The 108,488-nt window shown below is 62.4% G+C and carries 116 protein-coding genes, 3 tRNA genes and 1 pseudogene (2 of these 120 running past the window's edge); 62 read left to right on the top strand and 58 right to left on the bottom strand.

Annotated elements, in window-relative coordinates; all coding sequences use genetic code 11:
* Both waaF and rfaD read right to left on the bottom strand, forming a co-directional pair.
* Positions 1 to 291 carry the beginning of a lipopolysaccharide heptosyltransferase II gene (gene waaF / locus AC0L2P_RS00855; RefSeq protein ID WP_473499273.1) on the bottom strand. The gene continues 717 nt to the left of window position 1, outside the view, so only the first 291 of its 1,008 coding nucleotides appear in the window; it begins with the start codon at positions 289 to 291; the stop codon falls past the left edge of the window.
* Positions 264 to 1,214, bottom strand: a complete 951-nt coding sequence (gene rfaD, locus AC0L2P_RS00850; protein ID WP_473499271.1) for an ADP-glyceromanno-heptose 6-epimerase — start codon at positions 1,212 to 1,214, stop codon at positions 264 to 266. Before rfaD ends, waaF begins: the two co-directional genes overlap by 28 nt.
* 175 nt (positions 1,215 to 1,389) lie before the next feature.
* Here rfaD and AC0L2P_RS00845 point away from each other — a divergent pair, with 175 nt between their 5' ends.
* From AC0L2P_RS00845 to AC0L2P_RS00835, 3 genes are all read left to right on the top strand, one after another.
* Positions 1,390 to 2,022 (top strand): LysE family translocator, encoded by a 633-nt coding sequence (locus AC0L2P_RS00845; RefSeq protein WP_473499269.1) that lies wholly within the window; start codon positions 1,390 to 1,392, stop codon positions 2,020 to 2,022.
* 139 nt (positions 2,023 to 2,161) lie between these two features.
* Positions 2,162 to 3,640 carry a D-glycero-beta-D-manno-heptose-7-phosphate kinase gene (rfaE1, locus tag AC0L2P_RS00840; RefSeq protein WP_473499267.1) on the top strand — a complete coding sequence of 493 codons (1,479 nt, stop codon included), beginning with the start codon at positions 2,162 to 2,164 and terminating at the stop codon, positions 3,638 to 3,640.
* Positions 3,641 to 3,647: 7 nt separating this feature from the next.
* Positions 3,648 to 4,223 carry a D-sedoheptulose-7-phosphate isomerase gene (locus AC0L2P_RS00835; protein ID WP_473499265.1) on the top strand — a complete coding sequence of 192 codons (576 nt, stop codon included), beginning with the start codon at positions 3,648 to 3,650 and terminating at the stop codon, positions 4,221 to 4,223.
* 383 nt (positions 4,224 to 4,606) lie between these two features.
* Here the strand turns inward: AC0L2P_RS00835 and AC0L2P_RS00830 are convergent, their stop codons facing one another.
* Positions 4,607 to 5,083, bottom strand: a complete 477-nt coding sequence (locus AC0L2P_RS00830; protein ID WP_023678347.1) for an Lrp/AsnC family transcriptional regulator — start codon at positions 5,081 to 5,083, stop codon at positions 4,607 to 4,609.
* Positions 5,084 to 5,339: 256 nt separating this feature from the next.
* On the opposite strand from AC0L2P_RS00830, the gene trxB reads away from it, so the two are divergent.
* Together trxB and AC0L2P_RS00820 are read left to right on the top strand one after the other, a co-directional pair.
* A complete protein-coding gene (trxB, locus tag AC0L2P_RS00825; protein ID WP_473499263.1) occupies positions 5,340 to 6,314 on the top strand; it encodes a thioredoxin-disulfide reductase in 975 nt (324 codons plus the stop codon).
* A 97-nt stretch (positions 6,315 to 6,411) separates the two neighbouring features.
* Positions 6,412 to 7,308: a LysR family transcriptional regulator gene (locus tag AC0L2P_RS00820; RefSeq protein ID WP_473499261.1), complete on the top strand. Its 897-nt coding sequence runs from the start codon at positions 6,412 to 6,414 to the stop codon at positions 7,306 to 7,308.
* Position 7,309: 1 nt separating this feature from the next.
* Here AC0L2P_RS00820 and AC0L2P_RS00815 read toward each other — a convergent pair whose 3' ends face one another.
* The gene (locus AC0L2P_RS00815) at positions 7,310 to 7,954 is read right to left on the bottom strand and encodes a TetR/AcrR family transcriptional regulator (protein WP_473499259.1); all 645 of its coding nucleotides are present in this window, start codon (positions 7,952 to 7,954) and stop codon (positions 7,310 to 7,312) included.
* A gap of 47 nt (positions 7,955 to 8,001) precedes the next feature.
* Between AC0L2P_RS00815 and AC0L2P_RS00810 the strand changes: the two genes are divergently transcribed.
* Positions 8,002 to 8,760: an SDR family oxidoreductase gene (locus AC0L2P_RS00810; protein ID WP_473499257.1), complete on the top strand. Its 759-nt coding sequence runs from the start codon at positions 8,002 to 8,004 to the stop codon at positions 8,758 to 8,760.
* A gap of 19 nt (positions 8,761 to 8,779) precedes the next feature.
* Here the strand turns inward: AC0L2P_RS00810 and AC0L2P_RS00805 are convergent, their stop codons facing one another.
* The 3 genes from AC0L2P_RS00805 to AC0L2P_RS00795 form a co-directional block, all read right to left on the bottom strand.
* Positions 8,780 to 9,277 carry a methyltransferase family protein gene (locus tag AC0L2P_RS00805; RefSeq protein ID WP_473499255.1) on the bottom strand — a complete coding sequence of 166 codons (498 nt, stop codon included), beginning with the start codon at positions 9,275 to 9,277 and terminating at the stop codon, positions 8,780 to 8,782.
* 794 nt (positions 9,278 to 10,071) lie between these two features.
* Complete coding sequence (locus tag AC0L2P_RS00800) at positions 10,072 to 12,123, bottom strand: elongation factor G (protein ID WP_473499253.1); 2,052 nt, start codon at positions 12,121 to 12,123, stop codon at positions 10,072 to 10,074.
* Positions 12,124 to 12,271: 148 nt separating this feature from the next.
* Entirely contained in the window at positions 12,272 to 13,138 is an 867-nt protein-coding gene (locus tag AC0L2P_RS00795; RefSeq protein WP_473499251.1) for an alpha/beta fold hydrolase, read from the bottom strand.
* A 146-nt stretch (positions 13,139 to 13,284) separates the two neighbouring features.
* On the opposite strand from AC0L2P_RS00795, the gene AC0L2P_RS00790 reads away from it, so the two are divergent.
* The gene (locus tag AC0L2P_RS00790; protein ID WP_473499249.1) at positions 13,285 to 13,881 is read left to right on the top strand and encodes a methyltransferase family protein; all 597 of its coding nucleotides are present in this window, start codon (positions 13,285 to 13,287) and stop codon (positions 13,879 to 13,881) included.
* Positions 13,882 to 13,921: 40 nt separating this feature from the next.
* A complete protein-coding gene (locus AC0L2P_RS00785; RefSeq protein WP_473499247.1) occupies positions 13,922 to 14,317 on the top strand; it encodes a (R)-mandelonitrile lyase in 396 nt (131 codons plus the stop codon).
* Positions 14,318 to 14,323: 6 nt separating this feature from the next.
* On the opposite strand, the gene AC0L2P_RS00780 is transcribed toward AC0L2P_RS00785, so the two are convergent.
* Positions 14,324 to 15,526 (bottom strand): pyridoxal phosphate-dependent aminotransferase, encoded by a 1,203-nt coding sequence (locus tag AC0L2P_RS00780; RefSeq protein WP_473499638.1) that lies wholly within the window; start codon positions 15,524 to 15,526, stop codon positions 14,324 to 14,326.
* 232 nt (positions 15,527 to 15,758) lie between these two features.
* Here AC0L2P_RS00780 and AC0L2P_RS00775 point away from each other — a divergent pair, with 232 nt between their 5' ends.
* The 4 genes from AC0L2P_RS00775 (at position 15,759) to AC0L2P_RS00760 (ending at position 18,573) form a co-directional block, all read left to right on the top strand.
* Positions 15,759 to 16,652: an EAL domain-containing protein gene (locus AC0L2P_RS00775; RefSeq protein WP_473499245.1), complete on the top strand. Its 894-nt coding sequence runs from the start codon at positions 15,759 to 15,761 to the stop codon at positions 16,650 to 16,652.
* The gene (locus AC0L2P_RS00770; protein ID WP_473499243.1) at positions 16,649 to 17,503 is read left to right on the top strand and encodes an EAL domain-containing protein; all 855 of its coding nucleotides are present in this window, start codon (positions 16,649 to 16,651) and stop codon (positions 17,501 to 17,503) included. The genes AC0L2P_RS00775 and AC0L2P_RS00770 overlap by 4 nt, the downstream gene beginning before the upstream one ends.
* A 261-nt stretch (positions 17,504 to 17,764) precedes the next feature.
* Positions 17,765 to 18,373 carry a glutathione S-transferase family protein gene (locus tag AC0L2P_RS00765; RefSeq protein ID WP_473499241.1) on the top strand — a complete coding sequence of 203 codons (609 nt, stop codon included), beginning with the start codon at positions 17,765 to 17,767 and terminating at the stop codon, positions 18,371 to 18,373.
* A complete protein-coding gene (locus AC0L2P_RS00760; protein WP_473499652.1) occupies positions 18,361 to 18,573 on the top strand; it encodes a hypothetical protein in 213 nt (70 codons plus the stop codon). The genes AC0L2P_RS00765 and AC0L2P_RS00760 overlap by 13 nt, the downstream gene beginning before the upstream one ends.
* A gap of 73 nt (positions 18,574 to 18,646) precedes the next feature.
* On the opposite strand, the gene AC0L2P_RS00755 is transcribed toward AC0L2P_RS00760, so the two are convergent.
* Positions 18,647 to 18,805, bottom strand: coding sequence for a hypothetical protein (locus tag AC0L2P_RS00755; protein WP_473499239.1), 159 nt, complete (start codon positions 18,803 to 18,805; stop codon positions 18,647 to 18,649).
* A gap of 272 nt (positions 18,806 to 19,077) precedes the next feature.
* Entirely contained in the window at positions 19,078 to 19,290 is a 213-nt protein-coding gene (locus AC0L2P_RS00750) for a cold-shock protein (RefSeq protein ID WP_023678332.1), read from the bottom strand.
* 299 nt (positions 19,291 to 19,589) lie between these two features.
* Between AC0L2P_RS00750 and AC0L2P_RS00745 the strand changes: the two genes are divergently transcribed.
* Positions 19,590 to 19,916: a hypothetical protein gene (locus AC0L2P_RS00745; RefSeq protein WP_473499237.1), complete on the top strand. Its 327-nt coding sequence runs from the start codon at positions 19,590 to 19,592 to the stop codon at positions 19,914 to 19,916.
* Between the two features lie 50 nt (positions 19,917 to 19,966).
* Here AC0L2P_RS00745 and AC0L2P_RS00740 read toward each other — a convergent pair whose 3' ends face one another.
* The gene (locus AC0L2P_RS00740; protein WP_473499235.1) at positions 19,967 to 20,536 is read right to left on the bottom strand and encodes a methylated-DNA--[protein]-cysteine S-methyltransferase; all 570 of its coding nucleotides are present in this window, start codon (positions 20,534 to 20,536) and stop codon (positions 19,967 to 19,969) included.
* Between the two features lie 207 nt (positions 20,537 to 20,743).
* Between AC0L2P_RS00740 and AC0L2P_RS00735 the strand changes: the two genes are divergently transcribed.
* From AC0L2P_RS00735 to AC0L2P_RS00725, 3 genes are all read left to right on the top strand, one after another.
* Positions 20,744 to 21,520, top strand: a complete 777-nt coding sequence (locus tag AC0L2P_RS00735; protein WP_473499233.1) for a transglycosylase SLT domain-containing protein — start codon at positions 20,744 to 20,746, stop codon at positions 21,518 to 21,520.
* A complete protein-coding gene (locus AC0L2P_RS00730) occupies positions 21,513 to 22,001 on the top strand; it encodes a GNAT family N-acetyltransferase (RefSeq protein ID WP_473499231.1) in 489 nt (162 codons plus the stop codon). The genes AC0L2P_RS00735 and AC0L2P_RS00730 overlap by 8 nt, the downstream gene beginning before the upstream one ends.
* 410 nt (positions 22,002 to 22,411) lie before the next feature.
* Positions 22,412 to 22,876: a DUF6644 family protein gene (locus AC0L2P_RS00725; RefSeq protein ID WP_473499229.1), complete on the top strand. Its 465-nt coding sequence runs from the start codon at positions 22,412 to 22,414 to the stop codon at positions 22,874 to 22,876.
* Positions 22,877 to 23,052: 176 nt separating this feature from the next.
* Here the strand turns inward: AC0L2P_RS00725 and carB are convergent, their stop codons facing one another.
* Entirely contained in the window at positions 23,053 to 26,556 is a 3,504-nt protein-coding gene (carB, locus tag AC0L2P_RS00720; RefSeq protein WP_473499227.1) for a carbamoyl-phosphate synthase large subunit, read from the bottom strand.
* A gap of 200 nt (positions 26,557 to 26,756) precedes the next feature.
* The gene (locus AC0L2P_RS00715) at positions 26,757 to 27,596 is read right to left on the bottom strand and encodes an SH3 domain-containing protein (protein WP_473499225.1); all 840 of its coding nucleotides are present in this window, start codon (positions 27,594 to 27,596) and stop codon (positions 26,757 to 26,759) included.
* A 280-nt stretch (positions 27,597 to 27,876) separates the two neighbouring features.
* On the opposite strand from AC0L2P_RS00715, the gene AC0L2P_RS00710 reads away from it, so the two are divergent.
* Complete coding sequence (locus tag AC0L2P_RS00710) at positions 27,877 to 30,297, top strand: DNA/RNA non-specific endonuclease (RefSeq protein WP_473499223.1); 2,421 nt, start codon at positions 27,877 to 27,879, stop codon at positions 30,295 to 30,297.
* A gap of 62 nt (positions 30,298 to 30,359) precedes the next feature.
* Here the strand turns inward: AC0L2P_RS00710 and AC0L2P_RS00705 are convergent, their stop codons facing one another.
* Positions 30,360 to 31,106 (bottom strand): metallophosphoesterase family protein, encoded by a 747-nt coding sequence (locus AC0L2P_RS00705; protein WP_473499222.1) that lies wholly within the window; start codon positions 31,104 to 31,106, stop codon positions 30,360 to 30,362.
* Between the two features lie 95 nt (positions 31,107 to 31,201).
* Positions 31,202 to 31,558, bottom strand: coding sequence for an ArsR/SmtB family transcription factor (locus AC0L2P_RS00700; protein ID WP_473499220.1), 357 nt, complete (start codon positions 31,556 to 31,558; stop codon positions 31,202 to 31,204).
* A 193-nt stretch (positions 31,559 to 31,751) separates the two neighbouring features.
* On the opposite strand from AC0L2P_RS00700, the gene AC0L2P_RS00695 reads away from it, so the two are divergent.
* Positions 31,752 to 32,930 (top strand): MFS transporter, encoded by a 1,179-nt coding sequence (locus AC0L2P_RS00695; protein WP_473499218.1) that lies wholly within the window; start codon positions 31,752 to 31,754, stop codon positions 32,928 to 32,930.
* Positions 32,931 to 33,096: 166 nt separating this feature from the next.
* Here the strand turns inward: AC0L2P_RS00695 and AC0L2P_RS00690 are convergent, their stop codons facing one another.
* Positions 33,097 to 33,696 carry a LysE family translocator gene (locus tag AC0L2P_RS00690; RefSeq protein WP_473499637.1) on the bottom strand — a complete coding sequence of 200 codons (600 nt, stop codon included), beginning with the start codon at positions 33,694 to 33,696 and terminating at the stop codon, positions 33,097 to 33,099.
* A 92-nt stretch (positions 33,697 to 33,788) separates the two neighbouring features.
* Here AC0L2P_RS00690 and AC0L2P_RS00685 point away from each other — a divergent pair, with 92 nt between their 5' ends.
* A complete protein-coding gene (locus tag AC0L2P_RS00685; protein WP_473499216.1) occupies positions 33,789 to 34,658 on the top strand; it encodes a LysR family transcriptional regulator in 870 nt (289 codons plus the stop codon).
* A gap of 54 nt (positions 34,659 to 34,712) precedes the next feature.
* On the opposite strand, the gene AC0L2P_RS00680 is transcribed toward AC0L2P_RS00685, so the two are convergent.
* The gene (locus tag AC0L2P_RS00680) at positions 34,713 to 35,366 is read right to left on the bottom strand and encodes a dihydrofolate reductase family protein (protein WP_473499214.1); all 654 of its coding nucleotides are present in this window, start codon (positions 35,364 to 35,366) and stop codon (positions 34,713 to 34,715) included.
* A gap of 153 nt (positions 35,367 to 35,519) precedes the next feature.
* Positions 35,520 to 36,887, bottom strand: coding sequence for an Nramp family divalent metal transporter (locus AC0L2P_RS00675; protein WP_473499212.1), 1,368 nt, complete (start codon positions 36,885 to 36,887; stop codon positions 35,520 to 35,522).
* A 237-nt stretch (positions 36,888 to 37,124) separates the two neighbouring features.
* Here AC0L2P_RS00675 and mntR point away from each other — a divergent pair, with 237 nt between their 5' ends.
* The 3 genes from mntR (at position 37,125) to AC0L2P_RS00660 (ending at position 40,139) form a co-directional block, all read left to right on the top strand.
* Entirely contained in the window at positions 37,125 to 37,580 is a 456-nt protein-coding gene (gene mntR, locus AC0L2P_RS00670; protein ID WP_023678308.1) for a manganese-binding transcriptional regulator MntR, read from the top strand.
* Between the two features lie 222 nt (positions 37,581 to 37,802).
* On the top strand, positions 37,803 to 38,720 hold the full coding sequence (ypfJ, locus tag AC0L2P_RS00665; RefSeq protein WP_473499210.1) for a KPN_02809 family neutral zinc metallopeptidase: 918 nt from the start codon (positions 37,803 to 37,805) through the stop codon (positions 38,718 to 38,720).
* Positions 38,721 to 38,870: 150 nt separating this feature from the next.
* Positions 38,871 to 40,139: a TCR/Tet family MFS transporter gene (locus AC0L2P_RS00660; protein ID WP_473499208.1), complete on the top strand. Its 1,269-nt coding sequence runs from the start codon at positions 38,871 to 38,873 to the stop codon at positions 40,137 to 40,139.
* Positions 40,140 to 40,192: 53 nt separating this feature from the next.
* Here AC0L2P_RS00660 and carA read toward each other — a convergent pair whose 3' ends face one another.
* Positions 40,193 to 41,410, bottom strand: coding sequence for a glutamine-hydrolyzing carbamoyl-phosphate synthase small subunit (gene carA / locus AC0L2P_RS00655; protein ID WP_473499207.1), 1,218 nt, complete (start codon positions 41,408 to 41,410; stop codon positions 40,193 to 40,195).
* A gap of 319 nt (positions 41,411 to 41,729) precedes the next feature.
* Here carA and AC0L2P_RS00650 point away from each other — a divergent pair, with 319 nt between their 5' ends.
* A complete protein-coding gene (locus AC0L2P_RS00650) occupies positions 41,730 to 42,179 on the top strand; it encodes a GatB/YqeY domain-containing protein (RefSeq protein WP_473499205.1) in 450 nt (149 codons plus the stop codon).
* A 50-nt stretch (positions 42,180 to 42,229) separates the two neighbouring features.
* Positions 42,230 to 42,787: a GNAT family N-acetyltransferase gene (locus tag AC0L2P_RS00645; protein ID WP_473499203.1), complete on the top strand. Its 558-nt coding sequence runs from the start codon at positions 42,230 to 42,232 to the stop codon at positions 42,785 to 42,787.
* A 1-nt stretch (position 42,788) separates the two neighbouring features.
* Here the strand turns inward: AC0L2P_RS00645 and AC0L2P_RS00640 are convergent, their stop codons facing one another.
* The 3 genes from AC0L2P_RS00640 to AC0L2P_RS00630 all read right to left on the bottom strand — a co-directional run bounded on the left by AC0L2P_RS00640 (position 42,789) and on the right by AC0L2P_RS00630 (position 46,021).
* Positions 42,789 to 43,970, bottom strand: a complete 1,182-nt coding sequence (locus tag AC0L2P_RS00640; RefSeq protein WP_473499201.1) for an MFS transporter — start codon at positions 43,968 to 43,970, stop codon at positions 42,789 to 42,791.
* A 128-nt stretch (positions 43,971 to 44,098) separates the two neighbouring features.
* The gene (locus AC0L2P_RS00635) at positions 44,099 to 44,224 is read right to left on the bottom strand and encodes a DUF2061 domain-containing protein (protein WP_473499199.1); all 126 of its coding nucleotides are present in this window, start codon (positions 44,222 to 44,224) and stop codon (positions 44,099 to 44,101) included.
* Between the two features lie 132 nt (positions 44,225 to 44,356).
* Entirely contained in the window at positions 44,357 to 46,021 is a 1,665-nt protein-coding gene (locus AC0L2P_RS00630; RefSeq protein WP_473499197.1) for a Na/Pi cotransporter family protein, read from the bottom strand.
* Positions 46,022 to 46,399: 378 nt separating this feature from the next.
* Between AC0L2P_RS00630 and AC0L2P_RS00625 the strand changes: the two genes are divergently transcribed.
* The 6 genes from AC0L2P_RS00625 (at position 46,400) to AC0L2P_RS00600 (ending at position 52,586) form a co-directional block, all read left to right on the top strand.
* Positions 46,400 to 46,789: an RcnB family protein gene (locus tag AC0L2P_RS00625; protein ID WP_473499195.1), complete on the top strand. Its 390-nt coding sequence runs from the start codon at positions 46,400 to 46,402 to the stop codon at positions 46,787 to 46,789.
* A 158-nt stretch (positions 46,790 to 46,947) separates the two neighbouring features.
* Positions 46,948 to 48,924 carry a DNA primase gene (dnaG, locus tag AC0L2P_RS00620; RefSeq protein WP_473499193.1) on the top strand — a complete coding sequence of 659 codons (1,977 nt, stop codon included), beginning with the start codon at positions 46,948 to 46,950 and terminating at the stop codon, positions 48,922 to 48,924.
* A 374-nt stretch (positions 48,925 to 49,298) separates the two neighbouring features.
* Positions 49,299 to 51,320 (top strand): RNA polymerase sigma factor RpoD, encoded by a 2,022-nt coding sequence (gene rpoD, locus AC0L2P_RS00615; protein ID WP_473499191.1) that lies wholly within the window; start codon positions 49,299 to 49,301, stop codon positions 51,318 to 51,320.
* A 17-nt stretch (positions 51,321 to 51,337) separates the two neighbouring features.
* On the top strand, positions 51,338 to 51,607 hold the full coding sequence (locus AC0L2P_RS00610) for a hypothetical protein (protein ID WP_473499189.1): 270 nt from the start codon (positions 51,338 to 51,340) through the stop codon (positions 51,605 to 51,607).
* Positions 51,608 to 51,804: 197 nt separating this feature from the next.
* Positions 51,805 to 52,098 carry a GYD domain-containing protein gene (locus tag AC0L2P_RS00605; protein ID WP_292658752.1) on the top strand — a complete coding sequence of 98 codons (294 nt, stop codon included), beginning with the start codon at positions 51,805 to 51,807 and terminating at the stop codon, positions 52,096 to 52,098.
* 107 nt (positions 52,099 to 52,205) lie between these two features.
* A complete protein-coding gene (locus tag AC0L2P_RS00600; protein WP_376703571.1) occupies positions 52,206 to 52,586 on the top strand; it encodes a thiol-disulfide oxidoreductase DCC family protein in 381 nt (126 codons plus the stop codon).
* A 61-nt stretch (positions 52,587 to 52,647) separates the two neighbouring features.
* Here AC0L2P_RS00600 and AC0L2P_RS00595 read toward each other — a convergent pair whose 3' ends face one another.
* Complete coding sequence (locus tag AC0L2P_RS00595) at positions 52,648 to 52,905, bottom strand: DUF2798 domain-containing protein (RefSeq protein WP_473499187.1); 258 nt, start codon at positions 52,903 to 52,905, stop codon at positions 52,648 to 52,650.
* 271 nt (positions 52,906 to 53,176) lie between these two features.
* Here AC0L2P_RS00595 and AC0L2P_RS00590 point away from each other — a divergent pair, with 271 nt between their 5' ends.
* A complete protein-coding gene (locus tag AC0L2P_RS00590) occupies positions 53,177 to 53,857 on the top strand; it encodes a PadR family transcriptional regulator (RefSeq protein ID WP_473499186.1) in 681 nt (226 codons plus the stop codon).
* Positions 53,858 to 53,967: 110 nt separating this feature from the next.
* A complete protein-coding gene (locus AC0L2P_RS00585; RefSeq protein ID WP_023678291.1) occupies positions 53,968 to 54,258 on the top strand; it encodes an HlyU family transcriptional regulator in 291 nt (96 codons plus the stop codon).
* Between the two features lie 61 nt (positions 54,259 to 54,319).
* Here the strand turns inward: AC0L2P_RS00585 and AC0L2P_RS00580 are convergent, their stop codons facing one another.
* Complete coding sequence (locus AC0L2P_RS00580; RefSeq protein WP_473499184.1) at positions 54,320 to 54,964, bottom strand: FMN-dependent NADH-azoreductase; 645 nt, start codon at positions 54,962 to 54,964, stop codon at positions 54,320 to 54,322.
* Positions 54,965 to 55,073: 109 nt separating this feature from the next.
* On the opposite strand from AC0L2P_RS00580, the gene AC0L2P_RS00575 reads away from it, so the two are divergent.
* On the top strand, positions 55,074 to 56,030 hold the full coding sequence (locus AC0L2P_RS00575; RefSeq protein WP_352720857.1) for a LysR family transcriptional regulator: 957 nt from the start codon (positions 55,074 to 55,076) through the stop codon (positions 56,028 to 56,030).
* Here the strand turns inward: AC0L2P_RS00575 and AC0L2P_RS00570 are convergent.
* Positions 55,963 to 56,589, bottom strand: coding sequence for a TetR/AcrR family transcriptional regulator (locus AC0L2P_RS00570; protein WP_376703575.1), 627 nt, complete (start codon positions 56,587 to 56,589; stop codon positions 55,963 to 55,965). The genes AC0L2P_RS00575 and AC0L2P_RS00570 overlap by 68 nt on opposite strands.
* 66 nt (positions 56,590 to 56,655) lie before the next feature.
* Here AC0L2P_RS00570 and AC0L2P_RS00565 point away from each other — a divergent pair, with 66 nt between their 5' ends.
* Positions 56,656 to 57,081 carry a VOC family protein gene (locus AC0L2P_RS00565; protein ID WP_473499182.1) on the top strand — a complete coding sequence of 142 codons (426 nt, stop codon included), beginning with the start codon at positions 56,656 to 56,658 and terminating at the stop codon, positions 57,079 to 57,081.
* On the opposite strand, the gene AC0L2P_RS00560 is transcribed toward AC0L2P_RS00565, so the two are convergent.
* Entirely contained in the window at positions 57,078 to 58,028 is a 951-nt protein-coding gene (locus tag AC0L2P_RS00560; protein WP_473499180.1) for a S1C family serine protease, read from the bottom strand. The genes AC0L2P_RS00565 and AC0L2P_RS00560 overlap by 4 nt on opposite strands.
* A gap of 176 nt (positions 58,029 to 58,204) precedes the next feature.
* Here AC0L2P_RS00560 and AC0L2P_RS00555 point away from each other — a divergent pair, with 176 nt between their 5' ends.
* The 3 genes from AC0L2P_RS00555 (at position 58,205) to AC0L2P_RS00545 (ending at position 60,694) form a co-directional block, all read left to right on the top strand.
* Positions 58,205 to 59,074 (top strand): S1C family serine protease, encoded by an 870-nt coding sequence (locus AC0L2P_RS00555; RefSeq protein ID WP_473499178.1) that lies wholly within the window; start codon positions 58,205 to 58,207, stop codon positions 59,072 to 59,074.
* 7 nt (positions 59,075 to 59,081) lie between these two features.
* Positions 59,082 to 59,717 (top strand): helix-turn-helix transcriptional regulator, encoded by a 636-nt coding sequence (locus AC0L2P_RS00550; RefSeq protein WP_473499176.1) that lies wholly within the window; start codon positions 59,082 to 59,084, stop codon positions 59,715 to 59,717.
* Between the two features lie 110 nt (positions 59,718 to 59,827).
* Positions 59,828 to 60,694 (top strand): SDR family oxidoreductase, encoded by an 867-nt coding sequence (locus tag AC0L2P_RS00545; RefSeq protein ID WP_473499175.1) that lies wholly within the window; start codon positions 59,828 to 59,830, stop codon positions 60,692 to 60,694.
* Positions 60,695 to 61,124: 430 nt separating this feature from the next.
* Here AC0L2P_RS00545 and AC0L2P_RS00540 read toward each other — a convergent pair whose 3' ends face one another.
* Positions 61,125 to 62,387, bottom strand: coding sequence for an OmpA family protein (locus AC0L2P_RS00540; RefSeq protein ID WP_473499173.1), 1,263 nt, complete (start codon positions 62,385 to 62,387; stop codon positions 61,125 to 61,127).
* Positions 62,388 to 62,663: 276 nt separating this feature from the next.
* On the opposite strand from AC0L2P_RS00540, the gene AC0L2P_RS00535 reads away from it, so the two are divergent.
* The 3 genes from AC0L2P_RS00535 to AC0L2P_RS00525 all read left to right on the top strand — a co-directional run bounded on the left by AC0L2P_RS00535 (position 62,664) and on the right by AC0L2P_RS00525 (position 64,584).
* On the top strand, positions 62,664 to 63,290 hold the full coding sequence (locus AC0L2P_RS00535; RefSeq protein WP_473499171.1) for a hypothetical protein: 627 nt from the start codon (positions 62,664 to 62,666) through the stop codon (positions 63,288 to 63,290).
* Positions 63,291 to 63,564: 274 nt separating this feature from the next.
* Positions 63,565 to 64,011 carry a YcgN family cysteine cluster protein gene (locus tag AC0L2P_RS00530; protein ID WP_023678278.1) on the top strand — a complete coding sequence of 149 codons (447 nt, stop codon included), beginning with the start codon at positions 63,565 to 63,567 and terminating at the stop codon, positions 64,009 to 64,011.
* A 216-nt stretch (positions 64,012 to 64,227) separates the two neighbouring features.
* On the top strand, positions 64,228 to 64,584 hold the full coding sequence (locus AC0L2P_RS00525; protein ID WP_473499169.1) for a hypothetical protein: 357 nt from the start codon (positions 64,228 to 64,230) through the stop codon (positions 64,582 to 64,584).
* 130 nt (positions 64,585 to 64,714) lie between these two features.
* Here AC0L2P_RS00525 and AC0L2P_RS00520 read toward each other — a convergent pair whose 3' ends face one another.
* Positions 64,715 to 65,425: an SIMPL domain-containing protein gene (locus AC0L2P_RS00520; protein ID WP_473499167.1), complete on the bottom strand. Its 711-nt coding sequence runs from the start codon at positions 65,423 to 65,425 to the stop codon at positions 64,715 to 64,717.
* A 183-nt stretch (positions 65,426 to 65,608) separates the two neighbouring features.
* Here AC0L2P_RS00520 and AC0L2P_RS00515 point away from each other — a divergent pair.
* Positions 65,609 to 65,684: transfer RNA gene (locus AC0L2P_RS00515), tRNA-Ile, on the top strand.
* 118 nt (positions 65,685 to 65,802) lie between these two features.
* On the opposite strand, the gene AC0L2P_RS00510 is transcribed toward AC0L2P_RS00515, so the two are convergent.
* The 3 genes from AC0L2P_RS00510 to AC0L2P_RS00500 form a co-directional block, all read right to left on the bottom strand.
* Positions 65,803 to 66,993, bottom strand: coding sequence for a site-specific integrase (locus tag AC0L2P_RS00510; RefSeq protein ID WP_473499165.1), 1,191 nt, complete (start codon positions 66,991 to 66,993; stop codon positions 65,803 to 65,805).
* A gap of 4 nt (positions 66,994 to 66,997) precedes the next feature.
* Entirely contained in the window at positions 66,998 to 67,219 is a 222-nt protein-coding gene (locus AC0L2P_RS00505) for a helix-turn-helix domain-containing protein (protein ID WP_473499163.1), read from the bottom strand.
* 71 nt (positions 67,220 to 67,290) lie between these two features.
* Entirely contained in the window at positions 67,291 to 67,536 is a 246-nt protein-coding gene (locus tag AC0L2P_RS00500; RefSeq protein ID WP_077383584.1) for a helix-turn-helix transcriptional regulator, read from the bottom strand.
* A 651-nt stretch (positions 67,537 to 68,187) separates the two neighbouring features.
* Here AC0L2P_RS00500 and AC0L2P_RS00495 point away from each other — a divergent pair.
* From AC0L2P_RS00495 to AC0L2P_RS00455, 9 genes and pseudogenes are all read left to right on the top strand, one after another.
* Positions 68,188 to 68,775, top strand: a complete 588-nt coding sequence (locus tag AC0L2P_RS00495) for a hypothetical protein (protein ID WP_473499161.1) — start codon at positions 68,188 to 68,190, stop codon at positions 68,773 to 68,775.
* 91 nt (positions 68,776 to 68,866) lie between these two features.
* A complete protein-coding gene (locus AC0L2P_RS00490) occupies positions 68,867 to 69,196 on the top strand; it encodes a helix-turn-helix domain-containing protein (RefSeq protein WP_473499159.1) in 330 nt (109 codons plus the stop codon).
* Positions 69,196 to 69,933 (top strand): ImmA/IrrE family metallo-endopeptidase, encoded by a 738-nt coding sequence (locus AC0L2P_RS00485; RefSeq protein ID WP_473499157.1) that lies wholly within the window; start codon positions 69,196 to 69,198, stop codon positions 69,931 to 69,933. The genes AC0L2P_RS00490 and AC0L2P_RS00485 overlap by 1 nt, the downstream gene beginning before the upstream one ends.
* 101 nt (positions 69,934 to 70,034) lie before the next feature.
* The gene (locus tag AC0L2P_RS00480) at positions 70,035 to 70,259 is read left to right on the top strand and encodes a DUF2188 domain-containing protein (protein ID WP_473499155.1); all 225 of its coding nucleotides are present in this window, start codon (positions 70,035 to 70,037) and stop codon (positions 70,257 to 70,259) included.
* 32 nt (positions 70,260 to 70,291) lie between these two features.
* On the top strand, positions 70,292 to 70,567 hold the full coding sequence (locus AC0L2P_RS00475; protein ID WP_473499153.1) for a multiubiquitin domain-containing protein: 276 nt from the start codon (positions 70,292 to 70,294) through the stop codon (positions 70,565 to 70,567).
* Between the two features lie 4 nt (positions 70,568 to 70,571).
* Positions 70,572 to 70,952 carry an E2/UBC family protein gene (locus tag AC0L2P_RS00470; RefSeq protein ID WP_473499151.1) on the top strand — a complete coding sequence of 127 codons (381 nt, stop codon included), beginning with the start codon at positions 70,572 to 70,574 and terminating at the stop codon, positions 70,950 to 70,952.
* Positions 70,949 to 72,370 carry a ThiF family adenylyltransferase gene (locus AC0L2P_RS00465; RefSeq protein WP_473499149.1) on the top strand — a complete coding sequence of 474 codons (1,422 nt, stop codon included), beginning with the start codon at positions 70,949 to 70,951 and terminating at the stop codon, positions 72,368 to 72,370. The genes AC0L2P_RS00470 and AC0L2P_RS00465 overlap by 4 nt, the downstream gene beginning before the upstream one ends.
* Complete coding sequence (locus AC0L2P_RS00460; protein ID WP_473499147.1) at positions 72,370 to 72,756, top strand: ubiquitination-like system serine protease family protein; 387 nt, start codon at positions 72,370 to 72,372, stop codon at positions 72,754 to 72,756. The genes AC0L2P_RS00465 and AC0L2P_RS00460 overlap by 1 nt, the downstream gene beginning before the upstream one ends.
* Positions 72,757 to 73,042: 286 nt before the next feature.
* A pseudogene (locus tag AC0L2P_RS00455) lies at positions 73,043 to 74,198 on the top strand (IS3 family transposase).
* A 309-nt stretch (positions 74,199 to 74,507) separates the two neighbouring features.
* Here the strand turns inward: AC0L2P_RS00455 and AC0L2P_RS00450 are convergent.
* From AC0L2P_RS00450 to AC0L2P_RS00400, 11 genes are all read right to left on the bottom strand, one after another.
* Positions 74,508 to 75,710 carry a tyrosine-type recombinase/integrase gene (locus AC0L2P_RS00450; RefSeq protein WP_473499145.1) on the bottom strand — a complete coding sequence of 401 codons (1,203 nt, stop codon included), beginning with the start codon at positions 75,708 to 75,710 and terminating at the stop codon, positions 74,508 to 74,510.
* A 202-nt stretch (positions 75,711 to 75,912) separates the two neighbouring features.
* Positions 75,913 to 75,988, bottom strand: a tRNA-Phe gene (locus AC0L2P_RS00445).
* 381 nt (positions 75,989 to 76,369) lie between these two features.
* Positions 76,370 to 76,555: a DNA gyrase inhibitor YacG gene (yacG, locus tag AC0L2P_RS00440; protein WP_473499143.1), complete on the bottom strand. Its 186-nt coding sequence runs from the start codon at positions 76,553 to 76,555 to the stop codon at positions 76,370 to 76,372.
* Positions 76,552 to 77,181, bottom strand: a complete 630-nt coding sequence (locus AC0L2P_RS00435; protein ID WP_473499141.1) for a Maf-like protein — start codon at positions 77,179 to 77,181, stop codon at positions 76,552 to 76,554. Before AC0L2P_RS00435 ends, yacG begins: the two co-directional genes overlap by 4 nt.
* A 25-nt stretch (positions 77,182 to 77,206) precedes the next feature.
* Entirely contained in the window at positions 77,207 to 77,425 is a 219-nt protein-coding gene (gene infA, locus AC0L2P_RS00430) for a translation initiation factor IF-1 (RefSeq protein WP_006200926.1), read from the bottom strand.
* Between the two features lie 89 nt (positions 77,426 to 77,514).
* Complete coding sequence (locus AC0L2P_RS00425; protein WP_473499636.1) at positions 77,515 to 77,970, bottom strand: arsenate-mycothiol transferase ArsC; 456 nt, start codon at positions 77,968 to 77,970, stop codon at positions 77,515 to 77,517.
* Between the two features lie 30 nt (positions 77,971 to 78,000).
* Positions 78,001 to 78,486 (bottom strand): UPF0262 family protein, encoded by a 486-nt coding sequence (locus AC0L2P_RS00420; RefSeq protein ID WP_473499139.1) that lies wholly within the window; start codon positions 78,484 to 78,486, stop codon positions 78,001 to 78,003.
* A 2-nt stretch (positions 78,487 to 78,488) separates the two neighbouring features.
* Positions 78,489 to 79,781 (bottom strand): histidinol dehydrogenase, encoded by a 1,293-nt coding sequence (gene hisD, locus AC0L2P_RS00415; protein ID WP_473499137.1) that lies wholly within the window; start codon positions 79,779 to 79,781, stop codon positions 78,489 to 78,491.
* Between the two features lie 4 nt (positions 79,782 to 79,785).
* On the bottom strand, positions 79,786 to 80,220 hold the full coding sequence (locus AC0L2P_RS00410) for a DUF2948 family protein (RefSeq protein WP_473499135.1): 435 nt from the start codon (positions 80,218 to 80,220) through the stop codon (positions 79,786 to 79,788).
* A 93-nt stretch (positions 80,221 to 80,313) separates the two neighbouring features.
* Positions 80,314 to 81,606 carry a UDP-N-acetylglucosamine 1-carboxyvinyltransferase gene (murA, locus tag AC0L2P_RS00405; protein ID WP_473499133.1) on the bottom strand — a complete coding sequence of 431 codons (1,293 nt, stop codon included), beginning with the start codon at positions 81,604 to 81,606 and terminating at the stop codon, positions 80,314 to 80,316.
* A 157-nt stretch (positions 81,607 to 81,763) separates the two neighbouring features.
* Entirely contained in the window at positions 81,764 to 81,982 is a 219-nt protein-coding gene (locus AC0L2P_RS00400; protein ID WP_473499131.1) for a hypothetical protein, read from the bottom strand.
* Positions 81,983 to 82,154: 172 nt separating this feature from the next.
* Between AC0L2P_RS00400 and AC0L2P_RS00395 the strand changes: the two genes are divergently transcribed.
* The 3 genes from AC0L2P_RS00395 to AC0L2P_RS00385 all read left to right on the top strand — a co-directional run bounded on the left by AC0L2P_RS00395 (position 82,155) and on the right by AC0L2P_RS00385 (position 84,225).
* Positions 82,155 to 82,229: transfer RNA gene (locus AC0L2P_RS00395), tRNA-Thr, on the top strand.
* Positions 82,230 to 82,549: 320 nt separating this feature from the next.
* A complete protein-coding gene (locus AC0L2P_RS00390; protein ID WP_473499129.1) occupies positions 82,550 to 83,497 on the top strand; it encodes a ketopantoate reductase family protein in 948 nt (315 codons plus the stop codon).
* The gene (locus tag AC0L2P_RS00385; RefSeq protein WP_473499127.1) at positions 83,494 to 84,225 is read left to right on the top strand and encodes a class I SAM-dependent methyltransferase; all 732 of its coding nucleotides are present in this window, start codon (positions 83,494 to 83,496) and stop codon (positions 84,223 to 84,225) included. Before AC0L2P_RS00390 ends, AC0L2P_RS00385 begins: the two co-directional genes overlap by 4 nt.
* On the opposite strand, the gene AC0L2P_RS00380 is transcribed toward AC0L2P_RS00385, so the two are convergent.
* A complete protein-coding gene (locus AC0L2P_RS00380) occupies positions 84,222 to 84,449 on the bottom strand; it encodes a hypothetical protein (RefSeq protein ID WP_473499125.1) in 228 nt (75 codons plus the stop codon). The genes AC0L2P_RS00385 and AC0L2P_RS00380 overlap by 4 nt on opposite strands.
* Before the next feature lie 68 nt (positions 84,450 to 84,517).
* Positions 84,518 to 85,135 carry a cupin domain-containing protein gene (locus AC0L2P_RS00375; RefSeq protein ID WP_473499123.1) on the bottom strand — a complete coding sequence of 206 codons (618 nt, stop codon included), beginning with the start codon at positions 85,133 to 85,135 and terminating at the stop codon, positions 84,518 to 84,520.
* An 829-nt stretch (positions 85,136 to 85,964) separates the two neighbouring features.
* Between AC0L2P_RS00375 and AC0L2P_RS00370 the strand changes: the two genes are divergently transcribed.
* From AC0L2P_RS00370 to AC0L2P_RS00360, 3 genes are all read left to right on the top strand, one after another.
* Positions 85,965 to 86,789: a DUF1194 domain-containing protein gene (locus AC0L2P_RS00370; protein WP_473499121.1), complete on the top strand. Its 825-nt coding sequence runs from the start codon at positions 85,965 to 85,967 to the stop codon at positions 86,787 to 86,789.
* Positions 86,790 to 87,507: 718 nt separating this feature from the next.
* On the top strand, positions 87,508 to 87,885 hold the full coding sequence (locus tag AC0L2P_RS00365; protein WP_473499119.1) for a hypothetical protein: 378 nt from the start codon (positions 87,508 to 87,510) through the stop codon (positions 87,883 to 87,885).
* Between the two features lie 272 nt (positions 87,886 to 88,157).
* A complete protein-coding gene (locus tag AC0L2P_RS00360; RefSeq protein WP_473499117.1) occupies positions 88,158 to 88,628 on the top strand; it encodes a group I truncated hemoglobin in 471 nt (156 codons plus the stop codon).
* A gap of 85 nt (positions 88,629 to 88,713) precedes the next feature.
* Here the strand turns inward: AC0L2P_RS00360 and AC0L2P_RS00355 are convergent, their stop codons facing one another.
* The 8 genes from AC0L2P_RS00355 to AC0L2P_RS00320 all read right to left on the bottom strand — a co-directional run bounded on the left by AC0L2P_RS00355 (position 88,714) and on the right by AC0L2P_RS00320 (position 94,536).
* Positions 88,714 to 89,307, bottom strand: coding sequence for an SOS response-associated peptidase (locus AC0L2P_RS00355; protein ID WP_473499116.1), 594 nt, complete (start codon positions 89,305 to 89,307; stop codon positions 88,714 to 88,716).
* A 76-nt stretch (positions 89,308 to 89,383) separates the two neighbouring features.
* Positions 89,384 to 89,641, bottom strand: coding sequence for a hypothetical protein (locus AC0L2P_RS00350; protein WP_473499114.1), 258 nt, complete (start codon positions 89,639 to 89,641; stop codon positions 89,384 to 89,386).
* Between the two features lie 279 nt (positions 89,642 to 89,920).
* Positions 89,921 to 90,514: a hypothetical protein gene (locus AC0L2P_RS00345; RefSeq protein ID WP_473499112.1), complete on the bottom strand. Its 594-nt coding sequence runs from the start codon at positions 90,512 to 90,514 to the stop codon at positions 89,921 to 89,923.
* A gap of 449 nt (positions 90,515 to 90,963) precedes the next feature.
* A complete protein-coding gene (locus AC0L2P_RS00340; protein WP_473499110.1) occupies positions 90,964 to 91,164 on the bottom strand; it encodes a CsbD family protein in 201 nt (66 codons plus the stop codon).
* 239 nt (positions 91,165 to 91,403) lie between these two features.
* On the bottom strand, positions 91,404 to 92,285 hold the full coding sequence (locus tag AC0L2P_RS00335; RefSeq protein ID WP_473499109.1) for a YihY/virulence factor BrkB family protein: 882 nt from the start codon (positions 92,283 to 92,285) through the stop codon (positions 91,404 to 91,406).
* 175 nt (positions 92,286 to 92,460) lie between these two features.
* Positions 92,461 to 92,865: a TadE/TadG family type IV pilus assembly protein gene (locus AC0L2P_RS00330; protein WP_473499107.1), complete on the bottom strand. Its 405-nt coding sequence runs from the start codon at positions 92,863 to 92,865 to the stop codon at positions 92,461 to 92,463.
* Entirely contained in the window at positions 92,855 to 93,274 is a 420-nt protein-coding gene (locus tag AC0L2P_RS00325; protein WP_473499105.1) for a TadE/TadG family type IV pilus assembly protein, read from the bottom strand. Before AC0L2P_RS00325 ends, AC0L2P_RS00330 begins: the two co-directional genes overlap by 11 nt.
* Before the next feature lie 26 nt (positions 93,275 to 93,300).
* Complete coding sequence (locus AC0L2P_RS00320; protein WP_473499103.1) at positions 93,301 to 94,536, bottom strand: pilus assembly protein TadG-related protein; 1,236 nt, start codon at positions 94,534 to 94,536, stop codon at positions 93,301 to 93,303.
* A gap of 262 nt (positions 94,537 to 94,798) precedes the next feature.
* Here AC0L2P_RS00320 and AC0L2P_RS00315 point away from each other — a divergent pair, with 262 nt between their 5' ends.
* Positions 94,799 to 96,124, top strand: coding sequence for an NAD(P)H-dependent oxidoreductase (locus tag AC0L2P_RS00315; protein ID WP_473499101.1), 1,326 nt, complete (start codon positions 94,799 to 94,801; stop codon positions 96,122 to 96,124).
* Positions 96,125 to 96,425: 301 nt separating this feature from the next.
* Here the strand turns inward: AC0L2P_RS00315 and proC are convergent, their stop codons facing one another.
* A complete protein-coding gene (proC, locus tag AC0L2P_RS00310; protein WP_473499099.1) occupies positions 96,426 to 97,241 on the bottom strand; it encodes a pyrroline-5-carboxylate reductase in 816 nt (271 codons plus the stop codon).
* A gap of 224 nt (positions 97,242 to 97,465) precedes the next feature.
* On the opposite strand from proC, the gene AC0L2P_RS00305 reads away from it, so the two are divergent.
* The 4 genes from AC0L2P_RS00305 (at position 97,466) to AC0L2P_RS00290 (ending at position 102,014) form a co-directional block, all read left to right on the top strand.
* On the top strand, positions 97,466 to 98,140 hold the full coding sequence (locus AC0L2P_RS00305; protein ID WP_473499097.1) for a hypothetical protein: 675 nt from the start codon (positions 97,466 to 97,468) through the stop codon (positions 98,138 to 98,140).
* Positions 98,141 to 98,349: 209 nt separating this feature from the next.
* On the top strand, positions 98,350 to 99,249 hold the full coding sequence (gene folD, locus AC0L2P_RS00300) for a bifunctional methylenetetrahydrofolate dehydrogenase/methenyltetrahydrofolate cyclohydrolase FolD (protein ID WP_473499095.1): 900 nt from the start codon (positions 98,350 to 98,352) through the stop codon (positions 99,247 to 99,249).
* 16 nt (positions 99,250 to 99,265) lie between these two features.
* On the top strand, positions 99,266 to 100,264 hold the full coding sequence (locus AC0L2P_RS00295) for a GlxA family transcriptional regulator (RefSeq protein WP_473499093.1): 999 nt from the start codon (positions 99,266 to 99,268) through the stop codon (positions 100,262 to 100,264).
* A 112-nt stretch (positions 100,265 to 100,376) separates the two neighbouring features.
* Entirely contained in the window at positions 100,377 to 102,014 is a 1,638-nt protein-coding gene (locus AC0L2P_RS00290; RefSeq protein WP_473499091.1) for a vWA domain-containing protein, read from the top strand.
* A 91-nt stretch (positions 102,015 to 102,105) separates the two neighbouring features.
* Here the strand turns inward: AC0L2P_RS00290 and edd are convergent, their stop codons facing one another.
* The 3 genes from edd to zwf form a co-directional block, all read right to left on the bottom strand.
* Positions 102,106 to 103,929, bottom strand: coding sequence for a phosphogluconate dehydratase (gene edd / locus AC0L2P_RS00285; RefSeq protein ID WP_473499089.1), 1,824 nt, complete (start codon positions 103,927 to 103,929; stop codon positions 102,106 to 102,108).
* Positions 103,930 to 104,002: 73 nt separating this feature from the next.
* Positions 104,003 to 104,716: a 6-phosphogluconolactonase gene (gene pgl, locus AC0L2P_RS00280; RefSeq protein WP_473499087.1), complete on the bottom strand. Its 714-nt coding sequence runs from the start codon at positions 104,714 to 104,716 to the stop codon at positions 104,003 to 104,005.
* A complete protein-coding gene (zwf, locus tag AC0L2P_RS00275; RefSeq protein ID WP_473499085.1) occupies positions 104,698 to 106,167 on the bottom strand; it encodes a glucose-6-phosphate dehydrogenase in 1,470 nt (489 codons plus the stop codon). Before zwf ends, pgl begins: the two co-directional genes overlap by 19 nt.
* A gap of 274 nt (positions 106,168 to 106,441) precedes the next feature.
* Between zwf and AC0L2P_RS00270 the strand changes: the two genes are divergently transcribed.
* On the top strand, positions 106,442 to 107,188 hold the full coding sequence (locus AC0L2P_RS00270) for an SDR family oxidoreductase (RefSeq protein WP_473499083.1): 747 nt from the start codon (positions 106,442 to 106,444) through the stop codon (positions 107,186 to 107,188).
* A gap of 63 nt (positions 107,189 to 107,251) precedes the next feature.
* Here the strand turns inward: AC0L2P_RS00270 and AC0L2P_RS00265 are convergent, their stop codons facing one another.
* Both AC0L2P_RS00265 and AC0L2P_RS00260 read right to left on the bottom strand, forming a co-directional pair.
* The gene (locus AC0L2P_RS00265; RefSeq protein ID WP_473499081.1) at positions 107,252 to 108,100 is read right to left on the bottom strand and encodes an SH3 domain-containing protein; all 849 of its coding nucleotides are present in this window, start codon (positions 108,098 to 108,100) and stop codon (positions 107,252 to 107,254) included.
* 211 nt (positions 108,101 to 108,311) lie between these two features.
* A protein-coding gene (locus tag AC0L2P_RS00260; protein WP_473499079.1) for an NAD(P)/FAD-dependent oxidoreductase crosses the window boundary here: on the bottom strand, positions 108,312 to 108,488 show its end. 1,110 nt of this gene lie beyond the right edge of the window; only the last 177 of its 1,287 coding nucleotides appear in the window; its start codon lies beyond the right edge, outside the window; it ends in the stop codon at positions 108,312 to 108,314.

Here is a 108,488-nt window from a genome sequence, read left to right as displayed (position 1 = left end):
CGCAGATTTCCAGCTGCCCGGCAGGACAAAGGCCATTTCGTAGCGGCCGCGCAGCAGGCGGCCGAAGCGCCTTCGAATGCGGAATTCGAACGCGCCGGATTGCAGCGGCAGGTCGATCTGCTGGCGGATTTCAGGCATGCGCTTGACCAGGGGTGCTGCCCAGGCCGGCGCCAGCACGTCGATCGCGGCGTTCGGATGAAGCTCCCTCAGCGCCTGGAACAGGCACTGCGCCATCACCATGTCGCCCACCCAGCGTGGGCCGATCACGAGGATCGTTGGGCTTTCAGCCATTCGACATAGTCTCTGACGCCGGTTTCCACTGTGCGGAACTGGCCATTGTAACCGGCTGCGCGCAAGCGGGACATATCAGCTTGCGTAAAGCTCTGGTAGCTGCCCTTGAGGTGGTCGGGAAAGTCGATGAACTCGATCTGGCCTTGGCCGAGCGTATCGATCACCGTTTCGGCAATGGCGCGGAAGGGCTGGGCTTTGCCTGTGCCGCAGTTGAAGATGCCGCTCGAGCCGCGTTTCCACAGCCACAGATTGAGGTCGGCGACATCGCCGACATGGATGAAATCGCGGCTCTGTTCGCCGGGCCCGAAACCGTCATAGGCGCCGAACAGCTTGGGGTTTTCGCCGCGTTCGACCTGGTTGAACAAATGGAAGGCAACCGAAGCCATGGCGCCCTTATGCGCCTCGCGCGGTCCGTAGACGTTGAAATAACGCAGGCCCGCCACCGGCGAGTGGTCGGTATCGAAGACGGTGCCGCGGACATAGTCGTCGAACAGCTTTTTCGAATAGGCATAGACGTTGAGCGGGCGTTCGTATTGCGGCTCCTCGCGGAACTCGGCGCCGCCGCCATAGACCGAAGCGGACGAGGCATAGAGGAAGGGCACGCGCAGGGCCAGGCAGGCGTGCAGCAGGCGCTTCGAATAGGTGTAGTTGACCTCCATCATGAACTTGCCGTTCCATTCGGTGGTGGTCGAGCAGGCACCCTGGTGAAAGACCGCCTCGATGCGGCCGAGGTCGCCGGCCTCGATCCGCGCCAGAAAATCGTCCTTGTCGAGATAATCGGCGATCTCGAGATCGGCGAGGTTGGCGATCTTGTGGCCGTCGGTGAGGTCGTCGACGACCAGGATGTCGCTGAAACCGTCGGCGTTGAGCGCGGCGACTATGTTGGAACCGATCATGCCGGCGCCGCCCGTGACGATGATCATGAAAGCCTCTGGTACCTTGTGCCGGTTGTAGCCCTTGTGGGATTCTGGCCTTATAGGGGAGGCGGGCCGGGCTGTCGACAAAGCAGGTGGCGGGCGGCCGGGCGAGCGCCACAGTGGCGCTGCAAAGGTCACGTTTTAGCCGGCGTGCTGGCCGACCGGCGACAGGAGCAAGGTAATGCCGTCAACGGAACTGCTTGTCGCCTTTTTCGCCACTACGGCGATCTTTGCCTATATCCCCGGCCCCGCCATGCTCTATGCCGCGGCGCAAACCATGGCGCGCGGCCGCTGGTCCGGCCTGATGGCGGCGCTCGGCATCCATCTTGGCGGCTACGTTCATGTCTTCGCCGCCGCTGTTGGCCTGTCGGTGCTTTTCCATGCCGTGCCGGTGCTTTACATAGCGGTCAAGCTGGTCGGTGCGCTGTATCTGATCTGGCTCGGTGTTTCGCTGTTTCGCGCCAAGGCGCAAGGCGACGTTGTCTTGCCGGGAATTCAGCCGAAATCCGCCAATCGCGCCTTTTCCGAGAGCGTTGCCGTCGAGGTGCTCAACCCGAAAACGGCGATTTTCTTCATGGCGTTCCTGCCGCAATTCATCGATGCCTCGGCAGCGTTTCCGGTCTGGCTGCAGTTCGTCGTGCTTGGAACGATCGTCAATTTGATGTTCTCGTCGGCCGACATTGTTTGCGTGGTGCTGGCCGGCGTGGTGATCGCCAGGCTGCGGCAATCGAGCCGTGCGCAGCGCCTGATGCAGCGCGCCGGCGGTGCGGTGCTTGTCGGACTGGGCGTGCATGTCGCGCTGCAGAAAAGCTGACGCACCGTCTCGCCGCCGCGATCGGTCGAAGGCCCGGCGTTGCGTCGGCTGAAATTGCGGTATATCGGCATCGCCATGAATGGCCGGCCCTGCCAATCGAATTTCCCGTCACCGAAAATCGGCCCTCCCGCGCGTTGACATGATCAAGCTGCCTTCTCCCGAACCTCTTCACCGCGCCATCTCGCGCTTCGGCAGCGCCACCGTGCTGGTGGTCGGCGATTTCATCCTCGACCGTTTCGTCAATGGCGTGATCGAGCGCATTTCGCCGGAAGCGCCGATCCCCGTGCTGCACGGGCGCGGCGAAACGCTGGCGCTGGGCGGCACCGGCAATGTCGTCGCCAATATCGTTTCGCTCGGCGCTGCCGCGATACCGGTCTCGGTGATTGGCGCTGACGAGGCCGGCAAGAACCTCATGCGCATGCTCGGCGAATTTGACGTCGACACCGGCGGGCTGGCGCAGGATGCCGATCGCATGACGTCGTCCAAAAGCCGCTTCAGCGCGCTCAACCAGCAGGTGCTGCGTTTCGACGAAGAGGAAATCAAGCCGCTGGGCGATGCCGAGCGCGCGACATTGGTCGGGCATTTTCGCGAAGCGCTGGCACGCGCCGACATCGTCATCCTGTCCGACTATGGCAAGGGCGTGCTGCTCGACGGTGTCGCCGGCGAGCTGATCTCGATCTGCCGGCAAACGGGCAAGCCGGTGCTGGTCGACCCGAAGGGCCGCGACTATGCGCGCTATGCCGGCGCGACGGCAATCACGCCCAACCGCAAGGAACTTGGCGAGGCGGTCGGCCGCGCGGTGTTTGCCAACGACGAGATCGAGGCGGCGGCACGCCAGCTAATTTCGGCGCACGGTTTCGATTTCGTCGTCGCGACGCGCAGCGAAAAGGGGATGAGCGTCGTCGGTGCGGACGACGCCCGCCATATCGCCACGCAGGCGCGCGAAGTGTTCGACGTTTCGGGCGCCGGCGACACCGTGATCGCGACCTTTGCGCTGGCCCTTGCGGCAGGGGCCGACCGCGTCATGGCCGGATCGATCGCCAACGCCGCCGGCGGCGTTGTCGTCGGCAAGCGCGGCACGGCGCGGCTGACGATCGAGGAACTCACCGGCGCGCTGTTTAGCTCGCATGGCCCGGTCACCCATAAGGATGCCATCCTCGATGCCGCCGCCGCGGCGCGGCTGGTGGCGGCCTGGAAGGACGAGGGCTTGAGTGTCGGCTTCACCAATGGCTGTTTCGATATTCTGCATGCCGGCCATGTCAGCCTGTTACACGCGGCGCGCAGCCAGTGCGACCGGCTGGTGCTCGGCCTGAACAGCGATGCCTCGGTGCGCCGGCTGAAAGGGCCGGGACGCCCGGTCAACGACCAGCATGACCGGGCCTGCGTGCTGGCAGCACTTGCCTCGGTCGACGCCGTCGTCATCTTCGAGGAGGATACGCCGCTTTCGCTGATCGAGGCGTTGAGCCCCGACATACTGGTCAAGGGCGCCGACTATACGGTCGATCAGGTGGTTGGCGCCGATGTCGTGCAGAAGGCCGGCGGCCGCGTCGTGTTGGTCGACCTCGTCGCCGGCAAGAGCACCACCGGCACCATCGGCAAACTACGCGCCGGGAACTGAGGGTTTCATGTCCGAACTGAACGATTACCTGGTCCGCTCGGCGGCGGCGATTTCGGCGATGGTCGAGCGCGACCTGACCAGCGAGATGAAGCGATCCGTCAGCGCCGTCGTCGCCGCGCTTTCGCAGGGCAAGGCGCTGCTGATAGCCGGCAATGGCGGTTCCGCCAGCGACGCCATCCACATCGCCGGCGAGTTGGTCGGCCGCTTCCTCAGGGAGCGCAAGGCCTACAACGTCATCGCGCTGCCGGCCAACGCGGCGGTGCTGACCGCCTGGGGCAATGATTACGGCTTCGACACGGTGTTTGCACGCCAGGTCGAGGCGCACGGCTCGGCGGGGGCCGTGCTGCTCGCCATCTCGACCAGCGGCAATTCGCCAAGCATCCTCGCCGCCGCCCAACAGGCGCGCATGATGGGCATGACGGTGATCAGCCTGACCGGCGACACCGGCGGCAAGCTGAAGCCGCTCTCCGACATCCTGCTCAACGTACCCTCGACCTCGACGCCGATCATCCAGCAGGGGCATTTGTGCCTCTACCACCATCTCTGCGAAATGGTCGAAGAGCGCCTCTGCGACGCGGGGTGATCGGGCATTCGATTAGGCGCCAGCGCTGAAGCTGCGAATCTCCCCCCTCGTGGGAGAGATGCCCGGCAGGGCAGAGGGGGGCGCTGTCCCGCCGCCCTGTCGATGGATTTTCAATCATACCCTCAGACATGTTCTCGGCTGGTCGCAGGTGGTTGGCGTGCCTTCACGCCTCCCTCTGTCCTGCCGGACATCTCCCCCATGGGTGGGGAGATTGGATTTCGCCTCGGTTTTCGCCAATCTTCAACGCTGAAGGCAATTTTGTTCTTGCTTTGTGCCGGCAGCTATGCTACTAATTTGGGTATGGTGGTCATTCCCACCGACGACCCGCCCGCCGAGGCGGGTTTTTGTTTCCGGTTTTTTTCTCAGGCGCTTTGCCTGGTCTCTCAAGCTGAAAACGCCACCAGCCCTTCATCCTTGACCCGGCGGATGGTCAGCGCGGTTCGCACCGTGTCGACATTGGGGGCCGAGGCCAGTTCCTCGATGACGAAGGTCTGGAAGGTGCCGAGATCGCTCGCCACGCAATGCAGCAGGAAATCGGACTCGCCCGACACCATCCAGGCATCGCGCACGATCGGCCAGCCGCGGGTGCGCTCGGCGAAGGTCTTGAGCTCGGCGTCAGCCTGGTGATGCAGGCCGATCAGGCAGAAGGCGACGACGTCGAGGCCGAGCGCCGGAGCGTTGAGCAGGGCGCGGTAGCCGCGGATGATGCCGGCCTCTTCCAGCCGCCGGACGCGGCGCAGGCACGGCGGCGCCGAAATTCCGACGCGGCTCGACAGTTCGACATTGGTCATGCGCCCGTCCTGCTGAAGCTCGCGCAGGATCTTCCAGTCGATGGCATCGAGATCGGCCTTGATCGGCATGGTGGCTTCCGTGGGTACGCGAAAGAATCTTTCGCGACTTTGTAGTTAAACGACTTTGCTGTCTATTCCATCCGCTGGATCGAGGATTTTCGCATCATCTTGCTGCCGGTTGCTTGTCGCCGTCGCCGGCGCCGAAGCTTTCCGGGGACGAACGGCAACTTGCCTTGCTGGCGTCGCAGGCAACACTTACATTACGCGCAACAATCGACGAGAGTTCATGCCACAATCCATGGCTGCTCCCCGCAGAGGCTTTTTCATGATCACCAAGCACGCGCCTGTTCTCATCATCGGCTCCGGCCCCGCCGGCTATACGGCGGCGATCTATGCCGCCCGCGCCATGCTCAAACCGATGCTGGTCGCCGGCCTGCAGCAGGGCGGGCAACTGATGATCACCACCGACGTCGAAAACTATCCGGGCTTCGCCGAACCGATCCAGGGTCCATGGCTGATGAGCGAAATGCTCAGGCAGGCCGAGCATGTCGGCACCGACATCGTCAACGACATCATCACCGAGGTCGACCTCAACGTGCGGCCGTTCCGCGCCAAGGGCGATTCCGGCACGATCTATACCGCCGACGCGCTGATTATCGCTACCGGTGCGCAGGCGAAGTGGCTGGGCATCCCGAGCGAACAGACCTTCATGGGGTTTGGCGTTTCGGCGTGCGCCACCTGCGACGGCTTCTTCTACCGCGGCAAGGATGTCGCGGTGATTGGCGGCGGCAATTCGGCGGTTGAGGAAGCGCTCTATCTCTCCAACCTGGCCAAGAGCGTCACCGTCATCCACAGGCGCAGCGATTTCCGCGCCGAGCGCATCCTGCGCGAGCGGCTGCTGCAGAAGGACAATGTTCGCGTCATCTGGGACACCGTGGTCGACGAGATCACCGGCCGGCCCGGCAAGACGCCGCTGCCGCCTTCGGTCGAAGGGCTGAAGCTGCGCAACGTGGTGACCGGGCAGGAGATGCATCTGGTGGTCGACGGCGTGTTCGTGGCGATCGGCCACGCGCCGGCGGTCGAGCTGTTTGCCGGCAAGCTGAAGCAGAAGCCGAACGGCTATCTGTGGACGGCGCCGGATTCGACCCGCACCGACATGCCGGGCGTGTTCGCCGCCGGCGACGTGACCGACGACATCTACCGCCAGGCGGTGACGGCGGCCGGGCTCGGCTGCATGGCCGCGCTCGAGGCGGAAAAATATCTGGCGGGGATCGAGGTCCACCGCGAAGCGGCGGAGTGATTGTTCGACAAGCGGCTGAGAAGAGCCGCGCAAAAGCCTGATTTTTCATTCAGACGCCACAACAGGCGGACGCCAGAAAACAGGACGAGGGGAAATCATGGCGTTGGATTGGGACAAGCTACGCGTGTTTCACGCCGCAGCGGAAGCGGGGTCGTTCACCCATGCCGCGGAAACACTGCATTTGTCGCAATCGGCGATCTCGCGGCAGGTCAGCGCGCTCGAGCATGATGTCGGCGTCCCGCTGTTCAACCGCCACGCTCGCGGCCTGGTGCTGACCGAGCAGGGCGAGATGCTTTTCCGCACGGCGCACGACGTGCTGATGAAGCTCGAAACCATCAAGTCGCGACTGACCGAAACCAAGGACCGGCCCTCCGGCGTGCTCAGGGTGACGACCACGGTCGGCCTCGGCGCCGGCTGGCTGACCGAGCGCGTGCAGGAGTTCATCGAGCTCTATCCCGATGTCAGCCTGCAGCTCATCCTGGCCAATGAGGAACTCGACCTCACTATGCGCCAGGCCGATTGCGCCATCCGGCTGCGTCAGCCGCAGCAGCCCGACCTCATCCAGCGCCGCCTGTTCACCGTGCACTTCCATCTCTACGCGGCGCCCTCCTATGTGAACAAATACGGTAAGCCGAATTCGATCGCCGAGCTGAAGACCCATCGCATCGTCACCTTCGGCGTGCCGGTGCCGGCGCATCTGTCGGAACTGAACTGGCTGGAGACGGTCGGCGATTTCGAAGGCGGGCAAAGGGTGCCGACGCTGCAGATCAACGACATCCTGTCGATCAAGCGGGCGGTGCAGGGCGGCGCCGGCATCGCCATGCTGCCCGATTACGTGGTCAGCAAGGATTCCGGGCTGGTGCAATTGCTGCCCGAAACCGAGGTGCCGTCCTTCGACACCTATTTCGCCTATCCCGACGCGATGAAGAACCAGGCGAAGCTGCATGTCTTCCGCGATTTCATCATCGCCAAGGCGCGCAGCTGGTCGTTCTGATTTAGGAACGCGTATCCGCCGGAGAGCTGGCGCCGTAGCGCAAACCGTCGACGAGCAGAGCAACCATGCGCCGCGCCTGGGCAGGGCCGCCGCCATGTGCCGGCATGGCAAGGCTGGCGGCCGCCCCCAGCAGGTCGCCCGGCTCGATATCGGCGCGTACCTCGCCGGCCGCGGCCGCCGCTTCAAGCAATGTTTGAAGCGCGGGCCGGAGCCGTTGGTTGAAATAAGCAGGCAAAGTATCGAAGGCCGGATTGCCTGAGTACAAGGCTGCCGCGAGGCCGCGTTTTGCCGTGATGAAATCCACGTAGCGCTGCATCCACAGGGCCAGCGCTTCACCGGGCTCGTGCTTTCCGGCCAGGATCGGCGCGGCATCCGCACAGGCGTCAACCTCGTTGCGGAAGACGGCCACGATCAGGTCCGAGCGCTGTGGAAAATGGCGGTAGACAGTGCCGACGCCGACGCCGGCCTTTTCCGCGATCTCTCGCACCGGAGCCTCCACGCCGGAGGTCGCGAACACCGCCATGGCTGCCCGGAGCAACGCGTCGATGTTGCGCCGCGCGTCGGCGCGCACGTGGCGATCCGCGCGGTCGCGGGGTTCCAGACCGTCGCCTTGATCCGTTTTGCCGTTCGGCGTTTTTTCGCCCATCAAATTACCTCTTGCAAACGGAACCTTGTTCCGGATATATATGGAACGTGGTTCCGTTTGACTTGTATCTAGCCCTGGTCACCGGGGCCAACAAGGGCATCGGCCTTCAGATCGCCAAGGATCTCGCGGCGAACGGCCTCACCGTGCTCGTAGGATCGCGCAGGCTCGAGCATGCGGAGGCAGCCGCAGAGAGCATCGGAGGGGATGCCCACGCCCTGCAGCTCGACGTCACCGACCAGGCGTCGATCGCCGCCGCGGCAGAGCGCATCCGTATCGAACTCGGCCGCCTCGACGTGCTGGTGAACAATGCGGGCATCTCCCATGCGGGAAAGCCGGGCAGGCCGCTCGAGGAGATCATCAACTCGGGCCGCCCGAGTGTTGCCTCTCTCGACGACGTACGCGCGGTGTTCGAGACGAACGTGTTCGGCGTCGTCGCCGTCACGCAAGCGATGCTGCGGCTCCTTCGTGAGGCGCCGGCGGCACGTATCGTCAACGTATCGAGCGGCGCCGGCTCGCTGACATTGAACGCTGATCCGGCCTTTCCGTACCGCACTTCTTTTGGCGCCGTTTACAACCCGTCGAAAACGGCGGTCAACGCGATGACGCTCGCCTTCGCCATCGAGCTCGGGGAGACCGGCATCAAGGTCAACGCTGCGTGCCCGGGTTATACCGCGACGGAGCTGAACAACTTCGAAGGTCCGCGCACCGTCGAACAGGCCGCGCGGGAGCCCGTGCGCCTCGCACTTCTCGACGCGAACGGTCCGACGGGCACGTTCTCGAACGAGGACGGCCCGCTGCCGTGGTGACGTAGCCTTGGAGCCTGCTTTAGCCGCGCCAAGGTGTCAGGCGGGGCAGCCAGCCTGGTACGGCACGGCGGTAGGCTTCGTATTCGGCGCCGTAGCGGCGGGCAAGCGTCGGTTCCTCATATAGTTTGACGAAGGAGATCATGGCGGCCGCGGCGATGGCTAGATAGGCGGCGACCGTCCAGCTCGAAAACAGCAGTGCCTGGCCGAGGATGATCGACAGCACGGCGACGTACATCGGGTTGCGGACATGGCGGTAGATGCCGCCGACGACCAGCCTCTCGGTCGGCGCGACCGGGGCTGGCGTACCCAGGCCCTCCAGGGCAAAACGGGCAAAGGCGTGCAGCAGCACGGCTGTGCCGGAGACAACCAGCAGCCAGCCGACAGGAACGAAACCGGGCTGGCTCGACCAGGGCAGGCGATAGCGGTCGGTCAACAGCCAAGGCAGCAGTCCGGCGACCACGCCGGGCGCTGCAGCAAGGAAGATGATGCTGCCGGCGATCGCCGAAGCGGCCCGCATAGAGGTCTCCTTACCCCCTGGTCTTGTTGTTCATGTAACCCAAACCGCTGCACCCTCGGGTCAAGCTCAAGGGCCGGCTTTTGGGCGGCATGCACCAGCAAGGTCTGGCTGCCGAAAAAACAAACGCGTGCTGCACGATTCCACGTCATCCTGCGTTTTTCGGCTTTCCGAGCAGGAATCGCTGCTGATTCGCGGCTGCGGATCGATTTTTGCCTTGCCGCACGTCGTATTTCAGCGATTCAACTGGTCCTATTGCGCTCCGGGACGGATTAGACCACAGCCGGCGCCTTTTTGCATGTGAGTGTTGCAAAATAGATGCTTGTTTCTTGGGCATGAAGAGCACATATATAGATCATCTCTTGAGCGCGTTCTCCTCCCATTAGCGCTCTCGAGTGTTCCCCTCTGGAGGTTAGCCTTAACAGGCACTTCCAATCAAACTCAGCCGGGTCTTCATTGATCCGGCTTTTTTGTTGCCTGAAACCAACACATCGCCAGAAAATCGGCCGGAACTGGCGCGTAACAGTGACATGTAACCTCCGGTAACATGCGTGGGGACGCCAAATCGAGTAAGCAGAGCATAGGACGCGGTGTGGCTCGTCCGGGGGATGGGGGCATCACTCGGACGACCCGGGCTCAGGCAGCTACCGCGTCCGAACCTTCCTCCGCCGCCAGGCATCGGGCGGCAAGTATGCGGCGGACCTGCCGTTTCGCCTCCCACGAAGACGGTCCGCAACGAAACGGCGCCCGGATGATCCGGGCGCCGTTTCCTTGTGTTCTGGTTGCAAGCTGCCGCTTCAGGCAGCCTTGCCGTTGGCGTTCAGCGCCTCGTCGGCCAACCGGCCGGTGAGTTCGGCCATGTGGTCGAAGACGGCCCGGTAGCTGGCGACACCCGCCGTGGCCGAGCGCAGCTCGATGATGAGGTCGCCGATCTCGGCCTGCGGCATGGTCGCCTCGACCACGTCCCATCCCGGCCAATCGGGCCGCGCGTCATAGCCGAGGATCTGGCCGCGCCGCTGCGGGATCAGCGCGATGATCTTCGACGTCGCATCCGACGGCGTGACGATCTCGACTTTCATCACCGGCTCGAGCAGCACCGGCGAGCACGCGGCCATGCCTTCCTTCATCGCCAGCTTCGCCGCCATCTGGAAGGCCATGTCGGAGGAATCCACCGCATGGTAGGAGCCATCAGAGAGGTTGACGGCAACATCGACGACCGGGAAGCCGAGCGGGCCAGATTTCAGGTAATCGCGCACGCCGGTCTCGACCGACTGGATGTAGGTCTTCGGCACGACGCCGCCGGTGATCGTATCGGTGAACTGGAAGCCTGACCCGCGCGGCAGCGGTTTGATCTCGAGCACCACGTCGCCGAACTGGCCGTGGCCGCCCGACTGTTTCTTGTGGCGGCCGCGCTGCTGCGTCGCTTTTCGGATCGTCTCGCGGTAGGGCACGGCCGGCACATGGCCTTCGACCGGGATCTGGTTCTTGCCCTCCAGCCGCTCGCGCACGACGCGCAGATGCATCTCGCCATGGCCGGACAGCACGGTTTCGGCCGAATCCTGGTTGTGATGCAGGCTGAGCGAGGGATCTTCCTCGGCCAGGCGCTGGATGGCCGCCGACATCTTGACCTCGTCCTTGCGCTCCTTCGGCCGCAGCGCGAAGGCGAAGACCGGTTGCGGCGGCGCCAGCGTCACCAGCGGCTTGATGCCGCCCTTGGTCGAGCTCAGCGTCTGGCCGGTCCTGACGGCGTCCAGCTTGCCGAGCGCCACCGTGTCGCCGGCCTTGGCCGAAGTCAGCTTGACCTGGTCCTTGCCAAGCATCTTGTAGATGCCGGAGACCTTTGCCGTCTCGCCGGTGGGAAGGAACAGCTCGGCGGCGTCGGCGACCTGACCGGACAGGATGCGTGACACCGACAGCTTGCCGCCATGCGCGGTGTGGATGGTCTTCATCACCTGGACCACGGTGGCATTGCCGTCGGGCGCGCCGAGACGCTGGCGCGTCGCCTCGATGTCGGGTGCGTCGTGACGGATCGCCTTCAACAGGCGCAGCACGCCATTGCCCTTCTCGGCGGTGCCGATCAGCACCGGCGTCACCGTGCCGTCGCGCAGATCTGCGGCGAGGTCGTCGAAGATCGCGTCCTTCGGCGGTTCGATCTCGTCCAGCAATTGCTCCATCAGGCGGTCGTCATGGTCGGCGAGCGTCTCCAGCATGGAAAAGCGCGCCTCGAGCTCGCGCGCCTTGTCGTCGCTCGGGATATGGGCGACTTCGCTCTCGGCATATTCGCGATAGACGTAGGCACGCTCCAGAGCGAGGTCGATCGAGCCGATGACGACGCCGTCCTTGCGCAGCGGGATCTGGCGCAGCAGCAATGGCACCGAGCTTGCCGGCTGCAGCATCTTCAGCGTATCGCGCACGCCTGATATCGCCTTGTCGACCTTGTTGAGGAACAGCATGCGCGGCACGCCGAGATCGTCGAGCTTGCGCATGATCAGCTGCAGGGCAGGGATCTTCTTCTCGTCAGCCTCGGCGACGACCACGGCGACGTCGCAGGCGGCCAGCACCGGCTCGGCTTCGAAGGAGAATTCGATGGAGCCGGGACAATCGACGAAGGTGAACGGCTCGCCCATGAATTCGGTGGTGGCGAAGGTTGCCTCGACGCTCATGCCGTGAGCGCGCGCCTCGGGCGAATGATCGGAAACGGTATTTCCCGACGAAACGGGATTCTGGCGGGGGATGGCGCCTGTACGGGCGAGTATGGCTTCGAGAAGTGTCGTCTTACCGCTTGCGAAGGGACCGACTATGGCAATGCATTTCGGTCCCGTGCGTCGTCCTCCGGCGCGAGTACCCATGGCTGACCTCCACTCAGGCGCTTCCCTGTGAGCGGCGGCCGGCCTGTCGGCCGTCGCGGGCGAGGCTTTTTTCAATTTGCCACCTACCCAAAGGGCATCGTCCCACGGGCAGGCCGGGAGGGCAAGGGATTTGAAGTTGAAGTTCGGGTCAGACGGTGCCGGTTCGGCGTGACGTCAGCGGCGATGCGTTCACGCGCTGCACTGCCGCCGTCTCGGCAAAGCGCGCGAGCAATGGATTGAACAGGTCCGCACGTTCCCAGAAAGGCGCATGCCCGGCGCCGGGGATGATGTGGCAATGCTCCCACAGCGAGCCGTAGGCGAGCGTTTCAAAATAGCCGAGCCGGACGAAAGGATCGTTCTCGCCATTGACGATGGCCACCGGAAACGCGGCCTGCTCGACCACTTGTCTCTGGTCGGCGCCCTTGCCGGTGAGCATGCCGCGCGTCACCGCGGCGCGCAGCCGGCCGTCGGTGCGCAGGATGGTTTTGCGGAAGGATGGGTCGGCGGTGTCGCCGAAACACAGCGTCTCGAAGCGCTCGGCGTCGCGTTCGGAATACGTCTTTTTGGACGCCAGCAGCATGTCCCAATGCGCGTGGAAGCCGCGCAGCATGCCGAAAGGACCCTTCGATACCGGCGGCGCGCCGGTCAGCATCAGCCCGCCGACGGCGCGGTGAAAACTCGCGAGTTCGATTGCCACGTGCCCGCCAAGCGACCAGCCGAAGACGACGGCGCGGCCGATGCCCAACGCGTCGAGGAGCTGAGCCGCCGATTGGGCAAGGCCGGCGATGGTGTAGTCCGTCGCCGGATCGCGGGCGTCCGAGGATTCGCCGTGGCCGGGCAGGTCGAAAGCAATCAACCGATGAGCAGCGGCCAACGGGCTGTCGAACTGGCGGGCGAATACGGCGCGCGAACTGCCCGAGCCGTGGATCAGGACAAGCGGGATGCCGGGTCCCGACGACTGGCTGAGTCGCAAATCCGCTTGCGGCGTGCGGATCGTGCGGTGGGAAACAGCCATATCTGGTTGGACCTTGGGATTGTCTCCAGGTCAACATCGCATGCCGAGGTCACCATGTTGTTTAGAACGGTGGTTAAGAAATGATTTCTCGGTTTCCGCCGGGTATGATGAACGAATCCACCACAGCTAACCCCGGGACCCTGATGATGGAATCCACGCTCGACCTTCTCCTCTCGATCAGCAGCATCGCGACGCTCGGCCAATATGCCTGGTCGATGCGCGGGCATTTCCAGTCACCGAGCATGTCTCAAGGCGCCGTGATCATTTCGGCCGTCGTCGTCGGCACGGCGCTGTTCTTTCTGGCGCTGCTGTGGATCGAGCGGCAACCGGTTGCAGCGAAGATCATCGGGCTTGCCGTCGAACTGGCAAGCTCGGCGCTGTTCTGGTGGGCGATCTCGGTCTCGCGCAAGGCGCGGCTGCGTTTCGCGTTCGATCCGGACAATCCCGACAGCCTGGTGACCGAAGGCCCTTATCTCCATGTCCGTCATCCGTTCTACACGTCCTACATCATCTTCTGGATCGGGTGGGGCATCGCGACCTGGTCGGTGTGGGCGGTGGTGCCGGTCGCAGGTATCGTTACGATCTATGTGATCGCAGCCTTGGACGAAGAGCGAAAATTTTCGCGGACAAGGTTGGCCGGTGCCTATCAGGCCTATCGCGGACGTACCGGCCTGTTCTGGCCCCGCCTTGCCCGCAGCCGGCAGGACATGCAGCCGGCATCGGACGAAAATGGTAGGCTCTAGATGACAGGGCGGCCTGAACCAGACATAAGGATTTGCGACGATGAAGATCATTACCTGCGGCAGCGTGCCGACGATCCTTGCGCCGGAGACATATTTTACCGGCCGGGTTTTGCAGACACCGATCGTCGAGAAAGAGGCTCCGGCGCGGCTACGCGCCACGCTGGTCAGTTTCGAGCCCGGCGCCCGTACCTACTGGCACACGCATCCGCTCGGCCAGACGCTCTATGTCACGTCCGGTGCTGGTCTCGCGCAAAGCTGGGGCGGGCCAATACAGGAGATCAGGGCCGGCGACGTCATCTCCTTTGCGGCGGGCGAAAAGCACTGGCACGGCGCCGCGCCCAGATCGGCGATGACCCACATCGCCATGCAGGAGGCACTCGAGGGTGTGCCTGTCGATTGGCTGGAGAAGGTCAGCGACGAACAGTATGGCGGCTGAAACGCCTCAGACCAGCGCGGCGGTAAAGCGCTGGATGCGCGTGCAGGCCTCTTCGAGCAGAGCCTCGGACGTGGCGTAGGAGATTCGGAAGTTCGGGCCGAGGCCAAAGGCCGAGCCGAAAACAACCGCCACGCCCTCGGCCTCGAGCAGTTCCGAGCAGAAGGTTTCGTCGCTGTCGATCACGTTGCCGCTCTTGGTCTTCCTGCCGATCAGATCGGCACAGGAGGGATAGACGTAGAATGCACCTTCCGGCGACGGGCAGGTGATGCCGCGTGCCTGGTTGAGCATCGAGACGACGAGATCGCGCCGGCCCTGGAAGATCGCCTTGTTCTTCGGGATGAAATCCTGCGGGCCGTTCAGCGCTTCGACCGCCGCCCATTGGGCGATAGTGCAGGCGCCGGAGGTCTGCTGGCCCTGGATCATGTCCATCGCCTTGATCAGCGGTACCGGGCCGGCTGCATAGCCGATCCGCCAGCCGGTCATGGCATAGGCCTTCGAGACGCCGTTCATCGTCAGCGTGCGCTCATAGAGCTTGGGCTCGACCTCGGCGATGGTCTTGAAGACGAAATCGCCATAGGTCAGGTGCTCGTACATGTCGTCGGTCAGCACCCAGACATGAGGATGCTTCAACAGTACGTCGGCCAGGCTCTTGAGCTCCGCCTCGGTATAGGCGGCGCCCGAGGGGTTCGACGGCGAGTTCATCAACAGCCATTTGGTGCGCGGCGTGATCGCCTTTTCCAGAACGGCTGACGTAAGCTTGAAGCCGTTGTCGATGGACGTCTCGGCAAAGGCCGAGGTGCCGCCGCAGATCGCCACCATTTCGGGATAGCTCACCCAGTAGGGCCGCGGGATGATCACCTCGTCGCCGGGGTTCAGTGTTGCCATGAAGGCGTTGAACAGGATCTGCTTGCCACCGGTGCCCACGATGGTCTGCTCCGGCCGGTAGTCGAGATTGTTCTCGCGCTTAAACTTTTTCGCGATCGCCTCGCGCAGCGGCACGATGCCGGAGACCGGCGGATATTTCGTCTCGCCGCGGCGGATGGCCTCGATCGCGGCGTTCTTGATGTTGTCGGGGGTGTCGAAATCCGGCTCGCCCGCGCCCAGCCCGATCACGTCGCGGCCAGCGTTTTTCAGCTCGCGCGCCTTCTGCGTCACCGCGATGGTCGCGGAAGGCTTTACGCGGGAAAGGACGTCGGCAAGAAAGGCCATGAGAAATATCTCCAGAAAGGACCGGCGCGGCGAAGGCGCCGGCGCGGCGAAGGCGCCGCCGCGCCTCTCATGTCGCATCGTCTGGTCAAGCGCAAGCCCTGGCGCAAGCCTAGCGCAGGCATTGTCGAAGGAGCCAGCGCGCAATGCCGGCAACGATAAATTCATCAACCATCGGTAAAAGCTTGAACGGCAGGACCATAGCCGGTCCGCCAGTCTCGCATAGCGAGGAACCGTGACGCGCAGCATCGGGCTTGCCCATATCGTCCGCCATGATGACGGCACCGCCAGCGGTGTCTGGGGGGTCTATACGCTGCAAAGCGCGTTCCAGCCGATCTTCGCCTTCAACAAGGGCAAGCTTTCCGTCGTCGCCTTCGAGGGGCTGATCCGGCCGTTCCGCGAAGGCGAGCCGCAGCCGCCAATGACTTTCTTCAACAGCTGTCCGGCGGTCGACCGCCTGCATATCGAGGCGCTGACGCGGACGCTGCACCTTCTGAACGCCGGCGCCTGTCTGCCGCGAGACGCCTCCATCTTCATCAATTTCGATCCGTCGGTGTTCACCGACCGCAGCATCGCCGACAAGGCGCTGCACGACATGCGGCTGGTGCTGCACGAGGCCGACATCGATCCGCGCCGCGTCGTCTGCGAGGTGACCGAGCAGAAATCGGCGTCGCAGGAAACGCTCTACAATTTCGTCGAGGCGCTCAGGGGCAATGGTTTGCGCATTGCCGTCGACGACTACGGCGCCGACGAGTCCGACATCAATCGCATCAAGGAACTCAGGCCCGACATCGTCAAGTTCGATGCCGACTGGATCATGACGCTAATGGAATCCGGTGCCGGCTTTGCCTTGCTGACCGCCATGGTGACAAGCTTCGAAGAGCAAGGCATTCGTACGGTGTTCGAGGGCATCGAGACGGGCTGGCAGCTCGAGCTCGCCGAAAAGTCGGGCGCCTCGATGGTGCAGGGCTATGTGCTGGCGCGCCCCGAGCTTGCGCCGACCAGCTTTCACGTCTTCGACAAGAGCGGTCAGGCGGCCGTGGTATCGGCCGATACGGAGAAGGTGGCCACCGCCGTTTCGCCATCGAAGCGGCCGATGCGGGCCTTTGGCCGCAGGGTGATATCGTGACCGGACAAGCCGACATGCGGCGCAAGGTCGGTGAGGCGATCTTTGCCGACGAGGTCGGCATCGAATATGGCGTCTACGGCACATTCCGGCTGAGGAGCGCCTACCAGCCGGTCTTCGCGCCGCGCGGTAGGTTTCTCGCCGCCGTCGCGGTCGAGGGATTGATCGAGCCGCATCGTGCAGGCAGGCCGGTGGCGCCGCAAATCTTCTTCGAAAGCGTGCCGGCAGCGGATCGGCTGTTTGTCGAAACCATGTGCCGGGTGCTGCATTTGCGCAACTTCCGCAACATCGGCGTCGACGGGCTCGACCTGTTCTTCAACTACAATCCGCTGATCAACGATGACCCTACACGGGCGCTGGCCGAAATCAGGCTAATGACCAGGCATCTGGCGGATTTCGGCTTGCATCCCGGCATGCTGGTCTGCGAGATCACCGAGCAGGCGGCCGGCGACAAGGTGCTTGTCAGCCTGGCGCGCGAGATGCGGCGCGACGGCATCCGTATCGCCATCGACGATTTCGGTACCGGGCATTCTACCGAAGAAAGGGTCGCGCTCGTGCAGCCCGACATCGTCAAGATCGACGGCACCTGGTTCGCCGAATTCTGCCGCCATGCCGCCGCCGAGCGGTTTTTCCGGCCGCTGGTTTCGACGCTGCACGACCGTGGCGCCAAGGTGCTGGTCGAAGGCGTCGAGAACGCCACGCATCTGCGCGTCGCGCTGGATGGCGGCGTCGACCTGCTGCAGGGCTTTTACCTCGCCCGGCCGGCGCTGGCCGGCACGCTCTTCGACGAGGAGCCGCTGTCGATCGACAGGCTGCTTGGCAGGGATAGCAACGTCATCCCGTTGTTCGGCTAGGATATGTCGAGATACAAGTGATGCCGGCCTGCAAACGGCGGTTTCCTGCGCTTCCGGTGCTCACGTACCCAAAGTACGCTCCGCTCCGGTTCTCGGAACCCACCCTTCTCGGCTCGGCCTGACTTGAATCTCGACATATCCTGAAATGCATCAGCGGCGCTGATGGTTACGCCAAAACAAATCACTGGATGAAGTCGCCGCTGCCGCGATAGAGGCTGGATCAAGCCCTGAGACGGGTGGTTGCGAGCGAGGGGAGCGTCAATGAAACTCTATGGAATGATCGACAGCGGCAATTGCTACAAGCCGCGCCTGTTGATGGCCAAGCTCGGCATCGCTTTCACCAATGTCGAGGTCAGCTCGCACACCGGCGACACGCGCAAGCCCGACTATGTCGCCAAAAACCCGAACGCCATGGTGCCGCTGCTCGAACTCGACGACGGCCGCCGGCTGGCCGAATCCAATGCCATCCTGCTTTACCTCGCCGAAGGCACACGGTTCCTGCCGACCGACAGGTATGAACGCGCGCTGGCCTATCAGTGGCTGTTCTTCGAGCAATACAGCCATGAGCCTTACATCGCCGTGCGCAAGGCGCTGTTGACGTTCCCTGAAAGAGCCAGGGATGCGACGCCCGAGCGGCTGGCGCTGACGCTGGAGCGCGGCAACAAGGCGCTCGGCGTCATGGACAAGCACCTGGCCGGGAGCAGCTTCTTCGCCGGCAATGCGCTCAGCGTCGCCGACATCGCGCTCTATGCCTATACGCATACGGCCGAGATGGGCGGCTTTCAGCTCGACGCCTATCCGGCGGTCGCGGCCTGGCTGCAACGGGTCGAGGCCGACCCGGGGCATGTGCCGCTGGAGTGGCTGCCTTAGTCACGCTGGTCGCCGCTTCGCGGCTCGCTCCGGAGGTCGGGCTTGCGGCCTTCGGCTGGTGGCGTGAGTGGTCGTGCGGCTATTTCAGCAGGCGATCATATTCGGAATGGGTGCCTATCCAGAACCAGACCGGCTCGGAATTCAGTTTGGCGAAACGTCTGTTCGCCTTTGCTCTGATTAACGAGGGCAGTTTTGCGTAGGCCTCCCAAAACGAGGGAGTGGCAAAATGATTCACAGAGGCCGGGTCCGGCCGGCGCGATGATCAGCCAAGGCCTACTCGGCAAGCTTGTCCAGCCTGTCGGCCTTGACGTCGGCTTCGAACTGACGGTCCCACATGTTGGCCTGCAGCGCCTCGAACCATGCGGCAAACGCCCTCAGCTCTTCGGGGCTTAGTTCGGCAACGGATTTCTCAATCTGTTCAAGCTTGCTCATGAATTAATAGTACCACATTGGGCCAAAAACACCAAAGTGGGAGCATAGGCCCAAGGCGGCGGTTCACTGGAATCCAGACAGCAAAAAGGCGGGACAAAATCCCGCCTTCCCATGCTTGGTAGCCTGATCGGGAGCGTTTTGGCCGGGCCGGCAGCAATCTGCTGCTTCGGCTTGTCGGGGTCTGTCGCTCCGGCGCGCTTCTCGCGCGACTGTCAGTACATCCGTGACTTGCCGCGCGCCCCGGGCTATCGCCCGGCGCGCGCCGGGCAAAATCAGGCTGCCTTGCTCAGAGATCCAGCGGACGACTTGCCAGTGCGGCGGTCCTGCTCGATCTCGAAGTTGATCTTCTGGCCTTCGACCAGGGTCGACAGTCCAGCACGCTCGACTGCGGAGATGTGGACGAAAACGTCCGCGCCGCCGCTGTCAGGCTGAATGAAGCCGAAACCCTTGGTGGAATTAAACCACTTGACCGTACCTGTTGCCATTTCGATAGTCCTTTACGTTTGCTTTAGTTTGACTGGACCGAAACCCAGCCGGTTTGTATCGAGATTTTGGAGATAGAACGTCAGCAAACGCGAATATCGCGAGGCCCGGATCGATCGGCCGAAATATCAATGGACCGCATATAATATGCTTTCGTGCGAAAAACAAGACGGGGCGGAAAATGGCGCCGCGGTAACGCTGCCCAACCGCCGCCCAATCGCGTGAGAGCGTCGTCGTTGCGCGCCTGACGTGGGAGGATCGCGCCGGCTTGGGGCGCGATCGGGTTTTGGGGAGAGGGGCCATGAAAATCGTTCTGCTTGCCGCTTGCCTGACGCTGGTGGCCGCCGAGGCGCAGGCGGTCTCGCGTTACGATCCGACCCGCATGAGCTGCGGCAAGGTGCAGGCGACGATCGCGCGCGAGGGTGCGGTCATCCTGCGCTACCGATCGGCGCGCGTGCCGGGCCTGGGGCTCTACGACCGCTACGTGCAGAGCCAGCAATTCTGCGACATCGGCGAGGTCAGGGCGCGGGCCTCAGTGCCGAGCGCCGATACGAATTCCTGCACCGTCTACAAATGCAAGCGGGTGGAGATCGACCGCCGCTTCCGCCGGCGCCTGCTTCCGGATTAGGGGTTGAGACGACGTGCCGGGATGTCGGCCTCACCTCAACATCGATAACCCTAGAACCCGAATGACACCTGCGCGGGCGGCGGCGGGCCGACGCGCACGCCTTCCATGGCCAGCATCTTTTCCTTGGTGGCCGAGCCGCCGGGTGCGGAAAAGCCGCCGATCTTGCCGCCGGCGGCAAGGATGCGATGGCAAGGGATGACCAGCGGCACCGGGTTGGCGCCGAGTGCGGCGCCCGTCTCACGCGCCAGCCCGGCATGGCCGGCGCGTTTGGCCAGTTCGCCATAGGTGGTGGTTTCGCCGAAGGCGAGTTTTCGCGCCGCGTCATAGATCGCCAGGCGGAACTCGTCGACGCCGCTGAGATCGACCGGCACGGTGGAGAAATCGACGTCCTCGCCGGCGGCATAGGCCTTGATCGAGGCGATCAGCTCGGCAACCCATTGCGGCTCGGGCTTCGCTGCCTGGTCGGCGGCGGCATGGCGCAGCAGCCGGCGCTCCACCGCTTCGCGATTGCGCTGCGGCAGGCAGAGCCGGGTCAGCCCGGCATCACTCCAGGCGATGCCCATGAAGCCGAGCACGGTTTCGAAGACCGCGTGGCCGGCGGTGGCAAGAGAGGCGTCCATGGCGTGCTCCTTTCCGGAATCCTTCGAAGTACAAATCCAGAACAATATCGCATTTCCCGGCCCGGCTCGCCACCCGAAAACCACCGTCTACCGCGGATTGCAGGGGGAAAGATGCTGGTGTAAGGACTTCTTAACACCCGACGAACCGGACCCGAGCGCCGCTTGCCAGCAAAATTCCTCTTTCCCGTCCTAGCGGCGGTGTTGGCCGTGGCCGCTCTCAGCGGTTGCACCTCGACTTCGCCGGCGACCCCGGCGCCGGCCTTCACTGAAAATGCGGCCAATACCGATGCCGGCTTCACGCTGGCGCTGCCCGACACGGTTTCGGTGCTGCCGGAACCGTCCGGCCTCGCCCAGACGGCGACGCTGCCGGTCGAGCCGGCCGCCGCCTTTGCCGGGCCGACGCCGCTTGCGGCAACTACCCCCGCCGTCATGACCGCCAATGCCCAGCCAGCCATCGCAACGGCCGCTGTCGCCATGCCGGTCACCGAACAGACCGCAGCCATGCCCGGCGTCCAGCCGGTCGCTTACACGGTGCCGCAGAACCCGGCCGCTCTGGCCGCGACCGAACCCACCGAGGGCCAGTCGAATGCCGGCGGCCGCAGCGAGATCGAGCGGCTGATCGAGAAATATTCCGCGCTTTACCAGGTGCCGGTCGATCTGGTGCGCAGCGTCGTCAACCGCGAGAGCACCTTCAACCCGAAGGCCTATAATCGCGGCCATTGGGGGCTGATGCAGATCAAGCACGCGACGGCACGCGGCATGGGCTATGACGGGCCGGCAAGCGGCCTGTTCGACGCCGAGACCAATCTGAAATATGCGGTAAAATATCTGCGCGGCGCCTGGCTGGTCTCGGGCGGCAACCCCAAGCGCGCCGACCGGCTCTACCAGAGCGGCTATTATTACGACGCCAAACGCAGGGGGATGCTGGGCGAAACCGGCCTCGGCAGCGACAGCCTGCGCCGCCGCATGCAGCCCGATGCCTGAGCCGCGTCCGCCGGCGCCAAACGACATCCGCCTGCGCAAGATCCTCGACGACACGCTTCTCGCTGCGCGCTGGCCAGAAGGGTTTTTCATGCGCGGCTTCGAAGCCGCCGATGCGCTCGCTTTGCATGCGCTGTTAACCGCCGTGTTCGATGACGGCGCCGATGGGCCGTTCGACGAATGGTGGCCGCGCATTTCGGGCGACGCGGAATTCGACCCAGCTTTGTGTTTCCTGGTCATCGACGGCAAGGGCCGGTTGGCGGGTGCGGCGCTCTGCTGGACGCGGGCTTTCGTCAAGGATCTTGCCGTCCATCCCGAGGCGCGCGGCAAGGGCATAGCCGAAGCGCTGATGCGGCATGCGTTTGCGGTGTTTCATGCGAGGGGTGCTGCGCATGTCGATCTCAAGACCAATACGGTCGAGAATGCTGCTGCGGTGCGGCTTTATCAGCGGCTGGGGATGGTTGAGGTGGACTGGGCGGGGTGAGGGGTCGGGCAGGCGCCTCGGTAAGTGCGGCGATGTTCAGCAGAGGCTGCGACGCGCGAACGTAACGGCATGGATCCTAGGTCTCCGCGACGTCGCTTCGCTCCTGCTCCGCCCTAGGATGACGAAGGTACAGTGGCATAAGGCCAATCGCGGACGTTGGAGATTGGCTGGAAACCTCCCCTCGCTTCGTCATCCTAGGGCGGAGCGAACGCGAAGCGGAGCGCAGACCCTAGGATCCATGCCGTTACCATGGCTGTGGAGCGCAGCGACCCAAAACGCCCTCATGTGATTTGACGCTGCCGCGCCGTGGCCTACCTTCGCTCGCGCGATGAGAGCGAAAAGCGCATGAAAGCAGTCCGCATCATCGTCGGCGGCAAGACGTCTATCCCGACCGCGTGCCGCCGGCCTGAATGGACGGGTTCTTCGCCGGCATCGAGCAACTCGCTTTGGTGCGGGGACTGAAGGCGTCCTTCGTCGCCTACCCCATCCTCAATGCGCTGCACATCGTGTCGATCGGCGCGTTGCTGACCAGCGTCTGGCTGATGGACCTCAGGATCCTGGGCGCCTTCCGCTCGCTGCCGCAGGCGGCGTTCGTCGCGCTGCTGCGCCGCACCGCATTGAGCGCGTTTGGCGGAGCACTTGTCACGGGCTCGCTGCTCTTTTCAGTCAGGGCGAGCGAGTATGCGGCCATGCCGATCTTTCTCGCCAAGATGACGCTGATCCTCCTCGCCGGCGCCAACTTCCTCGTCTTCATGCGCCGCGCAAAAGGCGATGACGAACCGGCCGGCGGAACCGTTGCTATCCTGGCTGTGCTTTCGCTGGTGCTGTGGACATCCGTGCTTTTCGCCGGACGGTTTATTGGGTTTCTCAACTGAGGCGAGCGGCGGCAATGTTAGCCGTTTTGGGACAGATCTCGGGCAGGTAGGGAGCGCCCTCAGGCGGATGAGCGCGAAAGAACCAGTGCTGTAGGAATCGAAGCGCTGGCGGGACAGCGCCCCCCCTCTGGCCTGCCGGCCATCTCCCCCACAAGGAGGGAGATTGGCTAATTGCCTTACGCAAAATACTCCTGCAGCGGCCTGACCTCGAGGCTCCCCGCCTTCAGCGCCGCAATAGCCTCCGCCACTGCAGCCGCGCCCGAGAGCGTCGTGTAATACGGCACCTTCTGCATCAGCGTCGCCCGGCGCAGCGACTTGGAGTCGGACACCGCTTTCTGGCCGTCCGTAGTGTTGAAGACGATCTGTACCTGGCGGTTGCGGATGGCGTCTTCGATGTGCGGGCGGCCTTCCAGCACCTTGTTTATTTTCTCCGCGGCGACGCCGTTTTCGGCGAGGAAGCGCGCGGTGCCAGACGTGGCGAGCACCTTGAAACCCTGGCCGGCGAGGCGCTTGACCGCCGGCAATATGCCTTTCTTGTCCTCGTCGCGGACCGAGACGAACAGAGTGCCGGCGCGGGGGAGATCAACACCCGCCCCGAGCTGGCTCTTGGCGAAGGCCAGCGCGAAGTCGCGGTCGAGGCCCATGACCTCGCCGGTCGAGCGCATTTCCGGGCCGAGCAAGATGTCCACACCGGGGAAGCGGGCGAAGGGGAAGACGGCTTCCTTGACGGCGATGTGGCCGGGATTGCGCGGGTCGGGCATGGCCCCGTAATGGGCGAAGGCGTGTTCCAGACTCTCGCCGGCCATGATGCGGGCGGCGATTTTCGCGATCGGCCGGCCGATGGTCTTGGCGACGAAGGGCACGGTGCGCGACGCGCGCGGGTTGACCTCCAGCACATAGACGGTGCCATCCTTGATCGCATATTGCACGTTCATCAGGCCGCCGACATTGAGCGCGCGGGCAAGGGCCGCCGTCTGGCGCTCGAGCTCGTCGACGAGCTCCGAGGGCAGCGAGTGCACCGGCAGCGAGCAGGCACTATCGCCGGAATGGATGCCGGCCTCCTCGATGTGTTCCAATATGCCGGAGACGTAGGTCGACCTGCCGTCGCAGAGACAGTCGACATCGACCTCGATGGCGCCTGAGAGATAGGTGTCGAACAGCAGCGGGTTCTTGCCGAGCAGCGTGTTGATCTGGCCGGTCTTGTCGTTGGGGTATTTCTGCTTGATGTCCTCCGGCACCAGGCCGGGCACGGTGTCGAGCAAATAGGATTGCAGCATGCTCTCGTCGTGGATGATCTGCATGGCGCGGCCGCCGAGCACATAGGACGGGCGCACGACCAGCGGGAAGCCAAGCTCGCCGGCGACGAGGCGGGCCTGCTCGACCGAATAGGCGATGCCATTCTTCGGCTGGCTGAGGCCGAGCTTGTGCAAGAGCTTCTGGAAGCGGTCGCGGTCCTCGGCCAGATCGATCATATCGGGCGAAGTGCCGAGGATCGGGATGCCGGCCTTCTCCAGTGCATCGGCGAGCTTCAGCGGCGTCTGGCCGCCGAACTGGACGATGACGCCGACCAGCTCGCCCGAGGCCTGCTCGGCGCGCAGGATTTCCAGCACGTCCTCCGGCGTCAGCGGCTCGAAATAGAGCCGGTCGGAAGTGTCGTAGTCGGTCGAGACGGTTTCGGGGTTGCAGTTGACCATGATCGCCTCGAAGCCGGCGTCGCGCAGCGCAAAGGCGGCGTGGCAGCAGCAATAGTCGAACTCGATGCCCTGGCCGATGCGGTTGGGGCCGCCGCCGAGGATGACGACTTTTTTGCGCGAAGACACCTGCGCCTCGTTGGCCAGCGCGCCGGCAAAGGGCACCTCATAGGTCGAATACATGTAGGCAGTGGGCGAGGCGAATTCGGCGGCACAAGTGTCGATGCGCTTGTAAACCGGATGAACGTCGAGCTTGTCGCGAATCTTCTGGATCTCTTCCACGTCCTTCTTGACTAGGGACGCGAGGCGGGCGTCGGAAAAACCCATCGCCTTCAGCATGCGTAGATTGGCGGCGTCCTGCGGGATGCCGTGCTCGCGGATGCGATCCTCCATGGCGAGAATGCCGGCGATCTGTTCGAGGAACCATGGGTCGATCTTGCACATTGCGTGCACGTCTTCCAGCGAGGTGCCCATGCGGATCGCCTGCGCCACCATGCGCAGCCGGTCCGGCGTCGGTGTGCCGAGCGCGGCGCGGATAGCGTTGCGGTCATCGACATGGCTGGCCGGCGCGTTCCCGTGGCCGATGCCGGGGATCTCGATCTCGTCCAAACCGGTCAGCCCGGTTTCCAGCCCGCGCAGTGCCTTCTGCAGCGATTCCTGGAAAGTGCGGCCGATGGCCATGACCTCGCCGACCGATTTCATCGAGGTGGTCAGCACCGGCTCGGCGCCGGGGAATTTCTCGAAGGCAAAGCGCGGAATCTTGGTCACGACATAGTCGATGCTCGGCTCGAACGAGGCCGGCGTCGCGCCGCCGGTGATGTCGTTCTCCAACTCGTCCAGCGTGTAGCCGACGGCGAGCTTGGCGGCGATCTTGGCTATGGGAAAACCGGTCGCCTTGGAGGCAAGCGCCGACGAGCGCGAGACGCGCGGGTTCATCTCGATGACCACCAGGCGGCCGTCCGCCGGGTTGACGGCGAACTGCACGTTGGAGCCGCCGGTCTCGACGCCGATCTCGCGCAGCACCGCGATCGAGGCGTTGCGCATCATCTGGTACTCTTTGTCGGTCAGCGTCAGGGCAGGGGCGACGGTAATGCTATCGCCGGTGTGCACGCCCATCGGGTCGATGTTCTCGATCGAGCAGACGATGATGCAGTTGTCGGCCTTGTCGCGGACAACCTCCATCTCATACTCCTTCCAGCCGAGCACGCTCTCCTCGATCAGCACTTCGGTGGTCGGCGAGGCGTCGAGGCCGGACTGGACGATCTCGAAGAATTCGGCGCGGTTATAGGCGATGCCGCCGCCGGTGCCGCCCATGGTGAAGGAGGGGCGGATGATGGCGGGTAGGCCGACATGGTCGAGCGCTTGTGCTGCGATCGCCATGGCATGGCTGATGTAGCGCTGCTTGCGGTCGCCTTCACCGAGGTTCCAGCTGGTCTCCAGCGCATCGAGCGCGGCATCGAGATTTTCGGGCTTTTCGGCCTTCAGCGCGGCGCGCTCGGCCTCGTGTGTCTTGCGGTCGGCATTCTTGACGTCGGTGGCGTTGGCCAACATTGACTTCGGCGTTTCCAGGCCGATCTTGTTCATCGCCTCGCGAAACAGCGCGCGGTCCTCGGCCTTGTCGATGGCGTGCGCGTCGGCGCCGATCATCTCGACCTGATAGCGGTCGAGCACGCCCATGCGGCGCAGCGACAAAGCGGTGTTGAGCGCAGTCTGGCCGCCCATGGTCGGCAGCAGCGCATCGGGCCGCTCCTTGGCGATGATCTTGGCGACAACTTCCGGCGTGATCGGCTCGATATAGGTGGCGTCGGCCAGTTCCGGGTCGGTCATAATGGTGGCCGGGTTGGAATTGACCAGGATGACGCGAAAACCTTCCTCTTTGAGCGCCTTGCAGGCCTGGGTGCCGGAATAGTCGAACTCGCAGGCCTGACCGATGACGATGGGGCCGGCCCCGATGATCAGGATCGACTTGATGTCGGTGCGTCTTGGCATGTCGAGGGTCCGTTCGGCGGGCGGCTTGCACAAAAAGCCGGACGGGATGACCCGGCCGGTTGTGCTCGCGATTCTGGTATCAGGCTAGGAGGGCCTTATAGGGAAGAGTTTTGCCGGATGTAACCCCGAAAATGAGGCAGTAGGGCAGTAGGCAGTAGGGCAGAGGTTCGAGCGCCCTTTAAACATATTGCCCTACTGCCTTATTCCCCTAACCCAGCCAACTGATCCGTGATCTCGAAGCGTTCGGACACGCCGACGCGGATGATGTTGAGGCTGCCCTCACGGGTGAAGCGGAATTCGCCGGGTGCGTCCGCACCGGCCGGCTTGCCGGCCTTGAAGCTGATGATGCGCGTGCCGCCGTCGGGCCAGGTCACGGTCACGTCGATCTTGTCGCCGGAGCGCACGACGCCTGCCTTGCAGCTGGTCATCGGCTGGCCGAGATAGCGCGCGCAGGGAATGACGTTGCCGGCACCGGGGACCGGTGTCCCCGGCGGCTGCAGCCGCGCAACGGTCTGTGCGTCGGGCGGAGGCGCCGCGCTGGCCGCGCCGAAATTCCGGATGGAGTCCGCAGCCGCAGGCGCCGATCCATCGACCTGTCCAGTCGAGGGACCGGTCAGCGCCAGGCGGTAAGCATCCTCGATCGCCGCCCTGCCGATCGCATCAGCGGAGTTCAGCGTCTTTTCGGGACCCGTTGCGCCCAGGCGGGTTGTCAGATCGGGCAGCGGTTGAGGCGCAGGGCTCTCCGTATTGGCCGCTGCCGGCGGTGTCACTTGCCGGGGATTGATGGGGTCGAGATAGCGCGCCGGAGCCCATCCACTCAGCTTCGGGTCGTCAATGTCTTGGACATTGCACCACTTGTAGCCGTTGACGTCGCCGCAGCCGAGATTCTTCACGCTCGAACCACTCGGCAGCCGTGCCGCGATCTTGCCCATGGCCGATGCCGTGGCGCGCACATTCAGGAGGTCATCCGGAGCGAGACCCGTCACAATCGAGATGATGGGCTCCGGCTCCTGGCCGTTGGCCGACAGCTGCGCCAGCATCAGCGGAGCGGCAATCACCGCAAGCAGCGTCGTCGGGAGTGTTACTGTGCGCCTAGTCATCTGCCATGGGCGGTAGGTTCGATTGCCGAAGGCGCGGCCAGGCACGAAAGCGCCATCGCCCGCCAGCCGGTTTTTATAGGCGACGAGACACCGCTGTGTAAGCCCGAAAAGGCGCCGCCTGTTGAATCGCGACCAGGCCACTTCCGTAAACTACAGCCGGCAAAATATTGCGCATTTCATGTAGATATGTACTCTCCTAAGTAAGGTTGAGGAGGGCAAGATGGTCGACCTTGAAATATTTGCGCAAGTGGAAAACATAGTTCGCCAGCGTATCAAGAAAACGCGCGCCGAAATTGAGGCTTCACTTGGTCACATCGCCAACGGCAATCCGCTGGCCGCCGAACAGACCCTCTCCAGGCGGCTCGACAGGTTGCAGGTAAAGGCGTCGCTCAGCCGCACCGAAGCGGAGATGATATCGGCAGCAATCGACATGAGGTCTGCCGGGGAAAGAAAGGCCGCCGCTAAACAGCCAGGACCGGAGGCAATTCTCGGCCCAACGCTCGATTTCATCGGGGTCGCATTTCTGGAGCGTGGGCGCCGTGCGGCCGATGCGGTTGGCCGCGTTGCCTTTCTCAACGGCAATCCACAAGGATCGGGTTTTCTGGTCGGGCCAAGGCTGTTCCTCACAAACAACCATGTGATTTCGTCGTCGGCGGATTCCCGGCGCTTCCAGGTCCAGTTCGACTATGAGCAGGACGGTGCGAATGCCGTGCGTACGCCGACGACGTTCCTGTTCGATCCTGAATCCTGTTTCGTGACCGATAGCATAGAAGGTCTGGACTATACGCTGATCGGGGTCGGCGAGCGGAGCTCCGGTCCAAAGGAACTGGGGGAGTTCGGTTTTATCTCGCTGTCGGACGCGCGCGACAAGCATATGCTTGGCGAAATCGCCAACATCGTTCAGCACCCCGATGGCCGCTTCAAGGAACTGGTGCTGCGTGAAAACCGGCTGGTGGCCCGCGACGAAACGGTTCAAGTGCTGCACTATGTCGCCGACACCGAACAGGGTTCGTCCGGTTCACCGGTCTTCAACAACGAATGGGAGCCTATTGCCCTGCATCATTGGGCCGGGCCGTTCCACGAGGTGACGGGCATAGGTGGCTATGCGCTTACGCGCGAGATCAACGAAGGCATACGGATCAGCGCCATCGTTGACGATCTCGGCGCTAGAAAGTCCAGGCTGCCGGGCTCCTCGGCGTCGGCGGTTTCGCAAGCTCTGGCGATTTGGGCCGGCACGCCGCGCATGATGGACGAGACAGTTCGGCTGAACGCCGACATTCGCGAAGATGTGCCGGACAGGCCGGTGCAGCGGCCGGAACCGGATCGCAGTCCGCCGGCGACGAGACACAACGCCGATGGCTCGGTCACCTGGACTTTTCCCGTCGAGATAAATGTCCGGGCGCCGTTGATTGACCGCGACGGAGGCGATGCGAGACGAAACGACGGCAAAGGTCCAGCAAGCGAACCCGCGAAGGTGGCCATCGCCGAGGCCGCAGGTTGGAAAACAGAGGATTTCGACGATCGTGGAGGGTATGAGCCCGGCTTCATACCGGGCTTTGTCCTGCCGATGCCGACGGTTGCCGATTCACCCTACCGGTTGGCCAAAAACCTTCTTGCCAAACCGGGCGAGGACCCACACGAATTGCGCTACCATCATTTTTCGATCTTGATGAACGCCGATCGCCGGCTTGCCTTCGTCACTGCCTGCAATATCGATGGATCCCGCACCAAGGCGGTCAATCGTGAGGACAAGACGGTCATCGACATCCCGTCGCTTGTCGAATTGGGGGTGGAGTCGATTTCCGGTTCGGAAGCCAGCGATGCTTTCCGGCCCGATCGCCGCATCGACCTTGGCGAGCAGATGACCCAGGAATTCTATTCGAGCCAGAATGTGCCTGGATTTCCCGTCGCAAAATCCAAGGAACGAATAGCTCGAATGTTCCAGAAGGGCCATATTACACTTCGCGGCGACCCTGCATGGGGGGTGGATCAGGAGGCGGTCGCGGCAGAACGCGACACGTTCTTTTATACCAATGCTGCGCCGCAAGTAGGCTTCTTCAATCAGGGAAGCTCGCTCGACCATCCCGGCTCCAAGGGGAAACTGAGATGGCGCGCGGTGGAAACCTATGTGCTGCGCAACGCCTATACGACGCGAGGCCGTGTCACGGTGTTTGCCGGGCCAGTGTTCCGCGAGGACGATCCTCCCTACCGCTTCGACAGCCACGTTCCGCTGAAGTTCTGGAAGATCGCGCTGTGGTCCGATCAAGCTGGCCTGCACGCCATCGCGCTGCTGGCGGACCAGAAGCCGGTCTTGGAAGTGATGCCCGAAGCGTTCGGCGCCGAGGTATTCGACGACCCGCTTGAAATTGCCAGGGTATCGGAGTTCCTTTCGACGGTGGGCGAGATTGAAGAGCTGACCGGCCTGAACTTTGGCCAGCAGGTGCGCGACGCCGACATTCGGGCCGGTTCCGAATCAGTTCCGGCACAGACCTTTAACCCAACGCAACTGGCGCCAAAGCCGTCACGGCCAAAGGCTTCATCGCCCAAGAGTTCGATGCCCAAGACTTCGACGCCCAAGACTTCGGCGGCCAGCACCCGACGTCCTGCCAAGCGATCGAAGCGATCGGCGTCTGACAACTGAAGATTGGACCAGTCGCGGCCGCTTGCAGCGCGGTCATCCGTTCGGCCGGATGTAACCGCGATTCACCCTGGCATGAAGCCGGTGCGCAGCGCGTGAGCCCATTCGGGCCGTCCCGCCTGTTCGGCCTGATGCGCCGCCGCCTCATGGTCATAGTCTACGGCGATTGCTTCGAAACGATCGGGATGCAAGTCGATGATGCCGTAGCGGGCGTGCGGCGAACCCTGTTCGGAGACATGCGCCGGTGTCGTATCGTCGTGATAGGCCGGGCAGCCGATGCTGCCCGGGTTGAAGATGACCGGACCGCCGGGAATGCGGATCAGCTCGCTGCGGTGGCTGTGGCCGCAAAGCATGATGCGGCAGGCGGGATCGACCGCGCCGAGACGCCGCTCGATGGCGGCCAGCGGCGCGCGGACCAGCCGGCCGTCGACTATCGCGTCGGTCAGGTATTTTTCGTCGTGGTCGGGCCGGGCGTGGAAGGCGAGTATGCCGTTCGCCACCTCCAGCGTGACGGGCAGCGCAAACAGCGCCTCGCGCTGGCCTGCCGTCAGCCGTTCGTGCGCGTAGCGGTCGGACGGCCACATGGTCTCGTCGCCGGCGTCGCGGGCAACGCGACGGTCGTGGTTGCCGCGCACCGTCGGCAGGTCGAGCGCTTCGAGCCGCTCCATAGTCTCGCGCGGCCAGAGCGGGCCGGAAACGCAATCGCCGAGATTGACGATGAGGTCGGCCCCGCCACGCTGGCGCAGATCATCGAGCACGGCGTCGAGCGCCAGGACATTGCCGTGGATGTCGGCGAGGACAGCAATGCGCATGGGAGGCTCCGTTAATTGGAATGGTCGGGAGGGCGGGTGAAGCTACTTTGCTCGACTCGCGAAGCGAGCGAGAGCGGAACCCAGCTTCGGGTCGTTCAGGCGCGGACTTCGATCTCGTGGCCGCCGATTGCCGGCAACGATGGATCGTCGCCGGCCGCGGCAATGACGCTGTCGAGCAGGCCCGGGAAGCGGCGGTCGAGATCGTCACGGCGCAGCGTGATCAGCCGGCTGGTGCCAACCGCCTCGGTCCGGGTGACGCCGGCCTCACGCAGCTTGGCCAAATGGTAGCTCAGATTGGTCTTCGAGGCGAAGTCGAGGAACCGGCTGCAATTCAGCGGCACGCCCTCCTTGCTCGCGAGATAGCGCACGATGGCCAGCCGCGTCGGATCGCCGAGCACGGCAAGCACGTTCGGCAGGCTGATCTGGTCGGCGGTGGGATGGGGCAAGGTCATGCCCAGGAATTAAGCGCATTCGGAGCCGATTTCAACGCATCTCCTCTCGTGGCCGATGGACACATAGTTTCGTCCCGTCGCCCAGTCCTGACACCGGGCTGTCAGTATGGTTCGGCTATTTTGCGGCGGCTTTATTGACATCATGCCCTATTATGTCCAATTGTTCAATAACCTTTGAACTAAGGAAATTGCCATGGATAAGCGCCTCATCTGGCTTGCGCTCGGATCGTTCACGATTTCGACCGAAGGTTTCGTCATCTCCAGCCTTTTGCCCGATATTGCAAAGGATGCCGCCATCTCCGTTCCGCTCGCCGGCACGCTGATCACCGCGTTTGCGCTCGCCTACGCCATCGGCACGCCGATCCTGGCAACGCTAACCGGCGAATGGGACCGTCGCCGCGTCATCCTATGGACGCTGGTGTTCTTCGTGTTGGGCAACGTCGCCGCGGCGCTGAGCTCCTCCTTCGAATTGCTGTTGATCGCGCGCATCGTCATGGCGCTGTCGTCAGGCCTGTTTGCGGCGACCGCACAGGGAACGGCCGTTGCGCTTGTCGACGACCATCATCGCGCCCGCGCCATTGCCGTGGTGGTCGGCGGCACCACCGTGGCGGTCGCGGTCGGCGCGCCGCTTGGCGCGCTTGTCGCGACTGTCGCCGGCTGGCGCGGCACCTTCTTTGCCATTGCCGGCCTTGGCGCGCTCGCCGGGGCGATCCTGTGGTACCGGCTGCCGCGCGGCATCGTCGGCACCAGGCTTCCGCTCCGGATGCGGCTGGCAGCGGCACTTCGCCCCGGCGTCATGCCTATCCTGGTGACGACCATCCTGGCCCTGATCGGCGCCTTCACCGTCTTTGCCTTTGTCGCACCGCTCGCCATAGAAGGCGGCGGCCTAAGCCCGATCGCGCTTCCCGGAATGCTGCTCGCCTTCGGCGTTGGCGCGGTCATCGGTAATATCGGCGGCGGGCAGGCCGCCGATCGTTTCGGCGCGACGCGCACCGTCTGCTGGTCGCTGGCGCTGAGTGCCGCCATGCTGGTCACGTTTTCGCTGATTCCGATGTTCCTGCCGCGCGAGATCGCCGGGCCGTCGCTGATGGCGATGATGGTGCCGTGGGGCATCGTCGGCTGGGCATTCCCACCGGCGCAGGCCAGCCGCATCATCAAGCTGGCGCCCGATGCCGCGCCGATAGTGCTGTCGCTGAACGCTTCGGCACTCTATCTCGGCGTCGCACTGGGTGCCGGGGTCGGCGCCGCGGTGCTGCGCTATGGCGCACCGGCCGACCTCGGCGTGGTCGCGGCGGCATTCCCGATCATTGGTCTGGGCGTGGTGCTGGCGGGCCACCTGGCAGTGCGTCCGGTGGCGATGCCTGCCGAATAAGGCTGTTACCAAAGCTTGGCTGCCGGCCGCCGATAGTTCAAGTCGCGGCCGGCGGTGCGTCAAAATCCAGCGCGGCGATTTCGTCCAGCGCCACTCGCAGGCTTGCCGCCCGCTCTTTTCCAAACATCTCCTCGAAGCGCTGCTGGGCTACGCGCCACAGTTGGTCTTACGCTGTCCGCCACATCGGAATGATGGAGGCGGCGAGCAGCAGGCCAAGTACGGCGTTGAGCATGCGCCACTGCCGCTCGGTTCGCAGCAACCGGGCGAGCAGCGTGCCCGCCACGCACCACGCCGCCAGCGATAGGGTCGCTGCAAGACCGAAGACTGTGCCGAGCAGCAAGGCGAGCTGCAGCGGCCCGTTGGCGAGCGCGGCAAAAGATGCCGCCGCTCCCAGCCCCATGGCCCAGCCCTTTGGGTTCATCCATTGCAGGCCGGCGCCGTCGAAAAAGCTGTTCGGCTTTGCCATGGCCACGTCCAGATCGGGCGGACCGCTGCGGCCGATCTTGAGGGCAAGCCACAACAGATAGAGGGTACCGGCCATTTTCATTGCCACCTGCAAAGAAGGGACGGCGGCCAGCAGACCAGCGAGACCGGCAGCCCCTGCCGCAGCCACCGTGGCCAGCCCGGCCGCACTCCCGGCCATCAGCGGGATAGAGCGGCGAAAACCGAACTGCGCGCCGGACGCCGTCGACAAGGTCGTGGCCATGCCAGGCGTTGAGGTTGAGACCAGCGCGAATACGACGAGGGGAAGGACGGTTTCAAACATGCTGCTTCCTTTGAAGCCTACACGGTAGGCTGTTTGGCTCATCAGTAAATGCAATGTTTGCTATGACGTGCATTAGCAAATATAATGGCCAAATGCTCCGCAACCTCGATACTGCCCTGGTTCGAACCTTCGTCACCGTTGCCGACAAGGCCAGCATGACGGCGGCGGCCAACGCGCTGCATTTGACGCAGGGTGCCGTCAGCCAGCAGATCAAGCGTTTGGAAGAGGTTCTCGGCTGCAGCCTGTTCGACCGCGATCGGCGCGGATTGCGATTGACCCGCTCCGGCGAGCGATTGTTCGGCAAGGGCAAGCGCCTGCTTTCCCTCAATGACGAGATCCTGGCGGAGATGGCGGGCGATGCGGTTGCCGGTCAGGTGCGACTCGGCGTGCCGTACGACCTTGTCGGCACCTTGCTTGCGCCGGTGCTGAAGGCCTATGCCGAGGCCTATCCGCAGGTCGAGATCTCGCTTGTCTGTGCTTCGTCGCCGGAGTTGGCTGCGGCCTTGACGACCGGCACGATAGAGCTGGCGGTGATCGAGGAGCCGATCGGTCGGTCGGCCGGCGAATGCCTTGTAGTCGATCGGCTGGTCTGGGTCGGCGCCAAAGGCGGCGCAGCCCGCCGCAAGCGCCCCTTGCCGGTTTCGATGGTCGCCGAGACCTGCGCGTTCCGCCCGGTGGTGCTGGAGGCGCTTAACGAGCGTGGGCTGGAATGGCGCACCGTCTTCGAAAACGGCAGCATCGATGCGACGACAGCGACGGTGCGTTCGGACTTGGCGGTCACCACCTGGTTGGCGTCGACCGTGCCTGCCGACCTCGACATTTTGGCCAACGATCCGGAGCTGCCGTCATTGCCGAATTTTTCGATCAATCTGCATTTGCCGAAGCACGGCGTCGCGCCGGCTGCACTGGCATTCGCGGGCAACCTCCGCGACGGGTTGGCACGGTGGCGAGAGGCGGCTTAAAAAATAGCAAAAAGGACGGCCAGTGTTCAGCCGTCCTTGATCGCCACGCAGCATCTACTTCCAGTTCTTGCGCCGCTCGATCTCGGCTTCGGACGGCTGCTCGGTGGCAAAGGACCCGCTCTTGATCTCGCCGGAGCGTTCATAGCTCGCCATCAGGACGCCGGTGGTCGATGCCTGCGAACGGGTCAGCTTGAACGCGGCGGGGATGGTGCCGCTGCCGAACAGTTTTTTGCCCTTGCCCAGCACCAGCGGGAAAATCAGCAGGCTGATCTCGTCGATCAGGTCATTGGCGAGCAAGGTCTGGATCAGCTCGCTCGATCCCTGGATGAGCAGGTCCGGGCCGTCCTCCTGCTTCATCCGGCGCAACGTCGCCACGACATCGCCGCCGAGCGGCTGGCTGTTTTGCCAAGACAGCGTATCCGGCCTGTGCGTCGCCACATATTTCGTAACGGCGTTGAAGCTGTCGGCGATTGGACCGCTCTTCTGGTACGGCCAATGGGCGGCGAAGATGTCGTAAGTCTTGCGGCCGAGAAGCAGCGCGAACGGTTTTGAAAACGTCTCGCCCATGGCGGCGCCCATCACGTCGTCCCAGTAGTGAAACGTCCAGCCTCCGAAGTTGAAGCCGCCGACAGGGTCCTCTTGCGGCCCGCCGGGCGCCTGCATGACGCCATCGAGGCCGACGAATGTTGCGGCGATGATCTTCCTCATCGGAGCTCCCTTTCCCTGATCCGTGCCGTCATGGCCGGACTTCGAGCCAAGGACGGGCGAACGGACATTTGTCCGACAGCGGTCGGCAAATTTCCAGGGCTGGAAGGGAGATGACTGCCGACCTTGTTGCGTCGGTTTGGAGAAGAGAAACGCTCAGCCCAGACCGACGACCGTATCGTAGAGCAGCTTGAAGTTGAGCACCAGGATGATCCCGGCGACCACCCAGGCCAGCACGGCGACGGCGCGCGAAATGGCGAAATTACCCATCTTGCGCTTGTCCGAGACGAACTGCACCAGCGGCACGACAGCGAAGGGAAGCTGCATCGACAGGATCACCTGGCTGAAGACCAGCAACTGGCCGGTGCCCTTCTCGCCATAGAGCGCGGTGACCACCACCACCGGGATGATGGCGATGCCGCGCGTCAGCAGGCGGCGCGCCCATTGCGGGATGCGCAGCCGCAAGAAGCCTTCCATCACGATCTGCCCGGCGAGCGTCGCCGTGACCGTCGAATTCATGCCAGAAGCAAGCAGCGCCACCGCAAACAGGATGGAAGCGATGCCGAGGCCGAGCAGCGGCGACAGAAGCTCGAAGGCCTGGCCGATCTCGGCGACGTCATGATGACCGGTGCCGTGGAACGCCACCGCCGACACGATCAGGATGGAGGCATTGACGAACAGCGCCAGTATCAGTGCGATAGTCGAGTCGGTCGTCGCCCATTTGATGGCGTCGCGCTTGCCGCGATCGGTGCGCTCATAGGCGCGGGTCTGCACGATCGAGGAGTGCAGGTAGAGATTGTGCGGCATCACCGTGGCGCCGATGATGCCGATGGCGATGTAGAGCATGGCCGGATTGGTGACGATCTCGGACGACGGCACGAACATGGCGTGCAGGATAGAGCCGACCGGGGGCGCGGCGGCAAAGATCTGAATGGCGAAGCAGCCGAAGATGATAATCAAAAGCGCTATGATGAAGGCCTCGAGGAAGCGGAAGCCCTTGTTCATCAGCAATAGCAGCAGGAAGGCATCGAGCGCGGTGATGATGGCGCCGCCGATCAGCGGAATCCCGAACAGCAGTTGCAAGGCGATCGCCGTGCCAATGACCTCGGCCAGGTCGCAGGCGATGATGGCTAGTTCGCAAGCGACCCAAAGCATGAAATTGACCGGCCGCGGGTAATAGGCGCGGCACGCCTGCGCAAGGTCGCGGCCGGTGGCGATGCCGAGCCGGGCGGCGAGCGCCTGCAGCAGGATCGCCATCAGGTTCGACAACATGATGATGAACAGCAGCGTGTAACCGAACTGGGCGCCGCCGGCGAGGTCGGTCGCCCAATTGCCCGGATCCATGTAGCCGACCGAAACCATGTAGCCCGGCCCCATAAAGGCGAACAGCCGGCGAAACCAGATCCCCGAATGCGGCACCGCGATCGTGGCGTTGACTTCGCGAAGGCTGGGCTGTTCGTCGTCCTCCGGGCGGGCAAATCGCCACATGGACCGGGGGGCTGAGGTGGCTTCGGCTTCCGACATGAAATGGCTTTCCACTGGAGCGATCGACGTTGTTCCGTTATCTATGCCACGGCTGAACATTATGCAATATGCTATATTTCATTGTTCGTGCTTTTTCGTTGTTGCCGCTTGACGGTGCGGCCGGAACGGCGGTGAACGCCGGTTGCGCCGGCCACCGAATGGAAATAAACGGCCAGAACCAATACGGTTCCGTGTTATGACTGCAATGTCGATTCAAACTGCCGGGAGGAGCGCGTATTGGCGCTGAAGAAAAGACCGGTTCCTCGCGAAAAGCCTCTGCCTGATGCAGAAATCCACTCGGAAGGTTTCCGGCAGACGCGCGAAGCGCGCCGCAGCGCGCTGGTCGAGGATTATGTCGAGCTCATCGCCGACCTGATCGAGGACGGTAACGAGGCGCGCCAGGTCGACATCGCGGCACGGCTCGGCGTCGCTCAGCCGACGGTGGCGAAAATGCTGACGCGGCTGTGCGCCGACGGGCTGGTCTCCCGAAAGCCCTATCGCGGCGTGTTCCTGACCGATGCCGGCCGCAAGGTTGCGGAAGAGAGTCGCATTCGCCACCAGACCGTAGAGGCCTTCCTGCGCTCGCTCGGCGTCAGCGCCGAGACGGCGCGCATCGACGCCGAAGGCATCGAGCACCACGTCAGCGCCGAGACGCTCGAAGCTTTTCGCAAAGCAATAATCGCCGCCCGCTGAAAGGCACGGGCCAGCGCATTTCGTCGCGCCCATCGCCCCTACAAGCGGCTTGGATGCTAGACCTTGCGACCTCCAAGTCACAGCAGACAAGCGCCAGCAAGTGTTGCCTGTTGGCACGAAAAACACTGTGACTTGGCGTAACCGTTGGGATAATTGTTTGCTGGTGGGAACCGGCCAGGACATCGGCGGGTTGACTGGAAACGTGCATCGTGGGGAGTTGTCATGCTCTGGAGAGGCCGCCGTCAAAGTGACAATGTCGAGGACGAGCGCGGCCAGAGCGGCGGGCTTGGCGGCGGGCCGGGGCAGTTTCGCATTCCGATCGGCGGTCGCGCCGGCGGCGGCATGTCGGGCATCATCATCGTAGGGTTGATTATCCTGGCGGGTTGGTATTTCGGCTTCGACCCGAGTCAGATCCTCGATGACAGCGGCTTGCAGCCCGGTGGCGGCGGCCAGATCACCGACAATAGCGGCGGGCAGGGCGGCGGCACCGGTGCGCCGGCGTCCGACGAGATGAAGCAGTTCGTGTCGACGGTGCTGGCCGAAACCGAGGACACCTGGACCGGTATTTTTCAGTCCGAGGGCCTGACCTATCAGGATCCAAAACTGGTCCTGTTCAGCGGCGAGATCCGCTCCGCCTGCGGTTCTGCCTCGTCGGCGGCCGGACCGTTCTACTGTCCCAACGATCGCAAGGTCTATCTCGACACCACCTTCTTCCAGCAACTCGACCAGCAGTTCGGCGCCTCGGGCGATTTCGCACAGGCCTATGTTATCGCGCATGAGGTCGGCCATCACGTGCAGAACCTGACCGGCATCCTGCCCAAATTCAACCAGATGCGGCAGAATATGAGCGAGGCCGAAGCCAACCAGATGTCGGTGCAGGTCGAGTTGCAGGCCGACTGCTTTGCCGGCATCTGGGCACATTTCACCGGTCAGAAGGGCATTTTGGAACAGGGCGACATGGCGGAGGCACTGAACGCCGCCAAGCAGATCGGCGATGACACGCTGCAGAAGAAGATGCAGGGCTACGTCGTGCCGGAAAGCTTCAATCACGGCACCTCGCAGCAGCGGCAGACCTGGCTGGCGCGAGGTTTCCAGAACGGCAAGCTTTCGGACTGCGACACGTTCAACAACCCGATCTGAGCCGATGGTTTTCTCGTAATCCGAGAGACTGGATCGCAGTCAGGGGATGTCAGGACAAAAACACTCTGGCCGTTCCCTCATTGTTCCCGGCGATGTGCTCGCCTATAAGGTGTGTTCCCGTTCGCTCGGGCGGCCCGAGGAGATACCGTCGTGATAGACCCCAAAACCGCCAGGCGGGGCCTTGCGCTTGTCTTTACCACCCTGCTGCTCGACATCATCGGCTTCGGAATTATTATGCCGGTGCTGCCGGCCTATCTCAGGGAATTGACCGGCGTCGGCATCAGCGAAGCGGCTATTGAGGGCGGCTGGCTGTTCTTCGTTTATGCGGCGATGCAGTTCGTTTTCGCACCAGTGATGGGCGGGTTGAGCGACCGGTTCGGACGGCGGCCGATCTTGCTTGCCTCGGTGCTGACGTTCGCTATCGACAACCTGATCTGCGCTATCGCCTGGTCCTATTCGATGCTGTTCATCGGCCGCGTGCTGGCCGGCGTTTCCGGCGCCAGCTATTCCACGACATCGGCATTCATTGCCGATATCTCGACCGACGAAAATCGTGCGAAGAATTTCGGGCTGCTCGGCATTGCTTTCGGTGTCGGCTTCGTCATCGGGCCGGTTCTGGGCGGGTTGCTCGGCACGTTCGGGCCGCGTGTGCCGTTCTATTTCGCGGCCGGGCTTGCTTTCGCAAACTTTCTGATCGCGCTGTTTCTGTTGCCTGAAACGCTTGATAACAAGCACCGTCGCCGCTTCGAGTGGAAACGCGCGAACCCGGTCGGCACGCTCGTCCAGATGCGCAACTACGAAGGTATCGGCTGGATCGGACTTGTCTTCTTTCTGATGACGCTTGGGCACATGATGTATCCTGCGGTCTGGTCGTTCGTCTCCAGTTATCGCTATGGCTGGAGCGAACAACAGATCGGCTTCTCGCTAGGCGCCTTCGGCCTGTGCGGGGCGATCGTCATGGCGACAGTCCTGCCGCGCGTGATCCTCAAGCTTGGCGAGTGGAAGACGGCGGTAATCGGTCTGACATTTACCGCACTCAGCGCCTTCGGCTACGCCTTCGCGTCACAAGGCTGGATGATCTATGCAGTGATCGCCATCGGATGTCTCGAGGCATTGGCCGACCCGCCGCTCAGAAGCCTGGCGGCCGCCAAGGTGCCACCTTCCGCCCAAGGCGAACTCCAGGGCGCGATGACCTCGATCTTCTCGATCACCTCGATCATCACACCGCTGCTTTATACGGCGATCTTTTCCTGGTTCACGGGGCCGAGCGCGCGCGTGGTTTTCGGCGGTGCCCCGTATCTGCTCGGCGCGATTTTCCTCACGCTGGCCGTCATCGTCTTCGTCACCAGGGTGGCCAAGCCGACGCCGAAGAAAGTCAAACGCATGCACGCGCAGGAAGCTGTGACGGACGGGGCTTGATCGGCGCCGGGAGCCCGGCTGGCGCCGTCAGTCAAATCCGTTTTTAGCATGTGCTAAACGCGCTCGGCCAGTGCCGGCTCGCCGCGCTTTTCGCGGATGAGATTGACGAAGCGGCGAAACAGATAGTGCGAATCCTGCGGGCCGGGCGAGGCTTCGGGATGATGCTGGACCGAGAAGACCGGCTTGCCCGTGAGCGCGATGCCGCAATTCGAACCATCGAACAGCGAGACATGGGTTTCCTCGACGCCCATCGGCAATGAGTCGGCGTCGACGGCAAAGCCATGGTTCATCGAGACGATCTCGACCTTGCCGGTGGTGTGGTCCTTGACTGGATGATTGGCGCCGTGGTGGCCCTGATGCATTTTTGCGGTCTTGCCGCCCAGCGCCAGCGCCAGCATCTGGTGGCCGAGGCAGATGCCGAACAGAGGGATATCGGTCTTCAACAGATCTTGGATGACCGGAACGGCGTAGTCGCCGGTGGCTTCCGGATCGCCCGGGCCGTTGGATAGAAAAATCCCGTCGGGCAGCATCGCCAGGATCTCCTCGGCGCCGGTTTTTGCCGGCACCACAGTGACCTTGGCGCCGAGGCCGGCCAGCAGGCGCAATATGTTGCGCTTGACGCCGTAGTCGACGGCAACGACGTGCATCGACGGATCAGCCTGTTCGCCAAAGCCCTCGTTCCAGACCCAGGGCGTCTCGCGCCAGACCGAGGACTGGCCGGAGGTGACCTCCTTGGCGAGATCAAGCCCGATAAGCCCCGACCATGCGGCGGCGCGGCGCTTCAGATCGTCGATGGCGAAGATACCGTCGGGCGCGTGCGCGATGACGGCGTTGGGCATGCCCTTTTCGCGGATCAGCGCGGTCAGCGCCCGCGTGTCGATGCCTGAAAGTGCGACGATGCCGCGCTTCTTCAGCCACTGGTCGAGACCGGTTCCGGCGCGGTAACTCGACGGGTTGGTGACATCGGCCTTGAACACGGCGCCGACGGCGCCGGCGCGGGCCAGCGGGTTGAGGTCCTCGATGTCTTCGTCATTGGTGCCGATATTGCCGATATGCGGAAAGGTGAAAGTGACGATCTGGCCGGCATAGGATGGGTCGGTGAGGATTTCCTGGTAGCCGGTCAACGCAGTGTTGAAGCAGACCTCGGCGACGGCGGAGCCGGAAGCGCCCAGACCGCGGCCCTCGATGACGGTGCCGTCGGCCAGCACCAGCAGGGCGGTCGGCTTGTCGGCGGCCCAAGGGGGGGTCGATGCGGCGGTCATCATTGCCATGGCGGCACTCCTAAAGGTTGCGCCGTCAGTCGGCGCAACAAAAAGCGCGAAGCGGCGATCTCACAGCCTCGGCGCGCCAACTTTTCGCTTGTGCATGTCGTTGCCCCAAACCGCTACGCGCTTTTGCGCGGCGTGCACTAGAATTCGATTCATGCAAGGCCCAGTACATAGGGGAAGGCGCCAAGGCGGTCAATGACGCCAGGCAGTGCGAGCCCGGATTTATTTCGTCGAACAATATCAGCGGTTTGCCGCACGTTATCGAGTTTGCCTTGGGCTTTCGGCACGGCTATTGTCCGCCGCATTCGAAGGAGAAAGCACCATGCGAGGCAAGATCGCCGAATCCCTGAAGAGCGCGATGAAGGCGCAGGACAAGCGCCGGCTGCCGACATTGCGGCTGATCCAGGCGGCCGTTCACGACCGCGACATCGCCAATCGCGGCGCCGGCAAGGAGCCGGCCAGCGACGACGAGATACTGCAGATACTGGCCAAGATGGTGAAGCAGCGCGAGGAATCGGCAAAAGCGTTCGATGACGGCAAGCGGCCGGAGCTTGCAGCGCAGGAGCGCGACGAGATGGCCATCATCCGCGACTTCCTGCCGACGCAGCTGGGGCAGGCCGAGACGGAAAGTGCCGTCCGTTCCGCCATTGCCGAGACCGGTGCCAGCGGCGTCAAGGACATGGGCAAGGTGATGGCAGCGCTCAAGGAAAAATACGCTGGCCAGATGGATTTCTCCAAGGCGAGCGGCATCGTCAAGAGCCTGCTTCAGTAGGGATATTGCCACAGGCCTTCGTTTCCTCGCGCGGCAGCTGATTTGACCGCATGATTGAACTCGTCAAACCGGCGCCTGAACATCTACCGTCCTACAAGGCGGCCCTCGAGCGCGGCTGGTCGCCGGACAATGTGCGGCTGCTCGACGCGACGCGCGAGCAGCTTGCGGCTATCGAAAGGGATCCAGCGACTTTCCTTGCCGATCTCGACGATCCTGATGGCAATGGACCGCCGATCGCCTTGCCGGACGGTTCGACGGTACCGCGGCTGCCCGGATTCCGACGCTGGATCTGGGACGGGGAAGTCGCGGGCTCGATCGGCTTGCGCTGGCAACCCGGCACCGCGGCGCTGCCGTCGCACGTACTTGGCCACATCGGCTATGCGGTGGTGCCGTGGAAACGGGGACGCGGCTATGCGACCGAGGCGCTGCGGCTGATGCTGGAGGAGGCGAGGGCGGTTGGCCTGCCCTTCGTCGAAATCACCTGCAAGCCACACAATGTGCCGTCGCAGAAGGTCGTTCTGGCCAATGGCGGCCGCCTCGTCGGGCGTTTCTTCGAGGATGCTCCCTATCGCGGTGCGGAAAGCCTGCGCTACCGGATCGATCTGTAGCCTATTCGGCGGCAGCCGGCAGCGGCGGCGCAGCCCGGCTGCGCCATTCCCGGACATGCGAGGCAAGCGCGACCGCGACGGCGACCAGCATGGCGATCGCGCCAACCACCGGCAGGCTGCGATAGCCATAGCCGGCATTGAGCATGGCCGCGCCGAGCGATGCTGCGAGCGCGATGCCGACATTGAAGCCCGAGGGAATAAGCGACGAGGCAAGATTGGAGGCGTCCGCGGTCCAGGTCAGGATACGGGTCTGGATCGGCGTGCCGATGGCAAAGTTGAGGCCGCCCCAGACGAAGATCGCTATCACCATCGGCAGCGGGTAATGGCTGACGGCGTAGATCAAGGAGAGCATTACCGCCTGCAGGAAAAGCATGGCGATAAGCGACGGCATCAGCTTCCAGTCGGCGAGCCGCCCGCCGACAAAGACGCCGATCGTTGCCCCGACCCCGTTGAGCAAGAGCACCCAAGGTATCCATCGCTCGTCGAGGCCGGTAACCTCGAGCAGCGTCGGCGTGATGTAGGTGAACAGGCCGAACTGGCCGATCATCAGCATCAGCATGATGATGAGCGAGGTCCAGACCTGCTGGCGTGCGAGTACGCGGACCTCGCTTCCAAGGCTCACTGACGGGCTCGACGATCCCGTCTTGCGCGGCAGCAGGGCGCCGATTGCCGCGAAGGACACTACGCCGAGCGCGCACATCACCCAGAATGTCGCACGCCATCCCCAGATGTTGCCGATTGCCGTGCCGGCCGGAACGCCGATTACGTTCGATACGGTGAGGCCGGACAGGATCAGCGCCACCGCCATGCCGCGCTGGTCTTCGCGCACCAGGCCGACGGCCACCACCATGGCAACGCCGAAATAGGCGCCATGCGCCACGGCCACCGCTATCCGCAACAGCAGCATCGAGGCGAAGTCGGGCGCCAGCGCGCAGGCGGCCTGGCCGATGGTGAAGGCTGCAGTCAGTCCAAGCAGTAGGGCCTTGCGGGAGAACTTTTTGGTGGCGAGGGCCAGCAGCGGGCCGCCGACTGCAATGCCGCCGGCATAGCCGGAAACGAGATAACCGGCGGTCGGGATCGCAACGTCAAGGCCACCCGCCACCTGCGGCAGCACGCCGGCGATGACGAATTCGGTGGTGCCGAAGGCGAAGGCGGCAATGAACAGGGCAATGAGGGGCAGCATGGCGGGAAGGCGATCCTCGGATAAGGTGGCCTCAAACCACGGATGAGGCCAGCGGGCAATCCAGAAATTGTCGGCGCCGCTTTAGCTTTTCTTGATCGTCGGTCAGGTTCCCCGCGTACCGACAAGAACTACGCAGCCGCCTTCCTTCCATAAGGTATTTTCAGCCACGCCCGCTCGTGAAGGTAGTAGAGCAGCGACGCGGTGACGACCTTGGTCAGGCCGATGGCCGCGGCGAGCTTGATGCTTCCGGTCACGACATCGACTTTCCTCCGGTAGATATTGGACGACCCTTTAGCCGAAAGACGGGAAGCGGCGCAAAGGTAATTTTGCGCATTGGCTCGAACCAGTTTCATACGCACACTCGGAAAAATGGCATACGCCTCAAGTTATCCGGCCTTCAGCCGCGAACCGGTGAGCAGGCCGCGCTCCTCAAGCACGGGATAGGCCATAGAGGCGAGCAGCGAGTTGATCTGCTTGAGGTCACGAATGGTGTCGAGATGGATGGAGCTGGTCTCGACACTCTTGGCGGTGCCGTCGCGCAGCCGCACGAAATGGCTCTGGCTGGTTTCCTTCTCGCGGTCGCGCAGCCGGTCCTTTTCCAGCACCAACTGGCGAGCGGTCTCCGGATCGCGGGACACCAGCACGTTGAAGGCAAGCCTGGCATTGGCCAGCACCAGGGCATGGAAGGCGCAAAGCTCGCGCCAGCCTTCCGGCGTGAACTCCAGCCCTCGCTCGAATTTCTTCTTCACGTGGACCAGCATGTTGCGCACGATGATGTCGCCGACCTGCTCCAGCTTGACGCAGGCGCCAATCAGCTCCTGGCAACGCAGTGCCTCGTCCTCGCTCAGCGGGTTCTTGGTGACCTTGGCCAGATAGAGCTTGATCGCCGCATGCTTCCTGTCGACACGGTCGTCGAGCGCCGCCAGCGCGCCGATTTTGTCGGCATCGGCGCTCTCATAGAGTTCGATGATCCGTTTCAGCATGATCTCGACTGTCTCGCAGACCCGCACCACCTCGCGGGTGGCGTTGGCCAATGCCTGGCTCGGCACGTCGAGCGCACTTTCGTTGAGCGCGGAAAGCTCGACGACGTCGAGCGCATTGGCGGCCTGGGGCTTGGTGCCTAACGCCACGATCCTTTCCGAGGCGCGATAGACCAGGCTCGCCAGCGGCAGGCCGGCGATCAGGATCAGGATGTTGAAGACAATGTGGGCATTGACGATCTGCTCGGGCACCGTGCTGCCCAAGAAGGCGACCTGCGGCTTGAACGTCAGGAACAGGATCAGCATGATCAGCGAACCCATACCGCGCATCAGGAGATTGCCGATCGGAACGATGCGAACGCCGGGTTCTGCGTTGCGGGTTAGAAGCGGCGCAATGATCGAAGAGCCGAGATTGACGCCCAGCACCAGCACGATACCGAGTTCGGGCGGGATGAAGCCGCGGCCGGCCAGCGTCACCATCAGCAGCACCGCGGCGATCGAGGAATGGAACAGCCAGGTGACCAACGCCGCCAGAAGGTAGGCGGTGACCGGATCGCCGGAGAAGTAATCGACGATGAGCGGCATCAGCGTGCTCTGGCGCAGCGGCTCCGACGCCTGGCCGATCATCTCCAGCGACAGAAGCAGGAGGCCGATGCCGACCAGGATGCGGCCGAACTGGCGCCAGTCGCGCCGCTCGGTGGCCATGAACATGACGGTGCCGGCGACCAGGCAGACCGGCACTAGCAGCGACAGATCGAAGGTAAGCAGCTTGACCACCAGCGCCGAGCCGATCTCGGCGCCGCGCACCGCAAGCTGGCCCGACATGCCGCTGACGATGCCGGAGCCGGCGAATGAGCCGACCAGCAAGGTGACGGCGGTCGAACTTTGCAGCGCGACCGCCAGGCCGCAGCCGGCCAGAACCGCCATCAAGGGATTGCGCATGGTGGCGCGCAGTTTGTGGCGCAGCACGTCGCCATAGGCGCGCTCGACGCCGGTCTTCACCAGACGGGTGGCAAACAGCATCAGTGCCACCGCACCGGCAAGGTGCAGCAAAACGACGGAGCCACTCATGCCAGGCCCCGCAACGCGACAGGTGCCAGCGACGCGCGTGCGGTGAAGTCAAAGGGGCAAAAGTGGGCGCGAATCGTGGACATTGCAGAGGTCGATATTACTCCGATTTATTTTAGCCGAATAATAAATTTTGCCCAGTTCGGACGCCTGTTGGCACGCGACGGGGCGTGTCGGAAATGGATGGCTAACAAAATGGTTGCATAGTCTGCGGAGTTGCGGAGGGTCATGTGTCCATTCTCGGACTGGCGCTTTAAAGGCAGTGCTGAATTAGTCGTTATAAATGCTAGAAATCATTACGAAAACGTAATCTCGGTGTTCAGTTTCGGTTCATCCCTCCAGCTCTACTCCGCAGGCATCGACAACCAAGGAGTACCCGCCATGAAACGTATCGTTGTTTCCGCCGTGGCCCTTTCGATGCTGGCTGCAACCGCCTTGCAAGGCCAGACTGCACCACTGAACACACCAAACGCGCCGCAGTCGAACTACAGCCACGTCGACTGGCAAAAGCCCGGCAGGCATGTCGACGTGAACAAGCATGTCGACGTGAGCAAGCGCGTCATAGTGAAGAAGAAGATCGTGGTGAAGCGCAGCCATTGGCGCAACGGCCAGCGATATTCGAGTTGGAAGCTTCATCGGCCGATCCGTGACTATCGCCACTATGGCCTGCGCCGTCCCGGTCCCGGCCAGGAGTGGATCCGGGTCGGCAACGACTATCTGCTGGTCAGCGTTCTCTCCGGCCTGATCTTCGGTGCCATCGCCGCGCGGTGAGTCCGGAACGGCTGACCGGCGCTGCGCGGGTTTAGATCGAGAAGGCGGTCCGCGGGCCGCCTTCTTTTTTGGCCTGTGAAAACCGGGTATGGTCGCCATTAGGAGTCGTCGGGCTTCGCCCGTGTGATTATATGGAGGCGAAACGAGCTGTCCCCCACATGCGCTTTCCGCCTGCTTTCCTCGACGAGATCCGCGACCGCGTACCGATTTCTTCGGTGATCGGCCAGCGCGTCGCGTGGGACAGGAAAAAGACCAACGCGCCGCGCGGCGATTATTGGGCGTGCTGTCCGTTCCATGGCGAGAAGAGCCCGTCCTTCCACTGCGAGGATAAGAAGGGCCGTTATCACTGTTTCGGCTGCTCGGTTTCGGGCGATCATTTCAAGTTCTTGACCGAACTCGACGGGATGAGCTTTCCCGAAGCCGTCGAGAAGATCGCCGACATGGCCGGCGTACCGATGCCGGTTCGCGACGCTGATGAGGAGCGACGCGAAAAGGAACGCGCCAGCCTGACCGACGTCATGGAGATGGCGACGGTGTTCTTCCAGGAACGGCTGCAGGGACCGGAAGGGGCAAAGGCCCGCGCTTATCTGCGCGACCGGGGGCTGACACCGGCGACGCAGCAGTCTTTTCGCCTCGGCTATGCCCCCGACAGCCGCAATGCGTTGAAGGAGCATCTTGCCGGCAAGGGTGTCCCCAAGGCCGACATCGAGGCGTGCGGGCTGGTGCGCCATGGCGACGATGTCCCGGTTTCCTACGATTGGTTCCGCGACCGCATCATGTTCCCGATCCCGGACTCCAGGGGCAAGATAATCGCCTTTGGCGGGCGGGCACTGGCGCCGGATGCGCTGGCCAAATACATGAACTCGCCCGATACGGAGCTCTTCCACAAGGGCAACGTGCTCTACAATTTCGCCCGTGCGCGCCAAGCGCTGGGAAAGACGGCGCTGGGAAAGGGGGCGCTGGCCAAGGGCGGCACGGTCATTGCTGTCGAAGGCTACATGGATGTGATCGCGCTGGCGCAGGCCGGCTTCGAAAACGTGGTGGCGCCGCTCGGCACCGCATTGACTGAAAACCAGCTCGAACTTCTGTGGCGCATGGCCGGCGAGCCGGTGCTGTGCTTCGACGGCGACCAGGCCGGGTTGAAGGCAGCGTGGCGCGCCGCCGACATGGCGCTGCCGGCGGTCCAGGCGGGCCGCTCCGTGCGCTTTGCCCTGCTGCCGGAGGGCAAGGACCCCGACGATCTCGTCAAGGGTGACGGACCGGATGCGTTCCGCGCCGTGCTTTCCGAGGCGCGGCCGCTGGCCGATCTCTTGTGGATGCGCGAGACCGCCGGCGGCATCTTCGACACGCCGGAACGGCGGGCGGAGCTCGAAAAGACGCTGCGCGAACTGACCAGCCGTATCCGCGACGAGAGCCTTCGCTATCACTACCAGCAGGAAATGCGCGAGCGGGTACAGAGCTTCTTCGGGACCCAGCGCGGACGTCGGGGACGTCAGGATGGACGACCCGGGGAGCGCTTCCCGGGCAGGGCCTCGGCACCCGGCGGACAGTTTGCGCGCGGCGGCAATGCCGGTGGGCGCACCGCGATCACCGAAAGCCTCGGCCGCTCGGCGCTGGTCAAGCGCGGCGGCGAGGGCATGTCGGTACGCGAGGCGACGATCATTGCGGCCCTCGTCAACCATCCCGTGCTGATCGACGAGAATTTCGCCCATGTCGAGTTCCTCGATCTCGCCAACTCCGATCTGAAGCGGCTGCATGCGGCGATCCTCGACGCCATGGCGCATGATATGGCCAACGACCGCAACGCAGTGATCGCGACGATCGAGCGGGCCGGCTGCGGCGAGATCTGGCAGCGCGCGGTGGCGCTGATTAAACGTGCGCGGCAATGGCCGGCGCTGGAAACGGCAGCACTCGACGATGCTCGCGATGCGTTCAGCCAAGCTCTCCACTTGCAGCGCAGCGCGCGCACCTTACATAAGGAGCTGAAGCAGGCGGAAGCAGCGCTCGCCAGCGATCCCACGGACGAAAACTACCTGCATCTGGTCGAAATCCAGGCGCAATTTCGTGATGTGCAGGCAACGGAAGCGCTGATCGAAGGGTTTGGCGTATCGTCGGGCAGGGCTGGGCGCGTCTAGATCGAAGCCTCCAGAAGACTGAAATGTAAGGACGTGCTTGCACGTTGAATCAAGCGTGCGGTGCTCTAAGTCGGGTAATTGATTCGCTTTTTTCATGCGAATCATGCGAGAGGCGCTTGACCTTCCCGCAGAATGGCGGAATCAGGTCGATTCGAAACGTTAACCCGCCCCGGCATCGACGGGAATGCAGCGATGTAAGGTACTGATCACTGGACAGGCAGTCAGCTTGCCACAGATATCAGGGTTAATCTGGACTTAACGAGAGATGCAGTTACTGGCCCGGTAAAGCGCGTTCTGGAAGGAGCGCATCCAATTTGACCGGACCGGCAGCTTACGCGGCTTTGATACTCAGCCGCTTGGAGAAAATAAAGACTATGGCGACAAAAGAAAAGGAAGAAGTCGAGACCGAACGCGAGGCCGCGACCGATGGCCCTCTGCTCGACCTTTCCGACGATGCTGTCAAGAAGATGATCAAGGCCGCCAAGAAGCGCGGTTATGTCACCATGGACGAGCTGAATTCGGTGCTGCCCTCGGAAGAAGTGACCTCCGAGCAGATCGAGGACACGATGGCCATGCTTTCCGACATGGGCATCAACGTGGTCGAGGACGACGAGCAGGGCGAGGAGCCCGAAGCCGCCGATACCGCCGCTGATGCAGAGGAAGATGCCAACGAGCTTGCCGAGCAGACCGGCACCGCAGTTGCCGCCACCACGACCAAGAAAGAGCCGACCGACCGCACCGACGATCCGGTCCGCATGTATCTGCGCGAGATGGGCTCGGTCGAGCTTCTGTCGCGCGAGGGCGAAATCGCGATCGCCAAGCGCATCGAGGCCGGCCGCGAGACGATGATCGCGGGCCTGTGCGAAAGTCCGCTGACCTTCCAGGCCATCATCATCTGGCGTGACGAACTCAACGAATCGAAGATCCTGCTGCGCGAGATCATCGACCTCGAGGCGACCTATGCGGGGCCGGAGGCCAAGCAGGCGCCGGTTGTCGAGCGTATCGAGGAAGCCAAGACCGAGGATAAGCCGCGCCGTTCGCGCGAGGACGAGGACGACATCACCAATGTCGGCGGCGACACCCGTGGCCTGGTGGACGAGGACGAGGAAGACGATGACGAGGCGAGCCTGTCGCTGGCGGCGATGGAAGCGGAACTGCGCCCGCAGGTGATGGAGACGCTCGACGTCATTGCCGACACCTACAAGAAACTGCGCAAGCTGCAGGATCAGCAGGTCGAGAACCGGCTGGCTGCCGCCGGCACGCTGTCCCCCAGTCAGGATCGCCGGCTCAAGGAGCTGAAGGACCAGCTGATCAAGGCGGTGAAGTCGCTGTCCTTGAACACGGCGCGCATCGAGGCGCTGGTCGAGCAGCTCTACGACATCAACAAGCGCCTGGTACAGAACGAAGGCAAGCTGTTGCGGCTGGCCGAAAGCTATGGCGTGCGCCGCGAGGAATTCCTCAAGGAATATCAGGGCTCGGAGCTCGATCCGAACTGGACCCGCTCGATCGGCAATTTGACCTCGCGCGGCTGGAAGGAATTCACCAAGAACGAGAAGGACGCCATCCGCGACCTGCGCGCCGAGATCCAGAACCTCGCCACCGAGACGGCGATTTCGATCCAGGAATTCCGCAAGATCGTCAACCAGGTGCAGAAGGGCGAGCGCGAAGCCGCAATCGCCAAGAAGGAAATGGTCGAGGCCAATCTGCGCCTCGTCATCTCCATCGCCAAGAAATACACCAATCGCGGCCTGCAGTTCCTCGACCTGATCCAGGAAGGCAATATCGGCCTGATGAAGGCGGTCGACAAATTCGAATACCGCCGCGGCTACAAGTTCTCGACCTACGCGACATGGTGGATCCGGCAGGCGATCACCCGTTCGATCGCCGACCAGGCGCGCACCATCCGCATTCCGGTGCACATGATCGAAACGATCAACAAGATCGTGCGCACCTCGCGCCAGATGCTGCATGAGATCGGCCGTGAGCCGACGCCGGAAGAACTGGCGGAAAAGCTCGCCATGCCGCTGGAAAAAGTGCGCAAGGTGCTGAAGATCGCCAAGGAGCCGATCTCGCTCGAAACGCCGGTCGGCGACGAGGAGGATTCGCATCTGGGCGACTTCATCGAGGACAAGATGGCGATCCTGCCGATCGACGCGGCCATCCAGGCCAATTTGCGCGAGACGACGACGCGCGTATTGGCCTCGCTGACGCCGCGCGAAGAGCGCGTGCTCAGAATGCGCTTCGGCATCGGCATGAACACCGACCACACGCTTGAGGAGGTCGGCCAGCAGTTCTCGGTTACCCGCGAGCGCATCCGCCAGATCGAAGCCAAGGCGCTACGCAAGCTCAAGCACCCGAGCCGGTCGCGCAAGCTCAGAAGCTTCCTGGATAGTTAGGCTAGTTTGCGTGGAGAATGCAGGAGGGAGATGGCCGTTGCGCCGCTGGCTTCTGCGTACTGATGGGGAAGGATACAAAACTCGAGTTTTCCGTCGATCACGTAGGGGGGCCGTCGTTTCGCTGTCCAAATAGAGTCGATCTGGCGGGCATGCCAACAATGACCGGCACCCTATGCGGTATCCCGGACGACTTCCGTAAGACACTTCATCAGGGCATTCGGGTGATGTTGACCGGGCGCGGCACGGCTGACGGGCTTTTTGCGGCGGAAATTAATATTGTTCATTGACTGCACTTTCCTCAAGCAAGGCTCAAGCGGTTCAAACAAGGTGCCCCTCGGCACCTTTTTTCGTTTCTCGGTACCGCTCTTGCGGCACATGCCGGTCGGGAGGATAATCTCGTGTCGGATGCATTTTTTGGGCGACAAACCCGGATGCCCGCCCCGGCTGTGACGCCGTGCTCCGTGGCCCCGGAGGGAGGTGTGCCATGACAACTTATATCGTGCTGATCAACTGGACGGAGCAAGGCGCCAAAAACGTGCGCGAGTCGCCGAAGCGGCTCGATGCCGCCAAGAAGCTGCTGGGCGACATGGGCGGGTCCTTCAAGGCATTTTATCTCACCATGGGGGATTGCGACATGGTGGCCGTGCTCGAAGCGCCCGACGATGCGGTGCTCGCTCGTTTCTCGCTGATGCTGGCGACGGGCGGCAACGTCAGGACGCGGACGCTCAAGGCTTTCCCGGAGGATGCCTATCGCGAGATCATCACCTCGCTCGGGTAAGTTGCGCTCCAGGCCTGGCCGGCCATTTCGCGGGTGTCGTGTTGCGTTGCGGCGCAACGGCGTTTGCCGGATAGTCCGTGCGCGTCCCTCTGGTGCCGTTTCGAAACATGAGCAAGCCTCTGCTGACCGTCTGGTACAATACGCGCTGTCCGGTCTGTGATGCCGGCATCAGCCGGCAGAAGCGGCGGCTGATCGAGGCGGTCAAGGCCGGGCGGATCGAATTTCGCGACATCAATGCCGAACCGACGGCGCTGGCCCGCTACGGCATCGGGCTAGAGGATATCCGGCGCCGGCTGCATGCGACCGACGCCGACGGCAAATTGCTGGTCGGCGCCGATGTTGCCGTTGCGGTGTGGCTGATAACGCCGGGCGAGGGCTGGTTGGCGACGCTGTTCGGCAATCCCGCCGCGCTGCCGTTGACGCGCTATGCCTATGATCGTTTTGCTGATCTGCTCTATGCCTGGAATCGGCGCAAAGGCCGCTGGTGACGGTGCCAGTTCACTTGGCACGAAAGGCCCCGAGATTGTTTCCAAGCCTTCGTATGGCCGGCTATCGAGCCACAGGCTCGCAAAGCCAGCCAACGATGCGGCGCACCGCCGGCAGCACAAGCAGCAGCGTCGGAAATGCCACCAGCCAGGACAGGCCCCAGGCCGTCAGCCAGGTGGCCGGCAGATCGGGCTGCAAGCCAAGGCTTTTCAGTGTCGAGATAAACGACACGATGAACGTCATCAGCAACGACAGCACCAGCGGGCTGACGATGGCGGCATAGTGCGCTGGCAGCATTCTGCGCGAGGTTTTCACAATCATCTGGGATTTTCCCTGAAGCATCCGGTCCTTCGCCTTGGCATCCATTCGCCGGTTTTCGGCGTCACTGCCCGGAACGACCGGCGGTGGATGCGTTGCTTCACGTCAGACGCTTACGGAGGGTCTTCGACCCTCACGCGCTTCCTAGCTGCCCTCGCTGGCGAAATCAATCCTGCTGGCGCTATTTTCAGATACATCGTAAGATATATCTTGACTCGGTGGCCGTGGGTATCTAACTGAGATATATCTTAAGACATAACTCAAGGAGCAAACAATGCACAAAGGCAATCATTTCGGGCATCATCGTTTCGGCGAACACGCCGAGCGCGTTTTCATGCATATGGCCGGCAAGTTCGGCGGACGCGGCGGCTTCGCCCCGTTCGGGCATGGCATGAGAGGCGGAGGACGCGGCGGGCCGGGCGACATGTTCCGCGCCGGGCGCATGCTGGCTGACGGCGACCTCAAGCTGATCACGCTGTCGCTGCTGGCCGAGGCGCCGCGGCACGGCTACGACATCATCAAGGCACTGGAGGAGCGCACCAGCGGCTTCTACAGCCCGAGCCCCGGCGTGGTCTACCCGACGCTGACCTTCCTGGAAGAGGCCGGCTACGCCGTTTCTGCGGCGGAAGGCAACAAGAAGGTGTTTTCAATCACCGAGGCTGGGCAGGCGCACCTCAACGAAAATCGCGAGATGATCGACCACGTGCTCGAACATCTCGAGCGCTTCGGCCGCAAGATGGCGAAGGCGCGCGACTGGTTCGGCTGGAACGATGACGGCGACGGTGGCCGGCGCGGCCGCGGCCGCTCGGAAAAGCGCGACGAGTTTCGCGCCGTGCGCCACCGGCTACGCGCCGCGCTCGGCGAAATCGTCGATGCGCCTGAAGCAAAGCAGGCCGAGGCAATCAGCATATTGGAAGCTGCGGCAGAGGCCTTGGAAGCGTTGTCGCGCGACTGACCTCTGAGTGCCAAACCTGCGGCCCTTGCCCGCTCGGCCAAGGACCGGTACTGAAAATCATCCTGCACCGCGCTATGTGGTGCAGGATGATTGCCGTTGGAGGATACCCCATGTCTTTTCTGAAGCGTCTTTTCGGCGGAGGCAACGAAGCCGCCGAGCCAAAGACAGCGGCGCCGGCAAAGCAGATCGAGCACAAGGGATTTTTGATCAGCGCCACGCCCTACAAGGCGGAGGGCCAGTACCAGACCTGCGGCGTGGTTTCGAAGGAGATCGACGGCGTGATGAAGGAGCACAAGTTCATCCGCGCCGACCGCTTTGCCGGGCTTGATGACGCTGTCGACATCTCGATCAAAAAGGGCATCCAACTGGTCGACGAGCAAGGCGAAAAGATCTTCGGGTAGATTCGTGCCAAGGCAAGCGCCATGTCAGCGCTTGCCTTGGCTTCGGTGGCCAATGCCAGCTTTACGCCGCGGTGGCGACGCGCTCGGCATTACCGGTCGCGGCCACAATGGCGTCGACCTTGGCCGAGGCCTTGGCCAGCGCTGCTGCTACCGCATCGGCGCCCATGCCGACTCCTTCGATGCGGATGACCTCGACATCGGTCATGCCGAGAAAGCCGAGCACGCTGCGCAGGTAGGGAATGGCGTGATCGAACTGCACGGCCGCACCTTCGGAATAGATGCCGCCCGAAGCCAGCACGACATAGACCTTTTTGCCGGTGACGAGGCCCTTAGGGCCGTTCTCGCCATAGGCAAAGCTCCTGCCGGAACGGGCGACGTGATCGACCCAGGACTTCAGCGTGGAGGAGATGTTGAAGTTGATGAAGCCGGTGGCGAGAATCACCGTATCGGCGGCGAACAGTTCATCCAGCACGACATCGGAAACGCCGACAACCTCGGCCTGGCGCTGGGTGCGCGCTTCGGCCGGCGTGTAGATGCCAGTCGCATAATCGGCATCGATGTGCGGCAGCGGATTGGCGACGAGATCACGCACCACCAGATTGGCCGACGGATCGGCGGCAACAAGCTTTTCAGCGAATTCAGTAGCAATACGGGTCGAGTGTGAGGCAGCGCCGCGCGGGCTGGATGTGACAAGAAGGATGGACATAATGGGGTCTCCAGGTTGGATCAAAATCTCCCGGCAAATATGTGTGCGCAGACTCATTTGAAAAACTGGTATATTGTGTATATGATCCATCTAAATTGTGGATTGAAAGATGCAGCCCAACCCGACGCTTGACCAACTGCAGATCCTGGTTGCGGTGGCCGACACCGGTTCCTTCTCGGCTGCCGGCCGTAAGCTCAACCGCGCGCAGTCGGTCATCAGCTACGCCATTGCCAACCTCGAAGCGCAGCTTGGGCTGAAGCTGTTTGAGCGTGAGGGCACGCGTGAGCCGCAACTGACCGATGTCGGCAAGGCGACGCTGGAAGATGCGCGACGCATGGTCGGCGTGCTGCAACGCATCCGCTCGCGTGTCGACGGATATCGGCAGGGATTGGAGGCGGAAGTTGCGCTGTCGGTCGACGTGACGCTACCGTCGCCGGTGCTGGTTCGGGTGCTAAAGGCATTCGAGGCGCAGTTTCCGGCCGTGACACTGCGTCTGCACATCGGCTCGCTTGGCCTTATCCTCGATCATGTTGTCGGCGGACAGGCCGATCTCGGCATCGGAGGGCTTCTGGGCGAGGCGGACGTGAATCTGCTTCGCATCGGCTTCTTCTCTCTGGTGCCAGCCGCAGCGCCTGATCACCCGCTGGCGCTGCTGCCGAGACCAGTGGCGCTGGAGGATGTCCGCGAACACATTCAACTGGTGGTCTCGGACCAGTCCGAGCGTACGCGCGGGCGTGACTATGGCGTCTTCGCCTACCGCACCTGGCGGCTGACGGATGTGCGCACCAAGCACGTGCTGATGCGCGAGGGGCTGGGCTGGGGCGGGCTGCCGCGATGGCTGATTGCCGATGATCTGGCGAACGGCCGGCTCGTCGAACTCGATCTCGAGCCTTACAGCGAAGTCCGCTCGCCGCTCTATGCCATGCACCGCGCCGACCGCAGCCCGAAACCGGCGGCCGCTTGGCTGATCGACCAGTTCAAGCGCCAGCTAGGCTGTTTCAACGAGTTCGAACCGGGTGAGGTGCCTGAGGGGGAGCCGGAGACAGGCCGTCGATCAGCGCCATGAGAACGGCGCGATAGTCCTCGATCGATGCTCCAGTTTCGATGGCGAGCGCTGCGCGGTCGAAGGCGGCGGCGAGCAAAGCGGTCAGTGCTTCCACAGGCAGTCTCGTCATGGAGTGCGAGCGCATTGCGGCGACAAGGCCCTCGCGCAGCGAACGGTTGCCATGGCGATTGTCGATCGCATCCATGGCGGCGCGGCCGAGCACGGCCGGGCCATCAAGCAGCAAGAGCCGCGTGCGGCCGGGCGCACGCATGGCAGCCAGATAGACATCCGAGCCGGCTATCAGCGCATCGCGGGCAAATAGCGAAGGCGGTGACGCGCGTTCGATCTCTTCCGAGACGGCTTGCGCCTCTTGTTCGACCACAGCGGCAAACAGCGCCTGCTTGTCGGCAAAGTGATGATAGAGCGCGCCGCGTGTGACGCCGGCAGCGGCGACGATCTCGGGTGTGCCCGTTTCGGCAAAGGACTTTTCGGTGAACAGTTTGCGCGCCGCGGCGATGAGCTCGGCGCGTGTCGCCTCGGTGCGATCACGGTTGGAGCGACGAGTGGATCCCTGTTGCATACATGCAGCCTGTATGTTAATGCGATTTACATGCAGACTGTATGTTATTCGCCGGGAGAAGGAAAGATGAGGACGACGAGCTATTATCCGGTGCTGATGACGAGCGACGTTGCCGGCACGGCGGCCTTTTATGCTGCGCATTTCGGCTTCAAGCCGCTGTTTGCGGCTGACTGGTACGTGCATCTGCGCTCAGCCGAAGACCGCCGCGTCAACCTCGGCATCCTCCAGGGCGATCATGAGACGATCCCGGAGGAAGGGCGGGGCCGCACGTCCGGCCTGCTGATCAATTTCGAGGTCAGGGATCCGGATGCCGTTTATGAGCGGATCACCGCCGCTGGCCTTCCGATCCTGCGAACGCTTTGCGACGAACCCTTCGGCCAGCGCCATTTCATCACCAGGGACCCCAACGGTGTGCTGATCGACGTGATCAGGCCGATCCCGCCGAGTCCAGAATTCCTGGCGCTATATGCGCAGGGTGCTGCGGCGCGCTAACTCGCCCGCGCCAACGGCATCACCGTGACCTGAGTGATGCCGGAGCGGCGCACCACCGTGCACAGTGTCTCGTGGCCGATGCGCTCGGCGTCGAGCATGCGCACCAGATCGTCGACGCCGGTGACCGGGCGGCCGTCGATGGCGGCAATAATGTCGCCTTCCTTGAGGCCCGCCTTGTCCGCCGGGCTGTTCTTCTCGACACTGCGCAGGCGCACCGCCGTGCTGCTCGATACTTGCGACAAAAGGGCTGCGCGGCGCGGCAGGTTGGTGGTGTCGGCGGAAACGCCGATGAAGGCACGGCGCACGCGGCCGAAGCGGATGATTTCCGAGATGACGAAATTGGCCGTGTTGGAGGCAACCGCGAAGGCGATGCCTTGTGCACCATGGATCATCGCGGTGTTAACGCCGATCACCTCGCCGGCCGAGGACACCAGCGGTCCGCCGGAATTGCCGGGGTTGAGCGCGGCGTCGGTCTGGATGACGTCGTCGATCAGCCGGCCGGTGGAGGCACGCATCGAGCGGCCGAGTGCCGAGACGACGCCAGTGGTGACGGTCCATTCGAAGCCGAGCGGATTGCCGATGGCAATTGCAATCTGGCCACGCCTCAAACGCTTGGAATCGCCAAGCGGCGCAACGTCGGCAAAGTTGCCGTCGGCGCGCACCAGCGCAATGTCGGTGTCGGGATCGCGGCCGAGCACGCGGCCTTCCCTGGAGGCGCCGTCCGGCATTGATACGCGCACGCTGCGCGCATCGCCGACGACGTGGAAGTTGGTGACGACCAGCCCGTCCGGCGCGATGACGAAGCCTGAGCCATGGCCGCCCTGGCCACCGACGCGCTCGATGCGGCAGACGGCGGGCCCGATACGGTCGACGGCATCGGCGACCGTCGCCGAATAGGCATCGAGAAGGCCATCGTCATATTGCAATTGCTGGGCGGGCAGGGCCATCTGAGGGCTCCGTAGCTTTTTTGGAACAAGATGAACAATGCCTATATGTGCGGAGCGGCCGGACCGGCCGCGACCTGACCAGATGGCCAGTCAAATGCCCAACTAGCCGTCAGGCGAGTATCCGCCAACGCCCTGCGGGGCGATATCTGGGTCACGAAGAACCCAGGAGACAAATCATGAGCGATTTCAATCTGAGCACGTTTTCCGACGCCATTGCCGACATCGCGGCAGCCGCGGCACCAGCGACGGCCAGCTTCGCGACGCACCACCGCACGTCAACTGCTTTCCACTGGCGGGACGGCTATTTCGTCACTGCCGAGGAGGCGGTCGAGGCCGGCGAGGAGATCGAGCTGACGTTTTCTTCGGGCGAAGCCGTCAAGGCCGAACTGGTCGGCCGCGACCCGTCCACCGGAACGGCCGTTTTGAAGCCGGCCGGCGCGCCGAGCGGGCCGTCACTGGTAAAGGCGGATGCGGTGCGGCCGGGCAACCTGGCGGTCGTGGCGGGCAATAGCGACGGCACCTCGCTCGCTACCTTCGGCACGGTCGGCGAGGTCGGTCCGGCTTGGCGTTCAATGCGCGGCGGCACGATCGACCGGCGCATCAACCTTGCCGTCAATGCCGGCGGCCGTTTCGAGGGTGGCCCTGTGCTCGACGCTAAGGGTGGACTGATCGGCATGCTGCTGTTCGGGCCGCGCCGGCGGGCGCTGGTCATGCCTTACGAGACGATCGAACGGGCGGTGGCGACGCTGCGCGAGAAGGGCCATGTCGCGCGCGGCTATCTTGGCGCCGGCCTGCATCCGGTCCGCAATGGTGATACACAGGGCGCCATGGTGATGAGCCTCGACGATAACGGGCCGGCGAAAGCAGCCGGTCTCAGTCTCGGCGACATCATCGTGTCGTGGAACGCAGAGACGGTGCATGGCCCGCGCGAGCTGATCCGCAAGCTCGGGCCGGACAGCGCCGGTGCCTTGGTGACACTCGGCGTGGTGCGCGGCGGCGAGAACCGTGAGGTCTCCCTGACTATCGGTGAAAAGCCACTGAGCTGAGGGATAGATGGTAAGCGGTGAGGTCGCTGGCAGACGGCTGACGGTGCTGATCGCGCTCGGTGACGTCGAGCGCGCGCGAAGTCTGTCCGCGGCTCTCGCTGCGACCGATGATCTGCGGCCGGTTCTGGCGGGCGAAGTCGACGGGCGTGGGGCGGCGGATGTCGCCATCGTCGATGATCATGGGTTACAAGGCGGTCTCTTCGACGCGGCGATGCCTCGCGTGCTGCTATCGTCGCGAGCGGCCCGTGAACGGACGGCCGATACAGTGTTTGCCGTGCTGCCGGTGAAAGCGGACGAGTTGCTGATCGCCGCCGCCGCGCGGCTGGCGGCGGCGGGCTACCGGATTTCGCGTGACAGCCATGCCCTATCCGATCGGCATCACGATTTGACCTTCCATGGCAGCGACCGGTTCGAGGAGGAACTGACCGACGAGCAGATCCTCCGGCCGACGCTTTCGCCGCGCGAAAGCGAGGTGCTGGCACTGCTCGCCGAAGGCGCGCCCAACAAGGTCATCGCGCGGCGGCTGAACATCTCCGTGCATACGGCGAAATTCCATGTCGCAGCGATCCTGACGAAGCTCGGTGCCGCCAACCGCACCGATGCGATCGCCATCGCCATGCGGCAAGGCCTGGTACTGGTCTAGCTCAGCTTCAAGGCCGACGCAGCGTAACCCGCATCCGGCGGGTTGGGCCTTGCGCGGCGGTTCTCAGCCGCGCAAGGATCGTGTCTTTCATGTTGCAGGGAGGCGCGAGGATGTCGCTCAAGGGAAAGACGCTGTTCATCTCTGGCGGGTCGCGCGGCATCGGGCTGGCGATTGCGCTGCGCGCCGCGCGCGACGGCGCCAATGTGACGATCGCGGCCAAGACCGCCGAGCCGCATCCGAAGCTGCCGGGGACGATCTACACGGCGGCGCAAGAAATCGAGCAGGCCGGCGGTAAGGCGCTGCCGGCGCTGTGCGACATCCGGGATGACGCACAGGTCGCCGAAGCTGTCGCCAGAACCGCGGAGAGGTTCGGCGGCATCGATATCTGCATCAACAACGCCAGTGCGATCCAACTCACTGGCACGCTGGAGACTGATATGAAGCGCTACGATCTGATGCACCAGATCAACACGCGCGGCACTTTTCTCGTTTCCAAAATGTGCATTCCGTACTTGAGGTTGGCGGAAAACCCTCACATTTTAAATCTGGCGCCGCCGCTCGATATGAAGGCCAAGTGGTTCAAAAACCATGTCGCCTACACGATTGCGAAGTTCGGCATGTCGATGTGCACACTGGGCATGAGCGCCGAGTTCGCCAGGGACGGCATCGCGGTCAATTCGCTATGGCCGATCTCAACCATCGACACGGCGGCGGTGCGCAACCTCCTGGGCGGGGCGACGGTGGCGGCGATGAGCCGTTCGCCCGACATCATGGCCGATGCCGCACACGCTATTCTGGTCAGATCGTCGCGCGAGGCGACCGGCAATTTCTACATCGACGAAGAGGTGCTGCGCGCCGAGGGCGTCAGCGATTTCTCAGCCTATGCGCCGGGCGAGACAGGCCCGTTAGCCGGCGACTTCTTTGTGCCGGACGAGGTGTTCGACCGGACGGGCACGAAGGTGAAGAGACTGTTCTAAAGATGCCTGGGATCGTCCATGCGCTGATGCAGAATGCGTATTAATGAATGGTCAGGATATAGGCTTCCACCGCTCTGATCCCTATTCTTTCAACGAATGATGCCATATGCCGTCGAGATCTGCTTTCGCTTCCGGTGCGAGCCTGACGGTTCGCTTCATCCGCGGTTTTTCAACTCAAGAGAAGCTCGAAGTTGAACGGTTCGGGTTCACCTGCCGCGCCCAATCCGAGATAAAGGCGACCAGCAGCCAGCGCGAAGGGAAGAAACGAAACCCCGCCGGGGAGGGGAACCGGCGGGGCTCGTGTGTCCCGCTGGAGTCGGGACAGGGCAGGGAACGCCCTGTCCAAAATTTGGGATTGGTAAGAGCGCGTTTCAAGATTGATGACCGCGCGATTCAATCGTTGATCAAATCGCGCGGTCCACAGTGCGGTTTATTGGGCGCTGGCGACCGGCGCCACCAGGGGGGTAATCCGGCGGATGGCGACGCGGCGGTTCTCGCGGTTGGGTCCCGACGTGTTGACCTTGAGATACTCCTCGCCGTAGCCCTGCGTCGTCAGGTTCTCCGGCGGGATGCCAAAGGCGTTGGTCAAGGCTTCGGCGACCGCCTCGGCGCGGCGGTCGGACAGAGCAAGGTTCGCTTCCGGTGTGCCGACAGCGTCGGTATGACCCTCGATCAGGAAGCTCTCGGCCGGGTTTTTCTTCAGCAGCTTGTCCATGGCGTTGGCCACACCCTCAAGCTTCTGGACCTCGGTGTCGGAAATCGAGGACGAACCGAATTCGAAGTTGAGGGTGTCGAGGTCGATGCGGCGGGCGATGTCACGCACGCGGGCCGAGCGCTTGACCTCGTCGATCGAATAGAGGCGCTGGACCCTCTCGACCGGCGGCCGTTCGAGGAAGGTGTAGTAGTCGTCCGGATCCTCGACCTCTTCGGAATCCAGAATGTATTCCTCGTGCGGGATGGTAAGGCGCATCGGCGGCAGGTCGTCGCCCGGGTCGCGCCAGTCTGCATCATCGTCATAGTGCCGCTCGTCGACATAGCTCAACACATATTCGCGGCCGTCGGGCGCGATGCGTGAACGCTGGACGACGTCGCCGTAGCGGTTGCGGATGGTGACGATCCGGACACCGTTGTCACGCTCGACGATTTCCCGGGTGCGATCGCCCGACAGGTCCTCATAATAGACATTCCTGGCGCCGCGGTGCATGCGCGGTGCATCGCTGCTTTCGACGAACGTCTGGTTGTTGAACTGGAGGATGACGCGGTCGCCGAATTCCCTGACGACGTTGGCCCCCTGGGGGCGCGGACGGCGGCGAACATCCTCGACGTCCGGCGCACGCTCGACACGCTTGCCTTTTTCCTCGGTTACCGGAACGAGCTTTTCAGGCTTGATCGCCTGCTGGGCCGCCTTGTCGTCGGTAGGTGGCGGTCCCTCCTCGACCGGAGCCGGCTTCGGGGCTTCCGCCTGGTTCTCGCCCTGCTGGGCGGGCTGGTTGCCCTCCTGCTTGCCGGCATTTTGGCCGCGCTCCTTGCTACCCTTGCGCTTGCGCAAGACATCCTTCTGGCTGTCCAGAACAGGTGCCTCGTTCGGGTTGGCCGCGGCCTCGCCCTGAGCAGCGGTCCCAGCCTCGGCGGGTGCTGCCTGTTCGCCCCTGGCGGGCTGCTCACCGGTTGCGGGCTGCTGTTCGCCGGTCACCGGCTCTTCCGCAACGGGCTTCTTGCCGCGCTTTTTCGCCTGGTTCTCGGGCTGTTCGCCTTGGGCAGGATTCGCTTGCTTTTCGGTTGGAAGTGGCTCGGCCTGTGGGAGAGGCTCGCTTGAGGGGCGCTCCTTCTTGCGCGGTGCCTGTTCAGCCGGCGCCGCCTCGATCTGCTGGTCCTGTTTGTTCTTCCTCTTGCGTGGATTGCCCTGCTCGTTGTCGTTTGCAGGGGCAGCCTGTTCGGCCGGCTGTTCGGCGGGTGCGGCTTCCTGCTGTTGCTGGTCGCGCTTCTTCCTGCGCGGCTTGAGCTGCTGCTGATCGTCGTTCGCGGGCGCAGCCTGCTCGGACGGCTGTTCGGCAGGCGCGGCCTCCTGCTGTTGCTGGTCGCGCTTCTTCCTGCGCGGCTTGAGCTGCTGCTGATCGTCGTTCGCGGGCGCGGCCTGCTCGGACGGCTGTTCGGCAGGCGCGGCCTCCTGCTGTTGCTGGTCCCGCTTCTTTCTCCGCGGCTTGATCTGCTGCTGATCGTCATTCGCGGGTGCAGCCTGCTCGGCCGGCTGTTCGGCTTCGATCTGCTGTTGCTGCCGCTTTTTCCTGCGTTGATTGCGCTGCTCATCTCCGCCCGAGGGCGCAAGTTGTTCGGCGGGCGCGGATTCGGTCTGTTGCTGCTCGCGCTTGTTCCGGCGCGGCTTTTGCTCGGACTCGCCCGATTGTTCGGCGGGTGCTTCGGTTTGCTCCTGCCGTTCGCGCCTCTTGCCGGGCTTCTGTTCCGGCTCCGCCTGCCCGCCTTGGGCACAGGCTTCGGCCGACTCGCCTTCGGCGCAGTTCGACTGCGCCGGGATAAGCACCGCGCTGTTCCGGGCGGGGCTGAATGCGGCATTGCCTTGCAGCGGGAACGCGCCTAACGGCGCGGACGCCATCAACAGGCCAAGCGCCGAGCCTGCCAGAATCCGTGGTTGGCGTTTCATCATAAACACTCCTTGTGGCGGTCCATCCCCGCCCAAACTTTCAGCAACCATGTTTGGTTCCTGTTTGTAGGTTCTAGCGGTAGCACAGGGCGATTGACCGGCGTTTTGAAGGCGACTTCATGTCATTCGTATGGTCCCGGCGTATGGTTCGGACGAGGATGCATGCGTTGCGGCGCTTGACCTTGACGCGTCCGAGGGCCACATGCCGACGATGGAAAAGCCGTTCTGGAAAACCAAGACACTCGAGGCGATGACCCCGGCCGAGTGGGAATCACTCTGCGACGGCTGCGGCAAGTGCTGCCTGTCCAAACTCGAAGACGAGGACACAGGAGAGATTTACTGGACCAGCGTCGGCTGCCGGCTGTTCGACGCTGGAAGCTGCCGCTGCTCCGATTATGCCAACCGGCTGGCGCGTGTTCCGGATTGCGTTGGGCTGACCCCGCAGAATGTGCGCACCATCAGCTGGCTGCCCAAGACCTGCGCCTACCGGTTGGTGGCCGAGGGCCGCGATCTCTACTGGTGGCACAGGCTGGTGTCGGGAAGCGATGAGACGGTGCACGAGGCCGGCATCTCGATGCGCGGCCGGGTCAGCGCCAGCGAGACCGATCTTGCCGAGCCGGACGACTATTTCGACCATATGCTTGCTGACGAGCCTTAGGATTCACTGCGAAATTAGGACCGGGAACGGACCCAAACGGGACGTTGCCCATTCGCCCTATATAACACCGATCCCAGAAACGAAGAGACTATCCCGTTCCTGATGAATGAACCGGAGATGAACGGCCGGTTCGCAGAAAATTCAGGCAGGCGGGTGCATTCTCCGTCCATCGCTTCGGTGAAAACGGGTGGAAACCCTCAACAAGGAGAAAAGACAATGTTCAACACCATCAAGACGGCGGCTCTTTCGGCTCTTGTCGGCCTTGGCACGCTTACCGCCATTCCGGCCCATGCGGACAGCATCTATCTCGGCTTCGGCAACAACCAGGACCCGCGCGTCGGGGTCTATACCGGCGACGACGATGGTTATTACCGCGAACGCCGCCGTGAGCGTGATTGGCGCCGGTCCTGTTCGCCCGAGCGTGCCCTCGATAAGGCCGAACGCATGGGCCTGCACCGCGTCCGCATCGTCGACGTCAGCCGCCGCACGGTCAAGGTTGCTGGCCGCCAGTACGGCGACCGCGTGGTGATCGTATTCGCCAATGAGCGCGGCTGTCCGATCATCTATCGCTAGGCCCCTTCGAGCTTTGCGGCCGGCGAGCTTTCAGCCGGTAGAGTAGCGGAGCCCCCTTCCCACCATGACGTAAGGTGGGCTCGAACCCCGGAGGATCGATCCTCTGGGGTTTCGTGCTGCGAGCTATTGGTCATTTCAGTTCGAAAGTCACCGTTACCTGCGCGGTATAGGAATTTTCGCCGGCCTGCACGGGGACCGACGCGCCGGCGGCATCGAATGCCTTGGCGTTGATCGGCATCGGCGGTGGTGCGAAATTCTGGTCGGTGATTTCCAGGACCCGGCCGATGCCGGCACCGGCCGCTTCGGCCAGCGTCTTGGCCTTGGCCATGGCATTGGCGACGGCCTTCTTGCGCGCCTCGGTGACGGCTGCCGCTGGATCGTCGTTGGAGAAGGAGATGCCGCCGCCCTGGTTGACGCCGAGCGAAACCGCCTTGTCGAGAATGTCGCCGGTCTTGTCGATGTCGCGGATGCGCACCGAAAGCGTGTTGGTCACCTGGTAGGCGACAAGCTCGGCGTCCTGGCTGCCGTCGGGCTTGTTGTTGTAGTTATAGCGCGGGTTGATCTGGATGCCCGCGGTCTGCAGGTCGCGCTCCTTAATGCCGGATGATTTCATCGCAGCAATCACCGCGGCCATGGCGTCGTTATTGGCATCGAGCGCTGCACGTGCTGTCTTGGCTTCGCGCATGACGCTGAGCGTCAGCAGAGCCAGATCGGGTGCTATCGCCGCCTCGCCTTCACCGGTGACGACGATACGCGGCGGCGGTGGCGAATCGGCGGCGGCCGCGATCGCCGGAAATGCGATAGCGGCGGCAATCGCCAGGGGCAAAATACGTCTGGTCATGAAATCTCCTCGATCTGCGATCCCAAGACAGCCGGGTGTTGGGCGGCGTCCAATGGGCGACGTGCAATAGATTATCAATATGGGCTGATTTGGGCGATCTCTGCCAGCCCCTTGGAACGTCTGCTCGGAAAGCCCTCGGAAAGCCTTGTGCGGTTCAGGGAAAAACACTAATCCAGCGCCGTGGGGCCTGTAGCTCAATGGTTAGAGCCGGCGGCTCATAACCGCTTGGTTGGGGGTTCGAGTCCCTCCGGGCCCACCATAACCTTTGATTTCATTGATGAAAATTGGCCTTTGCCCACGCCCTGCCCACGCTTTGCCCACGGCGCTTTGGCGGCAAAAAATCCTCTGAACGGGCGCGCTTTCGAACAGCTCGCGATTCATTGTGAGCCGACGATGCGCAAATTGGCCCGCCGCTTCGCCTGATCGCGCTTTTCTTCTCGCTGGTTTATCGCTCTAGCAATGTCGACGGCAATGCGCTTCTTGTTCGCCTCACGGACGTATTCGTCGGTCACCGTCATCGACGAATGTCCCATAGCCTCCATTATGGCACGCGCTTGGATGTTGCACTCGGCGAGGTAGGTTCCAAACGTGCGGCGCAGGCCATGAAGCGTATAGCCATCCGGTATTCCAGCCTGCCGGGTCCAATGCCGCATCATGCCGGTTAGGCTCTTTTCCGAGAAAGTGCTGCCATAAGCAGTCTTTAAGACGGTGCCGCCTTTCGATCGGTCGAGAGGTTCAAGCGCGGCTGCCAGCTTGTCTACGACCGGAATGAACATCTCTCGACCCCCGTGGCGATTGCGGTTTTTCTTCTGCCGAAAGTCAAAGGCTTCGATCAACACCAGCGAGCCGTCGAACAACTCGATCTCCTCGCTCACCATATCGCACCATTCAAGAGCAGCGATATCGGCGCGCCGATTGCCGAGCCAGAAACCGAGTGCGTAGCAGGTCCGAGCAGGGGTACCAATTGGATGCCGCTCTTCGTACTTTTCTCTGATCCCGATTGGCCAGGCCGGGTTCTTGGTGGACCTGGGCACGCGTACACGAATGGACAGCGATGGGTCGTCCTGCGGCTTAATCCATTTCTCGACTTGAATTGCCACCCACAGCAGTTTTTTGATCGCGACGAGAAGGTGCTTGGCGACCGTCCGGTTGGCAAGAAAGATGCCCTCGATTATCGCACGCAGACGATCGGCATCGAGATGTTCCACCGGGGTATCGCGCCACGTCAGTGGATAGTCAGGATCGACCTGCATCTCAAGGAAGCGTTCAATGAGCCGCAGGTTCTTCCGCTGCGTTGCCTCGTCAAAGTCCAGCCATTCCATGGTAGTTTCGAGTCGCCGTGCTGCATGCCCAAAAGTACGCGGCACGGCGCGCCCCGGCATGTTGATAATTTCCGCGCCGCCAGCGCGACCTTCAACGGCACGCCGGTAGGCGATCTCAAACGCTTCGTCGCCGGGCTGGCCGGGTAAGGTTATTTGTCGAGCACGGCGATTAGCTCGGAAGCGCCAGTACTCCTTGCCATTGACCAGGCGCGAAGAAGCTCCAGGATAGTCAGGATTTTTGGCCATTGCATTACTCTCCGCGCTGCAAGTCCTCGCGCAGGGGCTTCTTTAACAAGTCCTCACTTTCCATGGCAACGCGCAGCAGGACTGGATATGGAAAGCCTCTGCCTTGTTCTATACCTTCAAAGGTGCGCTTCGGTATTCCCAGCACCTTGGCCGCGGCTTCGGCGGTGAACCCTTCCTTGGCACGCCATGCTTTCACGTCTTGCGCAAGTTTCTCATTCTCGTTCACGTTATCCCTTCCGCGCCGGCCATCATCATACTACGCCTGCAGCGCATACGCAAATAGCGTAGTTGCTATCTTTATTCTACGTCTCGTTTGCTTCGTTTCAACAGCTCTTGTAGGCCGCTGTCTTTGTCCGGTAACGAGGTGAAAGCGATATCCAGGGCTACACGATCCCAGACAGCGCGGCTGTTGATGCGCTTGGGCTTCGGCATGCGCCCATCGGCAACCATCTCGTCAAAAAGCGTCGATCCGACACCGATGTAACGAGCTGCTTCCTCACGAGATAGCCCTCGTGGGGCATACGAGATTGCGTCACTCTTCATGGACGCTGCCTCGGTCCTGATATTCCGGGCGTGGTGGTATCGAAGCACAAAGCCACATCCTAGTTGTCATTTCGTAGCGACGAGATCGTGTTGGGCTAAAATAAGACGAGCCTCGTTAAGCGGAAGCGGCCTGACTAGTTCGCTCGGCGTAAACTGGCAGCAACGTGTGAACGGGGGCATTCCGGCAGGAGAGCAATCCGTGCGGCAAGTCGGCGGACGGCTTTTCGCTGAGCTGGCGATCAGTGAGCCATTACTCAGACGTACGCGTTCGGGCCGGTAGCTGCCTGTACGCTTCCCTGCATTCAATTGCGTGAAGCGGACCCTTCACGCGATCGCTTCCATCTGCCTCAACCGACGTTTAGGGTGACGGACGACGACGGGCAATCCTGGCCGCGGACGCCGCCGCCTAGGCCGCAGGCCTTCGCATCGGCATGCCCGCGAGCAAGGCGCAGGCGCTCGTTCCAGGACTTGTGATGCAGGAAGCGGATTTTGCGGCTGACCTCGAAAGCCTCAGCCGATTAGCGATCTGGGCGCTGCGGCGCTATGCGCTCAAGCTAACGGACACTACGCATGACGGATCAGTGTGACGAATGGGACTGGTGGTGGGGAGCATGGCAAAACCGTATTCGGTGCGGAGCATGCCATGCGCTCATGGACGCCGATACGCCCTGCCCGGTCTGCGCAGCGGACTATAGCGAGCCGGAACCGGTTATCGTAGACTGTGAAATCGTATCGTATCAGCGCACGCTGCCCGGCGCGCTCGACTGGTCGCCTTACGTCATGCTGCAGATCATGCATCGGGACTGGCTTCGCCCGCTTTCCGCTACCGATCCGAACAACCTGCCTCGTAACAAGGAACCGTCGGGAAGGGTGCTGGTCGCGCTGGTCTTCTGGACCTACTTTGAAACGTTGATGGATTGGTATTACGAGGCGGCTACGGAACGGCTTCCCGAAGCGGTTGCGCGTGATCTGCTCGGGCGATACGGGATGATCGGCAGACGCCTTGATCAAGTGCACCGCATCCTTTTTGGAACGACCTACGCGCAGGATCTCACCGACCTTGGCTTCGCCGATGTGGCCAGCCACCTCGAACACCTGCAAAAGCGACGAAACGCGTTTGTTCACGGCAATCCGGAGGCGATCGACGATCCCCTTGTCGAGCAGACTGTTCGGCTGATTCCACGCTTTCATGAGGCGTGGATTGGCTCGTTCAATTACCGCTGCGCTTGGCAGCGATAGAGCCGGCCAAAAGACAATCCGCTTGACCGGATTCCGGGCCCACGCTACGCTGATCCGCGTATTTGCGTTGTGAGAAGGAGCTTCATTTTCCATGGCTCAAAAGACATTCGGTGGTGCGATCAGCGAGGCCAGAAAGGCGAAGGGCTGGAGCCTGAAGGATCTCGCCTCGCGTATTCTCCGGGAGGATGGAGATGCCATATCGCCTCAATATCTCAACGATATCGAGCATGACCGCCGCAGTCCTTCCTCTGATCGCATGGTTCACCAGTTCGCTGACGCACTCGGGATAGAGCAGGACTGGCTCTATTACCTTGCCGGCCGTTTTCCTGCGGACGTACGCGACAAGAAACTCTCGGAAAAAGAAGTGACGGACCTGATGGTCGCATTTCGCGGCGGCCCGACGAAGGGAAGGAAAAACTGATGGTGCGATACGTCCCTGACCGCACGGGCCGATTTTCGCAGCGGCCGCATTACAAGCCAGAGGAACTGGACCGCCAATGCGAGTCCATCATCAGCAGCTTTCTCAAGGAACGCTACGGAGAGGTCCGATATCCAATATCGACCGACGATCTCACCGTGCTCATCGAACAAGACACCGAAGCGCTCGATCAATATGCGGACCTGTCTCAGTATGGGCTTCATGTCGAAGGGCTGACGCATTTCCAGCCGGGGCGCAAGCCGCGCGTAATGATCTCGGACAAGTTGGCCCTTGATGACAACCGCGAGAATAGGCTGCGGACCACCCTCGCGCACGAATACGGGCATGTCCGTTTTCACGCCTATCTGTGGGATATGGAACCGCCTGCTCCTGATCTGCTTAAGCGCAATCCCAGCGCCAATATGCAGGTGTGTTTCCGGGATACAATGCTGAACGCGCCCCAGACCGACTGGATGGAATGGCAGGCCGGTTACATCTCGGGCGCTATTCTTATGCCAGTTTCCAAGGTTCGTGAGGTCGTCCGGGAATATTGCGAATCGAACGGCCTTTATGGCGTTGTCGGACAAACCGATTCGCACGGCCGCGCGTTGAGCGAGGCGATCAGAGCAGCGTTTCAGGTTTCGGCGGACGCCGCGCGGATACGCTTGCTGAAGCTCGGAATTCTGGGGGCGCAGAGTGCCGGACCGTCCCTATTTGATGCCCTGTCGCAACCGAAATAGCGGCGGCCATCCAAACGGCTTGCGTTTTTTTTGCATCCGTTTTACGCTAATTAGCAGATCGGCGGATTTGCATCGTCGAGCAAAATGAAAGGACCCAGACTATGAGTAGACGTAATCAGCATGTTGTCCCTCACCACGGTGAATGGGCAGTTCGGGCGGAAGGATCGAACCGCGTGACCTCGACGCACGATACGCAGCGCGAAGCCATCGACCGCGCCCGGGAGATCTCCCGCCATCAGGAGTCGGAGCTTTTCATTCATGGGCGCGACGGTCGCATCCGGGCGCGTGACAGCCATGGTCATGATCCGTTTCCGCCGAAGAACTAACCCCAACGAAACGACAAAAAGGAGTTTGGAAAATGCCGCACGAAAATGAACACGGTCATGGTCATGGTCATGGTCATGGTGATACCTACAAGATCATTATCGACCGCCGCCCCTACGATTGGCCCAAACCCGTCATCACCGGCGCGGAGATTAAGAATCTGGTCGGCGTTGATCAGAACAGCTTCGAGGCCTGGCAGGATGTTCCGGGTCCCGAGGATATTCCGGTCGGTGACAATCAGGAGATCATTCTGACGCCGAAGGGCACCGAACGGTTCTTCACTGGCAAGAAGACAACCACGGAGGGCTGAGGGAATGACGTTTCTTCCGGCGGCCGATGTCGAATATCTGACCAGCAAACATATCGCGTACGAAGAGGTTCAGGACGGCAACAAGAAGGGAATAATCCTGAAAGGCCGTCCGTTGCCTGACGGCCGTTTCGATGCGGAGTGCGCCGATGTCCTGATCATCCTGCCTGCCGGATATCCTGACGTTGCGCCGGACATGTTTCACTTGATGCCGTGGGTGAAACTGATCAAAGGCGGCAAATACCCGAACAAAGCCGATCGGCCGGTTACGTTTGCCGGAAAGAACTGGCAACGGTGGTCGCGTCATAACAATGAGTGGCGGTCCGGTGTGGACGGCATCTGGACCATGATCAAGCGAATCGAAGACGCCTTGGAGAAGGCTGCATGACGACGTACAGCCTCTCACTCCGGGACAGTCATCTGGAAGAACTGCGCAATCATTTGCTGCGCCCGGATGGCTGTGAACATGCCGCATATCTGCTTTGCAGCTGGGCAGACATTCGCCGCGATCCCTGGGACCGGGAAGCGCACGAGAAATTCATTGTCGAACAGGTCGTGACGGTTCCCGACGATCACGTCGTGGAATCGACATCGAACGTTGTCACCTGGACGACCACGTCTTTCGTGCAGTTGCTCAAGCAAGCCGAAGCGAAATCGCAGGTGGTGGCAATCGTTCACAATCACCCTTCGGGCATGACGGAATTTTCCGAGCAGGATGATCGCAACGAGCCTGATCTCGTACAATTGGCGGTGAATCGGAATGGCGCCGGTACGAAAATGCTCAGCGTCATTTTGACGGCGGATGGAAAGCTCTCCGGTCGGGTCTGGCTCTTCCCCAATGAAGGCGCTCACGAACCACTTCGGATGGTCCGGGTCTACGGCAACCGATTTGCTCTTCACTATCCCGACAGGGGGAGCGGGCTCCCGGCACCGGCCCTGCAACGACAGGCACTGGCGTTCGGCAAGGCCCTCAATGAAGACCTGAGAAAATTGCGGGTCGGTGTGGTCGGATGCGGCGGAACGGGAAGCGCCGTCGCAATGCTGCTCTCGCGTCTCGGGGTGGGTCAGATCGTTCTGATCGATAACGATATCGTCGACCAGACGAATCTCAATCGACTACACGGATCCACGCAGAGCGATGCGGATGCGATGCGACCAAAAGTGGAAGTCGTGGCACGGGAAATCTCGCGCCTCGGGCTTGGTGTGCGGACGGTCCCCATCGAAGCCTGGGTCGGCGACCCGGGTTGCCGTGACGCCTTGCGGTCATCCGATGTGATATTCGGTTGCACCGACGACCATGAAGGCCGGTTGTTCCTCAACCGGTTTGCCTATTACTACTTGATACCCGTATTCGACATCGGCCTGGCCATCGACGTTGACGATCAGGAAGTCCCAAAGGTGAATGCGCTGGACGGGCGCGCCACCGTGCTGATGCCCCCCGAAACCTGCCTCGTTTGCCGGGGTGTCATCGACCCTGAGATCGCACGGGCGGAAGCACTCAAGCGGGAAGACCCCGAAGAATATGAGCAGCGCAAGGCAGAGGCCTATGTCGCCGGCGGCGGCGACCCCGCTCCTGCGGTCGTGACCTTCACGACGGAACTCGCCTGCCAGGGCATCAACGAACTGATTCACCGGCTACAAGGCTTCCGCGGCGAGGACGGCTCAGCCGCCAATCGGGTACGCAAGTTTCATCTCAATGAAGATCGCCGGTTTGGGCACAAATCAAAACCGGGTTGTGCCGTCTGCGGATCGGATGCGATCTGGGGCGAAGGTGACATTGAGCCCTTTCTTGGAAGGATCGGCTGATGCAGGTGATCGCGTCGATACTGCTGTGGCTGCTGGTTCAACTGCGGCTGATTCAGGCGCCGGATTTTGTCGCCTTGACGATCACGGATCACCCGGAACCGGGAGACATGAAATCGGGCAAGATCTATATCGTGGGCGGGAACGATTATCAGAAATGGGCCTACTTCCGGTGCCCCGCCGACCTCTCCGAGATTATCCAGCTTTCCCTGATGGAAAAGCGCCGTCCGCATTGGAAAATCACGGCGGACATCCTAGGCAGGCCGACCGTGCATCCTTCCGTGCGCCAACTTGATGGTTCATTCGCACATTTCTGGATCAAGAAGGGCCGAGTTCACTGGTGCGCAGATAGCGGTCGACGGCCTCAATCTTGGACATACGCAATTTAGCCTGTTACGTCACCAGGCCTCGGCGACCACCAGCAAATGGCTGCGTTCGATCTCGTCGCGCTCGCACTGGCCCTCGCGCTCCTCCACGAATTCAAAACATCATGTCCCGGGCCGAGGAAAGCAAGCAGCAGGTGCATGAAGAGAGATAGCCTGCGACACCTGGGCGCGAGACTTCCTGACCAGCGGCATCGCCGGTTACGCTGGCGACAATGGGCACACCTTGACCTGCCAATGAGTTTTTCCTTCACATGGAGTTAGAGTCCGGCCTTGACTGAAGGACGGACTGATGAAGTGGAAGCTGTTTACGGAAGAGCAGATCATTGCGGTTCTGCGCGAGCACGAGGCGGGCGCGAAAACGGGCGATCTGGCCCGCAGGCACAAGGCGAAGTATGGCGGGATGGACGTATCCGACGCCAAGCGCCTGAGGGCCCTTGAAGACGAGAATGCGAAGCTGAAGAAGCTGCTCGCCGACCAGATGCTGGAAGCCTCGGCACTTCGCGAGCTTCTGTCACAAAATGGTAGGGCCCGCCGCCAATCGCGAAGCCGTCGCGCATCTGTAGGCCGTCATGGGCCTATCAGAGCGTCGGGCCTGTTCCTTCGTCGGTGCCGATCGCAAGGTGATCCGCTACCAGTCATGCCGTCCGCCGGAGACCGAACTGCGCGGCCGGCTACGGGATCTTGCCAATGAACGCGCCGGTTGGCTATCGGCGGTTGTTCATCCTGCTGCGGCGGAAGGGCAAGCCGTCAGGGATCAACCGCATCTATCGGCTCTACCCGGGAGGAAGGGCTGACGGTTCGCAAGCGCTGGGCGTGGCGACGAGCGGTGGGCACGAGAGCGCCGATCCTGGTTGAGACGAGACCGAATGCGCGCTGGCCTTGGACTTCGTGCACGACCAGTTTGCCTGCGGACGGCGCTTCCACGTGCTGAACATCGTCGATGACGTGACGCGCGAATGCCTGGCCGCGATCCCGGACACGCCGATCTCCGGTCATCGGGTGGCACGTGAGCTGACCGATCTGATCAGCCGTCGCGGCAAGCCGGACATGATCGTTTCCGACCACGGCACCGTGTTCACCTCGAACGCCATCCTTGCCTGGTCGAAGGACCACCATTTCGAATGGTACTACATCGCGCCAAGCAAGCCGATGCAAAAAGGCTACGTCGGATCCTTCAATGGCCGCATGCGGGACGAGCTGCTGAACGAGAGCCTCTTCTTCGGCATCGATCATGCGCGGAGCGCCATCGCCGAATGGAGGAGGATTTCAACACCGCGAGGCCACATTCCTCGCTAGCATACCAGACCCCGGCGGCGTTGGCCGGAACCCTGACCGCAACCGCCTCCGACGCTCCGCTCGATAAGGGCTTCGCGTCTCCGCCGGTTGCTCAACCCGCGCCCTACAGCGTAACAGAAACGGTCGAGGCTCTAATTGCTGCTGGATGAAAGTTCAGTGGGAGGTCACAACCTGCAGCGTGGCCACCCCGGAGCGTCCGCTATGAGGCAGCGACAGAACCAACTTCAATGACCGAGATGAGGGCGCAAAGCTCACTTTCACTTCCCGCCATGCATGGGCCGAATTCGAGTCAGAATGCTTGGCTTCACTGGAAGTTTGGGCAGTGTTAATGTATCCCGAAAGCGGGAGGGATCACCCTCTCGCAGAATTTAATCAGTACAGTGGTATAGCGCTGCAAATCACCATTCGTCTTGGTCATTGGGTTCGCCAGACCGTAGATGGCCCAGTTTTAGGGGCCTTCAACCGCCGGTAATTTTCACCCGCGCGTTTTTGCTCTCGAGTTCATCCAGATAATCGGCCCACCATTGCATCATCTTTACGCGCTCTTCCCAGTGCTCTGCCCGGGCGTAGGCGCGACGAACGTCGTTGCTCTCAACATGGGCCAGCTGCCGCTCTATGGCGTCCGGATGCCACTTTCCGCATTCGTTTAGCAGAGTCGATGCCGTTGCTCGAAAACCGTGCGCGGTAGCTTCTTCCTTACCGTAGCCCATGCGGCGCAGGGCGGCGTTAAGCGTGTTGTCGGAAATCGGACGCGAACCCGATCGAACACTAGGAAACAGCAGCAACCCACCACCAGAGATTTCTCTAAGCGAGGTCAGGGCGCTGACGGCCTGCGTTGCAAGGGGTACGCGGTGCGGCCGTCGCATCTTCATGCGTCCTTCAGGGATGGTCCAAACCGAGCTTTCGAAATCGAACTCGTCCCATCCGGCCGCGCGCAGCTCGCCGGGGCGGGGAAACAGCAGGGCCATCAGCTTCAGGGCGGCTCGGGTTGTAGGCTGTCCGTCAAATGCATTGATCGCCCTCAGCAAGCCTCCCAAGGCCTTAGGATCGGTAACCGCGGCTCGCGGCGTGACCGTCGGACCGACGAGTGCGCCCCTCAGGGCGACCGTCGGATCTACATCGGCGCGTGCGGTTGCGATTGCATATCGAAACACGCTGCCGATGGTGGAGCGCAGTCGCCTGGCCGACTCGTATCGACCGCGAACCTCCACGCTGCGGAGAGCGGCAAGAATTGTGGCCGGATCGATCTCCCGAACGCTTTTGTCCCCAAACGTTGGATAGGCAAAGTCGAGCAACCATTTGACCTTGGTGATGGTCCGGTCGGCACGTCCCTCCTTCTTCAGCTTGTCGACGTAGTCCTCCGCGATTGACCGAAAGGTGTCCTCTGCCAAAGCCTTTTGCAACTTACGCTCTTGTGCGGGGTCGATGCCACGTAGGAGGAGACGTTTGGCGGTATCGCGCGCCTCGCGTGCCTCAGCGAGGGAGATGAGGGGATAGCTGCCCAACGCCAAAAGCTTCTGCTTGCCGCCAAAACGATAGGCGAGGCGCCATAGGCGAGATCCAGTAGGCTGCACCCAAAGCTGGAGCCCGCCTCCGTCAGTCAATTTCACGAGCTTGGAAGCGGGTCGGGCATTTCGGCATTTCACGTCGGAAAGGGCCATTTTCGGGACCTCCATTTGGCTGCATCGATACCATCAGGATCTCCAATACCAGCGAAAATACCAGCCCTCCGCCTCGTTGGACCAACTACGCCGAAATCCCACAAAACCCGACCAACCGCGCCTTGCGTGCCAAAATCACCAATGATTCCAGCTAGTTGAGCGTAGATGCTTCGGCGAAAGAGACTGTCGGGAGAAGGGGGGATGGTGCCCAGAGGCGGATTCGAACCACCGACACGCGGATTTTCAGTCCGCTGCTCTACCAACTGAGCTATCTGGGCCTGCTCCGGCGGGCGGCAATCTGCACACCGGGTTCATGAAAGCGCCGTCGGCACCCCTTGAAAGCGCGTGGGTTATAGCACGGGAATCCGGCCTGTCCAGCGCTTAGAGCATGATCCCGAAAAGTGGAATCCGGTTTTCGGAAAAAGATCATGCTCGGACAAAAAGCATGATCCCGAAAAGTGGAATCCGGTTTTCGGAAAAGATCATGCCCAAAGAAAACGCCAGAGCCTGTTCCGTCCGACACTACCCGGATGGAACAGGTTCTGGACATTGTTCAGGCGGGAAACGACAGGCAGGCCGCAAGGCCGATCATCGATCACGATCGCGGCTGCGAAACCGTCCCTAGCCTGTGGAAAAACCGCAGGCGGACGGCGCTATTTCTAGTCGTCGTTGTCGTCCTCGTCGTCGCGGCCCGGGATGACGTAGACGCCCTTCAGCCAGCGGTTGAGGTCGATGTCCTTGCAGCGCGTCGAGCAGAACGGGTAGGTTTCCCGCGCTGATGGCTTGCCGCATTCGGGGCAGGGCCGCCTGGGCCGCAACGGCGTGACCTTGTCGTCCGGGCTCATGGCCGCGCACCCGATAGCCAGTTGGCGTGCACCTTGAATCCTTCGCCGCTGAGCAGCGCTACCGTCTCGTAAAGCGGCAGGCCGACGACGTTGGTGTAGGAGCCGACAAGCTTGACGACGAAGGCGCCGGCAAGCCCCTGGACGGCATAGCCGCCGGCCTTGCCGCGCCATTCCCCCGACGCGATGTAAGCCTCGATCTCCTCGCGCGGCAGCCGCTTGAAGCGCACCCTGGTCTCGACCAGCCGCAAGCGCTGCTTGCCGCCAGGCGTGATCAGGCAAATGCCGGAATAGACCCGGTGCGAACGGCCGGACAACAGCCCAAGGCAGTTGGCGGCGTCGTCGAGCGTCTCGGCCTTGGGCAGGATGCGCCGCCCGACGGCAACCACCGTGTCGGCGGCCAGCACGAAGCTCGGTGCGTAGTCGGGTTCAGTCTTCAGCGAGGCCAGCGCCTTCTCGGCCTTCTGCGTCGCCAGGCGCTTGGCCAGCGAGCGCGGGTGTTCGGCGCGCAGCGGCGTCTCGTCGACATCGGCCGGCAGCACGCGGTCCGGCTCTATGCCGGCTTGCTGCAACAGCTCGATCCGGCGCGGCGAACCCGAGGCAAGCACGAGCTTCTGCAAAATGCCCATGGCGATCCCGGCCGGGTCCTTGAACTTACTTGAAGCGGTAGGTGATGCGGCCCTTGGTCAGGTCGTAGGGCGTCATCTCGACCAGGACCTTGTCGCCCGTCAAAACGCGGATGCGGTTCTTGCGCATGCGGCCGGCCGTATGGGCGATGATTTCATGCTCGTTTTCGAGCTTGACCCTGAACATCGCGTTGGGCAACAATTCCGTCACGACACCCGGAAACTCGAGGACTTCTTCCTTCGGCATTCGATACCTTTGCTTGGATGGGTACTTCCGGCGCCCCGGCCGGAAAGTTGCGCGGAACCTATATGATAAACGTCGGCTTGTGAACATGCTTAATCCGCGGCGTTTTCAGCCCCGTTGCCAAGAAAACGGCGGCCGATCCGCGCCTTCAGCCGCTCGCGTACGTCGCGATAGGCAGCCATGATCTGCTCGCGCGTGCCGCTGACGCCGGTCGGGTCGGGCATCGGCCAATACTCGACCTCGACGGCCAGCGAGCGGGTGAGTTCGAGCGCGGTGTGGTGGGCTTCCGGAGCCAGCGTGACGATCAGGTCGAAATAATCGTCCTCGAGGTCGTCCATCGTTCTCGGGTGCCGTTCGCCGAGCGACAGCCCTTCTTCGGCCAGCACGGCATCGACGAACGGATCGCGTTCGCCGCCGCGCACCCCAGCCGAGGCGACGAAGGTGGTAGGCGGAAGCACCTTGCGCGCAAGCAGTTCGGCCATCGGCGAGCGCACGGCATTCATGCCGCAGACAAACAGGATCGACCGGGGCAGGATCGACCGGGGCAGGATCGGGCTGGGCAGCGGGGCGGCCAGGTTTCAGCCTCGCCAGTGCAGCACGCAAACCAGCGTGAACAGCCGGCGCGCCGTGTCGAAATCGATGTCGATCTTGCCGGCAAGCCGGTCCATCAGCGTCTGCGAGCCTTCATTGTGCAGGCCGCGCCGGCCCATGTCGATCGCCTCGATATGGCTGGGCGTCGCGGTGCGGATGGCGTCGTAATAGCTTTCGCAGATCATGTAGTAATCCTTGACGATGCGCCGAAGCGGCGTCAGCGACAGGATGTGGGTGACCACGGTTGCGCCGTCCTCGCGCGTCACCGCGAATACCAGCCGCGACTCGGCCAGCGACAATTTCAGCCGGTATGGCCCGGCGCCGTCGTCATTGACCGGCTGGAAGCGGTTCTCCTCGATCAGATCGAAGATTGCCACCGCCCGCTCATGCTCGATATCGGGCGTCGAGCGGCCGATCGTCTCGTCGAGCTCGACATCGATCAGCCTCGCGCGGGTTTGGTCGTAGTCGGACATTTCTACATGTTCAGCCGTATGGCGACGGAGCGTCCATGTGCGTCGAGGCCTTCCGCCTTGGCAAGCGTGATCGCCGCCGGCGCCAGCGCCCGCAACTGCTCCGGCCCGAGCTTGAGGATCGAGGTGCGCTTGACGAAATCGAGCACCGAAAGACCGGACGAAAAGCGCGCCGAGCGCGCCGTCGGCAGCACGTGGTTGGAACCGGCGACATAGTCGCCGATAGCTTCCGGCGTGTGGCGGCCGAGAAAGACCGCACCGGCATTGCGCATCCGCGCCAGGAAGGCCTCTGGGTCGTCGATGGCAAGCTCGACATGTTCGGCCGCGATGCGGTCGACCAGCGGCAGTGCCGCCTCGATCGTCGGCACCAGGATCACGGCGCCGAAATCGCGCCAGCTCGCCGCCGCCGTTTCTCCGCGCGGCAGGTTCTGCAACTGGCGTTCGACCGCCTGTTCGACCGCTGCGCCAAAGGCAGCATCGTCGGTGATCAGGATCGACTGCGCCGACACGTCATGCTCGGCCTGGGCGAGCAGGTCGGCTGCGATCCAGTCAGGATCGTTGCTGCCGTCGGCCACGACCAGCACTTCCGACGGGCCGGCGATCATGTCGATGCCGACCGTGCCGAACACCTGGCGCTTGGCCGCCGCGACATAGGCATTGCCGGGGCCGACGATCTTGGCGACGGGCTTTATCGTCGCGGTACCATAGGCAAGGGCGGCGATCGCCTGGGCGCCGCCGACGCGGTAGATTTCGGAGACGCCGGCAAGATCGGCCGCCACCAGCACCAGCGGCGGCACCTCGCCGCCGGAGGCCGGCACCACCATGGCGATGCGCTCGACGCCGGCGACCTTGGCCGGCACGGCGTTCATCAGCACCGAGCTCGGATAGCTCGCCGTCCCCCCCGGCACATAGAGCCCGACCGCCTCGATCGCCGTCCAGCGCGAGCCGAGCTCGACACCTGCGGCATCCGTATAGCGATCATCTTTAGGCATCTGCCGCTGGTGGTGGGAGCGGATGCGCTCGCGCGCGAATTTCAGCGCCACGACCGTCTGTGGATCGGCGGCATCGTAAGCTTTGGCAATGTCGTCCCTGGAGACGGCGATCCCGAGCCTGGCGAGGTCGCCGCCGCCGAATTTCTGCGTGTATCCGATAAGCGCCGCGTCGCCCTCGGCGCGCACCTTGGCGATGATCTCGCGCACCACGGTGTCGACATCGGCCGAGACTTCCCGCTTGGTCAGCAGGAACGCGGCAAAGCGCTGCTCGAAATCGGCGTCGGACTGGCGTAGCGTGATGGCCATCGGTTCAAACCCTGTGGACCGGGCGCGACGTCGCTTCCCAGGCGCCGCCGACATCGGCAAGCCGCGCCTCGATGCATTCGACATCGAGCATGATTGCGCCGCCGCCCGAAAAGATCAGCTCGACGATGCCGGCCGGCTTGTCGAGCGCGAGAAAGCTGATCGCCAGTAGCGACAGCACGTCGTCGGGCTTGTCGCGGGCAATGCCGCTGGTCTTGGCGCCGAGCACCCGGTCGAAATGCAGCACGGCCTGCCGCCGCTCATTGTGCTGGCGCAACAAGCCGGATTTCACCTCCCAGACGAAGCGGTTCATGGTCAGCACGAAGCGCTTTACCGAAGGCAGGTATTCGAGATCGCTGACCTTCATCACGGCATCCTGGACATGCGCCGAGATGATGCTCAGATCCTGATCGTCGAGCGCGACAAGCTTAAGGCCATTCATGCGGAATTCGCACCTGCGAAGGTTTACATTTGGCCTTCTGTTAGGCGGTCTCGGCGATCCGCGCAACCGGACCGCAAGCCTTGCGGAAAGGCTCTAGCCCGAAATGCGCTCGATCTCCGCGCCGCAGCCGGACAGCTTTTCCTCCAGCCGCTCGAAGCCGCGGTCGAGATGATAGACACGGTTGACCGTGGTTTCGCCTTCGGCCGCAAGGCCGGCGATGACCAGCGACACCGAGGCGCGAAGGTCGGTCGCCATGACCGGCGCGCCCTTCAGCTTCGCCACCCCGTCGACGATCGCCGTCTGGCCGGACAGCGTGATGTGGGCGCCGAGCCGGGCGAGTTCCTGGACGTGCATGAAGCGGTTTTCGAAGATCGTCTCGGTGATGCGAGACTTGCCCTTGGCCATTGTCATCAGGCCCATGAACTGCGCCTGCAGATCGGTCGGGAATGCCGGGAAGGGCGCCGTCGTCACGTCGACCGGCGAAATGCCGGCACCGTTGCGCCTGACGCGGATGCCGGAATTGGTCTGCGTGATCTCGGCACCGGTCTGCGAAATGATGTCCAGCGCCGTCTGCAACAGCTCGGGCCGCGCGCCTTCCAGCACGACGTCGCCGCCGGTCATCGCCACCGCCATCGCATAGGTGCCGGTCTCGATACGGTCGGGGATCACTCTGACGCGGGCGCCCGACAGCGCCTCAACGCCGTCGATGGTGATGGTCGCCGTGCCGGCGCCGGAGATCTTCGCGCCCATGGCGTTGAGGCATTCGGCGAGGTTGACGATCTCCGGCTCGCGCGCGGCGTTTTCCAGCACCGTCTCACCCTTTGCCAGCGAGGCCGCCATCATCAGCACATGGGTGGCGCCGACCGAGACTTTCGGGAACACGTAGCGGTTGCCGACAAGCCGGCCGTTCCTGGTCTTGGCGATGACATAGCCGGTGTCGACGTCGATATCGGCGCCCAGCGCCTGCAGGCCTTCGAGGAACAGGTCGACCGGGCGCGTACCGATGGCGCAGCCGCCGGGCAGCGACACCTTGGCCTCGCCCATGCGGGCCAGCAGCGGGCCGATCACCCAGAACGACGCCCGCATCTTCGACACCAGCTCGTAAGGCGCGGTGGTGTCGACGATGTTGCGGGCCGAGAAAGTGATGGTCCGCGAATAGCCTTCCTGCTGCTTTTCGCGGCGGCCATTGACCGAATAGTCGACGCCGTGATTGCCGAGGATGCGGATCAGCTGCTCGACATCGGCCAGATGCGGCACGTTTTCCAGCGTCAGCGTATCATCGGTTAAAAGCGAGGCGATCATCAGCGGCAGCGCGGCGTTTTTCGCGCCCGAGATCGGGATGCTTCCGGCAAGCTTGTTGCCGCCGACAATTCTGATGCGATCCATGAAGAGCGTCCCCTCGGCGCAAAGGCCGGTTTAAATCGGTTGAGTGTGTTGCGGCCCGTCTAGACCATTGGCCGGCTTGGTTCAAGAAACAGGCTATTCCCCACTTTGGCCCACGCCGACTTGCCAAAATATCGGCGACCAACATAGCCGATTCGCATTAATCTTTTTTCATCGCCGCCTGCAGCCCCTCTGGCCGCTCGTCGGCCTCGCCAGCGCGCCGCTTGTCGGCGTCGCCGATCCGTCGCGAGCGCGATTGCGCCTTGCGCTTCTGCAAATTGGCGCGCAACTGCTCGGCCAGCCGGTCCTTGCGACCGGCCTTTTTCGCTGGATCATCCTTCTTCGGTGGCTTGTTCGGAGAAACTATCTTGCCGTTCATCGTTCCGTCCCTGGCGGCGACCCGCCGGTGCGGATCAAGGGATAGCGAACATTGTGGCACGGCCATGTCCGCAGCAACCGCCTGGTGCGGCCTTTCAACCCGGCCCCGTTTGTGCCCCTTGTCTTGGCCTTGCGCTTGCCGGTTCGATATGGCAGAAGCCCCGCCATCGGCGGCTGCGGTAGCTCAGTGGTAGAGCACTCCCTTGGTAAGGGAGAGGTCGAGAGTTCAATCCTCTCTCGCAGCACCAGCTTATCCCTTTGAAATCGCTCAAGCGTTTGACGCGCAAGGCGTCTTGTCCATTCTGATGTTACAAATCGTGTAACAAAATGGAAGGAATCGATGGCGGGGCGAGTTCGAAATCTCCTTAATCGCGACGGCCGCTACTTTGCTCGGCTTGTGATCCCGAAGGACCTTCGGTCCCTTTCTTCCACCGTGATCGTGACGTTTGGCCAGAACCGGACGTTCGCCCAGTTCGGCTCGCGGGATGGCGTGAGAAATTGGTCCGTGTCGTAACGGGGCACAGGTGCTATCCTAACAGAGGCTAATGTTGGGACCGAGAGCACAACGATGCAAGTCGCGATGATGGGTTCGGGGGGAATTGGCGGGTATCTCGGGGCGCGGCTCGCGCAGGCCGGGGAAGATGTCGCGTTCATCGCACGTGGCGCGCACCTGGAAGCAATGCGTCGGCACGGTTTGCGGTTGGAGAGCCCGCTCGGCAACATCACGCTGCCCCAGGTAATGGCGACCGAAACACCCGCAGATATCAGCTTGGTCGATATCGTCGTATTCGCAGTCAAACTTTACGATATCGAAAAAGCGGCTGCGGCGATAGTGCCGCTGGTTGGGCCAGGGACGAGAATCCTGACACTTCAGAACGGCATAGACAGCACCGATATTCTTGCTCGATTTGTGCCACGTTCGCAAATTGTCGGGGGCGCAGCTTATGTTTCAGTTCACCTCCAAGAGCCCGGCCTTGTCGTCCACCGTGGCGGCGTCACCCAGTTCATAATCGGCGGACGCGGTGATGCTAGGATGGAACTGTTAAGAGACGCATGTAGTCGCGCCATCGGCGTCGAACTGCAGACGATTGATGACGTCGATCAGGTGCTCTGGACCAAGTTCGTCACGCTTTGCGCCTTTTCTGGCGCGACCAGCCTGATACGCGCCGGTATTGGTCCGATCTTGGCCGATTCTGAATCCCGAATCTTCATAGAACAGTTGCGGGACGAAGGAATGGCGGTGGCGTCGGCGGCGGGCCACCCCATGGCGGAAGGATATGCTGAGAACGCGATATCGCTATGGCGAACCTTTCCGCCCGAGACCCAAGCCTCGATGGCCATCGATTTCTCCCGAGGCAAGCCGACCGAACTCGCATGGCTGTCGGGGCGCCTACACGCGCTCGGCAATGAGCTTGGCGTGCCGACGCCGGCTCACACGGCCGTATACCGCGCACTGCATTTGCATGCTGAAGGTTCCGAATTATCGCGGAGCGACAGTTTGGAGGGGAACAAATGAGAACGGGTCGAAATGCAGACACACCTTCGCTCGGCGCCGAGGACAACCAGGCGCTGTTTAACAGGCAGTTGGCAGCTTACCGAAAGATCGTCGGCGAAAACCTCATGTTTCATCGTGAGGTCTATGGCCTCCTTCGCGACGTGCTTTGTCAACAAATGCCGAAACCGTTTAAGTTTCTTGATATCGCTTGTGGGGACGCAATGGCGTCGGCGGAGGCGCTCAAAGGAACCTCTGTCGAGCACTATTACGGCATCGACCTTTCTGCACAGTCGTTGGAACTCGCGAGCGAAGCGCTGAAGGTATTGGCATGTCCTGTCGAGCTACGATGTTGCGATTTCGTTGAAGCGCTGTCCGATTGGACCGTGCCAGTCGACGTGGTGTGGATTGGAATGTCGCTTCATCATCTGCAGCCTGAAGGGAAGGCTCGGTTGATGAGAGATGTGCACGATGCGTTGAACCGAGGTGGCATATTCCTGATCTGGGAGCCCACACTGCTTGACGGAGAAAACCGAGCTGAATGGCTCGACCGATTTTCGGCGTGTCGGGTTACGTTTGCAGCGGTGACAGATGGCGAATTCGCCGCGATGGAGAGCCACATGCGCTTGGCTGACTTTCCTGAGCCGGCCGACACTTGGACGGCGATGGGCCATCAAGCTGGATTTACCAATGCAGAGCAACTGTTCATGATGCCAAACCGACTAGGGAGAGTTTTCAAGTATTGGAACTAGATCGTCGCGGTGGCATTGGCTGCGATGACGATTGCCAGCGGCGCAAGGCGTGGCTCCTCTGCGTGTCCAAAGGGTAGCCGACGGCCCGGTAGGGTTTTAACAAAAGGTGCTGGCGCGTCCTCATATGAGCCGTTCTTGCGTTCCACTTCTGAGAGAATGGTGCCGATGGCGTTGAGGTCAAAACCCAACACCCTGAACGACCGGAGTTCGACCCGGGCAGACATTCGCAGCTCGTTGACTGGCTGTCTGCAACAGATCGAGAGCGGAAGTACCACCCCGGGGAAATGTCGCCTCAGTCGAGGCTGGCCGGCGACGAGAACGGCTGATTGGCGTCGACCACGAAGATGGCCAACTCATCGAGATCGGTTGTGCCGGCGCTGAACACCTCCATAGGCGTGTTGGCCCCGTGTCCGATCATAGCCGTGCCAGCTTCAGCATAGGTCGTTCCGTGGGGCGTTTTCTGGCCGACCTTGCCGGCCAGCACATAGAAGGCCTCCGGTCCCGGATGCGTATGGATTTTCGTCTTGACGCCGGGGGCTCCACCGGCGCGGTTGACACGCAGCAAATACTCGCTTGCGCTGATCGGAGGGATCGGTCCGATCTCGACGACCTTGGTTCCGCCAGTCGTAGAGCCATCCTTCGGTCCAAGCGTGAACAGCCAGACCTTGCCTGCGATCTCCGCCGCAAGCGAGGTCGGGCCTGCAGCGCTTTGGGCCTCCGCCAGCGTTGGCAGATTATCCAGCCGCCAGTACAACGGTCCGGCGGGCAGTTCCTTCACCTTTTTCTCAACCACCGGCTCGACGGCGAATTTGCTGTCTGCGGGCATTGAGGCTGACGTCATCAGCCCGAAAGCACACACCGAGAACATAAGCAGGCCAATACGGCGGGCGCTGAGGGCATGCGGCTTCATGGTTGGTCCTCCCTTTCATGGTCGTCCCCTCGACCCAATATTAGCTATAGCACATGTACCGCCTTACGGCACGAACCAAGTTTCGGGCCAGCTAAAGCGCCTGCCGCTAAAGAAGACTGTTCATGATGCCAAACCGTCCAGCGAGAGTTTTCAAGTATTGGAACTAGGTCGTCGCGGTGGCATTGGCTGCGATGACGAGTGCCAGCGGCGCAAGGCGTGGCTCCTCTGCGTGTCCAAAGGGTAGCCGACGGCCCGTTAGGGTTCGACGCGGTTTGCCCCCAGGCTGCTCGGCGTGAGTTCAACGATCCAGCCGTCCAAATCGGCCTGCGGATGGCAGCCTTTGGGCGCCGGCCCGGCATGCTCCTGGACCCGGCTTGCAGAGCCGTTCCCGCATCTCGCAATTTTTCGGACGCAGCGCGGCTCCCGGCTCACGTGGCGTCGGGCGGTGCAAGAAAACAGTTCTCATGCTCTTCGGTCGGATGAAGGCAAATATGATAATTGCCATCCTGGGACGGAATCTCATCACCATACGGAATGAAGTATCGCTGCTGCCGCGTGATCTTCCGATGATCCCCAGGCCTTAGGATGACAACCCAGCCACCGGGACGAACATGAACCGCCCGCGCGTTCTTGCGTTCCGCTCCGGCATGCTGCCGACCCGTGCTGCCCCATTTTGTTGACTCTTGAAATAGGTACAGCTAATATAGAAATAGCTAATGTAGGAGAGTAGGCTCCTTTATCTCTCAACTACTTGAGTTCCTTCCACAACTAATTGAAGTCAGCGATTAACCGCCCCAGAGTTCCATAGGCTCATGAGGACAGATGGGAAATGCAATCCCTTTCCTTTAGCGCCCTGATCGTAGGATTGCTGAGATTTGTGCTGATCTCTGTCCAGTATATTCACGGAAACCCATACACGAACGCTCGTTCTCCTCATGAAATTCGCGAGAAGGTTGTCCCTGGGAATCCGACTGATGAAGTCGATGTCGCAATCGTTCTCGCGGCCGACATGTCCGGCTCCATCAATCACATAGAGGCAAGGCTACAACGCGAGAGCTATGCGGCTGCTTTGGAATCAGCGACCGTGCTTAACGTGATCAAAGAGGGTATGCACGGCAAGATCGCCGTCACCTTTGTCGAATGGTCAAGCCGCGGCTCCTTGGAAACCCGGGTGGGCTGGACCATTCTTTCTGATGCAAAGGATGCGGCCGTCATCGCTGAGGCACTCCGGAAGAAGTCAGAATGGCCACGCTCTGGTCCGCACGGATCGAATACGTCGATCTCATACGCGATCGACGCCTCCGTGGACGCCTTTGACAAACTGCCTGTCCCAACGTTGCGCAGAATCATCGATATTTCAGGCGACGGATCAAACAATGACGGAACGTCCGTCGAGGACAGCCGCCAGAGAGCACTCCAGAAAGCCATCGTGATCAATGGTCTTCCGATAGGCGCCGACGTTGAGAATGGAGAGACGACGATGGAATATTATGAGCGGCACGTGATCGGAGGACCCGGCTCGTTCGTCATTCCCGCCGACAGTGCCGCTGCCTTTCAATCGGCAATAATCAGGAAGTTAATTCGAGAAGTGAGTTCCGCCTCCGGCAAAGCACGTTCTTGGACGGACCCTGCGGTCTGCTCGACGGAGCTCTGAAAATAGTCCAACAGTTGACGGGCTGTCGCTGATTGAACGTTACTTAAGAAAGATTCGAGCGATTTTGGGGGGATCCAAAATCGGCTAGGCGCTGATCTCGAAGCAAAACGGTAGCCCTGATTAGGGTTCGAAGTAGTCTTGCCTGTGTCTGACGTGAGTCCAACAGTCCAGCCGTCCAAAATCGGTCCGCGCATGGCAGCCAGAGCCGTTCGGGCGGGCGCTCGAAAATGCCTGAGGTGCCAAGCATCTCGCCATGCTGAGAGAATGCCAAAGGTCGAGGCACAGCTCGCGCTCGCATGCGCGGCGAAAGCATTCTGGTTTGCCCCTGCTGCTGCCGGCTGAACAAGCTCCAGTCGGGAACAATCACTTAACGACTCGCGTTTCTTGGTAGGGCGCGCATTTGTACACGGCAGCGGGCCTCGAAGGCTCGCTCATGTCGCGCCAGCGTTTCAATCGCACTCGCCTCAGCCCTCACGATTTGGCTATTTGTGAACGCGTGTTTGATCGGGTTTGCACAGATGAGCGTATCGACCCTCTAAGTCTTGATGCCGAAGCCTTGGCGGTGATGATTGTCGCAATCTTCCGAAACTTGACTACCAATGAGCGCGAACTGCTCGAGGAAGTTAGGTCTCTTCGTCGCTCAAAAGGCACAGAGAAGGCGCACTAGCCTGGCGGCGTTCCCGGGCGAATTGGTCTAGTCCCGCTTTGGCACAGCCGTTTGGCATCTGAATTGCTCATTGAGAATCGCCAGAGTGTAGCCAGCGAGCTTGCGAAGGGGATGGAAATGGAAATGGGCTTAGCCAAAGACTTATCGGATGTCGCGCTCACATTCGAATGTCCGGATTGCTCGCATCCGGCGGTAAGAAAGGGCTCTGCGCTAAGAACGATCGCGCACTTCAAATGCGCCGGGTGCAACGCAAAGGTGCGGATCACCTATCCGCAGAAGCTGGCGATCTTCGAAAAGCACAGGCTATTGGCCGCAGGCGGCCGCCGCGAGCGAGCCAAGGAATACTACGGTGCCGGCAACATCGGTCGGCCCGCCGATGCGGCCGAAGTGGCTTCGCGACCTCTGCCGCGTGCAGCGACACGTGCTTGAGCCTTCCTCATCCGCGCGGCCTTCGCCCTTTTTACGCGTGTTGACCATGACAATGCGGTCAAGCGGAATAATTCCGGCGAACGGCTCGTTAGTTCCTTAGACGATGCTAAAATATGGCAAAGTGTCCGAATGTCACTTCATGAAGCCCGCCAGACCGGCTGCGGCTCGCTCTGGCCTAACCTCGAAGGGAACCAGGGATGAAAATTTCGACCTCTTTGACAAGACGAAATGTTGTCGCCGCGCTGACGCTGGCCGCCGCATCGACGGCGGTTTTGCCTGCCGACAAGGCGCTTGCCCAGGCCAAGAAAACCACATCCGAGAAAACTCTGTATGAGCGGCTGGGGGGCGTGTTCGCCATCGCGGCGGTGATCGATCATTTCAGCGACGCCGTCGTGAAGAACCCGATCGTCGGCAAGAAGTCCAAGAATCCACAATTGCGCAAATGGCACACCAAGAACCTGGAAAGGTTGCCCGGCCTCAAATTCATGCGCACGCTGTGGGTCTGCGACGTTTCTGGTGGGCCCTTCAAGTTCGTCGCCACCAAGCCCGGCACGACGCCGCTCGGCCTCGAAGAGGCGCATCGCGATCTGCGGATCTCCCCCGCGGAATTCGATGAGGTCGCAGCGGAACTCGGGCGGACCTTAGATCATTTCAAAATTCCGAAGCCTGAGAAAACCGAAGTCCTGGAGGCTTTCGCCGCGCACAAAGACGAGGTCACAGCCGGCTACGTCAAGCGGGGCTGAAGCGCTTAGGTCGTGCGGGCATTCGTTCCGAGCATGGCGCGCGTCGCCGTGACTATGCGGCGCGGCCGTAGCTCGGCGAGCAGTCCTACGCCGAACCGGCCCGAGCTGTCTCCACTCTGAGCGACCCTTCCGGCAGCGGCCGCAGGAGTTCAGACTCGGACCTCGTCAGATGGATCCACGCCGCCCAGTCCGATGGCCGCAGCACAACCACTTGCCGGTTGTGATATGGCGCCACGTCCGGCCCCGGCTCGCTCGTCAGCATCGTGAACGTCGGCGGCTTGTTGCCGACACCCTCGCGCCACAGCCCGGCAATCGCCATGAACGAATGGCCGGTCAGCGTGAACCTGTGCTTGGTTTTTGGATATTTCGTTCCCGTGAATTCGAAGAATGCCGAGGCCGGAACGAGGCAGCGCTTGCTGTTGCCGAACTGCCGGCCCTCGGAGCGAAAGTTGAATACAGGTCCGCCTTTTGGCCCGGCCGGAGGAAAGCCGAACGTCATCGACGCCAGTTCGATTGTGTCGCCGGCAACCCGCATCACGGGTGCGGGGTCATTGATGTGGATATCGTCTGCCTGCGGCAGATCCAGTTCGGTTTGATGGCTGGGGATTTTGAGCGCCAGCGATTCCATCATCCGGCAATACTCGGCCCAGGCGATGTGCTGCTCGTAGTCATTGCACATGAAAGGGCTCCGCTCGCTCGACCGAAATCAGTTCAACATAGCGTTTTGCGCGATTGCTGGCGGATTTGACATAGGCCTATTTGGGCCGGCGTGCGGCAGCGATGGCCTGCAACAGATTGATGCTGTTCACGTCGGGTTGACTGGAGCCGGCAACGGCAAGTGCTGCGGCTTCGGCTATTTTCGCGACGTCGTCGCTGCTGATTGTTCCATGCTTTTCCAGCAGATTTACAAGTTCGACAACGAGAAGAAAGGCGTTCACGCCATATCGTTCGGCTTTGAGCTCGAACTCGCCCCGAGCCAATCTCTCCGCGTCCCCCTCAGCCCGTTTGTCCACCTTGGCGTCCTCTCCTATGGCTACAAGCTATAAACGCTTAGCACGAATGGTTTAATCCTTCGAACTGGCCGCACCTTTGGCCAGTTGCCAATTGCCGGGAGCTCGGCGCCGTGTCGCCGGTGGCAAGGGCATGGGTTCAGCCAAGGATGAGACCTGCCAATAGAACTGTAAGAAAAAGGGACAGCACGACGGCAAGCAGCCCGCATGCTTCCAAAGTGTTAGTTTGCCAAGCTTTCGTCGGGCGCCCTCGGTTTGAATTCCTGCTTCGCGAAACAAACTTCATCGGGCACCAGATCGGACGCGGGGCCGGCTTGAATTTGGCCACGCGGTCCTCTTCATCGGCCCGGCAGGCATGTCCGCGGAACTCCGGAGCACCGTATGCGCCGCGCCGGCCTGCTTTTCATCGACGCGGGCCATCACCAGTACGACACCCTCCGCGATCTTCGGCTTGCGCGACTTCTGCGCGAAATTGGCGAAAGTTCCAAGAAGCACGCCGGCAAAGCCGCCCCAGGCCGCACCGACCAGGGCCATGCCGGCCATCCCGGCAGGATCAACGCCTTGAGCTCCAAAAGCGCTAAAACCGGCCAACAGACCGGCCGTCGCACCAAGTGCGGCGCCAGTACTTGCACCCCGCCAGAGAGCGCTCATCTCATCGTCGTAATATCCAGCAACGCTGATCGGTTCATCGTTGTCATTGTAAGATCCGACGACGCTGATCTGGCGGCGGCGAATCCCGGCAGCCTGAAGTCTGGCAACGGCACGAGCTGCCTGGGCATGGGAATTGAACAGTCTGCTGATCGTTTGCATTTGCGCCCAGGCCCGACGCTCGTTCGGAGCGTCGGGCCTCTCCTCCCTGGCCTTGAACTCTTCCACCGGGCGCATCTCCGTCGCGCCCAAAGCTCAGCACAACGTGAGCCAGCCGGCTACGTTCCTCAGCCGGGGCTTCGGTCCAATCCTTGAGTATTTTGCATGGGACCTAAGTCTGACCTGCTTGAGCGCAATGGACAGTGAGGCCACGCCGACAAGGGGGCCGCTGCCGAGTCGAAGAGAGGTCTACGACGCTATCGAAGACCCAAAAAGCTCAAAATGGCGATTACGATCACAATGGCGCCGACCAGCCAGATAATGTTGTTCATGATTGCACTCCTTCGTCTCGGGGCCGGGCGTACGCCGAGGCGAAGCCCGCCACGAAAGCAGAACGTTAGATGCAGCTAAAGGTTGCTCACGGGCCACGCTGTCGAAAGTGCCCGCCGCACGAAGCAGCACGGCGGGCGACGCAGAGTTTCACCCCGGTGGGAGAAGACGGGCGTTGCGTCCAAGGCTTAGCCGATGCTTCTGGACCAGTTATCTACTTGGCGCTCCGCCTCTTCCTTGGCGATGCCATATCGCTCCTGGATGCGGCCTGCCAACTGATCCCGGTTGCCCTCGATCCGATCGAGATCGTCGTCGGTGAGGTCACCCCACTGCTCTTTTGCCTTGCCTTTGAACTGTGTCCATTTTCCCTTGATTTGATCCCAGTTCATATGTTCCTCCTTGCTTCCTCGGCCCGCACCGAAGCGGAGCGCGGACCGATCGGTATTTCGATGTTGGTTATGAATGAAGATTAGCAGCCGCTAAAAGTTCCGGTGCCGGCGCAAAAAGCCCGCCGTGCCGGACTGCGAGCTGATGTTGATGATGCCGGAGTTTGATGCTCTCTTGCAGCGCCATCGAGGCGCCGGTGACCAGCGCCACCTTGCCGGCAGCGTCGAATTTCGGCGTGAACTCATTTGCCGTGCGGTGCCACCTTGTTCTTCAAATCGGTCCGGCTGCCGTGTCGGACCGAATAGGCTCGCGTGAATTCGGCGCCCAGGAGAAATATCTCGGCCGAATAATAGACCCATAACAGCACCACGAGCAGGGCGCCGGCCGCGCCGTATGACGATGAGATGGCGCTGGTTCCGATGTACCAGCCAATCAGCGACTTGCCGATTGTGAACAGAAACCCGGTGACCACGGCGCCGACGCCGACATCGCGCCATTGCAGGCTGCGATCGGGCAACACCTTGTAGATCGCGGCAAACAGCAGCGTGATCAGGGCAAACGAGACAATCCCGTTGATGGCGCTCAGGATGATGGTGCCGAACGGGAGATAGGCGTTGATGACTTCTCCGAGCGCCGAAATTGCGGCGCTCACAACCAGCGACACCAGCAGCAGGAACCCGAGGGCGGCGACTAGGCCAAGGCTCGCAATGCGTGCTCGAACCAGCCGTGAAATCGTTGCCCCGCTCGGTTTGACTTTCCAGATTTCGTTCAGCGCCAGCTGCATTTCGCCGAACACGCCGGATGCGGCAACGAACAGCGTGACCAGCCCCAGAATGCTGGCAAGGGTTCCCGCTTCCTTCTGCGAGGCGTTTTCGATCGTTGCCTGCAGCAGTTCGGCACTTTGCGGCCCCATCAGGCCGGCGATCTGTGCCGAAAGGGCGAGTTGCGCCGCCTCATGCCCGAAGGCCATGCCGGCGATAGCGACAACGATGAGCAGGATCGGTGCAAGCGAGGTCGTGGCATAAAACGCTATCGCCGCCCCATGGCTCAGCGCATTGTCCTCGATAAAGCCGAGAACGCTCTGCTTGAGAAGCCTCCAGCCCTCTGCTGCCAAACTCCACATGTGGCCCTCGCATGCTGTTAACAAACAAGTAGCGGCGGCGCGGCATTAGGCGAGGGGTGGGGGCTCGGCCGGAACAAAGCCGGTAACGGCATGCTGTACAAGGCGATCGGCTACAAGGCGGCGCTCAGCGAACAGCCCGCGAAAGGTCCCGCTCGACTGAGGCCAGGCCACATGCTCACAACGCGACCAATGGAACCACCACAGTTGTCGCATAATTTATCGGGTATCGATTGAAGTACGGGAACTCGATAACGAAAGCATACTTGGCCGTCAGATGTGCCATGCGAAAGCCGCCGCTCGGAGGATCGATCCCAATCGTCACTTCGACGTCTTTCAATCCCAAATCCAGTAATTTTTCCGTGGCGATGGCTTGGATTTGGGCCTGCGTCAGCGAGTTTTTCATTTGCAGCGCGCGCGAGGACGTTTCCAGCGTGTACCGAACACTCGACATGGCATTCAAGGCCCAGCCGAATGCGAAGATGCCGATCAAAAGCATTATCAGAACAGGCGCGATCAGCGCGAACTCCAGTGCAGCTCCGCCTGACGCCCCGCATATGAAGGCTCTCCGTTTAGCGAACACGAATCACCTGTTGGTGGCTGAGCGCGCGCGAGAGGGAAAACGCGCCGAAACTGAAGGGTGGGGACCAGGTGGCTGTCGCCTGTATTTCCACAAAGACGGCGGGAGCTTTCGAACTGTCGCACAGGACAGATGGATCGACCACGATGGTCCCGCACATATATTTTCGGCCCAGCGTCACCTGCGCGTCATCAGGATGGTTTTCCCAGCTCGAAAGGGCGACGACTTGGATAGTCGCGTCGTCGGCTGCGCCTTGCATTACTAGATTGGCCGCCGTTTTAACGCCGGCACGCATCGACAATGCGCTTGATACAAAAGACCAGCCGTCAATAATGCCGAGAAGTACCAGGCAAAGGATCGGCAGGACCAGCGCCAACTCGACCGCGGCCGCACCTGAATCGCTCCGGAACATCCGGACTGACATCCGTGCCACGAAGATTACTCGACAAGCTTTATGGATTGCGCGGCCGGAATGTCACGCATCCCGAGGCTCGTGCAATCCTGGCTGATGCTCGTATTGCCAGACCACTGCACGGTACCGGCGACAACCTGCGTGCAACCACCCTTGCCAGAGAAATTGCCGAGGTAATTGACTGCCTGGGTTGGAAAATACAGGGCGCCGGTCAAAAGCGAATCCGCCGTGCCATTGAACGTGTTCGATCCCAGCGGGTTACCCTTGTTGCCGTAAAACAGAACACCGGAATACGTGCCCGACGTCGGTGCGCTAAGCTTGATGGTGGCATTGCCGTTCATGCTGACGCCCGAGCTGCCGGCCAGATAGATGATGACCCCGTCGCCGGAGATATTCGCGTTCGAGTTCGCTTTGAAATCACCGCCTTGGATGACGTACACGCCGGGCGAGAGGACAACATTGCCGCTTAGGCTCAACCCGCTGCAGTATGTCCCGGGGGTCAGGGTCGACAATTTCGAGTTTTGACAGGGGGTTGTGGCTGATGGTGTCGGCAGGTCGATAAAGGGATCACCGGCGGGTAAGGCCTGGGTTATAGGGCTGGCGCAAACGGTTGTTACAGGGTTGTTCAACGAAACGCCGCCGGCTGATATGAGACAGTCGACCTGAAGGTTGGCCGATCCCTGAAGCTTGATAGCATCCGCGGCTATGGAATTGGACATCACGGAGCAGCCCGTCAGCTTTGTGGTCGAACTGCCGGAAAAGAGCACCGCTTTGGAAGCGGAAGGATCGCGCGCCTGCATGCAGGCCTTTGAAGCGTCGGTGATAAGAGCCACCGCCCTTGCCTGCGCGCCAACCGAGGTTTGGGTGAATATCGCCGTGAAAAATCGATCGAGATTTTGACGAACGATAATCTCGACCGCCTTTTTCGCGACATTCGGGCCGGAAGACGGAGGGGTGAAAACCTCGATCGTACCTGTTGACGGTTCCCAGCCGTTCGTCGTCGCCGACAGCGTCGCGGCGGAGACTATCGTTGGCTTGTCGGATCCCGAAACCTTTTCCAGAGCGCCGGCATAGGCTGCCGCGTCGGCCACCGCCTGTAATTTCAGGCTGCTATAGAACCAGTAGGACGTCTCGACACCGAGGCCGGCTGCACCGACGACAATCGGCAACGACAGGGCAAATATGGTAGCAACGTTGCCGCTCTCGCCGGTTCCTTGCAAAGAGCGGAACACACGCCTGAGAATACGGGCACGCCTTTCCATTTGCCTATTTAAGCAGCAACGACTGAAGGATTGCCTAATATTTTCCGTCCATTTGTTAGCCGGGCTCCTCGCTCTGGCGGCCCGTGTCGTTTTCTGCAGCCTCTCCCGCCCCCGTCGAATTGGTTGGCTGCTGCAAGATTGAGCCAATTGCGGTTTGGCATCACGCGCAAGAATTCGCCGCCGCCGGCCGGTTTCGATTGGCAAAGGGTTGCCGTTCCCTGCTATTCCCGCTTCAAATCAAAAAGCAGTGGACGTTTCCAGCATGACCAATGTCGCCTTGACCGGGCTTGCCCGCGATCTTGCCAAGCGCGCCGCGGAAGACCGCCCGGTGCGCATCGGCGTCATCGGTTCGGGCGAGATGGGCACCGACCTGGTGACGCAAGGCATGCTGATGCCGGGCATTTCGGTTTGCGCGATCTCGACGCGCCGCCCGCATACGGCGCGTGACGCCATCCGCATCGCCTATGGCGATGAGGCGATGGCAGCCGAAGCAGACAGCGCTTCGAAGGTCAGCCAGGCGATCGAGAGCGGCAAGATCGCAATCACCTCGAACGAGACACTGGTCACCAATCCCCTCATCGATGTCGTCATCGACGCCACCGGCAAGCCCGGCGTCGCCGCCGATTTCGACCTGATGGCGATGCAGCACGGCAAGCATCTGGTGATGATGAACGTCGAGGCCGACGTCACCATCGGCTGCTATCTGAAGCAGCAGGCCGACCAACTCGGTGTCGTCTATTCGGTCGGCGCCGGCGACGAGCCGTCGAGCTGCATGGAACTGATCGAGTTCGCCTCGGCGCTCGGCTACACCATCGTTTCCGCTGGCAAGGGCAAGAACAACCCTCTCAACCACGACGCCGTTCCAGACGACTACCGCGCGGAAGCGCTGCGTCGCAACATGAACCCGCGCATGCTGGTCGAGTTCGTCGACGGCTCCAAGACCATGGTCGAGATGTGCGCCATCGCCAACGCCACCGGGCTGGTGCCCGACGTTCCCGGCATGCACGGCCCCAAGGCCGACCGCGACGAACTGGTCAAGGTGCTGATCCCGCGCGAGCATGGCGGCATCCTGTCGAAGAAGGGCGTCGTCGACTACACCGTCGGCAAGGGCGTGGCGCCCGGCGTCTTCGTCATCGTCGAGGCGACGCATCCGCGCATCATCGAGCGCATGGACGATCTGCATATTGGCCACGGCCCCTATTACAGCTTCTTCAGGCCCTACCATCTGACCTCGCTGGAAGTGCCGCTGACGGCCGCCCGTATCGCGCTTTACGGCAGGCCCGACATGGTGCCGCTTCCGCGGCCGGTGGCCGAGGTCTGCGCCGTGGCCAAGCGCGATCTGGCGGCAGGCGAGGTTTTCGATGCGATCGGCGAGACCTGCTACCGCTCCTGGACCATGACCGTCGAACAGGCCCGCGCCCATCGCGCCGTGCCGGTCGGTCTGCTCGAAGGCGGCAAGGTGCTGAAACCGGTGAGGAAAGGCGAATTGCTCACCGCCGACAATGCCGCGCCCGACCCGACGACCAGGCTGTTCGCCTTACGCCGGCTGCAGGACGAGATGCTGTATGGGAATCTGGGTGATGGCTGAGGTGCGGGAACCCGAGTTGAAGCGGGAAAGTGGACGCCTTTCCCTGGCAGAGCGGGTCGCGGTCATTGCCGACGATCTCAAAGCCAAGGCGGGCAAGGACGGACGGCCGTGAACAAGGACGAGATCGACCACTTGTGGGGACATCGCTGATATTTTGTCGACATTCTAGGCTATCGCGATTTTGACGTCGGCAGGACAGAGGGGGGCGCGAAGGAGCGCTGCGTAGCGGCTTTTCTACGGCGGCTATTGCCCCTGAAACGCACGGCAGACCATTGCCGCCGACCGGCTTCTCCCAAAAGCCTTACTTCCCCAGCTCTATCGACCGCAGCCGCGCCGCTTCCACCGCTTCGGTTAGCAGTTGCGTCAGCCGGTTCTCGCCCATCAGTACGGCCAGTGCGGCGGCCGTCGTGCCGTTGGGGCTGGTCACTTGCTGCCTGAGCACGCCTGGCTCCTCGCCGCTTTCGGCGGCAAGCGAGGCGGCGCCATAGACCGTCTGCATGGCCAGGAGCTTTGCGACCTTGCCAGGCAGGCCGGCCTTCTCGGCCGCCACCGTCAGCGCTTCGATGAAATGGAAGATATAGGCCGGTCCCGACCCGGACACTGCCGTCACCGCATCCATCAGGCCCTCGCCATCGATATCGGCCACTTGCCCGCTCGCCGAAAGCAGGTCGGCGACAAGACGTTTGGTGTCGTCGGAGACCAGCCTGTTGGAAAACACCACCATCATGCCCTTGCCGATTGCCGCCGGCGTGTTGGGCATGCAGCGCACGATCGGCGCGCGGTCGCCGAGAATGCGTTCGAACGTGGCGATCGGCGTCCCGGCGGCGATGCTGAGGAAAGTGGTTCGGCCATCGTTGAAGCGGATGTAGCCAGCCGTCACGTCGCGGATCACCTGCGGCTTGACCGCAATGACGACGAGGGCCGGCACCGCGTCCGCCGGAATGACACCGGCATCCGCGGCAGCAGCGCAGCCCAGTGCTTCGGCACGCTTGCGCAACTCGGCATTGGGCTCGACCACGAACACCGCAGCCGGAGCGAGCTTGCCGGCTTTCAGCCAGCCCGAGAGCATGGCGTAGCCCATATTGCCGCAACCGGCGAGAACAAGCCTGATCGTCATCGAAGGCCTCCCATAGAGATGGCCTCCCATAGACGTTCGTGGAAGGGCGGGGAAGCCCCTGTTGGGACTGTGACCAGGCGGAACCCGGACCTGCGGTTGGGATGCGCATACAGTCGCGCAGGGGCGGGCCGACCAAATTAACCTTTTGTTTCCTGTGCCTGTTTAGCATCGCTTAACCAGTGGACGGTCGCTGCGTCCCAGCCCGAGGGAAAACTCCAGGAACCATGGCTTACAGGAATGATCGTGAACACTGGAGGAACGCCCGGTCCTTGCTGTCGCTCGTCGAGGCAGTGCGCGACGAAGACGAAGCATCGCTGGTTTCGCTAGAGGATCGTGCAGCCCCGTCATGGCGCGAGGATGCCGCCACACGCCATCGTCTCGCCCGCTCGCGCCGCGAAGCGCGTGCCAGTCCGATCCTGTTGGCAGCCGGCGGCATAAGCCAACCCCATCGTGACGAGCCAGAGGCCGGCAACATGCTGATGGAAGAGGCTGCAGCTGCCGATATAGTTTTCGACCCCGCTGGCTCCCTTGGCGGCCCCGATGCCGGTTCCGCCGAGGACAAAGCGTACCGGGCCGCGCGTACGGGGCCGATCGGTGCCGTGTTGTCGACGCTGAGCAGGCTCATTCCCGGCAGAGCGCCGGAGGAGATGGCGTCCGGCCAAACTTCCGCCGCGACAAATTCCAGCGCAAATATGCCGCCTGCCTTCCATCCGCAGCCGCTCAGTGCCGAACAGGCACCTTATCCGCAGCAACCCGCGCCGCCGCATTCGGCCCATGCTCAGGTCTCGGAAGCCGCCGATCAGCAAAGTCAGATCGAGGAAATCCGCGCCAGCCTGCGCGAATTCCGCGAGGCGGTTCGCGAGCTCACCGAAAACCGCACGCGCCGGCGCTATTTCTAAGCGTCGAATAAAGCATGCCGGTTTCGAGTTAACGGCATGGGACGGCGCATTGACGGGATTGCCCGGCTCGATTTTCGTGAAAATGCCGCGCTGCATGTTCGCCCGCCTGCGCATGGTTCTGGGCAACGACCTGCATAAAAGGTATCTGGAGCGCGCCGCATGGATGCTTTAACGCGGCAGACTTAGGCGATAGGCGTCGAGGGTGGTTCATGGCTGAGTTGATTGACGGAAAAAGCGTCGCCGAAGACGTGGTGCGGCGGGTCAAGGCCCTGACCGCCGAACTGGCGGAGAAGGGCGGGCGGCAGCCCGGTCTCGCAGTGGTCATCGTCGGCGAGGATCCGGCGAGCCAGGTCTATGTCGCCTCCAAATCCCGTACCGCCAAGCAATGCGGCTTCCATTCGGTTCAGCACACGCTGCCGGCTGAAACCTCCGAGCCGGACCTGTTGAAGATCATAGGCCAGCTCAACGCCGATCCGGCCATCAACGGCATTCTGGTGCAGCTTCCGCTTCCCGGCCATATCGATGCCGGCAAGATCATCCAGGCAATAGCGCCGGAGAAGGATGTCGACGGCTTCCACTTCATCAATGTCGGCAAGCTCGGCACCGGCGAGCTCGATACCGCCTTCGTACCTTGCACGCCGGCCGGCTCGATGCTGCTGATCGAACGGGTGCGTGGCGAGGACCTGTCCGGCCTCAATGCGGTCGTCGTCGGGCGCTCAAACATCGTCGGCAAACCGATGGCCAATCTGCTGCTTGCCGCCAACTGCACCGTCACCATCGCACACAGCCGCACCAGGGACCTGCCGGCGCTTGCCCGCACCGCCGATATTCTGGTCGCAGCCGTCGGCCGGCCTGAGATGGTGCGCGGCGACTGGGTCAAATCAGGCGCCACTGTCATCGACGTCGGCATCAACCGCATCGCGGCACCTGAAAAGGGCGAAGGCAAGACGCGCCTCGTCGGCGATGTCGCCTTTGCCGAAGCAGCGAAGGCGGCCGGCGCCATCACGCCGGTGCCTGGCGGCGTCGGACCGATGACCATTGCCATGCTGATGGCCAACACGCTAGCTTCCGCCTACCTCGCAGCCGGGTTGAAACGGCCTTCCTTCTGACCAGAGAGCAGCGTCCTTGCCAAACCCCACTGTTCCCTTAGAGCGGCCGGTCACCAATGATCCCGTTCAGGGCGGCCGGCAGTTCGGGTTTCTGCTGGTCGACAAGTTCTCCATGTTCTCGCTGGCCGCGGCAATCGACACATTCCGGTCGGCGAACCGGCTGCTCGGCCGCGATTTCTATGGCTGGACGACGGTGTCGGCCGACGGCGATGCCGTCATGGCCTCCAACGGCCTGCCGCTCAAGATCGACTATGCCGTTGCCGATCTGCCGCCGGTCGATATCCTTTTTGTTTCGGTCGGGCTGACGACGGAATTTCCCGGCAAGAGCAAGGTGCTGGCGGCGCTGCGCAGCTGGGGCCGACGCGGCAACGCGCTCGGCGCGCTTTCGGTCGGCTCCTATCTGCTTGCCGAGGCAGGCCAGCTCGATGGCTATCGCTGCACCATCCATTGGGAAAACCGCGCCGGTTTCCTCGAACGCTTTCCGGAGATCAACTGTACCGGCAACGTCTTCGAGATCGACCGCAAGCGCTATACCTGCGCCGGCGGCACCACCTCGATCGACCTGATGCTGGAGATCGTGCGCGGCGATTTCGGCTCGGGTCTCGCTAATGGCGTCGCCAACCAGTTCCAGCATGAGCGCATCCGCTCGGCCGGCGACCGCCAGCGCGTCGGCCCGGAACGCGACCTGACCGGCAAGTCGGAAAAGCTGCGGCGCATCGTCGAGCTGATGGCCGACCATCTCGACGAGCCGCTGTCGGCGGTACAGCTTGCGAAGTCGGCGGGCCTGTCCGTGCGCCAGGTCGAGCGCCTGTTCCTGCGCCATCTCAGCGTGACGCCCGGGCGCTATTACATGCGGCTCAGACTCGAGCGGGCGCGCGAATTGCTGCGCCAGACCAACATGCCGATCCTCGACGTGGCGATCGCCACCGGCTTCACTTCGCATTCCTATTTTGCCCAGAGCTATCGGCTGCAATTCGGCCGGCCGCCTTCCGAGGAACGTCGCACGACCTATTGAAGGTTTCACACGGATGCGGCGCAGCTTCGTGCTCCGCCCGGGCTTGTGTCGCAACGCAGCGTCAAATAGCTTTCCGGCGCCGAGCGGCGGCGACTGACCGGGGAGATATTCGATGGCGGGATTTGTGCGGAGCGCCGCTGTGGCGGCCCTGCTGCTGTGGATGACGGGGTTAGGCTTCGCCGCCGATCGCGTCATCGTCATTCTCGATGCCTCCGGCTCGATGTGGGCGCAGATCGACGGCAAGCCCAAGCTCGAAATCGCCCGTCAATCGCTGCGGAACGTGCTGCAATCGGTCCCGGCCGTCGAGGAAATCGGCCTCATGGCCTATGGTCATCGCGAGAAGGCCAGTTGCGACGACATCGAACTCATCGTGCCGCCGCAGGCAGGCTCGGCCAGTGCGATCTCAGCCGCGGCCGACAGTCTGAAATTTCAGGGCAAGACGCCGCTGACCGCTGCGGTCAAGCAAGCGGCGGAAGCATTGAAATACACCGAGGACAAAGCGACGGTCGTTCTCATCACCGATGGCATCGAGACATGCAACGGCGACCCCTGTGCGCTCGGCAAGGAGCTGGAGGCTGCCGGCGTCGACTTCACCGTCGATGTCGTCGGCTTTGGTCTGACCGCTGCCGAAGGCAAGCAGGTCGCCTGCCTCGCCGACAACACCGGCGGCAAATATATCGAAGCGTCGGATGAAAAGGCATTGCAGGACGCCCTCGTCGAGACCGTCGCGCCTTCGCCACCCACTCCCGAACCGGCTCCCGCCCAGCCGGCAGAGTCCAATTTCGTGCCCACCGTCGTGCTTGCCGAGGGTGGCGATCCCGTCACCGACGGCAATGCCTGGGAGATCTACAAGGCGAATTCCGACGGCACGCGCGGCGATCCCGTCACCACCGAATATGGCACCTACAAGGGCAATCTGGAGCCGGGCGACTATATCGTCGTCGCACGCGCCGGCGAGGCCAGGGCCGAACAGAAAATCAAGATCGAGCCTGGCCAGGTCGCCAAGCCGCATTTCAACCTGAATGCCGGCACGCTGGTCATCCACCCCAGGCCAAGCGAAGGAGCGGACGTTGACGACGGCGCGGCTGTCGTAGTCGGCTATCCGGGCGTCGATACCCCGCCGACCTATTACGGCGACACGAAAGTCGTGCTGCCGGCCGGCGACGAGAAGGTGACGGTCACGATCGGCCAGGGGATGGTTACCGAGACGATCCCGCTTGCCGCCGGCAGCGTCATCGACAAGGACGTCATCGTCGGCGTCGGGCGTATCGTCGCCAATGCCTATTATGCTGCCGGCGGCGACAAGGCCGAGGGTTCGGGCGTCGGCTTCAGGGTGCTCCAGGCGAAAAAGAACGTCGACGGAACCAGGCAGGAGGTGACTTATGCCTATGGTCCGGACAGCAAGTTCGATCTGCCGCCCGACGATTATGTAATGGTCGCGACGGTCGACCTTGCGGTGGCCGAGCAGCCGTTCAGCGTCAAAATTGGCGACCATGAGGATCTGAAGATCGCGCTGAACGCCGGCATGCTGACGATCACCGCGCCAGGAGCCTCGAAGATCGAGATATTCGAGGCCAGGAAGGCCATCGACGGAACCCGCAAGTCGGTCGGTTACGCCTACGACCAGAAGTATGAAGCCACCCTGTCGGCCGGCGACTACGCGGTGGTTTCGGAGAAATCGGACAACAGCTCGAAAGAAGGCACGGTAACTGTCAGGGCCGGCGCGCGAGCCGAGCTCACGGTTCAATAGATCCAGAGCAATTCCAGGAAAATGTGGAACGGTTTTCCGTCCGGAATTGCGCAGAAACAAAGAGGGAGAGCGGCCATCGGCCGCTCTTCAGTCACGCCGTACCGAAGGCGCTGGCGCCATGGTCGGCGCGGCCTACCAACTGCCGGAATCCGGCGAAAAGCTCGCGGCCGAAGCCGAATTCATTGCCTATGAGGTCGCTGTCCGCGGGGCGGCGCAGTGCAAAATCGCCGGCCGGCACCAGTACTTCGAGCGTTCCGGCCTCGGCGTCGAGCCTGATGATATCGCCGTCATGGATCCTGGCGATCGGCCCGTCCTCCGCCGCTTCCGGCGTCACATGGATCGCCGCCGGCACCTTGCCGGAGGCGCCCGACATGCGCCCGTCGGTGACCAGCGCCACATGCTGGCCGCGGTCCTGCAGGATGCCGAGCACAGTGGTCAGCCTGTGCAATTCCGGCATGCCATTGGCCTTCGGACCCTGGAAGCGAATGACGGCGATGAAGTCGCCGGTCAGCGACCCCGCCTTGAACGCCTCGTTCAGCCCTTGCTGACTGTCGAACACCTTGGCCGGCGCCTCGATGATGCGCCGTTCCGGCTTGACCGCGGATGTCTTGATGACGGCGTGGCCGAGATTGCCTGAAAGCACTTTCAGCCCGCCGCTCGGCTGGAACGCCTTCTTGAACGGCGCCAGCACCTTCTCGTCGCCGCTCTGGCGCGGCGCGGCCTCGCGCACGACACCGCCGTCGGCACCGAGCTTGGCCTCGACCGCGTAGGGGCGCAGCCCTTCGCCCCACACCGTCTGCACATCCTCGTGCAGGATGCCCGCGTCGAGCAGTTCGCGGATCAGGAAGCCTAGCCCGCCGGCGGCGTGGAAGTGGTTTACATCGGCAAGGCCGTTCGGATAGACCCGCGCCAGCAGCGGCACCGCTTCCGAGATGTCCGAAATATCCTGCCAGGTAATGGCGATGCCGGCGGCCGCCGCCATGGCGATCAGGTGGATGGTGTGGTTGGTCGAACCGCCGGTGGCGTGCAGGCCGACGATGCCGTTGACGATCGAGCGCTCGTCGATCATCCGCCCGACCGGCGTGTAGGCGTTGCCGAGCGCGGTGATCGCCAGTGCCCGCTTGGTCGCTTCCCTGGTCAGCGCGTCGCGCAACGGCGTGCCGGGATTGACGAAGGAAGCGCCAGGCGTGTGCAGACCCATGATCTCCATCAGCATCTGGTTGGAATTGGCGGTGCCGTAGAAAGTGCAGGTTCCCGGCCCGTGGTAGGATTTTGATTCCGCTTCGAGCAGTTCGGCCCGCCCCGCCTTGCCCTCGGCATAAAGCTGGCGGATCTTGGCCTTTTCGTCGTTCGGAATGCCGGTCGTCATCGGCCCGGCCGGGATGAAGACCGCCGGCAGATGACCGAAGGTCAGCGCCGCGATCACCAACCCTGGCACGATCTTGTCGCAGACGCCGAGATAGACAGCGGCGTCGAACATATTGTGCGACAGGCCAATTGCCGCGGCCATGGCGATCACGTCGCGCGAAAACATTGACAGCTCCATTCCGGGCTGGCCCTGGGTGACGCCGTCGCACATCGCCGGCACGCCGCCGGCCACCTGGGCGATGCCGCCGGCCTCGCGCGCCGCGTCCTTGATCAGCGCCGGAAACGTCTCGAAAGGCTGATGCGCCGACAGCATATCGTTATAGGAGGTGATAATGCCGAGGTTCGGCACCCGGTCGCCGCCAAGCGCCACCTTTTCGGCGGGACTGCAGACCGCAAAGCCATGAGCCAGGTTGCCGCAGGACAGCACGGCCCGGTTGGCGGTGCGGTTCGAGGCTTCGGCGATGCGGCCGAGATAGGCCTCGCGGCCGGGCTTGGAGCGCTCACGGATGCGCCGGGTGATGGCTTCGATGTCGCGTCTTGCGGTCATGGCGGTCGGTCCTTTCAGGCGAGGTCCCGCAAACACCTTCCGGTTGTTGCCGGGACCTGCAGCCAAGTTGAGATCAGGGTGCCCAGAAAACCTCTACGGGCTTTTGAGTGGCGTCGAGCACGGCGCGAATGGGCTTTCGTGCTCCAGTTCCAAGCGCGGCCTCGAATGCGGTGCGTTTTTCCGCGCCCTCGATATGCAGCGCGATGAAGGCGGCATCGATGATCCGCGCCAGTGACAGCGTCAGCCGTGGCTCGCCTGCGCTTGCCGCGTTAACCGGAAGCACGATCCTTTGCGAGGACGGATCGAGCAATCTTGCCAGGTTGTCGGCATCGGGAAAGAACGAGGCGGTGTGGCCGTCGGTTCCCATGCCGAGCACCACTACGTCCAGCGGCCAAGGCAGCGATTGCAGCGCCTCATTGTCACAGATCGCCGTGTCCTCGATGCTTGTCGCTTGCTGGTAGAGCGGAACGAAATTCGCCGCCGCGGCCGCGTTCTGCAAAAGATTGGCGGCAACCAGGCCGGCATTGGAGCGCGGCGATGAGGGCGGCACGAAGCGCTCGTCGACCAATGTTATCGTCACCTTTTCCCAGGCGATTGGAACGGTCGATAGCGCTGCGAAGAATTTCGCCGGCGTCGTGCCGCCCGAGACCGCAAGCAGCGCCGTGCCGCGCTCGGCGATCGCCTTTGACAGACGGCCGGCGACGTGGCCGGCAAGCGCTGTCGCCAACTCCTGGCGTCCGGCAAATTCGTGCCAGTTGTAGGCGCCGCCTAATTGCTCTCGTGCCATGTCCGCCCGTCGCGTTCGATCAGCGCAATCGAGGCCGAGGGGCCCCATGTGCCGGCGGTGTAGCCTTGCGCCTCCTGCCTTGCGCTTTCCCAGGCGTCCTGGATCGGGTCGATCCATTTCCACGCCGCCTCGACCTCGTCGCGGCGCATGAACAGCGTCTGGTTGCGACGGATGACGTCCATGATCAGCCGCTCATAGGCATCGGGGGCGCGGCCGTCGAACGATTGCGCAAAACTCATGTCGAGCGGGATCTGGCGCAGCCGCATGCCGCCCGGCCCTGGATCCTTGATCATGATGAACTGCTTGACGCCTTCGTCGGGCTGCAACCTGATGACCAGCTGGTTGGCGAATATCGGCCCGGCGCTCTCGCCGAAGATCGAATGCGGGATCGGCTTGAATTCGATGACGATCTCCGAAACGCGGGTCGCCAGCCGCTTGCCTGTTCGGAGGTAGAACGGCACGCCCGCCCAGCGCCAGTTGCCGATCTCGGCCTTGAGCGCAACGAAAGTCTCGGTGTTGCTGTTCTTGCCGAGTTCCTCGACATAGCCTTTCACCGGCCCGCCGGCTGAGGCGCCGGCCCGGTACTGGCCGCGCACCGTGTGCTTCGGCGCGTCGTTGCCGTTGATGCGCTTGAGCGCCCGCAACACCTTCAGCTTTTCGTCACGGACGGCATCGGCATCCATCGACGACGGCGCCTCCATGGCGACGAGGCAGAGCAGTTGCAGCATGTGGTTCTGCACCATGTCGCGCAATGCGCCGGCCTTGTCGTAATAGGTGACGCGGTCTTCCAGACCGACTGTCTCGGCCACGGTGATCTGCACGTGATCGACATTGGCGGAATTCCAAAGCGGCTCGTAGAGCGCGTTGGCAAAGCGCAGCGCCATCAAATTCTGCACCGTCTCCTTGCCGAGATAGTGGTCGATGCGGAAAATCTGGCTTTCATGGAAGTCATCGCCGACCAGGTCGTTGAGCGTCCGCGCCGAAGCGAGATCGCGGCCGATCGGCTTTTCCAGCACGATGCGCGAATTGAGCGTGATCAGCCCGTTCTCCTTCAGCTTGTGCGAGATATCACCGAACAGCGCCGGCGCCACCGCCAGATAGAAAGCGCGGATGTGTTCGCTGTTGCCGATCGCCTTCTTCAGCCTGTCGAAGCCGGCACCAGTGGTTGCATCCGCCGGGACATAGGAGAGCCGTGCGAGGAACGTCTTCAGTTCCGTGGCGTCGATATCCTCCGGCTTCACATGGTCGGCAATCGCCTGCCTGGCGAAAGACTGGAATTCCTCGTCCGTCATCTTCGAACGTGATGTGCCGATGATGCGCGTCGGCTCGGAGAACTGGTGGTCGCGCTGGCGGTGGTACAGCGACGGCAGAAGCTTGCGTTCCGACAGGTCACCGGTGCCGCCGAAAATGATAAAGTCGAAAGGGTCGACGGGGATGATCTGGCTGGTCATGGTCTGTCCGCTCTGACGCCGGTCGCGATAACGCGGCTGATATAATCTAATCGATTTAAACTTGCCAGTGACATTGCGTCACATCCGCGTGTGCTCTTGACACCGGCGCTGGCCGGAGGCTTGTCGGCAAGCGATGCTTCCGGGAGCGTTCGCAGGTGCAGCATAAAGCGGGATCAAGGCGAAAGCCAAAGGAGAAATCGGCAATGGACACACATCTTTCGATTGCCATGGCCAAACGCATCGTCGATCGTCTTCAACGATGAATGAGAAAAGCATGCGCCTCAAAAACAAGGTGGCCGTCATCACCGGCGCTGCCTCGGGCTTTGGCGAGGGCATGGCCAGGCGCTTTGCCGAGGAGGGCGCGCGGGTAGTTGTCGCTGATCTGAACGCCAAGGGCGCAGAGCGCGTCGCCGGCGAGATCGGCGAAAATGCGATCTGGACCCAGACCGACGTCTCACTGCGATCCGAATTCGACGAAATGGTCCATGCTGCAATGAGCGCCTTCGGCCGCATCGACATCATGGTCAACAACGCCGGCTATACCCATCGCAACGGTGACATGCTGGAAGTCGACGAGGCGACCTTCGACCTGATCATGTCAGTCAACATGAAGGCGATCTACCACGCAGCACTTGCCGTGGTGCCGGTGATGGAGCGGCAAGGCGGCGGCGTCATTCTGACGACGGCTTCCACGGCCGGCATCAGGCCGCGGCCCGGCCTCACCTGGTACAACGCATCGAAGGGCTGGGCGATCACCGCGACCAAATCGATGGCCGTGGAACTCGCGCCGAAGAACATCCGCGTCAACTGTCTGTGCCCGGTTGCCGGCGAGACCGGCATGCTCGCGAAATTCATGGGCGCCGACACACCCGAGATCAGGGAGAAGTTCCGGGCGTCGATCCCGCTCGACCGGCTTTCGACCCCGCTTGACGTGGCCAACGCCGCGCTTTGGCTCGCATCGGACGAGGCGGCTTTCATCACTGGCGTGGCGCTGGAAGTCGACGGCGGGCGTTGTATTTGAACGGTCTGGTCATTCGGCGGAGGAATGGCTGACGGCGAGCGATCCGCGATCGCTCCGCCGGCCTTACGCCCCGGTTTTGACGTAGCTCTTGTAGACCCAGCCGCGCTTGCCGTTGTAGACGATCTGGCACCATTGCTTGCAGCTCATGACTTGCACCGACGTCTTCGCCGGCACGGTGAGAATGGCGGCCGCATTCTTTTTTGGGCCGGTGCGCATGGTGACGGATCTCAGGATGCGTCCGGTATCGGCAGTATCGGCTTTTCCGGACTTTGCCTTCGTGCTGTCGTCGTCTTCGCTCGCGGACTGCGTCGGAGGTTGCGGCTTGGGCGTCGGGATGGCGGCGGTCTGCGCGCCGTCCGGCCCGGTATTTTTCGTCGAGCTGCCGGGAGCCGCCACCTTGGCAAACAAAGCCGCAGCTTCGGCTTTGGCTGCCGGGTCGGCGAATGCCGCCGAAGCAGACGATTTGTCGGCCGCCTGCTCGGTCTGGCTTGCCAGTCGGTCGGACGCTGCCATGGCGGCGGCCGATGCCGCCCTTGGCCCCGTCCAGCGCGGATCATTGGGAGCCAGCGCCGGGATCTCGGGTTTCGCCGCGGCCACCGCCGGGGAAACCGCGTCGGCCTTGCCCGTCGTCCGCGGCGCCGCAGCGACCTTGCCAGGCATGATCTTCGTCGTCTTGACCGGAATGGTTGGAACGGTCTGCTCAGGGCTCGCCGCCGCCTGTCGTTCACTGGCCGGCAAGGCCAGCCACAGCGCCACCGCGGCAACGCCTAGCAGTGCGGCCGTGCCAAGTGCAGCGATCACGAAATGCGCGTTCGACCGGACCCCGTGCCAGAACGTCGGCCGCATATCGTAACCGAATTGCATCGCAAGGCGCCGTCGTTCCGGCGCGCCGAAACTGAAGGGCTCTCTCACTCTTGCCACCTCCATTTGCGGGCCGATGTTCTTACGACCCATGCCGGAGAGCCGGCATTTCGATCGGCATCGGTCCCAAACCAAAAGCGGGCAGGCCCGCAATAATTCCCCGTTCAGCTGCCCACGAGCATCATCTTTCGCCCGCGATTGTGGCATCACTGCGCCCTTGGCGGGAATTCTGCGCCCTGGTTAAGGATTCTGCAACGTCTGGTTAAATCCTGTCCCGCAACGCGTACCAGTTGAGCGCGAGAAAGAGCAGTGGCGCGCGCAAACGCCGGCCGCCGGGGAAAGATGGAATCTTCAGGTCCTCAATCGGCTTCAGCCGGTCGCGGTTGCCGGCGACCGTCTCGGCATAAAGCTTGCCGAAAAAGTTCGACAGCATGACGCC

This window comes from Mesorhizobium sp. WSM4836 (assembly GCF_055811815.1).
This window is presented reverse-complemented; position numbering and strand designations above follow the sequence as displayed.

What these genes read in the sequence shown, in the direction of transcription:
- AC0L2P_RS00625 (WP_473499195.1), top strand. Translation starts at nt 46,400, where the DNA reads ATGAAACGTATCGTTGTTTCCGCCGTGGCCCTTTCGATGCTGGCTGCA.
- rfaE1 (WP_473499267.1), top strand. Translation starts at nt 2,162, where the DNA reads ATGATCAAGCTGCCTTCTCCCGAACCTCTTCACCGCGCCATCTCGCGC.
- edd (WP_473499089.1), bottom strand. Translation starts at nt 103,929, where the DNA reads ATGACCGCAAGACGCGACATCGAAGCCATCACCCGGCGCATCCGTGAG.
- AC0L2P_RS00545 (WP_473499175.1), top strand. Translation starts at nt 59,828, where the DNA reads ATGTCGCTCAAGGGAAAGACGCTGTTCATCTCTGGCGGGTCGCGCGGC.
- trxB (WP_473499263.1), top strand. Translation starts at nt 5,340, where the DNA reads ATGATCACCAAGCACGCGCCTGTTCTCATCATCGGCTCCGGCCCCGCC.
- AC0L2P_RS00375 (WP_473499123.1), bottom strand. Translation starts at nt 85,135, where the DNA reads ATGAAGCCGCATGCCCTCAGCGCCCGCCGTATTGGCCTGCTTATGTTC.
- AC0L2P_RS00820 (WP_473499261.1), top strand. Translation starts at nt 6,412, where the DNA reads ATGGCGTTGGATTGGGACAAGCTACGCGTGTTTCACGCCGCAGCGGAA.
- AC0L2P_RS00290 (WP_473499091.1), top strand. Translation starts at nt 100,377, where the DNA reads ATGGCGGGATTTGTGCGGAGCGCCGCTGTGGCGGCCCTGCTGCTGTGG.
- AC0L2P_RS00705 (WP_473499222.1), bottom strand. Translation starts at nt 31,106, where the DNA reads ATGCGCATTGCTGTCCTCGCCGACATCCACGGCAATGTCCTGGCGCTC.
- AC0L2P_RS00325 (WP_473499105.1), bottom strand. Translation starts at nt 93,274, where the DNA reads ATGTTCCGGAGCGATTCAGGTGCGGCCGCGGTCGAGTTGGCGCTGGTC.
- AC0L2P_RS00610 (WP_473499189.1), top strand. Translation starts at nt 51,338, where the DNA reads ATGCAGGAGGGAGATGGCCGTTGCGCCGCTGGCTTCTGCGTACTGATG.
- rfaD (WP_473499271.1), bottom strand. Translation starts at nt 1,214, where the DNA reads ATGATCATCGTCACGGGCGGCGCCGGCATGATCGGTTCCAACATAGTC.
- AC0L2P_RS00585 (WP_023678291.1), top strand. Translation starts at nt 53,968, where the DNA reads ATGTCTTTTCTGAAGCGTCTTTTCGGCGGAGGCAACGAAGCCGCCGAG.
- AC0L2P_RS00450 (WP_473499145.1), bottom strand. Translation starts at nt 75,710, where the DNA reads ATGGCCCTTTCCGACGTGAAATGCCGAAATGCCCGACCCGCTTCCAAG.
- AC0L2P_RS00530 (WP_023678278.1), top strand. Translation starts at nt 63,565, where the DNA reads ATGGAAAAGCCGTTCTGGAAAACCAAGACACTCGAGGCGATGACCCCG.
- murA (WP_473499133.1), bottom strand. Translation starts at nt 81,606, where the DNA reads ATGGATCGCATCAGAATTGTCGGCGGCAACAAGCTTGCCGGAAGCATC.
- rpoD (WP_473499191.1), top strand. Translation starts at nt 49,299, where the DNA reads ATGGCGACAAAAGAAAAGGAAGAAGTCGAGACCGAACGCGAGGCCGCG.
- AC0L2P_RS00580 (WP_473499184.1), bottom strand. Translation starts at nt 54,964, where the DNA reads ATGTCCATCCTTCTTGTCACATCCAGCCCGCGCGGCGCTGCCTCACAC.
- AC0L2P_RS00555 (WP_473499178.1), top strand. Translation starts at nt 58,205, where the DNA reads ATGAGCGATTTCAATCTGAGCACGTTTTCCGACGCCATTGCCGACATC.
- AC0L2P_RS00845 (WP_473499269.1), top strand. Translation starts at nt 1,390, where the DNA reads ATGCCGTCAACGGAACTGCTTGTCGCCTTTTTCGCCACTACGGCGATC.
- AC0L2P_RS00570 (WP_376703575.1), bottom strand. Translation starts at nt 56,589, where the DNA reads ATGCAACAGGGATCCACTCGTCGCTCCAACCGTGATCGCACCGAGGCG.
- AC0L2P_RS00320 (WP_473499103.1), bottom strand. Translation starts at nt 94,536, where the DNA reads ATGGAAAGGCGTGCCCGTATTCTCAGGCGTGTGTTCCGCTCTTTGCAA.
- AC0L2P_RS00370 (WP_473499121.1), top strand. Translation starts at nt 85,965, where the DNA reads ATGCAATCCCTTTCCTTTAGCGCCCTGATCGTAGGATTGCTGAGATTT.
- AC0L2P_RS00605 (WP_292658752.1), top strand. Translation starts at nt 51,805, where the DNA reads ATGACAACTTATATCGTGCTGATCAACTGGACGGAGCAAGGCGCCAAA.
- hisD (WP_473499137.1), bottom strand. Translation starts at nt 79,781, where the DNA reads ATGGCCATCACGCTACGCCAGTCCGACGCCGATTTCGAGCAGCGCTTT.
- AC0L2P_RS00765 (WP_473499241.1), top strand. Translation starts at nt 17,765, where the DNA reads ATGAAACTCTATGGAATGATCGACAGCGGCAATTGCTACAAGCCGCGC.
- proC (WP_473499099.1), bottom strand. Translation starts at nt 97,241, where the DNA reads ATGACGATCAGGCTTGTTCTCGCCGGTTGCGGCAATATGGGCTACGCC.
- AC0L2P_RS00750 (WP_023678332.1), bottom strand. Translation starts at nt 19,290, where the DNA reads ATGGCAACAGGTACGGTCAAGTGGTTTAATTCCACCAAGGGTTTCGGC.
- AC0L2P_RS00640 (WP_473499201.1), bottom strand. Translation starts at nt 43,970, where the DNA reads ATGCTGCCCCTCATTGCCCTGTTCATTGCCGCCTTCGCCTTCGGCACC.
- AC0L2P_RS00645 (WP_473499203.1), top strand. Translation starts at nt 42,230, where the DNA reads ATGATTGAACTCGTCAAACCGGCGCCTGAACATCTACCGTCCTACAAG.
- AC0L2P_RS00315 (WP_473499101.1), top strand. Translation starts at nt 94,799, where the DNA reads ATGACCAATGTCGCCTTGACCGGGCTTGCCCGCGATCTTGCCAAGCGC.
- AC0L2P_RS00815 (WP_473499259.1), bottom strand. Translation starts at nt 7,954, where the DNA reads ATGGGCGAAAAAACGCCGAACGGCAAAACGGATCAAGGCGACGGTCTG.
- AC0L2P_RS00800 (WP_473499253.1), bottom strand. Translation starts at nt 12,123, where the DNA reads ATGGGTACTCGCGCCGGAGGACGACGCACGGGACCGAAATGCATTGCC.
- AC0L2P_RS00710 (WP_473499223.1), top strand. Translation starts at nt 27,877, where the DNA reads ATGGTCGACCTTGAAATATTTGCGCAAGTGGAAAACATAGTTCGCCAG.
- carB (WP_473499227.1), bottom strand. Translation starts at nt 26,556, where the DNA reads ATGCCAAGACGCACCGACATCAAGTCGATCCTGATCATCGGGGCCGGC.
- AC0L2P_RS00410 (WP_473499135.1), bottom strand. Translation starts at nt 80,220, where the DNA reads ATGAATGGCCTTAAGCTTGTCGCGCTCGACGATCAGGATCTGAGCATC.
- infA (WP_006200926.1), bottom strand. Translation starts at nt 77,425, where the DNA reads ATGCCGAAGGAAGAAGTCCTCGAGTTTCCGGGTGTCGTGACGGAATTG.
- AC0L2P_RS00790 (WP_473499249.1), top strand. Translation starts at nt 13,285, where the DNA reads ATGGAATCCACGCTCGACCTTCTCCTCTCGATCAGCAGCATCGCGACG.
- ypfJ (WP_473499210.1), top strand. Translation starts at nt 37,803, where the DNA reads ATGCTCTGGAGAGGCCGCCGTCAAAGTGACAATGTCGAGGACGAGCGC.
- AC0L2P_RS00490 (WP_473499159.1), top strand. Translation starts at nt 68,867, where the DNA reads ATGGCTCAAAAGACATTCGGTGGTGCGATCAGCGAGGCCAGAAAGGCG.
- zwf (WP_473499085.1), bottom strand. Translation starts at nt 106,167, where the DNA reads ATGACCAGCCAGATCATCCCCGTCGACCCTTTCGACTTTATCATTTTC.
- AC0L2P_RS00270 (WP_473499083.1), top strand. Translation starts at nt 106,442, where the DNA reads ATGCGCCTCAAAAACAAGGTGGCCGTCATCACCGGCGCTGCCTCGGGC.
- AC0L2P_RS00565 (WP_473499182.1), top strand. Translation starts at nt 56,656, where the DNA reads ATGAGGACGACGAGCTATTATCCGGTGCTGATGACGAGCGACGTTGCC.
- AC0L2P_RS00680 (WP_473499214.1), bottom strand. Translation starts at nt 35,366, where the DNA reads ATGAGGAAGATCATCGCCGCAACATTCGTCGGCCTCGATGGCGTCATG.
- AC0L2P_RS00550 (WP_473499176.1), top strand. Translation starts at nt 59,082, where the DNA reads ATGGTAAGCGGTGAGGTCGCTGGCAGACGGCTGACGGTGCTGATCGCG.
- folD (WP_473499095.1), top strand. Translation starts at nt 98,350, where the DNA reads ATGGCTGAGTTGATTGACGGAAAAAGCGTCGCCGAAGACGTGGTGCGG.
- AC0L2P_RS00740 (WP_473499235.1), bottom strand. Translation starts at nt 20,536, where the DNA reads ATGGACGCCTCTCTTGCCACCGCCGGCCACGCGGTCTTCGAAACCGTG.
- yacG (WP_473499143.1), bottom strand. Translation starts at nt 76,555, where the DNA reads ATGAGCCCGGACGACAAGGTCACGCCGTTGCGGCCCAGGCGGCCCTGC.
- AC0L2P_RS00340 (WP_473499110.1), bottom strand. Translation starts at nt 91,164, where the DNA reads ATGAACTGGGATCAAATCAAGGGAAAATGGACACAGTTCAAAGGCAAG.
- AC0L2P_RS00695 (WP_473499218.1), top strand. Translation starts at nt 31,752, where the DNA reads ATGGATAAGCGCCTCATCTGGCTTGCGCTCGGATCGTTCACGATTTCG.
- carA (WP_473499207.1), bottom strand. Translation starts at nt 41,410, where the DNA reads ATGGCAATGATGACCGCCGCATCGACCCCCCCTTGGGCCGCCGACAAG.
- AC0L2P_RS00830 (WP_023678347.1), bottom strand. Translation starts at nt 5,083, where the DNA reads ATGCCGATCAAGGCCGATCTCGATGCCATCGACTGGAAGATCCTGCGC.
- AC0L2P_RS00650 (WP_473499205.1), top strand. Translation starts at nt 41,730, where the DNA reads ATGCGAGGCAAGATCGCCGAATCCCTGAAGAGCGCGATGAAGGCGCAG.
- AC0L2P_RS00700 (WP_473499220.1), bottom strand. Translation starts at nt 31,558, where the DNA reads ATGACCTTGCCCCATCCCACCGCCGACCAGATCAGCCTGCCGAACGTG.
- AC0L2P_RS00420 (WP_473499139.1), bottom strand. Translation starts at nt 78,486, where the DNA reads ATGTCCGACTACGACCAAACCCGCGCGAGGCTGATCGATGTCGAGCTC.
- AC0L2P_RS00335 (WP_473499109.1), bottom strand. Translation starts at nt 92,285, where the DNA reads ATGTGGAGTTTGGCAGCAGAGGGCTGGAGGCTTCTCAAGCAGAGCGTT.
- AC0L2P_RS00805 (WP_473499255.1), bottom strand. Translation starts at nt 9,277, where the DNA reads ATGCGGGCCGCTTCGGCGATCGCCGGCAGCATCATCTTCCTTGCTGCA.
- AC0L2P_RS00390 (WP_473499129.1), top strand. Translation starts at nt 82,550, where the DNA reads ATGCAAGTCGCGATGATGGGTTCGGGGGGAATTGGCGGGTATCTCGGG.
- AC0L2P_RS00485 (WP_473499157.1), top strand. Translation starts at nt 69,196, where the DNA reads ATGGTGCGATACGTCCCTGACCGCACGGGCCGATTTTCGCAGCGGCCG.
- AC0L2P_RS00500 (WP_077383584.1), bottom strand. Translation starts at nt 67,536, where the DNA reads ATGAAGAGTGACGCAATCTCGTATGCCCCACGAGGGCTATCTCGTGAG.
- AC0L2P_RS00690 (WP_473499637.1), bottom strand. Translation starts at nt 33,696, where the DNA reads ATGTTTGAAACCGTCCTTCCCCTCGTCGTATTCGCGCTGGTCTCAACC.
- AC0L2P_RS00475 (WP_473499153.1), top strand. Translation starts at nt 70,292, where the DNA reads ATGCCGCACGAAAATGAACACGGTCATGGTCATGGTCATGGTCATGGT.
- AC0L2P_RS00785 (WP_473499247.1), top strand. Translation starts at nt 13,922, where the DNA reads ATGAAGATCATTACCTGCGGCAGCGTGCCGACGATCCTTGCGCCGGAG.
- AC0L2P_RS00495 (WP_473499161.1), top strand. Translation starts at nt 68,188, where the DNA reads ATGGACGCCGATACGCCCTGCCCGGTCTGCGCAGCGGACTATAGCGAG.
- AC0L2P_RS00575 (WP_352720857.1), top strand. Translation starts at nt 55,074, where the DNA reads ATGCAGCCCAACCCGACGCTTGACCAACTGCAGATCCTGGTTGCGGTG.
- AC0L2P_RS00355 (WP_473499116.1), bottom strand. Translation starts at nt 89,307, where the DNA reads ATGTGCAATGACTACGAGCAGCACATCGCCTGGGCCGAGTATTGCCGG.
- AC0L2P_RS00755 (WP_473499239.1), bottom strand. Translation starts at nt 18,805, where the DNA reads ATGAGCAAGCTTGAACAGATTGAGAAATCCGTTGCCGAACTAAGCCCC.
- AC0L2P_RS00715 (WP_473499225.1), bottom strand. Translation starts at nt 27,596, where the DNA reads ATGCTGGCGCAGCTGTCGGCCAACGGCCAGGAGCCGGAGCCCATCATC.
- AC0L2P_RS00480 (WP_473499155.1), top strand. Translation starts at nt 70,035, where the DNA reads ATGAGTAGACGTAATCAGCATGTTGTCCCTCACCACGGTGAATGGGCA.
- AC0L2P_RS00630 (WP_473499197.1), bottom strand. Translation starts at nt 46,021, where the DNA reads ATGAGTGGCTCCGTCGTTTTGCTGCACCTTGCCGGTGCGGTGGCACTG.
- dnaG (WP_473499193.1), top strand. Translation starts at nt 46,948, where the DNA reads ATGCGCTTTCCGCCTGCTTTCCTCGACGAGATCCGCGACCGCGTACCG.
- AC0L2P_RS00675 (WP_473499212.1), bottom strand. Translation starts at nt 36,887, where the DNA reads ATGTCGGAAGCCGAAGCCACCTCAGCCCCCCGGTCCATGTGGCGATTT.
- AC0L2P_RS00385 (WP_473499127.1), top strand. Translation starts at nt 83,494, where the DNA reads ATGAGAACGGGTCGAAATGCAGACACACCTTCGCTCGGCGCCGAGGAC.
- AC0L2P_RS00520 (WP_473499167.1), bottom strand. Translation starts at nt 65,425, where the DNA reads ATGACCAGACGTATTTTGCCCCTGGCGATTGCCGCCGCTATCGCATTT.
- AC0L2P_RS00835 (WP_473499265.1), top strand. Translation starts at nt 3,648, where the DNA reads ATGTCCGAACTGAACGATTACCTGGTCCGCTCGGCGGCGGCGATTTCG.
- AC0L2P_RS00725 (WP_473499229.1), top strand. Translation starts at nt 22,412, where the DNA reads ATGGACGGGTTCTTCGCCGGCATCGAGCAACTCGCTTTGGTGCGGGGA.
- AC0L2P_RS00400 (WP_473499131.1), bottom strand. Translation starts at nt 81,982, where the DNA reads ATGAACGGCAAGATAGTTTCTCCGAACAAGCCACCGAAGAAGGATGAT.
- AC0L2P_RS00380 (WP_473499125.1), bottom strand. Translation starts at nt 84,449, where the DNA reads ATGTCTGCCCGGGTCGAACTCCGGTCGTTCAGGGTGTTGGGTTTTGAC.
- AC0L2P_RS00685 (WP_473499216.1), top strand. Translation starts at nt 33,789, where the DNA reads ATGCTCCGCAACCTCGATACTGCCCTGGTTCGAACCTTCGTCACCGTT.
- AC0L2P_RS00470 (WP_473499151.1), top strand. Translation starts at nt 70,572, where the DNA reads ATGACGTTTCTTCCGGCGGCCGATGTCGAATATCTGACCAGCAAACAT.
- AC0L2P_RS00745 (WP_473499237.1), top strand. Translation starts at nt 19,590, where the DNA reads ATGAAAATCGTTCTGCTTGCCGCTTGCCTGACGCTGGTGGCCGCCGAG.
- AC0L2P_RS00435 (WP_473499141.1), bottom strand. Translation starts at nt 77,181, where the DNA reads ATGGGCATTTTGCAGAAGCTCGTGCTTGCCTCGGGTTCGCCGCGCCGG.
- AC0L2P_RS00600 (WP_376703571.1), top strand. Translation starts at nt 52,206, where the DNA reads ATGAGCAAGCCTCTGCTGACCGTCTGGTACAATACGCGCTGTCCGGTC.
- AC0L2P_RS00730 (WP_473499231.1), top strand. Translation starts at nt 21,513, where the DNA reads ATGCCTGAGCCGCGTCCGCCGGCGCCAAACGACATCCGCCTGCGCAAG.
- pgl (WP_473499087.1), bottom strand. Translation starts at nt 104,716, where the DNA reads ATGGCACGAGAGCAATTAGGCGGCGCCTACAACTGGCACGAATTTGCC.
- AC0L2P_RS00525 (WP_473499169.1), top strand. Translation starts at nt 64,228, where the DNA reads ATGTTCAACACCATCAAGACGGCGGCTCTTTCGGCTCTTGTCGGCCTT.
- AC0L2P_RS00460 (WP_473499147.1), top strand. Translation starts at nt 72,370, where the DNA reads ATGCAGGTGATCGCGTCGATACTGCTGTGGCTGCTGGTTCAACTGCGG.
- AC0L2P_RS00465 (WP_473499149.1), top strand. Translation starts at nt 70,949, where the DNA reads ATGACGACGTACAGCCTCTCACTCCGGGACAGTCATCTGGAAGAACTG.
- AC0L2P_RS00780 (WP_473499638.1), bottom strand. Translation starts at nt 15,526, where the DNA reads ATGGCCTTTCTTGCCGACGTCCTTTCCCGCGTAAAGCCTTCCGCGACC.
- AC0L2P_RS00510 (WP_473499165.1), bottom strand. Translation starts at nt 66,993, where the DNA reads ATGGCCAAAAATCCTGACTATCCTGGAGCTTCTTCGCGCCTGGTCAAT.
- AC0L2P_RS00560 (WP_473499180.1), bottom strand. Translation starts at nt 58,028, where the DNA reads ATGGCCCTGCCCGCCCAGCAATTGCAATATGACGATGGCCTTCTCGAT.
- AC0L2P_RS00590 (WP_473499186.1), top strand. Translation starts at nt 53,177, where the DNA reads ATGCACAAAGGCAATCATTTCGGGCATCATCGTTTCGGCGAACACGCC.
- AC0L2P_RS00305 (WP_473499097.1), top strand. Translation starts at nt 97,466, where the DNA reads ATGGCTTACAGGAATGATCGTGAACACTGGAGGAACGCCCGGTCCTTG.
- AC0L2P_RS00595 (WP_473499187.1), bottom strand. Translation starts at nt 52,905, where the DNA reads ATGATTGTGAAAACCTCGCGCAGAATGCTGCCAGCGCACTATGCCGCC.
- AC0L2P_RS00795 (WP_473499251.1), bottom strand. Translation starts at nt 13,138, where the DNA reads ATGGCTGTTTCCCACCGCACGATCCGCACGCCGCAAGCGGATTTGCGA.